Annotated in this window: 97 protein-coding genes (1 of these 97 only partly in view); 52 read left to right on the top strand and 45 right to left on the bottom strand. The window is 45.2% G+C overall.

Translation table 11 applies throughout. The annotated features are described in order from the left end of the window. Positions 1-100: 100 nt before the first annotated feature. The 12 genes from FEF09_RS14605 to FEF09_RS14550 all read right to left on the bottom strand — a co-directional run bounded on the left by FEF09_RS14605 (position 101) and on the right by FEF09_RS14550 (position 18,111). Positions 101-682, bottom strand: coding sequence for an AMP-binding enzyme (locus FEF09_RS14605; protein ID WP_146305802.1), 582 nt, complete (start codon positions 680-682; stop codon positions 101-103). After that, on the bottom strand, positions 664-5,025 hold the full coding sequence (locus FEF09_RS14600) for an AMP-binding protein (protein WP_146305801.1): 4,362 nt from the start codon (positions 5,023-5,025) through the stop codon (positions 664-666). Before FEF09_RS14600 ends, FEF09_RS14605 begins: the two co-directional genes overlap by 19 nt. Before the next feature lie 30 nt (positions 5,026-5,055). Continuing rightward, positions 5,056-5,580: a transcription termination/antitermination protein NusG gene (locus FEF09_RS14595; protein ID WP_146305800.1), complete on the bottom strand. Its 525-nt coding sequence runs from the start codon at positions 5,578-5,580 to the stop codon at positions 5,056-5,058. Between the two features lie 457 nt (positions 5,581-6,037). Further along, the gene (locus FEF09_RS14590) at positions 6,038-7,213 is read right to left on the bottom strand and encodes a lanthionine synthetase C family protein (RefSeq protein WP_146305799.1); all 1,176 of its coding nucleotides are present in this window, start codon (positions 7,211-7,213) and stop codon (positions 6,038-6,040) included. A gap of 93 nt (positions 7,214-7,306) precedes the next feature. Next, complete coding sequence (locus tag FEF09_RS14585) at positions 7,307-8,038, bottom strand: LytR/AlgR family response regulator transcription factor (RefSeq protein ID WP_146305798.1); 732 nt, start codon at positions 8,036-8,038, stop codon at positions 7,307-7,309. An 11-nt stretch (positions 8,039-8,049) separates the two neighbouring features. Then, positions 8,050-9,222, bottom strand: coding sequence for a sensor histidine kinase (locus FEF09_RS14580; RefSeq protein WP_146305797.1), 1,173 nt, complete (start codon positions 9,220-9,222; stop codon positions 8,050-8,052). Positions 9,223-9,229: 7 nt separating this feature from the next. Further along, positions 9,230-10,558 (bottom strand): S41 family peptidase, encoded by a 1,329-nt coding sequence (locus tag FEF09_RS14575; RefSeq protein ID WP_186774347.1) that lies wholly within the window; start codon positions 10,556-10,558, stop codon positions 9,230-9,232. Between the two features lie 229 nt (positions 10,559-10,787). Beyond that, positions 10,788-10,967 carry a hypothetical protein gene (locus FEF09_RS14570; protein ID WP_089814510.1) on the bottom strand — a complete coding sequence of 60 codons (180 nt, stop codon included), beginning with the start codon at positions 10,965-10,967 and terminating at the stop codon, positions 10,788-10,790. A gap of 197 nt (positions 10,968-11,164) precedes the next feature. Beyond that, positions 11,165-14,293 carry a lantibiotic dehydratase gene (locus FEF09_RS14565; RefSeq protein WP_146305795.1) on the bottom strand — a complete coding sequence of 1,043 codons (3,129 nt, stop codon included), beginning with the start codon at positions 14,291-14,293 and terminating at the stop codon, positions 11,165-11,167. 88 nt (positions 14,294-14,381) lie between these two features. Next, positions 14,382-16,505, bottom strand: a complete 2,124-nt coding sequence (locus FEF09_RS14560) for an outer membrane beta-barrel family protein (protein ID WP_146305794.1) — start codon at positions 16,503-16,505, stop codon at positions 14,382-14,384. Positions 16,506-16,709: 204 nt separating this feature from the next. After that, complete coding sequence (locus FEF09_RS14555) at positions 16,710-16,907, bottom strand: hypothetical protein (RefSeq protein WP_146305793.1); 198 nt, start codon at positions 16,905-16,907, stop codon at positions 16,710-16,712. Positions 16,908-17,088: 181 nt separating this feature from the next. Beyond that, entirely contained in the window at positions 17,089-18,111 is a 1,023-nt protein-coding gene (locus FEF09_RS14550; RefSeq protein WP_146305792.1) for a hypothetical protein, read from the bottom strand. A gap of 603 nt (positions 18,112-18,714) precedes the next feature. Between FEF09_RS14550 and FEF09_RS31460 the strand changes: the two genes are divergently transcribed. Both FEF09_RS31460 and FEF09_RS31455 read left to right on the top strand, forming a co-directional pair. Beyond that, entirely contained in the window at positions 18,715-19,428 is a 714-nt protein-coding gene (locus tag FEF09_RS31460; RefSeq protein ID WP_222596978.1) for an amidohydrolase family protein, read from the top strand. After that, the gene (locus FEF09_RS31455; protein WP_222596977.1) at positions 19,425-20,489 is read left to right on the top strand and encodes an amidohydrolase family protein; all 1,065 of its coding nucleotides are present in this window, start codon (positions 19,425-19,427) and stop codon (positions 20,487-20,489) included. The genes FEF09_RS31460 and FEF09_RS31455 overlap by 4 nt, the downstream gene beginning before the upstream one ends. Positions 20,490-20,614: 125 nt before the next feature. Here the strand turns inward: FEF09_RS31455 and FEF09_RS14540 are convergent, their stop codons facing one another. Further along, complete coding sequence (locus tag FEF09_RS14540) at positions 20,615-21,520, bottom strand: helix-turn-helix domain-containing protein (RefSeq protein WP_146305791.1); 906 nt, start codon at positions 21,518-21,520, stop codon at positions 20,615-20,617. A 537-nt stretch (positions 21,521-22,057) separates the two neighbouring features. Between FEF09_RS14540 and FEF09_RS14530 the strand changes: the two genes are divergently transcribed. The 3 genes from FEF09_RS14530 to FEF09_RS14520 all read left to right on the top strand — a co-directional run bounded on the left by FEF09_RS14530 (position 22,058) and on the right by FEF09_RS14520 (position 24,902). Continuing rightward, positions 22,058-23,104, top strand: a complete 1,047-nt coding sequence (locus FEF09_RS14530) for an ArsO family NAD(P)H-dependent flavin-containing monooxygenase (protein WP_146305790.1) — start codon at positions 22,058-22,060, stop codon at positions 23,102-23,104. A gap of 98 nt (positions 23,105-23,202) precedes the next feature. After that, the gene (locus FEF09_RS14525) at positions 23,203-24,039 is read left to right on the top strand and encodes an SDR family NAD(P)-dependent oxidoreductase (RefSeq protein WP_146305789.1); all 837 of its coding nucleotides are present in this window, start codon (positions 23,203-23,205) and stop codon (positions 24,037-24,039) included. A gap of 65 nt (positions 24,040-24,104) precedes the next feature. Next, entirely contained in the window at positions 24,105-24,902 is a 798-nt protein-coding gene (locus FEF09_RS14520) for a helix-turn-helix domain-containing protein (protein ID WP_146305788.1), read from the top strand. A gap of 47 nt (positions 24,903-24,949) precedes the next feature. On the opposite strand, the gene FEF09_RS14515 is transcribed toward FEF09_RS14520, so the two are convergent. The 3 genes from FEF09_RS14515 to FEF09_RS14505 form a co-directional block, all read right to left on the bottom strand. Beyond that, positions 24,950-25,342 (bottom strand): nuclear transport factor 2 family protein, encoded by a 393-nt coding sequence (locus FEF09_RS14515; RefSeq protein ID WP_146305787.1) that lies wholly within the window; start codon positions 25,340-25,342, stop codon positions 24,950-24,952. A 97-nt stretch (positions 25,343-25,439) separates the two neighbouring features. After that, positions 25,440-25,964, bottom strand: coding sequence for a helix-turn-helix domain-containing protein (locus tag FEF09_RS14510; protein WP_186774346.1), 525 nt, complete (start codon positions 25,962-25,964; stop codon positions 25,440-25,442). Beyond that, positions 25,955-26,311, bottom strand: coding sequence for a hypothetical protein (locus FEF09_RS14505; protein WP_146305785.1), 357 nt, complete (start codon positions 26,309-26,311; stop codon positions 25,955-25,957). Before FEF09_RS14505 ends, FEF09_RS14510 begins: the two co-directional genes overlap by 10 nt. A gap of 184 nt (positions 26,312-26,495) precedes the next feature. Between FEF09_RS14505 and FEF09_RS33025 the strand changes: the two genes are divergently transcribed. The 7 genes from FEF09_RS33025 (at position 26,496) to FEF09_RS14485 (ending at position 32,407) form a co-directional block, all read left to right on the top strand. Continuing rightward, complete coding sequence (locus tag FEF09_RS33025) at positions 26,496-26,873, top strand: hypothetical protein (protein ID WP_261387497.1); 378 nt, start codon at positions 26,496-26,498, stop codon at positions 26,871-26,873. After that, positions 26,858-27,229 carry an ImuA family protein gene (locus tag FEF09_RS33020; protein WP_261387496.1) on the top strand — a complete coding sequence of 124 codons (372 nt, stop codon included), beginning with the start codon at positions 26,858-26,860 and terminating at the stop codon, positions 27,227-27,229. The genes FEF09_RS33025 and FEF09_RS33020 overlap by 16 nt, the downstream gene beginning before the upstream one ends. Position 27,230: 1 nt before the next feature. Further along, on the top strand, positions 27,231-28,337 hold the full coding sequence (locus tag FEF09_RS14495) for a Y-family DNA polymerase (RefSeq protein WP_261387495.1): 1,107 nt from the start codon (positions 27,231-27,233) through the stop codon (positions 28,335-28,337). 184 nt (positions 28,338-28,521) lie between these two features. After that, positions 28,522-28,728 carry a hypothetical protein gene (locus FEF09_RS33015; protein WP_261387494.1) on the top strand — a complete coding sequence of 69 codons (207 nt, stop codon included), beginning with the start codon at positions 28,522-28,524 and terminating at the stop codon, positions 28,726-28,728. A gap of 16 nt (positions 28,729-28,744) precedes the next feature. After that, entirely contained in the window at positions 28,745-29,098 is a 354-nt protein-coding gene (locus FEF09_RS33010; RefSeq protein ID WP_261387493.1) for a PHP domain-containing protein, read from the top strand. A gap of 88 nt (positions 29,099-29,186) precedes the next feature. Further along, positions 29,187-31,910, top strand: a complete 2,724-nt coding sequence (locus tag FEF09_RS14490) for an error-prone DNA polymerase (RefSeq protein ID WP_261387492.1) — start codon at positions 29,187-29,189, stop codon at positions 31,908-31,910. A 92-nt stretch (positions 31,911-32,002) separates the two neighbouring features. After that, positions 32,003-32,407, top strand: a complete 405-nt coding sequence (locus FEF09_RS14485) for a hypothetical protein (RefSeq protein ID WP_146305784.1) — start codon at positions 32,003-32,005, stop codon at positions 32,405-32,407. On the opposite strand, the gene xth is transcribed toward FEF09_RS14485, so the two are convergent. Together xth and FEF09_RS14475 are read right to left on the bottom strand one after the other, a co-directional pair. Next, positions 32,408-33,187: an exodeoxyribonuclease III gene (gene xth, locus FEF09_RS14480; RefSeq protein ID WP_146305783.1), complete on the bottom strand. Its 780-nt coding sequence runs from the start codon at positions 33,185-33,187 to the stop codon at positions 32,408-32,410. A gap of 162 nt (positions 33,188-33,349) precedes the next feature. After that, positions 33,350-33,928, bottom strand: a complete 579-nt coding sequence (locus tag FEF09_RS14475; protein ID WP_186774345.1) for a carboxypeptidase-like regulatory domain-containing protein — start codon at positions 33,926-33,928, stop codon at positions 33,350-33,352. A gap of 283 nt (positions 33,929-34,211) precedes the next feature. Between FEF09_RS14475 and FEF09_RS14470 the strand changes: the two genes are divergently transcribed. From FEF09_RS14470 to FEF09_RS14460, 3 genes are all read left to right on the top strand, one after another. Next, on the top strand, positions 34,212-35,060 hold the full coding sequence (locus FEF09_RS14470) for an AraC family transcriptional regulator (protein ID WP_146305781.1): 849 nt from the start codon (positions 34,212-34,214) through the stop codon (positions 35,058-35,060). 86 nt (positions 35,061-35,146) lie between these two features. After that, positions 35,147-36,175, top strand: coding sequence for an alpha/beta hydrolase (locus FEF09_RS14465; protein WP_261387491.1), 1,029 nt, complete (start codon positions 35,147-35,149; stop codon positions 36,173-36,175). Positions 36,176-36,428: 253 nt separating this feature from the next. Next, positions 36,429-37,634: an NAD(P)-dependent oxidoreductase gene (locus tag FEF09_RS14460; RefSeq protein ID WP_146305779.1), complete on the top strand. Its 1,206-nt coding sequence runs from the start codon at positions 36,429-36,431 to the stop codon at positions 37,632-37,634. 37 nt (positions 37,635-37,671) lie between these two features. On the opposite strand, the gene FEF09_RS14455 is transcribed toward FEF09_RS14460, so the two are convergent. Genes FEF09_RS14455 through FEF09_RS14445 form a run of 3 tightly spaced genes read right to left on the bottom strand, consistent with a single transcriptional unit; the run spans position 37,672 to position 40,667 of the window. Next, a complete protein-coding gene (locus tag FEF09_RS14455) occupies positions 37,672-38,403 on the bottom strand; it encodes a tRNA1(Val) (adenine(37)-N6)-methyltransferase (RefSeq protein WP_146305778.1) in 732 nt (243 codons plus the stop codon). A 9-nt stretch (positions 38,404-38,412) separates the two neighbouring features. Further along, complete coding sequence (gene tsaD / locus FEF09_RS14450; protein ID WP_146305777.1) at positions 38,413-39,423, bottom strand: tRNA (adenosine(37)-N6)-threonylcarbamoyltransferase complex transferase subunit TsaD; 1,011 nt, start codon at positions 39,421-39,423, stop codon at positions 38,413-38,415. Between the two features lie 29 nt (positions 39,424-39,452). Beyond that, positions 39,453-40,667 (bottom strand): ABC transporter permease, encoded by a 1,215-nt coding sequence (locus FEF09_RS14445; protein ID WP_222596976.1) that lies wholly within the window; start codon positions 40,665-40,667, stop codon positions 39,453-39,455. 109 nt (positions 40,668-40,776) lie between these two features. Here FEF09_RS14445 and FEF09_RS14440 point away from each other — a divergent pair, with 109 nt between their 5' ends. Further along, a complete protein-coding gene (locus FEF09_RS14440) occupies positions 40,777-42,369 on the top strand; it encodes a peptide chain release factor 3 (RefSeq protein WP_146305775.1) in 1,593 nt (530 codons plus the stop codon). Positions 42,370-42,557: 188 nt separating this feature from the next. Here FEF09_RS14440 and FEF09_RS14435 read toward each other — a convergent pair whose 3' ends face one another. From FEF09_RS14435 to FEF09_RS14420, 4 genes are all read right to left on the bottom strand, one after another. After that, positions 42,558-43,046: a hypothetical protein gene (locus FEF09_RS14435; protein ID WP_146305774.1), complete on the bottom strand. Its 489-nt coding sequence runs from the start codon at positions 43,044-43,046 to the stop codon at positions 42,558-42,560. Next, positions 43,018-44,937, bottom strand: coding sequence for a menaquinone biosynthesis decarboxylase (locus FEF09_RS14430; protein WP_146305773.1), 1,920 nt, complete (start codon positions 44,935-44,937; stop codon positions 43,018-43,020). The genes FEF09_RS14435 and FEF09_RS14430 overlap by 29 nt, the downstream gene beginning before the upstream one ends. Before the next feature lie 154 nt (positions 44,938-45,091). Then, positions 45,092-45,412, bottom strand: coding sequence for a hypothetical protein (locus FEF09_RS14425; RefSeq protein WP_146305772.1), 321 nt, complete (start codon positions 45,410-45,412; stop codon positions 45,092-45,094). Positions 45,413-45,722: 310 nt separating this feature from the next. Beyond that, positions 45,723-46,616, bottom strand: a complete 894-nt coding sequence (locus tag FEF09_RS14420) for a DUF6089 family protein (RefSeq protein WP_186774344.1) — start codon at positions 46,614-46,616, stop codon at positions 45,723-45,725. Positions 46,617-47,017: 401 nt separating this feature from the next. Here FEF09_RS14420 and FEF09_RS14415 point away from each other — a divergent pair, with 401 nt between their 5' ends. The 5 genes from FEF09_RS14415 to FEF09_RS14395 all read left to right on the top strand — a co-directional run bounded on the left by FEF09_RS14415 (position 47,018) and on the right by FEF09_RS14395 (position 50,825). Beyond that, positions 47,018-47,944: a helix-turn-helix transcriptional regulator gene (locus FEF09_RS14415; RefSeq protein ID WP_146305770.1), complete on the top strand. Its 927-nt coding sequence runs from the start codon at positions 47,018-47,020 to the stop codon at positions 47,942-47,944. Positions 47,945-48,002: 58 nt separating this feature from the next. Continuing rightward, positions 48,003-49,106, top strand: coding sequence for an AI-2E family transporter (locus FEF09_RS14410; RefSeq protein WP_146305769.1), 1,104 nt, complete (start codon positions 48,003-48,005; stop codon positions 49,104-49,106). Between the two features lie 6 nt (positions 49,107-49,112). Further along, a complete protein-coding gene (locus tag FEF09_RS14405; protein ID WP_146305768.1) occupies positions 49,113-49,670 on the top strand; it encodes a GNAT family N-acetyltransferase in 558 nt (185 codons plus the stop codon). Positions 49,671-49,917: 247 nt separating this feature from the next. After that, the gene (locus tag FEF09_RS14400; RefSeq protein ID WP_146305767.1) at positions 49,918-50,409 is read left to right on the top strand and encodes a GNAT family N-acetyltransferase; all 492 of its coding nucleotides are present in this window, start codon (positions 49,918-49,920) and stop codon (positions 50,407-50,409) included. Between the two features lie 2 nt (positions 50,410-50,411). Beyond that, the gene (locus tag FEF09_RS14395; protein WP_146305766.1) at positions 50,412-50,825 is read left to right on the top strand and encodes an EamA family transporter; all 414 of its coding nucleotides are present in this window, start codon (positions 50,412-50,414) and stop codon (positions 50,823-50,825) included. Between the two features lie 611 nt (positions 50,826-51,436). On the opposite strand, the gene FEF09_RS14390 is transcribed toward FEF09_RS14395, so the two are convergent. Next, positions 51,437-52,099, bottom strand: a complete 663-nt coding sequence (locus FEF09_RS14390; protein ID WP_146305765.1) for a helix-turn-helix transcriptional regulator — start codon at positions 52,097-52,099, stop codon at positions 51,437-51,439. A gap of 92 nt (positions 52,100-52,191) precedes the next feature. Between FEF09_RS14390 and FEF09_RS14385 the strand changes: the two genes are divergently transcribed. From FEF09_RS14385 to FEF09_RS14335, 11 genes are all read left to right on the top strand, one after another. Next, positions 52,192-52,773: an NADPH-dependent FMN reductase gene (locus tag FEF09_RS14385; protein ID WP_146305764.1), complete on the top strand. Its 582-nt coding sequence runs from the start codon at positions 52,192-52,194 to the stop codon at positions 52,771-52,773. Between the two features lie 98 nt (positions 52,774-52,871). Further along, positions 52,872-53,201 (top strand): HesB/IscA family protein, encoded by a 330-nt coding sequence (locus tag FEF09_RS14380; protein WP_146305763.1) that lies wholly within the window; start codon positions 52,872-52,874, stop codon positions 53,199-53,201. Positions 53,202-53,250: 49 nt separating this feature from the next. Further along, on the top strand, positions 53,251-54,696 hold the full coding sequence (gene sufB, locus FEF09_RS14375) for a Fe-S cluster assembly protein SufB (RefSeq protein ID WP_146305762.1): 1,446 nt from the start codon (positions 53,251-53,253) through the stop codon (positions 54,694-54,696). A gap of 43 nt (positions 54,697-54,739) precedes the next feature. Beyond that, a complete protein-coding gene (sufC, locus tag FEF09_RS14370; RefSeq protein WP_089814446.1) occupies positions 54,740-55,504 on the top strand; it encodes a Fe-S cluster assembly ATPase SufC in 765 nt (254 codons plus the stop codon). Positions 55,505-55,517: 13 nt separating this feature from the next. Continuing rightward, positions 55,518-56,837 (top strand): Fe-S cluster assembly protein SufD, encoded by a 1,320-nt coding sequence (gene sufD, locus FEF09_RS14365; protein WP_146305761.1) that lies wholly within the window; start codon positions 55,518-55,520, stop codon positions 56,835-56,837. A 95-nt stretch (positions 56,838-56,932) separates the two neighbouring features. Then, on the top strand, positions 56,933-58,180 hold the full coding sequence (locus tag FEF09_RS14360) for an aminotransferase class V-fold PLP-dependent enzyme (protein ID WP_146305760.1): 1,248 nt from the start codon (positions 56,933-56,935) through the stop codon (positions 58,178-58,180). 7 nt (positions 58,181-58,187) lie between these two features. Further along, complete coding sequence (locus FEF09_RS14355; RefSeq protein WP_146305759.1) at positions 58,188-58,634, top strand: SufE family protein; 447 nt, start codon at positions 58,188-58,190, stop codon at positions 58,632-58,634. Further along, positions 58,631-58,948 carry an iron-sulfur cluster assembly protein gene (locus tag FEF09_RS14350; protein ID WP_146305758.1) on the top strand — a complete coding sequence of 106 codons (318 nt, stop codon included), beginning with the start codon at positions 58,631-58,633 and terminating at the stop codon, positions 58,946-58,948. Before FEF09_RS14355 ends, FEF09_RS14350 begins: the two co-directional genes overlap by 4 nt. A 350-nt stretch (positions 58,949-59,298) precedes the next feature. Then, positions 59,299-59,823, top strand: coding sequence for a hypothetical protein (locus FEF09_RS14345; RefSeq protein ID WP_146305757.1), 525 nt, complete (start codon positions 59,299-59,301; stop codon positions 59,821-59,823). Positions 59,824-59,868: 45 nt separating this feature from the next. Continuing rightward, the gene (locus FEF09_RS14340; protein WP_146305756.1) at positions 59,869-60,375 is read left to right on the top strand and encodes a BON domain-containing protein; all 507 of its coding nucleotides are present in this window, start codon (positions 59,869-59,871) and stop codon (positions 60,373-60,375) included. A 20-nt stretch (positions 60,376-60,395) separates the two neighbouring features. Then, positions 60,396-60,818 carry an SH3 domain-containing protein gene (locus FEF09_RS14335; RefSeq protein ID WP_012790989.1) on the top strand — a complete coding sequence of 141 codons (423 nt, stop codon included), beginning with the start codon at positions 60,396-60,398 and terminating at the stop codon, positions 60,816-60,818. Between the two features lie 1,027 nt (positions 60,819-61,845). Here FEF09_RS14335 and FEF09_RS14325 read toward each other — a convergent pair. Continuing rightward, positions 61,846-62,370, bottom strand: a complete 525-nt coding sequence (locus tag FEF09_RS14325; protein WP_146305755.1) for a hypothetical protein — start codon at positions 62,368-62,370, stop codon at positions 61,846-61,848. A gap of 158 nt (positions 62,371-62,528) precedes the next feature. Continuing rightward, a complete protein-coding gene (locus FEF09_RS14320) occupies positions 62,529-63,236 on the bottom strand; it encodes a hypothetical protein (protein ID WP_146305754.1) in 708 nt (235 codons plus the stop codon). A gap of 128 nt (positions 63,237-63,364) precedes the next feature. On the opposite strand from FEF09_RS14320, the gene FEF09_RS14315 reads away from it, so the two are divergent. The 6 genes from FEF09_RS14315 to FEF09_RS14295 all read left to right on the top strand — a co-directional run bounded on the left by FEF09_RS14315 (position 63,365) and on the right by FEF09_RS14295 (position 71,951). Then, on the top strand, positions 63,365-63,682 hold the full coding sequence (locus tag FEF09_RS14315) for a hypothetical protein (RefSeq protein ID WP_146305753.1): 318 nt from the start codon (positions 63,365-63,367) through the stop codon (positions 63,680-63,682). Positions 63,683-63,795: 113 nt separating this feature from the next. Beyond that, a complete protein-coding gene (locus tag FEF09_RS14310) occupies positions 63,796-64,197 on the top strand; it encodes a hypothetical protein (protein WP_222596975.1) in 402 nt (133 codons plus the stop codon). A gap of 160 nt (positions 64,198-64,357) precedes the next feature. Then, positions 64,358-65,473 carry an efflux RND transporter periplasmic adaptor subunit gene (locus tag FEF09_RS14305; protein ID WP_146305751.1) on the top strand — a complete coding sequence of 372 codons (1,116 nt, stop codon included), beginning with the start codon at positions 64,358-64,360 and terminating at the stop codon, positions 65,471-65,473. A gap of 146 nt (positions 65,474-65,619) precedes the next feature. Beyond that, positions 65,620-69,120: an efflux RND transporter permease subunit gene (locus tag FEF09_RS14300; RefSeq protein ID WP_261387490.1), complete on the top strand. Its 3,501-nt coding sequence runs from the start codon at positions 65,620-65,622 to the stop codon at positions 69,118-69,120. A 5-nt stretch (positions 69,121-69,125) separates the two neighbouring features. Next, positions 69,126-70,211 (top strand): TolC family protein, encoded by a 1,086-nt coding sequence (locus tag FEF09_RS33005; RefSeq protein ID WP_261387489.1) that lies wholly within the window; start codon positions 69,126-69,128, stop codon positions 70,209-70,211. A 159-nt stretch (positions 70,212-70,370) separates the two neighbouring features. Next, complete coding sequence (locus FEF09_RS14295; RefSeq protein ID WP_146305750.1) at positions 70,371-71,951, top strand: response regulator; 1,581 nt, start codon at positions 70,371-70,373, stop codon at positions 71,949-71,951. 3 nt (positions 71,952-71,954) lie between these two features. Here the strand turns inward: FEF09_RS14295 and FEF09_RS14290 are convergent, their stop codons facing one another. Continuing rightward, positions 71,955-72,521 (bottom strand): chemotaxis protein CheB, encoded by a 567-nt coding sequence (locus tag FEF09_RS14290; RefSeq protein ID WP_146305749.1) that lies wholly within the window; start codon positions 72,519-72,521, stop codon positions 71,955-71,957. Continuing rightward, a complete protein-coding gene (locus FEF09_RS14285; RefSeq protein WP_146305748.1) occupies positions 72,518-73,351 on the bottom strand; it encodes a CheR family methyltransferase in 834 nt (277 codons plus the stop codon). Before FEF09_RS14285 ends, FEF09_RS14290 begins: the two co-directional genes overlap by 4 nt. Positions 73,352-73,600: 249 nt before the next feature. On the opposite strand from FEF09_RS14285, the gene FEF09_RS14280 reads away from it, so the two are divergent. Continuing rightward, positions 73,601-74,413 (top strand): hypothetical protein, encoded by an 813-nt coding sequence (locus tag FEF09_RS14280; RefSeq protein WP_146305747.1) that lies wholly within the window; start codon positions 73,601-73,603, stop codon positions 74,411-74,413. A gap of 86 nt (positions 74,414-74,499) precedes the next feature. On the opposite strand, the gene FEF09_RS14275 is transcribed toward FEF09_RS14280, so the two are convergent. The 3 genes from FEF09_RS14275 to FEF09_RS14265 form a co-directional block, all read right to left on the bottom strand. Then, positions 74,500-75,273 carry a M57 family metalloprotease gene (locus FEF09_RS14275; RefSeq protein WP_146305746.1) on the bottom strand — a complete coding sequence of 258 codons (774 nt, stop codon included), beginning with the start codon at positions 75,271-75,273 and terminating at the stop codon, positions 74,500-74,502. Between the two features lie 198 nt (positions 75,274-75,471). Beyond that, positions 75,472-77,715, bottom strand: coding sequence for a cation:proton antiporter (locus FEF09_RS14270; protein ID WP_146305745.1), 2,244 nt, complete (start codon positions 77,713-77,715; stop codon positions 75,472-75,474). Positions 77,716-78,218: 503 nt separating this feature from the next. Next, on the bottom strand, positions 78,219-78,671 hold the full coding sequence (locus FEF09_RS14265; RefSeq protein WP_146305744.1) for a MarR family winged helix-turn-helix transcriptional regulator: 453 nt from the start codon (positions 78,669-78,671) through the stop codon (positions 78,219-78,221). A 163-nt stretch (positions 78,672-78,834) separates the two neighbouring features. Between FEF09_RS14265 and FEF09_RS14260 the strand changes: the two genes are divergently transcribed. From FEF09_RS14260 to FEF09_RS14250, 3 genes are all read left to right on the top strand, one after another. Further along, positions 78,835-79,395, top strand: a complete 561-nt coding sequence (locus FEF09_RS14260) for a YeeE/YedE family protein (protein WP_146305743.1) — start codon at positions 78,835-78,837, stop codon at positions 79,393-79,395. A gap of 11 nt (positions 79,396-79,406) precedes the next feature. Continuing rightward, positions 79,407-79,898: a YeeE/YedE family protein gene (locus FEF09_RS14255; RefSeq protein ID WP_261387488.1), complete on the top strand. Its 492-nt coding sequence runs from the start codon at positions 79,407-79,409 to the stop codon at positions 79,896-79,898. Between the two features lie 817 nt (positions 79,899-80,715). Further along, entirely contained in the window at positions 80,716-81,495 is a 780-nt protein-coding gene (locus FEF09_RS14250; RefSeq protein ID WP_146305742.1) for an SDR family NAD(P)-dependent oxidoreductase, read from the top strand. 836 nt (positions 81,496-82,331) lie between these two features. Here the strand turns inward: FEF09_RS14250 and FEF09_RS14245 are convergent. Beyond that, positions 82,332-83,141: a phytanoyl-CoA dioxygenase family protein gene (locus FEF09_RS14245; RefSeq protein ID WP_146305741.1), complete on the bottom strand. Its 810-nt coding sequence runs from the start codon at positions 83,139-83,141 to the stop codon at positions 82,332-82,334. Between the two features lie 533 nt (positions 83,142-83,674). After that, complete coding sequence (locus tag FEF09_RS14240; protein WP_261387487.1) at positions 83,675-84,103, bottom strand: winged helix-turn-helix transcriptional regulator; 429 nt, start codon at positions 84,101-84,103, stop codon at positions 83,675-83,677. Positions 84,104-84,328: 225 nt separating this feature from the next. On the opposite strand from FEF09_RS14240, the gene FEF09_RS14235 reads away from it, so the two are divergent. Genes FEF09_RS14235 through FEF09_RS14225 form a run of 3 tightly spaced genes read left to right on the top strand, consistent with a single transcriptional unit; the run spans position 84,329 to position 85,870 of the window. Continuing rightward, positions 84,329-84,901 (top strand): YceI family protein, encoded by a 573-nt coding sequence (locus tag FEF09_RS14235; RefSeq protein ID WP_146305740.1) that lies wholly within the window; start codon positions 84,329-84,331, stop codon positions 84,899-84,901. A gap of 14 nt (positions 84,902-84,915) precedes the next feature. Continuing rightward, positions 84,916-85,452 carry a YceI family protein gene (locus tag FEF09_RS14230; RefSeq protein ID WP_146305739.1) on the top strand — a complete coding sequence of 179 codons (537 nt, stop codon included), beginning with the start codon at positions 84,916-84,918 and terminating at the stop codon, positions 85,450-85,452. Positions 85,453-85,468: 16 nt separating this feature from the next. Further along, positions 85,469-85,870 carry a hypothetical protein gene (locus tag FEF09_RS14225; RefSeq protein WP_146305738.1) on the top strand — a complete coding sequence of 134 codons (402 nt, stop codon included), beginning with the start codon at positions 85,469-85,471 and terminating at the stop codon, positions 85,868-85,870. 91 nt (positions 85,871-85,961) lie between these two features. Here the strand turns inward: FEF09_RS14225 and FEF09_RS14220 are convergent, their stop codons facing one another. Next, on the bottom strand, positions 85,962-87,326 hold the full coding sequence (locus FEF09_RS14220) for an acyl-CoA dehydrogenase family protein (protein ID WP_146305737.1): 1,365 nt from the start codon (positions 87,324-87,326) through the stop codon (positions 85,962-85,964). Positions 87,327-87,371: 45 nt separating this feature from the next. Next, positions 87,372-87,629: a hypothetical protein gene (locus tag FEF09_RS14215; protein ID WP_146305736.1), complete on the bottom strand. Its 258-nt coding sequence runs from the start codon at positions 87,627-87,629 to the stop codon at positions 87,372-87,374. Positions 87,630-87,763: 134 nt separating this feature from the next. On the opposite strand from FEF09_RS14215, the gene FEF09_RS14210 reads away from it, so the two are divergent. Next, on the top strand, positions 87,764-89,131 hold the full coding sequence (locus tag FEF09_RS14210; protein ID WP_146305735.1) for a sensor histidine kinase: 1,368 nt from the start codon (positions 87,764-87,766) through the stop codon (positions 89,129-89,131). A 489-nt stretch (positions 89,132-89,620) separates the two neighbouring features. On the opposite strand, the gene FEF09_RS14205 is transcribed toward FEF09_RS14210, so the two are convergent. The 7 genes from FEF09_RS14205 to FEF09_RS14175 all read right to left on the bottom strand — a co-directional run bounded on the left by FEF09_RS14205 (position 89,621) and on the right by FEF09_RS14175 (position 95,789). Continuing rightward, the gene (locus FEF09_RS14205; RefSeq protein WP_261387486.1) at positions 89,621-91,165 is read right to left on the bottom strand and encodes a sulfatase; all 1,545 of its coding nucleotides are present in this window, start codon (positions 91,163-91,165) and stop codon (positions 89,621-89,623) included. Between the two features lie 50 nt (positions 91,166-91,215). Further along, positions 91,216-91,479 (bottom strand): hypothetical protein, encoded by a 264-nt coding sequence (locus tag FEF09_RS14200; protein ID WP_146305734.1) that lies wholly within the window; start codon positions 91,477-91,479, stop codon positions 91,216-91,218. Between the two features lie 87 nt (positions 91,480-91,566). Next, the gene (locus tag FEF09_RS14195) at positions 91,567-92,112 is read right to left on the bottom strand and encodes a hypothetical protein (RefSeq protein WP_146305733.1); all 546 of its coding nucleotides are present in this window, start codon (positions 92,110-92,112) and stop codon (positions 91,567-91,569) included. A gap of 192 nt (positions 92,113-92,304) precedes the next feature. After that, positions 92,305-93,321, bottom strand: coding sequence for a zinc-binding alcohol dehydrogenase family protein (locus FEF09_RS14190; protein ID WP_146305732.1), 1,017 nt, complete (start codon positions 93,319-93,321; stop codon positions 92,305-92,307). Positions 93,322-93,413: 92 nt separating this feature from the next. Continuing rightward, positions 93,414-94,214, bottom strand: a complete 801-nt coding sequence (locus FEF09_RS14185; protein ID WP_146305731.1) for an MlaD family protein — start codon at positions 94,212-94,214, stop codon at positions 93,414-93,416. A gap of 6 nt (positions 94,215-94,220) precedes the next feature. Beyond that, positions 94,221-94,997 carry an ABC transporter ATP-binding protein gene (locus tag FEF09_RS14180; protein ID WP_146305730.1) on the bottom strand — a complete coding sequence of 259 codons (777 nt, stop codon included), beginning with the start codon at positions 94,995-94,997 and terminating at the stop codon, positions 94,221-94,223. 18 nt (positions 94,998-95,015) lie between these two features. Beyond that, on the bottom strand, positions 95,016-95,789 hold the full coding sequence (locus FEF09_RS14175) for an MlaE family ABC transporter permease (protein WP_146305729.1): 774 nt from the start codon (positions 95,787-95,789) through the stop codon (positions 95,016-95,018). Between the two features lie 203 nt (positions 95,790-95,992). Between FEF09_RS14175 and FEF09_RS14170 the strand changes: the two genes are divergently transcribed. The 6 genes from FEF09_RS14170 (at position 95,993) to FEF09_RS14145 (ending at position 101,108) form a co-directional block, all read left to right on the top strand. Next, a complete protein-coding gene (locus FEF09_RS14170; protein ID WP_222596974.1) occupies positions 95,993-97,630 on the top strand; it encodes a TPM domain-containing protein in 1,638 nt (545 codons plus the stop codon). A 60-nt stretch (positions 97,631-97,690) separates the two neighbouring features. Beyond that, positions 97,691-98,617 (top strand): acyl-CoA desaturase, encoded by a 927-nt coding sequence (locus tag FEF09_RS14165; protein WP_146305728.1) that lies wholly within the window; start codon positions 97,691-97,693, stop codon positions 98,615-98,617. 580 nt (positions 98,618-99,197) lie between these two features. Further along, a complete protein-coding gene (locus tag FEF09_RS14160; protein ID WP_146305727.1) occupies positions 99,198-99,644 on the top strand; it encodes a FadR/GntR family transcriptional regulator in 447 nt (148 codons plus the stop codon). Then, a complete protein-coding gene (locus FEF09_RS14155) occupies positions 99,575-99,853 on the top strand; it encodes a FadR/GntR family transcriptional regulator (protein WP_146305726.1) in 279 nt (92 codons plus the stop codon). The genes FEF09_RS14160 and FEF09_RS14155 overlap by 70 nt, the downstream gene beginning before the upstream one ends. A gap of 15 nt (positions 99,854-99,868) precedes the next feature. After that, positions 99,869-100,705: a sulfite exporter TauE/SafE family protein gene (locus FEF09_RS14150; protein ID WP_146305725.1), complete on the top strand. Its 837-nt coding sequence runs from the start codon at positions 99,869-99,871 to the stop codon at positions 100,703-100,705. 4 nt (positions 100,706-100,709) lie between these two features. After that, the gene (locus FEF09_RS14145; protein WP_146305724.1) at positions 100,710-101,108 is read left to right on the top strand and encodes a DUF1634 domain-containing protein; all 399 of its coding nucleotides are present in this window, start codon (positions 100,710-100,712) and stop codon (positions 101,106-101,108) included. Between the two features lie 148 nt (positions 101,109-101,256). On the opposite strand, the gene FEF09_RS14140 is transcribed toward FEF09_RS14145, so the two are convergent. Continuing rightward, positions 101,257-102,350, bottom strand: the 3' portion of a protein-coding gene (locus tag FEF09_RS14140) for an ABC transporter ATP-binding protein (protein WP_146305723.1). Its footprint extends 667 nt past the window's final position; only the last 1,094 of its 1,761 coding nucleotides appear in the window; its start codon lies off the right edge, out of view; the stop codon is at positions 101,257-101,259.

The following is a 102,350-nucleotide window of genomic DNA, read 5'->3' as shown; positions in this document are numbered from 1 at the left end:
GCAAGGTCAGACGTACTGCAAACTGTTTCTCTATCCATATATCAGACGGGTTGCTATCAGGGAATTACCTCCCTGTTCAAAGAAATTAGCGGTAATGCTATTACCGTGTACCAAGGATATTGCTCCATCCTTCGAGTAAGGTAGCTTCCCATTCGTTATCCGGTAATACATCCGGCAGAGTGCTATCGCTGGTATCTACAACTAATGCAGCCAGTGCTTTACGGTCCACTTTTCCGTTACCTGTCAGGGGCAAAGTATCTATTTGTACCCATGCAGCAGGGACCATATAGAACGGCAGACGTTCTTTGACAAAAGCTTTCAATACGGGAAGGGCTATATTTCCCTGTACAGTATAATAGCAAACCAGCATGTCTTTACCGGCACCATTCTTACGGGCCACTACTGCTACCTCACCCACAGCAGGGTGTTCTGCCAGCTGTGCTTCGATCTCTCCGGTTTCAATACGGTAGCCATTGATCTTTACCTGCTGATCTTTACGACCGAGGAATTCCAGTGTACCATCTTCTCTCCAGCGGCCAAGATCTCCGGTACGATACATTTTACCGAACCGGCTGATGATATCTTCAGAGAAACTTTGTGCAGTCAGGTCAGGCTGATTTACATATTTATCTGCCACACCCAGACCACCGATATAAATTTCACCTATGGCACCAGCGGGCACCAGACATTTATTTTCATCCAGTAAGTATACTTTCTGTTGCGGATAGCACGGCCAACAGGGATATTACCTGTTCCCGGTACTACCTTATGATAACAGGCACAAACAGTAGTTTCTGAAGGACCGTAAGTATTATAAATGTTTACGCCTTCTTTCATCAACTGGTCTATCTGTGTATATTTCAGTACTTCACCACCGCTTATCAGGACTCTCAATCCTGCCATTACACCTGCATATCTGTTCAGTTCTGCGATTACAGCAGGCGTGGTGCTGAGTATGGTCGCTTTACCGGTGTCAATCGCATACAGGATCGCTTCGATATCGCGGCCACCATCTCTTAAAATATGTATAGCAGCACCCTGACAAAGTGCAGGGAATACCTCTTCCAGCAGTGTATCAAAAGACAGTGCGGATTGCTGTATAACGATATCTGTATCTGTGATACCGAAATACACCACGACAGTCTGTGCGTAGTCATATAAGGCCAGTCTGTTCACAGATACGCCTTTAGGACGTCCGGTGGTACCGGAAGTATAGATCACATATGCTTCATCTGTATCACGTACAATCGTACCATGGTTATCAGTCGGATAATCGGTCAGTTGAGCCGATACCTCCTCCCATACCAGTTGCGTTGCATGACTGGTACTGAAATCATGTTCACAGGCGGCATCTGTCAGCAATAATTGCACACCACTGTCTGCAATCATGAACTGCAGACGATTGGTAGGATATTCCTGTTCCAGTGGCACATAAGAAGCGCCTGTTTTTAATATCGCCAGTATAGCGATCAGTGATTTGTCAGAACGCGGCAGACAAATACCCACTCTGTCACCATAGCCAATACCATGTGTTGCCTTCAGGAAATACGCCCATTTATTTACCTGCGCATTCAGTTCTTCATAAGAAATGTATTTCCCTTCAAATAATACAGCGGTGGCTTGCGGTGTTTGCAGGGCCATGCGCTCAAAGCGTCTGATGATATCATTCTCTACATAGATATGAGAGTAATAAAGATCATTATGACGTTTGGCCAGCAGCACTTTTTCTTCCGGAGCCAGTATTTGCAGGCTGTTCAGTCTTGTAGCCGGTGTTTCCAGTAATGCTTTCAAAAGCATTCTGAAATGACCAGGCCACCACGCCGCCTGAGAACGGGAGAATAAAGCTGTCCTGAAATCAATATGGCAGGTCAGTGAAGAGGCGTCTTCAATGAATTCAAAAGATAATGCAGCCAGTGAAGTCTCTGCAGGTAAATCTACCAGTTGTGCTTTTACATTACCAAAGTTATCGTAAGTGGTCAGGCCAAAGTTCTGGAATAGTACCAGCACGTCCATTGCCGGTGTTTCTATTGTACTTTCCTGTTTCATATCAGCCGGATACAGCTGATGTTCAAAGGCATCGAATATCTTTCCTGCGGTATAAGACAGCAGCCATCCAAGGCTATTATCTGCTGCAAAACGATTTCTGATCACCATGGTATTGATAAAGCAACCGGCAATACCTTCCAGTCCGGCTGACAGTCTGCCGCTGCTATCTGTACCAATGGCAATGTCTGTGCGACCAGTGAATTTATACAACCATGCACTGATCAAAGTAATCAGAGCTGCGAATACAGACACCTGTTGTTCTTTGCAATACGCCTGTAGTTGAGCATAAGTAGCTGCATCCAGTCCGAAAGAGATACGGCTGGCGGAGAAGTCTTTTCCATGCTGCTCCGTTGCCTGTGGTAACTGAAATAAGGCGGTCTGTTCAAAACCTGCATATTCCTGTAACCAGTATTGTTTATCTGCCAGATACTGTTTGCCTAACAACCACGATGCATACCAGTTGGTATATTCCCTGAAAGCGGTTGCCTGTGGCAGTAATACCTGCTCACCTAACAGCATTCTGTAAATAGCGGCCAGTTCATTTTTGATCAGCAACAATGTCCAGCCATCGCTGATAATGTGGTGCATCACCACGCATACCATACTCTTGCCGGGTGCTACTTTAAACAGACCGATACGCCACAGAGGGGCACTTTCAAGGTCAAAAGGCATGCGGCTGAAAGCCTTACATGCATCCTGTGAAGCAGCCAGCGGGTTGCCGGCTGCTGACAGATCATTGTATAGAAAGCTAACGGAAGCGTCTCTGTTAAAATACTGGCGGGGACCTGCATCTGTAAGACGGAAGAAGGAACGTAACACATCGTGTCTGCGGGCCAGTTCTGCGGATGCAGCTTCCAGTACATCAGGGCTGATATCGTCTTCTACCAGCAGTGTGTAGGAAATATTCAGTGGACTATTATCCGGCTGCAACATTTCCATCATAAAGAAGCGTTGCTGGGTCAGGGTAACGGTGTGTGCATCCTGCTCTCCGTATGGTAACAGACAGGTATTTATTTCCTGCTGAGGAGCAGCATGCAGGAATGCTTCCAATGCTGCAACAGTAGGGTGTTCGAAAAAGTCTTTAATTGTCAGTTTTCTGGACAGCTTTTCGCTGACAATGGCGATAAAGCGCATGATCAGCAGACTATTCAGACTGGCTTCCAGCATAGACTGATGATTATCCGTCAGCTGCTGGCCGCTTACTTCCTGCCATGCTGCGGTAATCATTGCCGCTGTTGCACCACCGGCAACCGGTGCAGGTGTGCTCAGTGCTTTTAATGCTTCCAGTGTCTCATCCCAGTGACCGGAGCGGAACTGTTCTATCAGACGGAAGTGCTGTACTTTACCGCTTGTGGTTTTAGGTACTTTCTTAATAGGTATAAAACTTTCCACACCAAGACCGGTTGCTTCCAGTATTCTTTTCTGAGCGGCAGCTGCCAGTTCTGCGAATGCTTCCAGTCCTCCTTTATGCAGGATGAACAAAACCAATGCGTCATTCTTCTCGTCAGCCTGTTTAATAGCGCATGCCACCACCTTTCCCAGTTCCATACCGGGAATGGTCTGTACAACTCTTTCTATATCGTGTGGATAATAATTCTGACCATTTACGATCATCATATTCTTTGCACGACCGGTGATCACGAGTCTTCTGTTATGTACAAAGCCAATATCACCGGTACGCAGCCAGCCATCCTTTGTATACAGCTGACGGGTAACATCTTCCTGCATGTAATAACCGGCTGTCACATTCAGACCTTTAATCTGGATATTACCGACAGTGTCATCACCGAGCCATTCATCTTTAGGACCGGCGATTCTTATATTACAATGATCTATGGGTAATCCTACTTCAACAAAACTAACAGCACTTTTATCGTGTGGATCCAGCTCGCGCACCTGATTACCAACACTGAGATTTTCTCTGTCGAGATAATAAACAGTGAGTTCATCACCCGGTATAGGTAATGTAACAGCTACGGAAGCTTCTGCCAGTCCATAACCGGGATAACATACTCTTTCCGGCAGACCATAAGGCGCCAGTGTATGCTGGAAGTTACGGCAGATAGCAGCGTCTATCGGTTCTGCACCGTTGTAGATGATCCTGATGGAAGAAAGGTCCATACCAATACTGGTGGCTTCTTCCCTTGAGAAAGCAGCCAGAAAATACTGGTAACCGAAGTTAGGGGAATACAGCTGTGATATCTTGTGCTGAGCCGCTTTGGATAACCACAGAGAGGGTCTTCTGATGAAGAGTGGCGTTGGCAACAGATACTGATCGATACCTGCAAAAAGAGATGACAGGTGAAAACAGATCATGCCCATATCATGCGTCAGGGGCATCCAGCTCAGACTTCTGTCCTGCGCTGTGGTGCCGGAACGCATAACGATATCGCGTGCGTTGTATAAAAGATTTTCGTGGGTCAGTATTACACCTTTGGGATTACCTGTAGAGCCGGAAGAATATTGAATATAGGCAATGTCTTTTCTGTTAACAACAGGCAGTTCAGCTGCACGCTGTTCACGTACAGTAATCGCATCAGGCGGTACACAGGCAGCTACCATGGCTGCATAGGTATCGGCGCCGGCCTGATCATCAGCAAATTCAGCCATCCTTTTCAGCTGATCAGCAGTTGTGATCAGAAAGGGGTGTCTGAGTGTGCGCCATACGGCAAACAGCTTGTGTTTATATTCTTCCTGTCCGCCGAAAGAAAGCGGCACCGGAATGATCTTACCAATGAGGCAGGCCCAGAATATAAGCAGGAAGGATTTGTTATCCTCTAACTGTATGATCAGTTCATCCCCTGCCTGTAAACCTGCATTGTGCAGGTTGTACAATACAAATTCGGCCTGCGCTTTCAGTTCTTTATAAGACAGGAATTCCTCTTTATCCTGACCGGCGATAAAAGTAATACCTGTACTTTTTCCGGCACTACTATCGAACAATATTTCAATCAGGGAATTGATGCTGCTGAAAGACATATCCTTAAAGTATAATTAGGTTATTGTTTATTATAATTGTTGCTGTTCTTCAAACGGGATCAGTACGTTGGCCGGCATATCAGCGATGATGCTTCTTTGCAGCATATGTACACGTACAAGTATTTTATCTTTTCCTTTGTATTGTATCACTTCGCAATTCAGACCACAAAGCGGACCTTCTTTAATTGTCATCTGTTGGCCGGGTGTAAAGCGTTCGCTGGATACTTCAAGGTTATTACCTGCTTTGGCGATGGTCCTTACAGCTTCAACAGCCGCGTCACTTACACGTGCTACTTCATTGCCGAAGCGCACATAACTGCAGGCGCTTTCCAGATTTGATCCGTAGTAGAATTCGTGCATATTGGTGAGGCGCACAAATACGTATGAGGGAAACAGTGGTACTTCCAGTACTTTGATCCTGTCGGTCCATCTTCTTCTTACTGTTGTATAGGGCAGGTATATCTGTATGTTTTTATCCGCCATTTCCTTAGCTACTCTGGCTTCCTGCCGGGGTCTTGTATAAAGGAGATACCAACCAACGTTAAATTTGGACATACAATGCGGTTTAAAGAGGTCATTTAAGAAATTGATACAGATTGCTAGTTCGGTTAACAGAAATTCCCCTGGGTTTACGGTTTTTATATTGTTATTACCGGCGGGGCACAGCTATCGCTACAAACAGTCCCAAATTGAATTTTTAAAGGAAACAGCGGGTACAGGACATAGCTATCGCTACGAATAGTCCCGATCTGTATGTTGAAAAGAAAATGAAGGGTATGGGACATAGCTATCGCTACAAAGTGTCCCAATGTGAATGTTCTACGAAAAATGAAGGGTCTGGGGCATAGCTATCGCTACAAAGAGTCCCCGATTGAATTTTAGGAAGAGAGATGGATGATCAGGAGTGGTGAGATCATTTCATTTCTCTGATGATACAAACTTAGAATGATTTTTTCCTCTTCTCAAAGTTGTTACACGAACAAGCTCATTCTAAGTACAAACTACTCATTATTCATAATAAAAACGCTTTACTCCAGTTCAACTCATGTTCAGATACGTAAGAGAGCAGCGTGAAAGCTACGCCTATAGCGCCTTCCAACACATCTCCTTCTTTACCTGCATAAATATGCTGGGGTAGTTCTTCTTCCAGCAGAATAATCGTACGTTCGATCCAGTACTCATATCCTTTACGATATTGATCCAGTCCTCTTTCATCGTACAGTGTTTTACAAAACTGTGCGAGACCTGCGGCGCCATGGCAAAATCCGGAGGAAATAACCATTGTCGCATTTTCATCCGTGCGCATCATACTCTGCACACCGATAAGGTCTGCCAGCATGAGGAGGTTATCGTCATTGAACAGTTTACCTGCGCGATACAGTAATAACACCTCGTTCAGATCACCGTAACACCATCCCATTCTGTTGGGAGCAGATATTTCACGGGCGTCTGATTTCATGATGAAAGGGAAAAACGAATATTCGTTAAGAGAGAAGTCTATGTCTATTTTATGCTTGAGTATAAAGTGTATGCCGCCAGTAATTATTTTTCTGATCAGCTCTTTGTGTACAGAATGCGCATACGCGTTGAGTAATATCAGCAATATGCCGCATTGACCATGTGACAGACCGAAACTGATCACGTCTTCGCCGTCAATTTTGATCTGGCTGTTTTTAAACCAGTATCCACCATCTTCTTCTACGGCGTTCAGGCAGATCTTTTCAATCAGATTATCAAGGTATACGGCTACCTGCGGACTGGTATGCATTCTTTCTGTGAAATAATGTACCACGCCCAGGGCGCCATGCAGAAAGTCGAAATTATCTGCGGCAATAAGGTCGAGGGCGGATCTGTACAGGAATTCATCGAGACTTTCCAGTTCGTCGTTTACTTCGAACTGCAGGAATCCCTGTAGGGACATTGCGTTCAGGGCATAACCAAAACCGGCGGCCCCACTACTGAGTGAGGCGCCCATTAAAGCGGGAACGCCCGCATTGATATTTGCAAAGACTTCTCCGATGAGATCTTCCGTCTTGCATTTCAATGCGGGCGCTTCAGTAACTTTATAAAGGTGGGAATAATAATAGATCAGACCCAGTTTCCCTTTCAGGAAAGTATCGTTTGTAGTACGATAATTTTCCAGGAGGAGATTTAATTTGTTAAGATGTTTCTGGGCGATTTGTTGCATTGTTCCTTAATCTTTATCTGCAACAAATTTACCTTTCTACACCGCCAAAGGGTAATTTACTACACCAAAGGGCTGATTCAAGGTACGTACATTTCAGCCCATCAGCTTGTCTTTCATGATGTCGTAAAAACCTGACTTATAAGTGTCTCCCAGCAGGATTTCAGCCTTTACATCCTTCAATACAACCATACTACCTTCGATGGCAATAATCTTGCTTAAAGACACGATAAATGACTTGTGCACCCGGTAAAAGTGCTTTTTGGGCAGTCTGCTTTCAAGATCTTTCATATTGAGCAGGGCCATTGTTTTTTGACCGGCATGATGAATGGCCACATAGTTTTTCATCCCTTCTATGTAGTCAATATCTTTGAGATTCACCTTCAGCATTTTGCCTTTAAATTCCGTTTTCAGGAAAATGTAGTCGTTTTCAATAGAAGACGCATCTTCTACCGGGGTTGCCGCCACTGAAGAGGTGACCATGTTCAATACCCGCTGTACGGCCTTCAGGAAACGGGGCATTGGAATAGGCTTCAGCAGGTAGTCCACTACCTCCAGATCAAAGCCTTCCGCCGCAAATTCGCTGTATGCGGTAGTCAGGATCACTTTACTTTTTCCCTGTATGGTTTTCGCAAAATCCAGTCCTGACATTTCAGGCATCTGGATATCCAGAAACACCAGGTCAATCTTCTGCATGTTTACGATCTGCAGGGCTTCAATGGCGTTAGTAGTTGATGTTACCAGCTGCAAAAACGGTATCTGACTGATATGATGTGTTAATACGTCAATGGCATGCTGTTCATCGTCTACTACTAAACAGTTAATCATAATACGAGGGTTTACGGATTATCAATGAGGAGATTATAATTGGCATAACCGGCATAGCCGTCTACGGCACCAGCTTTATCTGCAGTCGAAACAGCTTTTAGGGCTGCGGCCTGCTCAGTTCCCGGATGAATAGCCAATGACACGGTGTATGTATTGTCTTCATCTTTTATTTCGAGCAGGTATTTGTCTTTATATACTGCCGAGAGCCTTTTACGGATATTGTCCATACCAATACCGTGTGACAACTCTTTGGGGCCGCTTTTCTTTTTATTATGGGTGGAAAAGTGTACCATTCTGCCATCCTCACTTACCGTCAACCGAAAGATCACCGGGTGATCCGGATTATTAAGATCTCCGTGTTTAAATGCATTCTCCACCAGTGTGATAAGTACCAGCGGGATGATGCGGAGGTAACCGATATTGCCGGTAACATCAAATTGTACCTGCAGACGGTTACTAAAGCGGAGTTGATTGATCTTAATAACGTTTTGCAGGTGTTCCACTTCTTTGGAAAGTGGCACCATTCCGCTCTCGTCTTCACCACTGTTCAGCGAGTAGCGCATAATTTCACAGAGTGTGACAATGCCTTCTGCCAGTTCTCTGGAACATCCCAATGATTTCGCATAGAAGAAGTTCAGGGTATTATGCAGAAAATGCGGATTGATCTGCGCTCTCAGGAAGGCGTACTCGGCTTCCAGTTTTCCTCTTTCTGCCTGCATCTTTTTCAGTTCGCTTTCTCTCAGCTCTTTTTCTTTTGTAATGAGCCTTGCAGCGAAATAATATCCGAAAGCAAAAAAGGAATATCTGATAAAAGTCCATAAACCTGCAACGACAAAACTGCTCAGCTCAAAAGGCGGTACTTCTACATTGGGCAGCATCATCGGAAAGATAACGTCACCTATAAATGCAAAAAGCAGCAGGTAGGTAATAAAAAGCATCATCTCTGCTGCCAGCAGCAACAGGTATTTCTGTTTCCTTGCTGACAGTAGCTTCAGGTAAACGTAAATGCTACCATAGAAAACATAAATGCCGGGCAGCTGTGTAAGTACGACGTCTGCAAGGTCAAGCGCGTCTGTATGGGTAACGTAGATCTTATTCAGCGTGCCAAATGCGATGTATAGCAACCAGGCCCCTATGTGGAGTAACACTACCCTGTATTTCCTGTTTATCTGGAAATGCATCATATAAGGGTTATTTAGTTCTGACAAACTCTACCCAATCTACAACATTATCGGGAATTTCTACATCAGGTACAATGCCTTTGTTATCCAGCGGCTCTTCCGGCAATCTGTTGGTCCGGGAAGTAGCATAACGCAGGGTATACAATTGGCAGGGCATTGTTGTGGAAGCCACATCGAGATAATCGATGGCGCCCATACTGTGCCGTCCGTAGAGTTTCACCTTTTTGCTTTGCTTTGCTTTCAGCAACAGGATCTCTGCGGCACTGGCACTGCTTTCATTCACAATAAAGGAGATCGTTTTCGGATAAGGTAACACTGTTGGCATAGTGAGTGTGTCGTCTTTCCAGAGTTTATACATGCCCCCCTTGTTGGCCTGTAGTTCTTTCAATTCGTTTTTGAAAATCGTTTCCATGCTGTCAGAAATGTTGGGGTAGTCTGTAATGGAGTACAGGTCATTAATATTATCTTCGGTAGCCATCACAGACTGTCCTTTTGTGATAATAGGATTGGTATACAGATATGGCAGCAGTTTCTGGAAGCAGAGTACTGATCCGCCGGTATTATTCCTGAGATCCACGATCAGGTGTCTGATCTGACTGATAACCGCCCGGTTCTTTTCAATAAGGCTGTCGATCAGAGGCTTTGCCAATAAACTGAAACTTGGCATTACCAACAGGCAGGTTTGTTCATCCAGAGTACGGAAAAACGGATCATAATAATGGCCTCTTGACACTTCACCGCTGTTGTCTCCCGGGTATACTTTACGCCAGATGCCGGCCACTCCTGCATTAAGGGTGTGCCGGGCCAATGCCAGTATGGGCGTAATGGTATCATGATATTTATTATAGAAATACCGCATTCTGTAAGTCGTTCCGTGTTTACTGACCCGGGCTTTTACCTGTCCGGGTAGCCAGAACACACTATCCGCCCTCAGTATAATCCCCACAAACTCCTGCCCCTTCTTTTTTCTGTCCCGGATGAAGGCAATCTGATAGGCGTCGTCTTCATTTTGCCATATTCCTTCCAGTGAATCCAGTTTGTCTTTCTGGGTGTCCAGATAACGCATGAACTGGTCCCGGGAAATGGGTTGTGTCTCTGCATTTGAAAAAAGCGCTCTGATACGGATGCTGTCGCCGGGATTATCGCCCTTGATGGCGAGGGTCATATGGCGATCGTTAAAGTACTTTATCCAGCTTCTTAATACCGTCACGCAATTACGTTCATCTGTCCGGGCAGCTATCTGGCCAAGACTATCGGTATAGTGTACAAACAGGGAATGGTTGACCTGGGTCACTTTATCGGCATACCCGGCGTAATTCTTTTCCACCTTCGACACCATATGATTAAAATTATCTATACAACCACAGTTCTGGGCATTTAACTGTCTGGCAAACAAACAAAAGCAGATAGCGACTAGATACTTGGTTAATACTCGGTTACCCATTTATACTCCTTTAAGATAAAAAAAATACGGGAATCTCACTAGTACGAGGCCCGGAGTTATTAGCAAGGGGCACTGATATGTGAGTTTCCCGTAAACAATTTTTGGACGACAGTCCCTGAAACTATCAGAGTGTCAGCATAGCCGTTTCTCTGGTGTCGCACTGTGGACGACCGGAAACGTCTGTAGTATTCAAAATAATTCCGCCACCTCCCCAAAGGTTGTTCATTTTTTCAGCGTTCAGCTTGATAACAGTTACCTTGTTCAGTTTCAGCATTTGCTCTTTTTTGTCTGTAGTGTGTTCCATTTTGTTTAAGGTTTAGCAGTTAAGAAATAGTGCTGCGGTAAGGTTTGAAATATTAAGATTCGTGCGTGTTTCTGATTGTATAATAAAATTACCTTGTAAGCGCCTCCTCCGGAAAAATGCTACACGAAACGGCCGATTCTAAGTACCAAACTGCTTAATGCGGTCGGTTTCTGTTTCTTTTTCCGGTATCAGCGGGATTATTCCTCCCAGACAATAGTCTTTTTACGGGCCAAAGCAGACTGATAATAACGGGCCAGAAAGTCGTACATCACCATTTCCTGCTTACGGGAATAGGTAATCGTAGTGCGGTTGATCATCATATGAATGTAACTGCGTAACAGGTCTCTGATAGATATTTCCAGTTTACCGGCACTTTCCAGCATCAGAATATCATGAGCCACACCGGCAATATTCAGGGACTTTTCCCGGAGGATCTTCATCAGCGGCTGCAGACTATCCGACTGACTGGCATTCCGTTCCATAAAGCTGGCAATGGTTTGTCTGTTATTCCTGTATTTATTATCCAGCTGTTGCTTCATTTCCTTGCTCCAGCTAAATTCCTTCCGGAAATCATCCCGCAGGCCACTCAGCAGCTCATGTTTATCATGCAGGGAGAACATAAAACAGTCCAGCAGCTCATCCACGGCCCGGAGGCTCCAAAGCCATCTGATCTCTTCCCTCTGGTCTCCCCAGGTATTGTGTAATAGTTCTGCGAAGGCTACGCTATCATGATAGAACAGGGTTTCTGCCTGTTCGATGGTATTTGCACCATAACGGGTGATCTCACGGGAATAGGTATCCAGCTGTACTTTCCAGATGTAGCCTGCCGCAGTAAATGGTTGCAGACTGGCATGTATCTTCGCCGTCACCTCTCCTATTTTACTTACATCAGTAAGATGGAAGCGTACACGCAGATGAAAATCAGGGTCATTAAATCTTACAAAGAACCATTTATCGGTCAGCCCCTCATCTATCAGTTCTGCTCCAAGGGGTCTGAGTGCGTTTAAAAGGATCTTATCGGCTGATTTTACGCCACAATACAGTTTATAATACAACCAATCGCTCCCGGGGGTAAAATCGCGCTGTGCAGGCTCACTTACCATTTGTTGGGGTGCGGTGGTTCTGAGATGCGCATAAGAAGCTGTATTCTTTCCAAGGGTTGCTACCAACTGGTTGACAAAAGGTTGTCCGTTTTCATCGGTGATGCGTAAATGATTATTCAGGGATTCACGCAGATCAAACGTCTGTCTGCCTTTTACAGAACTCAGCCAGGCACTGACCATGCTCTGACAGGAGAAATCGATCATCAGTTCGTTATCACCATCAGCCAGTACTACTATCTGCGGCAGTTTCCAGCGTTCTCTGAACTGTTGCAGTTCTACACTCAGCTCTTCCCCGTTCAGGTTCAGCAGCTGTGTTATATCCTTTTGTGAGAACGTCCATCTGGCAAGATGCAGGATCGTGTTCCGGCAGGTTACTCTCGGGAAGAAACGGTATTTGGATTCCAGTGCGCCCCAGTGAAAGGACATACCACCTCTTTTATCCTGCAATTGTAAATCGCACAGGAAGCGATATACAGGCAGAGAGTTGTTGGTATAATTATGCGCGGTGCTCAGTCGTGGGATGATCTGTTTTCCCAGACGACGGGAGCGCATTACCACCCGGTTATTGCGAACGGAAATGTAGAGGTCCTGTAAATCGATTTGTTGCTCTTTATCCAGAGATGATTTCGCCAGATAAGGAATCTCATATCCTCTGAACACGGGATGCAATAAGATATTACCGGTACGGCTTTCAGGCAGGTGGATGATCTCTGCATATATAACCTCAGGATCCATGGCCTGTTCCTTTCCGGTAATATCACATACCAGTTTATTGATGGCATTATCTGCATAGGCAAAACGCCCGAGCAGATTTGCAGCACTGGAACCACCGGCACTTTCCAGATAGATGGCATTGTCCTTCTCATCTACAATCCTGAACATTACGGAGAAGGAAGGCGGCAGGTCATTCCAGTTGGCGGTGAAGTCTTCCACGTCTTCTTCATTAATTTCAATAGACTGACGGCCTTCTGCATACATATCGACCAGTTTGCCACTCAGCAGTTGTTCGAGGCCACCCCATGAAAAACGTACTTCATTCATTTTGCCGGGCAGACTAATATCATCCAGCAGCGGGGCGATATTCGTACTGCTGTTCTCTACATAACCGATACCGGTCTCTCCGTCCAGTACTTCCAGCAGGGGCATTTCCTGTTCTTCGTAACGTTCCCGGAAGCGTTGCATGAATGTTTCCAGATGCGGATTGGCTCTGTATTCGCTGAGCTTATTCATGACGGTCAGTGCATTCTGCAACTGATCCTGTACAGTTATATTGATACCATTACCAGCTACATGTTTCACCACATCTGTCTGGAACAGTTTGCTTTCGTCGTAAGCCACACCTAACATATCGAGCAACTGCATGATCTCGCGATAACGTTCAACACTATTGGTAGCAGCAGCATCCAGTTGTTGTAACAGGATTGCTACTTTGCTTAATACGGTGAGCAGGTCTTTTACTACAGCCGGATCCTTCAGTGCAATTCTTTCCAGCACTTCAATCACCTGTTGTAAAAATTCTTTTCCGGTGATGGCAGGTTCTATTTCACTTACGAGGATCTGTGCTTCTATCAGTTCATCTATGAAGATCCGGGCATCTTCTTCCGCGATATTATCGTCTGCCAGCCAGTTACACAGTTGGCTGATCGTTGCACCATTATAGGCGGCACTCACTACTTTATCAAGGTATTCGGAGGCGCTTACGGCACTGATCTGATGCAGGCGCATACCGCCTACATACAGAAACTCTGCATAGCGCAATTCATCGCCGATTGTATATACGCTGCTATTGGGCATATAAAGCAGGTGTTCTTTCACACCGGACATGTTAGCCAACTGTTGTGAAAGTGCGCAGAGATAGTGCATATCCAAACGGGTATGGCGGCTAAAGCTGCTGCTGCTGACAGTCACGGCGGTAGGGTTTTCACTCCACTCTGTTACGGCGCAACCGGAGAATAATCCGAATGGTGTACAACGTCTGCTCATACGGATCACATACTTTGTGAGTGAGCGGGTCAGTTTATCAATATCTTTTTTATTGGTGATACCTCCTTCTCTCCATTTGATACATTCGCTGTATAACACAGGTGAAGCCAGATAGATTGCTTCGAGGAATGCGTTATCATGCAGTAAAGCTGGCAGTTGATCATTCGTAGGAATTTGCATTAACGGGAATCTGGGCGTTCTTAGTACAAGGCGATTATCAAAAGAGTAAGGAGTGCTCATAATCAGATTGGGTTTTACTCGCTGGTATGTTTGTTGGTGCCTACTCTGTTCTGCAGCTTTTCGGCTTCCGCTGTATCAGGGTGTGGAATCATCCACCGATTCTACGCAGCTCTTTTTCGATACCTGTTTTACGGTTTACGGCTGCTTTGACTTGCTGGTTCCCGAACTTGTAACTGAATACCAGCTTAATAAAATGTGACTCTATTTTATCGACATGTGTCGCGATGACTCCGAAAGAGGCCACATCGTATGCGGCATTGAATGTATTGAAGATGTCTGTTACGTTAAATGTTAATCTCCCTGCTTTATGTAATATACTTTTGCTGATCCCTGCATTCACTGTATAACGGGCTTTCATACGGTATGTGGCCCATCGTACAGGCGAATACCAGTTAGCGCTCAACTCTCCTGCAAATCCACCCGGCAGTGTAAATGTATTTGCAGAGCTGGCATACACTCCTGCACCGGCATTATTGAGTTCAGCATAGCTTGTATATGTAAGTGTTGCTGCAGTGGTTGTCTGCCATTTGTTACCCAGCAATCCTTTTGACCAGCTGAGGCTTGCACTTGCAGTGGCTGCTCCTTTCAGATTGGCGAAAGTACTGATCACCACATTGCCTGTATCTTTTCTGTATACGTCTGTGAGTACCTGTGTATAGTGTTGGTAGCTCAGTGTGGCAAACAATTCATTACGATAAGTATATGATAGTTCGAATGTATGACCAATAGAAGGCCTGATATCAGGATTGCCCTGATAGTAAAAATACTGGCTGACATAAGTCAGGAACGGATTGACAATACTGAAGCTGAAACGCTCGATATTTTTTCTGTAAGCAAAACCATACTGATGATTGCCGCTCTGACCATACACCAATGAAAATGATGGAAAAATATTAAACTGACTACGTTTACTGATCTGGCGCATTGTTACAGATTCACCCTGCATGGTGGCGTATTCCGCGCGCAGTCCGGCTCTCAGTTCCCATTGTCTGATAGTACGCTGGTAATCGAGGTATCCTGCATGAATATTTTCCCTGTAAATAAAGTGGTTTGTTTTTCCACTATCTATCTGCCATGTTTTTCCGGTTTGTTGTTCCCATAGTACATTATTATCTGTAAGCGTGGCAGTTGTTTTAACGCCTGCTTCGAGTTTTCCTTTTTGGAGTGGCTGTGAATAATCCAACGCCAGCGACTGAATTGTATTGTCTGATGGTGAATTATCTCTTAGCAGCCAGGGATTTTGTAAAGTGCGATTGTTTGTTTGGAAATACGTTGTAGTGTAGTCATCCTTCCACGCTTTGTTGTAGTTAAAATAGTCGGCATTCACAGTTAGCTGTTTGCCTGCGGTATCCAGATTTATTTTATACCAGGCGTTCACAGCAGGATTTAACACACGAAGATGACCAGTGGTGGCTACAACAGATAATGCATCCTCTTTTTCTGATCGTGTATCCATTACACGATCTCTGTAGATCAGCAGGCCTTTGAACATAATTCCGGCGCTGCTGCGCTTATTAACATCAAAATCTATTCCTCCTTTAAAAGAATGATTATAACGTACCCTTGTTTCGTAACTATTTTGCGCAATCGTTGTTTTATTGTCAGCATAGCGGTCTGAGCATAAATCATAGTACTGCTTATTATACAAATAATCATAACTACCATATACATTCATCTTTTCATTGCGGTAGTTCAGTGCCAGTCCGCCGTTATATCTGCCATATCTCCCCATTCCTGTTCCGGCAGTCAGTACCCCATTCAGTCCGTATCGTTTATTTTTTACGGTTATAATATTTATCACGGCTGCACCTGCGGCATCATAGCGGGCAGAAGGGTTTGTGATCAGTTCTAGTCTCTCTATACTTCCGGCCGGCATTGCGCTCAACCATCCCTTCAACGCATCCCCGGATAAGCGGCTATCCTTGCCATCTACCAATACCGTTACCTTTTTCCCATACAGCTCATATTGTCCATTTCCTCTTTCAACTACACCGGGTGCTAATGTCAATACCTGTAGTGCATCTCCGCCGGCAGCGATTTTACTGTCTGCGATATTTAATGATATTTTCCCTGTTTTCATTGTCACTACAGGAGCAGCGGCATTCACTGTAAAGGCCTGCAGATCGTGTCTGCGTAATGTATCAGCCTGCTGCGCTTTAGTTGCCTGATAGTATAGGGTTATGATGATTACATAGAGGGCTTTGTATTTCATATAGTCGGGTTAATCCTGTCAGCCTTCCGCACATAACGACGATGAAACAAACTTAGTGCAGGGAGCGGGATGAGAGAATTGAAATACACGAATGAGGATTTTCGAAGGACGAAAAGGGAATTGGGGAGTAAGGTATTCCAATATAGCTGTAAACAGCAAAAGCCGCCTCTTCCGTGGCGGCTTTTGCTGTTTATAAGATTATAGTTATGCGTTTAGTATAACCTTGGCGGCACTGATTTCAGACAACCGTTCCTTCCTTTTAATATCTCTCCTTACCTTTCTCGCCTGTTCATTGATAAATTCTCTTATTGCAGATGCCTCCGGACCGCTCTCTATATAAGATTGTCCATTTTCTTTCAGACGTGCTATGATTTGCGCTGTTTTATTTATGCGAATAGTCATTATTAAAATCCATTTAAATTTCTTGTATAAATATTAAACTTTCCTAAAGATAAATCATTCTTTACCAATTCTCTGCTTTGAGAATCGGGATAACAAAACAACTCTTTATATCCTCCAAAGATTAAAGCTTTATAACTTTCTATGTTAGGCTCCGTTGCGTCAAGAATAAAAAGTCCATGTGCTAATTTTGTTTTACATCTGACTTATCGGAAATCTCCCCTACCCAAATAAATTTGGGCATTAGTATTTCCAGAATAATCTCTTTAATATCTGGTTGAAAACTCGTATCCCGAACCAGAGAATCTTTATATGACCGACTAGAAGTCATAAATACCCTTATAAATATTTCTGTACCTTTTTGAATTGGGTATTCTCTTTTTAATAATAGCGTTTTTATATGCTCTTTGGCCTGAACAGCGTCCAAATACATTTTAGGATACATTGGCACTATAAAATGATCAACCTTACACGCCGCCCAGGCTCGGTCGTTATAATGTTGAGCTGGAGAGTCAAATAACTGCAATTGATATGGAGACATATTATCATCTACAAAAACAAACTGACGCTCAATATCATCATTGTCAAATAACTTAATCTCTTTTTGCTGAATAATTGCGTTCAGGCGGGGATCAGCTTCTATTGAGACGGGCAATTTATCGATTTGATCCTCGGCAGTAGGAGTATGTCCTATAACGACCATTGCGTGTGCTATATTCGCATTATTATCTATCGTAGCAATAAGCGGCAATCCACTTTCCACGTAAGTAGAAAACAAACGTCTGAATGCATCCTTTCCAAAATGCATCTTTGAATATATTTTTGTCGCAAACCCAAACTCTCTTAGCGCAAAACTAATCTGTTCAATCTGTAATCCTTCTGAAGGTATCTGCCGAACATTTGATCTGTCTTTTGTTACTTGAATAATTGCTGATGGTGGCGATGGCTTATACTCGGGATATTTAGAAGAAAAATATTCCATAATGGCCCATATCGCGGTTTCAGCACAGCTGATCATTTCAGTATCCTGAGAAGAATGAGGAAAACCAAATGCAGTAAGTTCAACGCCATTAACAGTTGCCGGATAGGAAGATAACACACTAAGAAATCCACTTTCTTTGAAAGCTTTAGGATTAATAACAGATCTCCCGATTACATATGGAATCGTTGGTCGCAATACCATAAAACCCCAATAATGTTGCTGCAAATTTTTTAACTTATCATTCTCCCTAAAGTCCTCTTCCTGAATTGGATTTTCAAAAAGGATACCTTAATACAATTCTTATTATAGTCTCCCAACTTAGTTGAGTAATAAGAATAATAGCTATCCCTATATACCCGGTCCACATAAGGCGACTCAATAACAAAATGTGTTGTTGGCAGAAATTTGTCAAAATAGTCAACCAATACGTCGTCATATATTGACGCCGCAATTTCATCTGAGATTAACCATTCTTCTTTAAACAATGAGAGCAGATCTGCTCGTAAATCTTTGAGATCACAAATAATGGTGGTGTTTGTCATTACTAAAATTTCATAAGATAAATTTTAAAGCAAAGCACGTTACACGCAATTTAAATCAATAAATTATATCACGTGAATAAAAAAACACATTGAAAATAATTTTCTTGATAATAGAATCTCCGTTTCAACATGACCTGATAATTGTACATATCATCGATTTTCCTTCCTTTCGATAAATCAGACAACTATTCAACGTAATTCACGATTGCCTTCTCCTGCTCTCCTGACTAGCTTTGCATTATCATCAGGGAAAGGCTTGCCTGACCTTCACTTTAAACGACAACACATGAAAAAAACGATGCTATTGTTTGCTGCTGTTATGGGAATGATGCTCTCTGTGCAGGCGCAGCAAAACCCGACACTGATCATTCACAATGCGGACATTATTACACTGGATGATGCGCAACCACAGGCACAGGCGATTGCCATTGCCAATGACAGGATCATTGCAGTAGGCAACAATGCTGATATTCTCCGGCTAAAAACGACAAATACGAAAGTGATCAGCGCAAACGGACGTACCATTATTCCCGGATTGTATGATTCGCATCTGCATGTTATCAGAGCAGGCAGATTTTATAATACCGAATTGAGATGGGATGGCGTGAAGTCATTAAAAAGGGCCTTACAGATGCTGAAAGAGCAGGCGGAGAGAACACCCAAAGGTCAGTGGGTAAGAGTGGTCGGTGGCTGGAATGAATACCAGTTTGAAGAAAAACGGCTGCCGACATTGGAAGAGATCAATGCAGCAACTGGTAATACACCGGCATTCATCTTATACCTCTATGCGCATGCCTATCTGAACAAAGCAGGTATTGAGGCATTACATATCGATGAACAGACGCCTAACCCTGCCGGCGGACTGATACAGAAAAATGCCGAAGGACAACCTACCGGCTTGCTGGTGGCTGAACCCAATGCCTATATCCTCTATTCAACACTGGCTAAATTACCTGAGTTGACACCTGCTGAAAAGGTAATTCCACCCTCGGCTTTATGACAGAGATGAACAGACTGGGGGTTACCAGTGTAATGGATGCAGGCGGTGGATTCCAGAACTTCCCGGATGATTATGGCATCACTGACTCGCTGTTTAAGCTGGGACAATTGACGGTTCGCCTGCCCTACTATCTGTTTGCGCAGAAAGCAGGTTCGGAATTACAGGATTATCAGAAATGGATCAGTATGGTGGATATAGAGCACCAGCACGGGCAGGAAGCTGAAACGGAATACTTTGTTGAAGGTGGTGGAGAAAATCTGGTTGCCACCGGCGGAGATTTCGAGAACTTTAATAAACCACGCCCGGACCTTGCACCTGTTATGGAGCAACAACTGAAAGAAGTATTGACGGTACTGGTAAAAAACAGATGGCCGTTCCGTTTGCATGCCACATATAATGAGTCCATCACCCGGTTTCTTAATGTGATTGAAGAAGTCAATAAAGAAAATCCATTAAATGGATTGTCATGGTTCTTCGATCATGCGGAAACCGTATCCGAAGAAAATCTGAGACGTATTAAAGCACTAAATGGCGGTATATCAATCCAGCACCGCATGGCTTTTCAGGGAGAGAATTTCGTGGCCCGTTATGGCAAACAGGCTGCCCGTAATACCCCTCCGATCCGTCAGATGCTGGATATGGGACTGAAAGTAGGCGCAGGTACTGACGGTACCAGAGTTGCGAGTTATAATCCATGGGTGGCCTTATATTGGCTTTCTACCGGTAAAACCATCGGCGGACATGACTACACTGCCAATGAAAACAAACTGGATCGTCTTACCGCATTGAAACTATATACACAGGGTAGCGCCAGTCTTATTAATCAGCAGGGCGACAAAGGTACCCTGAAAGCAGGTTATCTCGCAGATCTGGCTGTATTGAGCGATGATTATCTGAAAACAGATGCCGCAAAAATCAGGGATATCCATTCACTGCTGACTATTCTGGACGGAAAGATCGTGTATGGTGAAGGCGAATTCAGAGCTGTCGCACCAGCGCAGCCAAAAGCTATTCCGGCATGGTCTCCGGTGAATTTTTACGGTGGATATCAGTATAAGTAATACTTCTACCATTAAAACCACACCATATCGCTATTACACCGCTATTTCTTCGTTCCGGAACGGAGAAATAGCGGTGTAGTAACGGTTTAATACCGGTACTAAGCAGATTTAAACGAAGGAAATGTCTAAGAACGGAAGCTTTGTGCGGTAATCTTCGTATGCTTTTTAAAGAAATTTGAAAAATGGGCCAGATCATCAAATCCGAGAGTATAGCCAATATCATAAACAGGCCAATCTGTCCTTTTTAGCAGGATCTTGGCCTCCTGTATCACCCGGTCACTGATGATGTCTGTCGTTGTACGACCTGTTTTAGTTTTCAGTACTTTATTGAGGTGATTGACATGCACTGCGAGGCGATCGGCATAGTCTTTTGCGGTACGTAGTTCCAGTCGCTGATGCTGCGATTCCAAAGGAAATTGTCTTTCCAGTAACTCCGTAAACAAAGAAGAAATCCGGTCGGCTGCATTCTGCGGAGTAGTCAATACAGACATGGGTTGCAACTTTTGTCCATAATGAATGACTTCCAGCAGCAGATTGCGCAACAGGTCATATTTGTACGCATAATCACCGGCAATTTCCCGCAGCATTTTACGGAAAATATATTCGAGTTCAGTAACTGCTTCCGGCGTCAGCCTGAACACCGGTAATGCCCCCGGTTTAAAGATAGGCAGTTCATCCAGCACGACGCCTGCATTATTCTTTGAGAGAAAATCTGTCGTGAAAATACAGAATAACCCTTTCTGATCATCTTCAGGCACCCAGTGATAAGGAATTCTTGGTGTAGCAAAGAGCAATGCACTGTCTTCAATCTCAATCACCTTATCTGCGTACTCAGCTCTGCTGCGCCCCAATATCAGACTGATCTTATAATAATCTCTCCGGCTGTAAGGCATAATACGGTTACCCGTCTTTCTGTCGTACAGTTTTTCGGCTTCAAAAACATTAAAATGTCCTATCTCCTTTTCGAGGCCGTCAGGAAGATCAGCGGTTGCCCGTTGGTAAAAATTGTCTAAGGAGGTATTCTCGATCATGTTATGCTGCTAAAACAAAATACGAAAGTGAAACTAATAGTTACCAGCAACTGGTATTATCAAAGGTACCATGTTTGTGAGATCTGCAAAATTCAATCTGTTACCGGTAATCATTCCCTTTTTGGAGATCTGACTCCGCCATCGTAATATTGCGATATAGAAGCGAGTGAAACGGATCTATTGACCAAAGCGCAAAATGAGGCTACTTTGCGGGAGACAAAGCAGGTGTATGCAGTGCAGGTGTAGAAACGCATGGCGTAAATCCGCAAGCAATCACTGTTAGGCAGAAAGATGGTATAGATATATCCCGACATACCTCCAATAATGTCAGTGAATACTGCCATAGCTGTCCGTCTCTTCCTTCTTATACGCTGCAACTCCATCATAATTTCCCGGATCCTGCGAAAGCAACAGGCACTTCTGAAGAAATAATGGATGTGTTCCGCAGTATACGGGATGAGCTCAAAGCATATGCAGGCGTCTTTGCAGGTCAGTATCTCTAACAATCAGGCAAAGCCTGGGTTTAAAGCAGTAAGTATGGAAAAGGTATACGATGTTATAGTGATTGGCGGAGGACAAAGTGCACTGGCGGTAGCTTATTATCTGCGAAGGACCACACTGAATTATATAATACTTGATCAGGAGGCAAAGCCCGGAGGGGCATGGCAGCATACCTGGGACTCATTGACACTCTTCTCTCCTGCTTTATGGAGCTCGCTTCCCGGTGTTATCATGCCAGGTGGGAATAACTATTATCCTACGAGGGACGAGACGATCGATTACCTGCGCAACTATGAAGCACGGTATAATTTCCCGATACAGAGACCCGTCACGGTTTCCGCCGTCCGCAGAGAAGAAAACAGCTTTATCCTGTCAACGGATAAAGGGGACTATAAAGCGCGGGCCGTCATCAGTGCGACCGGCTCTTATGTAAACCCTTACATACCTGTCATTCCAGACAGGGAGCTTTACAAAGGAACAGTGTTACATTCCGCTCAATATAAAAACCCTACAGTCTTTGCCGGCAAAAAGGTGGCTGTTGTCGGAGAAGGTAATTCCGGCGCCCAGATCCTCGCAGAGGTATCCAAAGTGGCCAGTACACTATGGATTGTACAGGAAGCCCCTTCCTTTCTTTCCGGGGAAATAGACGGCCGGTATCTTTTTGACGTTGCGACGATGGTCTATAAAGCAAAGCAGGAAGGGCGGACTTATCAGGCGCCTGCTTTGGGGCATATTGTGCAGGTGCCCGCTGTAAAAGAGGGGATTGAACGGAATATTTATCACTCCCTGCCAGCGTTTGATTACTTTACGGAAAAGGGTATTGGCTGGAACGGCGGACAGGAAACAGCTGTTGATGCAGTTATCTTCTGTACCGGCTTCTCTCCTGCTTTACAGCACCTGACCCCTTTAAATGCTACCCGTGAAGACGGCAGGATCCATACCAATGAAACCATTGCTATGGACGTTCCCGGCCTCTGGCTGGTTGGCTATGGCCAATGGACAGGCTTTGCATCCGCAACGCTGATTGGTGTGGGGAGAACGGCTAAAAAAACGGTGGAGGAAATCCTGCTCTATCTGCAATAAACAATATTGACCTGTACAACAAAGTAAATTGACCTGTGCAACAAAGTGCCGGGACGGTCTGCTATCTACCTTTGTGTTGTAAACAAAAACAAAAGGTTATGCAAAAAGTATGGTTTATAACAGGTAGCGCAAGAGGTTTAGGCAGAAGCCTGACAGCAGCAGTATTAGCAAAAGGTGATCTCGTGGCAGCAACAGCCAGAAATCCTTCACAATTAGATGAATTCGTTCAGCAATATGGCGATCATATATTCCCCGTTCAACTGGACGTCACAGACTATACACAGGTACGCAAGGCAGTGGAAGATACCATTGCACGTTTTGGCAGAATTGATGTACTGGTAAATAATGCCGGTTTCGGTATCATTGGTGCAGCAGAAGCATTTACAGACGAACAGGTACGTAGTCAGTTAGAAACAAATCTGTATGCACCGATAGAAATTACAAGAGTTGTGTTACCTTATATGCGTAAACAACGTTCCGGCAGGATCCTGCAGATCAGCTCTATCGGTGGTCGTATCACCAGCAATGGTCTGACCATGTACCAAAGCGCTAAATGGGGACTCTCCGGTTTCGCAGACGGTCTTGCCAAAGAAGTAGATGCACTGGGTATTAAAGTGACCGCCGTAGAACCGGGTGGCTTCCGTACTGACTGGGCCGGCGATTCAATGACCTATGCAGAAAGTGTTGAAGGATATGAAACCACGATTGGTCAGCGCACAGAGATCTTCAAAACCGGTAAATTTGTGCCTAAAGGCGATCCTGACAAAGCAGCGGCAGTATTGGTTAATCTGGCAGATCATCCAACACCTCCTGTACACCTCGTGTTAGGTAGTGATGCTACCGGATTACTGCAACAGGTAAATGCAGCAAGACAGGCAGAATTTGAGCAATGGTTGTCAGTGAGTGAGTCAACTGATGCAGCCGACAACAAATAATTCAAACTATCCGCATAGCTGTTGCCATGACAGCTATGCTTTTTTACTTTTTAATCCGGCAATATATGAGTGATAGTAAACCATTAAAGCAGATCAGTTATTCCTGCTATCATACAAAAACAAAAGAAGGAGAACAGTTTGTTGCTGAACATGTATTCAGTTACCAGATAGCAGGTACGCTCATCATGAATGATGGTGAAAGGGAATATCAATTCAATGAGGGAGAATTCCGGTTCAGTAAAAGAAATACACTCATCAAATTTACCAAACACCCGCCTGCCAACGGGGATTATAAAAACGTATCCATTTTCCTTGATCAGCAGACATTGAGAAGCTTTGGTGCGGAGTATGGTTATACATCAGACAAACATGTACAAACTGTGCCGCTTTTCGCCTTACGTCCGCATGCGCTGTTAAAGAACTACATGGATTCTTTACAACCCTATGATCAATTATTACAGTCTGGCAATGAAGTATTACTATCCTTAAAAGTAAAAGAGGCCATCGCGATACTCGTACAGACAAATCCGCAGTTAAAAGATATTCTGTTCGATCTCAGCGAACCCGGTAAAATAGATCTGGAAGGGTTTATGAACAAGAATTTTCATTTCAATGTATCACTGGACAGATTCGCTTATCTGACAGGCAGAAGTCTGTCTACGTTTAAACGCGATTTCGAAAAAACCTTTAATACCCCTCCGGGAAAATGGCTCCAACAGAAGAGATTACAGGAAGCCTATTACCGGATAAAAGAAAAAGGTGTTGCTCCTTCCGATGTCTATATTGATGTTGGATTTGAAGACCTTTCCCACTTTTCCTATGCCTTTAAAAAGATGTACGGACAGGCACCCAGCAGGATATAAATACCTGTCCGGCCCTTAGCGGCGGACAGGCAGACACGGATACGCTTTTAGTGTGCAGATCCCAGATCACGGTCTTCATCTCCACCACTCAACAAACGGGATAATTCGCTGCAATAGGTGATCTTTCCGTTTGCGATATGAAACTCGGCTATCAGGTGTGTCCGGACTATTTCTCCATTGGGTTTGGTAGCTGTTACGATATGATTGGTAAACACCACATTCCCTTCCTCAATAACCGTATTATATAAAAATTCAAGCCGGGTAGTCCGCTGTTTTACCATGGCCATATGTGCCACAAACTGTTCATAGTTCAACTCCTTTCCATCTACCAGCTGACGATAAGACGGATCAAAATAGCGGGCAATCATTTCTTCATTAAATGCCGGATCTATTAATACCTTGCTGAATGCTTCTTTTACAAGCGCTTTATAGTTATTCATGCGTTCTTTGGTTTTGTCAGACAAAGTACGCGCGAATCCTCTGCTGTTAAGGTGGACAAAACCGGGTAATGTGTATACGATGACGTGTAATTGCCTGTCAGGTATTTGCTGTGTGCCTGTATTCCTCCCTGAATTGCTGCGGAGATACACCTGTTTCTTTTTTAAATATACGTGTGAAGTATCTGTAGTCTTCATAGCCCAGTTGCCACGCTATTTCATCGATGTTCAATGCTGTATGAAATAGCTGACGTTTTGCTTCTGTGACAACTGTTTCCCGGATCCAGTGTGAAACTGATTTTCCTGTAGCTGCCTTTACGGCTTCATTGAGATAATCAGTAGTAATATGCAGCATATCTGCATAAGCCGCAGGGCTTTTTATTGTTCTGAAATGTTGTATCAGGAGGGACACAAATTGTCGGCCGATATCGATGGCTCTTATACTGCTATGACTATTATTATTCTTCTCTTTATAATATACGGATGCAAATATGCTAAGGCAACTTTCTGTGAGATGCCTGATATGATTATCATAAAAATGCAGGTCATTCCTGCATTGCATCGTATCCTGCATCAGCAGCAGGGTCTGTTTTAAGAGGGAAGATATTGTATCCGTCAATGACATTGGCTGAATATTTCCCATGGCCGGATGAAAAGAGACTGGTACTGCTCATTGATCAGGTGACGGTTGATGGCGACCAGAAAAACTGCCGACTGTTGACTGGATAATCCATAGTGAATCTGTCCGGGCAAAATGATGAAAGCAGCAGGTCCTTCAAAACTCAGTTCCTGAAAATCAACGAACAACCCGGACCGGCCTCTTTCCTGATATACCAACAGATAAAAATCATCCCGGTGAACGAGTTGAAGATAATTCCTGTCAGTAATTGTTTCATCGAAATAACGCATGAAAATTCCCTCATGCTCAAGCTGCGGAATTGTATGCGTGGGAATACCAGTTAATGGCTTCATTATTATGCTATTAAAATGCAAAGGTATTTATCATCCGGTATCGATTTTATATACTTTTCAATGTGTATTGATTGTACAAAAGCAATGTGTAAAAAATAGCCTGCACAATACTAATATTATTAGTAATATTGCTAAATAAATTAGTCGCAAACAAACAGATTGTTCGTAGCAATCAGCATCAGCCATGCCAGAAAAAGCAGATATTATTTCTCAGCTGCAAAAGGATATTCTCCGATTGCAGGGATACAGATCCATACAGCAGGATAATGCACCTGTAATAGACCTGGGTCCGGTGAATACTGCCTTTCCGAATGGCGTCTTTCCTACCGGCGCGATACATGAATTCCTTTGTCCGCTGACAGAACAGGCGGCAGCTACTGCCGGTTTTGTGAGTGCACTGACCGGCTCTCTTATGCAATTTGGCGGTGCCTGTATCTGGATAAGCGTTTCCAGAACACTCTTTCCTCCTTCTCTCAAGACATTTGGTATTGAACCGCACAGGGTCGTTTTGTTGATCTGCAACGTACAAAAGATGCGCTTTGGGCATTGGAAGAAGCATTGAAGTGTGATGGGCTGGCTGCGGTGATTGCAGAATTACCGGAGATAGGATTTACACAATCACGCAGACTACAACTGGCTGTAGAACAAAGTAAAGTGACCGGTTTCATTCTGCGGACCTCTTCCAGAAGCGTAGGTACGACTGCCTCCGCAGCAAGATGGCAGATCACACCATTACCCAGTGCAATGGAAAATGATATGCCCGGAGTAGGGTATCCGCGCTGGCAGATAGAACTGCTGAAAGTAAGAAACGGCCGGAATGGGGTATGGAAAATGGAATGGTCAGAAGGCCGTTATACCATTCTTCAGGAGCCGTCTTCCAATAAAAATGTGCCCGTACATCAATTAAAAGCAGGGTGATATGCCGGCACGTTTCTTTACGATATGGTTTCGTCATTTAACGACGGACTGGCTTACCCGGCGTCAGCCGGAATTACAAAACATCCCTTTTGTTTTTGCAGCACCTGTACATGGCAGAATGGTCATCACTGCTGCGAATATTCCCGCCGAAACACAAGGCATCCGCCATGGTATGCCGGTTGCTGATGCAAAAGCGATCGTACCGGGATTACAGGTCTTTGATGAGCTGCCTGAGAAAGAGGTACAATTATTACAAGCACTCGGAGAATGGTGCATCCGCTATACACCGTTGGTAGCAGTTGATCTGCCGGACGGACTGATTCTCGACATCAGCGGTTGTGCCCATCTATGGGGAGGAGAACGGGAATACCTGCGGGAGATCATTACCAAACTACGTGCGATCGGATATGATGTAAGAGGGGCTATCGCAGATACCATTGGTACTGCATGGGCAGTCAGCCGCTATGGCAGGATTAAACCCATTATTGAAAGCAGTGAACAAGCAGCCGCTCTGCATCCCTTGCCACCAGCCGCCTTAAGACTGGAACCGGAACTGCTGGACCGGCTGCATAAACTGGGCTTACATCAGATCGGCAGTTTTATGACAATGCCGGGCAGGATATTACGCCGTCGTTTCGGGCCTGCACTACTCTCCCGCCTTAGTCAGGCTCTGGGATATGAAATAGAAGGCATACAGCCACTATTTCCACCATCCCCCTATGAGGAACGCCTACCCTGTCTGGAACCTATACGTACCGCTACGGGGATTGAAATTGCTATTCAGACCTTACTGGAGAAGTTATGCCGGCGCTTGCAACAGGAAGGAAAAGGATTGCGTACCGCTACGCTGAAAGGATACCGGACAGATAACAGGATGGTGCAGGCAAGCATCGGCACCAGCAGGGCTTCACATCATGTACAGCATCTTTTCAAACTGTTTGAGCTGAAGATTGCTACCATAGAACCTGCATTGGGTATAGAACTATTTACGTTGGAAGCGGAACAGACAGAAGAGGTATCCGCCGCACAGGAATCATTCTGGACAGCAGGCCCGGGATTAAACAATCCAGCTGTAGCAGAACTACTGGACAAACTGGCGGGAAAGTAGGTGCAGACAGCATCAGACGTTATCTGCCACAGGAACATTACTGGCCGGAACGCTCTATTAAACAGACGCCATCTCTGGAAGAACAGCCGGCTACCAACTGGCGGACGGACAAACCCGGCCGGTACAATTACTCGCCAAACCGGAGCCAATCGAAGTCACAGCCCCTATACCTGATTATCCGCCTATGCTGTTTCGTTACAAAGGGAAACTGCACGAGATCAGAAGAGCGGACGGACCAGAACGCATAGAACGAGAATGGTGGCTGGATGGAGGAGAACACAGAGACTATTACAGTGTAGAAGATAAAGAAGGAAGACGTTACTGGCTGTTCCGGTCCGGACACTATTCCGGTGAGCAGTCACAATGGTTTATTCATGGATTTTTTGCCTAGAGAAAAGTGAAGAGATATGCAGTACGTAGAATTACAGGTGACCAGCAATTTCAGCTTCCTGCGCGGTGCTTCCCATCCGGATGAGATGGTGGATCAGGCGGCAGCATATGGCTATAAAGAGATTGCTATTACAGACAGGAATACGTTGGCAGGTATTGTGCGGGCACATGCTGCCGCCAAAGCAAAAGGAATCAGGATCATTCCTGCCTGCAGACTCGATTTGCAGGATGGACCCTCCCTGTTAGCTTACCCTACTGATCAGGCTTCCTATAGCAGGTTATCGTCCCTGTTGACCACCGGCAATTTACGGGCTGAAAAAGGAGATTGCCATCTCTACAAAAAGATGTGTATGCCTACGCAACAGGTTTGATTTTTATAGCCATCCCTCCCGAACAACTGAATGCAAAATTGATTTCGAACCTTCTTTTAAAAAGGATCTCAAAGAATACAAGGATAAATTGGGAGAGCAGTTATATCTGTCTGTAACCCGTTCCTATCTGGGAGACGATCATAAAAAGATCTACCGCCTTGCGCAATTATCAGAGCTTTATCACATTCCGCTGGTCGCTACCAATGACGTGCATTATCATCACCCCGAACGACGACAGCTACAGGATATCCTGACCTGTGTAAGGGAAAAATGTACGATTTACAATGCCGGTTTTCGCTTACATCAGAATGCAGAAAGGCATTTAAAAACACCGGAAGAAATGCATCGGCTATTCCGTCAGTATCCTGAAGCGATCAGCAACGCGCGACGTATTGCAGATGCTTGCCAGTTTACTTTGGAGAGTCTGAAATATGTATATCCGGAGGAACTGACCACGGAAGGCCGTACACCACAGGAAGAGCTGACCTATTTGTCATGGGAAGGTGCGAAAGAAAGGTTTGGAGATGATATTCCGGAGAAGATTTCTTCAGCTATCACCTATGAACTGACATTCATCGAAGAGATGAATTATGCTGCTTATTTTCTGACGGTACATGACATTGTACGCTTTGCCCGGAGTCAGCACATCTTATGTCAGGGACGTGGTTCTGCAGCTAATTCCACAGTATGTTATGTATTGGGCATCACATCTGTGAATCCTACAAAAATTGATCTCTTATTTGAACGATTTATCTCTTCTGCCCGTAATGAACCGCCGGATATTGATGTAGATTTTGAACATGAGCGCAGAGAAGAAGTCATGCAATATATCTTCAACAAATATGGCAGGGACAGGGCTGCTATCGTAGCCACCGTTACACAACAACATCAGAAAGGCGCTATCAGAGATGTGGGGAAAGCGATGGGATTATCCGTAGATACGATCAACCGGATGTCTACTTCCATCTGGCGTTATACAGATGAATGGTTTGATGAAGGACGGCTGCTTGAACATGGTCTGAATCCGGAAGATCCACATCTGAAAAAAGTGCTGGCATTGACGAAACAGATGATGGGATTCCCACGGCAATTAGGACAACATACAGGTGGCTTTGTGATCACACAGGGAAAACTGCATGAGCTTTGTCCGATACTGAATGCCCGTATGGAAAACAGGACCTGTATAGAGTGGAACAAGGATGATATCGATACGCTGGGATTTATGAAGATCGATGTGCTGGCACTAGGGATGCTGACTTGTATCAGAAAGGCTTTTGATCTGGTAAAACAGTACTATGGCAAGGATTATACTCTGGCGAATATTCCTGAAGATGATCCTGCAGTATATGAAATGATCAGTCATGCGGATACGATTGGCGTGTTTCAGATTGAAAGTCGTGCGCAGCAGTCGATGTTGCCACGTTTGCGACCAAAAGAATTTTATGACCTCGTGATTGAGGTAGCCATTGTCCGTCCCGGACCTATTCAGGGCGATATGGTGCATCCCTATCTACGCCGGCGGAACGGGCAGGAAAAGCCCGATTATCCGCCTCAGCTGGAAGATATCCTGAAGAAAACACTCGGCGTTCCCCTCTTTCAGGAACAAGCCATGAACATCGCCATTAAGGCGGCCGGTTTTACTCCTACAGAAGCAGATGAACTACGACGTAGTATGGCTACTTTCAGACTGAATGGCGTCATTGAAAAGTTTGAGAAAAAACTCATAGACGGGATGACAGCTAATGGCTACGAACTTGATTTTGCCCAACGCATATTTAAGCAGCTGAAGGGCTTTGGTAGTTATGGATTCCCGGAAAGTCATGCTGCCAGTTTTGCTTTGCTGGTGTACGTTTCTTCTTATCTCAAGTGTTATTACCCGGATGTTTTCGCTGGTGCCTTGTTGAACAGTATGCCGATGGGTTTTTATCAGCCAGCGCAGATCGTGAGTGATGCCCGTGCACACCATGTGGAAGTAAGACCGGTGGATATTAATCATTCTTTCTGGGATAATACACTGGAAGAAAAGGACACTATTCCCCACGCATTGCGATTAGGCTTTCGGCAGGTAAAAGGCTTAAATCAGGAAGAAATGGCCGTCTTATTATCCGCGAGGAAAAAAGGCATTACCAGCATTCTCGCTTTGCGGGAAGCAGGGGTATCACAAACGGCACTGGAAAAACTGGCTGATGCGGACGCCTTCAGGTCTATTGGTCTTGACAGACGAAGGGCTTTATGGGAAATATCCTCATTACACGACCGGCCTATTGGTCTGTTTACCGGACAAGCATCTGAGAGCACCGTAGAACAGGCGGTCCGGCTACCGGAAATGTCTGCGCCGGAGCATGTGGTACAGGATTATAATGCAATGGCGTTATCACTCAAAGCCCACCCTGTCAGTTTTGTCAGGGAAAAGCTTAGTCTGTTGCATGTAACGGCGGTGAAAGATCTCGCGACCATCCCGGACGGGATGCCTGTAAAAGTGTCCGGACTGGTATTAGTAAGGCAAAGACCGGGTACTGCCAGTGGTGTTTGTTTTATCACTATAGAAGACGAGACGGGCTGTGCGAATCTGGTGGTATTTAATCAGCTGTTCGAAAAATACCGTAAAGAGATATTACAGGCCAGATTACTGATGGTAGAAGGGAAAATGCAGCGCGAAGGTGAGGTGGTGCATGTGGTCGTGAGACAGTGTTATAATCTGAACAGATTATTGCAGCAGATGACGGTAGTGGAAGAAACAACGGTGAAACAGGCTGAAATAAAGGCAGGTACGGAGGAGCTAAAATTACCCGGAGCGAGGAATTTCAGGTAGGAAGAGCTGTTCCATGGGGCCCAATGTTAATTCTTTATTGCTGAGGGAATCTGGCAGGATATATGCTTAAGAAGACTTATATCATGTTAACTATGAAAAAGACCTTTTTTCTGCTTTTCGCCTCAATTTTAGGTATCGGATCTCAGGGAAGTGCACAGGATAAAACACCCCTTGCCTTTACCGATCTGATCGCAAAAGAATGGAAGTTAGCCTATTACGGAGACAATGGTAAAAAGCAGCCACCTTCGAAACAGCAGGAGGACTACAGGATGACTTTTTTCAAAGACAAACGCGTTTTGTCAGTCGGACAAGGTAAACAGGATCAGGGGGTATGGCAATATGACTCCACCACTAAAGTGCTGACTATTACGGATAATAAAACAAAAGGTATTCTGGAATTGCAGGTGATGCAACTGGACAGTTCGCAATTCGTCGTAGGTTATAAAGACCCGAATGGCGCTTTAGTGGAAATACATATGCTGGCTGTCAGACAGTAACTACTTCCCTTTTACTTCAATCCATACCGGCGCATGATCGCTGGTCTTTTCCCATCCTCTTACACCACGGTCTACACCGGCTGCTTTCAGGCGTTTATCCCAATGCGGGCTAAGCAGGAAGTGGTCAATACGGAGACCGGCATTACGGCCGTAGGCATCTCTGAAATAGTCCCAGAAGGTATAGATCTTCTCCTCGGGGTAGAGTTTGCGGATAGCATCTGTCCAGCCCAGTTCTACCAGTTCTTTAAACGCGGCTCTGGTTTCCGGTCTGAACAGGGCATCATCGACCCAGCGTTCCGGTTTATATACATCGCGTTCAGTAGGCATGACATTATAGTCGCCGGTAAGAATTACAGGCACATCCTGTGCCAGCAGCTCTTTTGCGTGGGCGGTCAGCCGTTTGAACCAATTCAGTTTATAGTCGAATTTAGGCCCCGGCGCAGGGTTACCATTAGGCAGATAAAGACATCCTAATATAAAATCGCCATTGATCACCGCTTCAATATACCGGCTGTGTACATCTTCAGGATCACCGGGAAGTGCCCTTCGTATTTCTTCTATCTGCAAATTACGGGCGAGGATAGCCACTCCATTCCAGCTTTTCTGCCCATGCCAGATAGCATTGTAACCGGCATCTCTGATCGCCTGTTCAGGAAATTTCTCCTGTGGCGCTTTCAGTTCCTGTAAACAGACAACATCGGGTGCGGACTCTTCCAGCCAGCGAAGCAGGACAGGCAGGCGTCCGTTGACACCATTCACATTATACGTGGCTATTTTCATGGCGAATCGATCTGTGTTTAATGATGGATATTGCTATTAAAATCATGCCGGTTAAGGGGCAGGCTGCAATTTATCACTTTTAGCATTATCTCATCAGATCAGCGCCATAGAAAATACCTGCATCCCATTCTTTCGGAAAGGGATGCAGGTAGCAAGCGACTGTTAATGTAATTTAATTGAAACGACTTCTCCGGACTCCTTGATCTCTACGAATTCTTCTATCCTGTCGGAGTGACTAATACTGTAGTATTCAGGCGTGTAGTAATCCGTACGACCGTAGCCGCTATAACCACTTCCAGTATACACGTTTCTGGAATGACTGGTTGACCAGCCTACAATGGCTTGCAGAAAGTATCTACCGGGCTTCATTTCAGTAAAGGTAAAGTTGCCATAGCTGTCTGTCGTTGTTTCCAGGCGGAAGCGGAAGGCTTCATCTGACATATACACGTAGGTGTGCTTACCTTCTTTTTTCTTACGCAGTGCAAGCCATGCGTCGAAATAAGGAGTTACGGGAAACAACACAATTTTCGTGTTGGTAGCATAAATACGTTCAGCCAGTAGCGGTTTAACGCCAAAATTATTCTTAGGCTTTGTAAAGGCAATACCCTTGATCGTTCCCTTCCCCCTTTTCAGCTGTTCGCGGGCGGTTAAGGAATCAAAAGCGAATTCCGGGTAGAGGATCTTTGGAGGTTTTGGTCCCCTTTGTGCCAAAACAATCCCTGCAAGGCATACGAATGCCATAGTCAATACTGATGATGCGATTCTCATTATACTTAATCGTTGGTTAGCATATGGTTTTTAAAGCTTTCTGTTTATGGGCTTTTAGGTCTTTCTATTAGGGGTTGGGCTGTGCAATTGTGTTTACGAAGCCGCTAAGATATAGATTTTGCAAATATTATTATAAAAAAAACCTAATTCGCTGTAATTCAGGAAGGACGGCCATATCGGATGGGACACCCCGGTTTCCGGGCACTAACAGCGTTAAACGGGTAGCTTGTTTTAAAAAAGGCGATACATTTGTTATATGGAAAATGTATTGAAGCAATTCTTCTCCAAGAAATTCGGATATATAGATTTTGATGCTGAAACGGCAGATGACATCCTCTATGAAGAGTATAATTCTTTTATCAAAGTACTCTTTATGGAGGCCGGATCGGAAGTGATGGTGGACTTTAAAGAATATAAACTGGAAAAGGACGCACTTTTCTTTATTAAAGACGGACAGTGGTACAAGTGTGCCGGCAGGGGCACCTTATTATATTATAATCGTGATTTTTATTGTATCCAGATACATGATGCGGAGGTAGCCTGTGATGGTTTACTATATAATAATGTATATGATGTCCCGGTTGTATATCTGGATGGAGAGGCCTCCCGTCAGACCAGACACATTCTTGAAGAGATAAAGACGGAGGCTGTGAGTGCTGAAAGCAGTACAGAAGAAATGATCAGGATCTTTCTGAAACAGCTGATCATCCGTTCTACCCGTATGTGGAAGAAAACGAATGACATGGCGGACAATAGTGCCACACAGGAGGTAGAGTTCCTGCGGAAGTTCAGTCAGTTGGTAGAGGCACACTATATTAAACACCATAATGTAGCCGATTATGCTGATATGCTGAGTATTACCCCGAAGGCGCTCAGCAAGAAAATATCTAAATACAGTGCGAAAAGCCCTAATGATATTATTAAGGACCGGATTATCCTTGAAGCTAAACGCCTGTTAATCCATACTGATCTGAGTGTAAAAGAGATCGGTTACAAGCTGGGATATGAGGATCCGGCGTACTTTGTACGCTTATTTACTAATCAGACAGAGAGTTCTCCCCTTCTTTTCAGAAAAAAATACACTGAAGGAGAAAAAGTACAATAAGTGTCGTCATTCGTGCATTGATCGCCCTCATTTACTGCCGTAGTTTTGTGTTATCAAATTAAATGATCACAATCAACACACAGAAAATGAAAAAGCAAATACTCTCTCTCGCAGTTGCCAGTATATTAAGTGCAAGCGCTTTCGCACAGAACGTAAATCCGGACAATGATCCTAACATTGACAGACACACGAAAGCGTTTTTACATGCATTAAACAACAGCGGTGGTGCACCATTGGAAACACTGTCTCCTAAAGATGCCCGCGAAGTACTGGTAGGTGCGCAGAAGAGCGTAAAAGTTGATATATCAGGTATCAGTGTTACTGAAAAAACAATCACACAGGACGGTCAGACTGTAAAATTACATATTGTTCGTCCGGAAGCAGCTAAAGGTATATTGCCGGTGTTTATGTTCTTCCATGGCGGTGGATGGGTACTGGGCGACTTCCCAACTCACCTGCGTCTGGTACGCGATCTGGTAGTAAGTTCAGGAGCAGCAGCAGTTTTTGTTGACTACACACCTTCACCAGAAGCACACTATCCGGTAGCGATCAATCAGGCATATGCAGCGACCAAATGGGTAGCCGCCAATGGTAAAGAGATCAATGTAGACAGCAAACGTCTGGCTGTAGCGGGTAATAGCGTAGGAGGCAACATGGCGGCTGTAGTTGCACTGATGGCGAAAGAGAAAGGTGGTCCGGCAATTAAATTGCAAGTGCTGCTGTGGCCTGTAACAGATGCTAACTTCGAAACAGGTTCTTACAATCAGTATGCAGAACAGCGCTTCCTGACAAAAAATCTGATGAAATGGTTCTGGGATAATTATACAACAGATGCGAATCAGCGAAAAGAAATTTATGCTTCTCCTTTACAGGCGACTGCTGAACAGCTGAAAGGCTTACCACCAGCACTGGTACAAGTTGCAGAGAATGATGTATTGCGTGATGAAGGTGAAGCATACGCACGTAAAATGGATGCAGCAGGTGTAAATGTAACTTTGGTAAGATATGACGGTGCGATCCATGATTATGGTTTGCTGAATCCTATCGCAGATAATCCTTCTACACGTTCTGCAATGTTACAGGCGGGCAATGAATTAAAAGCATATTTAAAATAGTTGAGGTTAAATAAGTGAGGTTTTAATAAAGAGGGAATCCGCCCTGACAGTGGTTTGATACGCTGTCAGGGCGGATCTTTTTTTAGTCATACCGGCAACAGGGAGATTCTCATGAGAATTATTGAAATTATCGTTGCATCATTAGTCAGTAGTGGTGGCGGATACGTTAATAACGACCTCACCTGCACTTCATCCGCAGGTACTTCCAATGAATACGAATATGTGTTATATTTGGTTACACCAAAACCCAGATATGCTACACATCGGTCTTATACGGGAAGAGAAACAGCCACACGATAACAGAGTTGCCTTTACGCCACAACAATGCCAGTGGATCATCAAACATCATCCACAGGTACGCATCAGCGTACAGCCTTCTCCCTGGCGATGCTTTAAAGATGATGAATATGCCGCCGCCGGGATTCCGCTTTCCGAAGACCTCTCCCATTGTGAGGTGCTGTTAGGTATCAAGGAAGTACCGGCAGATAAACTGATTCCCGGAAAAACATATCTTTTCTTTTCGCATACCCGCAAGAAACAGCCTCATAACAGGCACATGCTACAGACGATCCTTGAGAAACAGATCACGCTGATAGATTATGAATGCCTGGTGCATGCAGACGGTGCGCGTATATTGGGGTTTGGCTTCTTTGCCGGTGTCGTTGGCGCGCACAACGGTCTGCTGACCTACGGTAAGAAAACAGGGGGCTATAACCTTGTGCCCGTACATCGTTGCCATGATTTTAAAGAACTGATCAATCATTATTTTGGAGCCAAACTGCCTCCTTTAAAGATTGTCATTACCGGATCCGGACGCGTCGCTGCGGGTACACTGGAAGTTATGGGGCTGCTGGGAATTAAATATATTCCACCTGAAGAATATCTCATCAATAGCTATGCTTATCCGGTATATACGCAGTTGAAAGCAGGCGAACTGTATCTGCGGAAAACAGATAAAACCTATAGCAGAGAAGACTTCCATCTGCATCCTGAACAGTACGACTGCCGTTTTCTGCCTTTCGTAACTGCTACCGATATCCTTATGAATGGTATCTATTGGGATGAACGTATACCACCACTCTTCACATGGAATGATCTTGCAAAAGAAAACTTCCGTATCAAGGTGATTGCAGATATTACTGATGATACCAATGGTTCAATTCCATCCAATCTGGGCGATTCCAGCATTGACGATCCTGTATATGGTGTAGACAAACAGACAAGGGCGCGTACCGCACCTTTTTTGCCGGATACGTTGGATATGATGTGCGTGAGTAATCTTCCTAATGAACTGCCACGGGATGCATCGCAGTATTTCGGGGATCAGTTGATGAAGTATGTGTTTGACGAATTACAACAGGAGAATAGTGTGACCATCCGTAATGCGACCATTGCGGAGAAAGGTGGATTGACAGAACGGTTTGAGTATTTAAGCGATTATGTAAGTGAAGGAGAATGAGGGGATCAGGCACTATGCACATGTCTTTACTTACTCTTTACAGGAAAAGATAATAAGGCTTTAGCAATTTTATAAACGCAGCGGTATACGTTTTCTTGTCCGCTTCACGTATCGACATTAACTGTTCAGAGGACGGCTGTGCAACAGCCCCTCTCCTGCCGAAAATACCCACGCTGCGGAAATAATCATGTTGTTCACTCTGTTTTACGTGCAATACCTGTTGCAGGGAGAATCCTGCTGTATCCGCCAATGCAGAAAAGTCTGCAAATGGCCCATATGGCAGCAATACGGAGAAATGGCCTTCCGCTGACAGATGCGTATCAATGACCTGCAACAGCTCACTATAGTCCAGTGTAGTGGCATGCATCGCCTGATTACGCAGCTGATTAACACTTTTCAGGTCTCCCTCGTAAAATGGAGGATTCGTGATGATGAAGTCATATAGGTCGCCTACAGGCAGTTGTTTGGCATCAGTCTCTATCACCTGTAAACGCTCTTTCCATGGAGACGCCTCAAAATTGGTGCGGGCTTGAGCCGCGGCAGCCGGATCCAGTTCGATACCGCTGATAACAGCATCAGATTGCTGGGCGAGCATCAAAGAAAGCAGACCTGTTCCTGTGCCGATATCCAGTATACGGCTGACAGGCGATTGCTCACGGAGCCAGGCAGCCGTATAGGCGCCCTGCACGCAGGCGTCTGTGCAGACTTTCATCGCACAGGCGTCCTGATATACGGTAAATTGCTTGAAACTGAAATAGTGATTGGGCATCGGTACTTACTAATGTTCAAAACCAGCTCTGGCTCCCGGAACGGCATCCAGTCCTACAAACTCACCTGCCTGATATTTGTACCATGCAGTCATGGCAATCATAGCAGCATTGTCAGTACAGTACTCGAATTTCGGGATGTAGGTCTTCCAGCCATACTTTTCACCGTACTGCTGTAATGCATTGCGCAAACCGGAATTAGCACTTACACCGCCGGCGATACCGATTTCTTTGATACCGGTTTCTTTGGACGCTTTCACCAGCTTGTTCATCAGAATGCTGACAATACGATGCTGGATAGAAGCACAGATGTCTGCCATGTTATTTTCGGCGAACTGCGGATCTTTCTGCTGCTGCTCCTGCAGGAAGTAAAGAATAGAGGTCTTCAGACCACTAAAGCTGAAGTTCAGACCCGGAATCTGCGGTTCGGGGAACTTGAATCTGTCCGGATTGCCCTCACGGGCGTATTTATCGATCAGCGGACCACCGGGATAAGGAAGACCGAGCAATTTGGCACTTTTATCGAAAGCTTCACCGGCAGCATCGTCCAGTGTCTCTCCGATCACCTTCATCTGCAGCGGACTATCACAACGAACGATCTGGGTGTGACCACCGGAAACCGTCAGACAAAGGAATGGGAAAGAAGGCTTTTCTTCACCAATGAAGTTAGCCAGCACGTGCGCCTGCATATGATGCACGGCTATCAGCGGAACATCCAGCGCCAAAGCCATAGATTTCGCAAAACAACTACCCACCAACAGGGAACCGATCAGACCCGGCGCCTGAGTAAAGGCAATGGCGTTCAGTTCGTCCTTGCGTATCCCGGCCACTTTCAGCGCCTGATCGACCACAGGGACAATATTTTCCTGATGCGCGCGGGATGCCAGTTCAGGCACGACGCCACCGTATTGCTCGTGAATAGTTTGATTGGCAATAAAATTAGACAGGATCTTTCCGTCAACCAGTACGGAAGCACTTGTTTCATCACACGATGACTCTATGGCCAGTATTTTTACAGACATGCCCGCAAAGGTAGGAAATTATAGCCTTATCAATTGCTACGGATAGCCACTACCGGATCCAGTTTGGATGCCAGATAAGCCGGGATGAAGCCTGCAATGATACCTACAACAGAGGAAACAGTTAATCCGAGGATGATATTATTGAGTGTAAGGGTAAATTCGAAGAAATGTAAACTGTTTACCGCAACAGTCGTTAAAAACACAAGCAATAAGCCCAGCAAACCACCCATCATACATAAGATCATGGATTCCAGCAGAAATTCCATCAGGATCACCTTCTTACGGGCGCCTATCGCTTTTTTCAATCCGATGATGTTAGTGCGTTCCTTTACCGTCACAAACATGATATTGGCAATACCAAAGCCACCTACGATCAGCGCGAAACACGCAATCAGCCAGCCGCCCATATTGACCATACCAAATACCTTGTTCAGGTCTCCACTAACAGCAGTGATCTCATTCAAAGAGAAATCATCCTCTTCTTTCGGACGCAAACGGCGGATGCTGCGCATTACCCCTCTCAGCTCATCCTTCAGCTGTAATAAGGTGGCTCCGGGAGCCGCCTTTACCAGAATAAATGGATCCGCAAAGCGGCGTTCATCCACGATGGTACGGCCAAATACATATGGTACAATCACACAGTTGTCATAGTTGATGCCATCTACCAGACTGGCCCCCTTCTTCTTCAAAGTACCGATCACTCTCACCGGACGACCAGCTACAGCAATCGTCTTACCCATCGCCTTATCAGAAGTACCAAAGAGCCCCTCCCAGATATTAGCACCCAGAATAGCCACATTGGCCCCATTTTCATTTTCCTTACCGGCGAAAAAGCGGCCCGAAAGGAATTTTAAAGCCTGAATCTTCTCATAATCACCACTGACAGCAAACAGCTCCGTTCCCTCCATGTAGCCATCCTTGTACTCTACCCTTTTGGCACTGGAAGAAAAAGCAAAAGCCGACAGACCCGCACTCTGCACTTTTTCTTTAATAGGTACCAGTTCCTGAAACTTCGGCAAAGGCCGGTTCACATATTTCCACCACGGAAAATCAGGACCACCATCCCATGGCCATTTTTGTACATATACAACATCACTGCCGAGGGTTTCGACCTCACTGCGGACATTTCTTTCCAGACTGTTTGTAGCGGTAAGTACAGCGATGATACAGAATATACCAATGGTGATACCCAACAGGGATAAGAAAGTGCGGAGTTTATTTACCCGCAGCTCCAGAACCGCCATTTTCAGGCTGTTCCATAAAATTTTGATCGTGGCAATCATAGATACATGTAAATTAATGATTAAACGTGACAATTACGTACCTTTGCACACATTTTCGGTCACAAACTATATGAAGTACGCAAACGAGATCAATAAAAGAAAGACATTCGCCATTATCGCCCACCCGGATGCCGGTAAGACAACCCTGACGGAAAAGTTCCTCCTGTTCGGGGGCGCTATCCAGACGGCAGGTGCTGTTAAGTCGAACAAGATCAAGAAACATACGACCTCTGACTTTATGGAGATAGAACGCCAGCGTGGTATCTCCGTGGCGACTTCCGTAATGACCTTTGAGTACAGGGATATGCTGGTCAACCTGCTGGATACCCCCGGTCACAAGGACTTCGCGGAAGATACTTACCGTACCCTGACAGCGGTAGACAGTGTCGTACTCGTGATCGACTGCGTTAAAGGGGTGGAAGAGCAGACCGAAAGACTCATGGAAGTGTGCCGTATGCGTGATACCCCGGTGATCATTTTTGTGAACAAACTGGACCGTGATGGTAAAAACCCATTCGACCTGCTGGACGAACTGGAAGAAAAACTGAGCATCCGTGTACGCCCGCTGAGCTGGCCTATCAATATGGGTACAGACTTCAAAGGCGTATATAACCTTTATAATAAGAGCTTTGTATCTTTTGCGCCCAATAAAAAAGCCACTGACGATGACATTGTCCCTCTTAGTGACCTGAGCAGCAGCTACATAGACGAACATTTCAATGCACAGGATGCCACCCAGCTGAGAAATGACGTGGAACTGATCGAAGGTGTATACGATACCTTCGACAATACCGATTACCTGCAGGGTAAAATGGCGCCTGTGTTCTTCGGTAGCGCCGTGAACAACTTCGGTGTAAAAGACCTCCTCGATACCTTCGTGGAAATCGCACCTGTACCGCGTGACCGTGAAGCCAGCACCCGTGAAGTAAAGGTCGAAGAAGAGAAATTCAGTGGTTTTATCTTTAAAATTCACGCCAACCTCGACCCGCGCCACCGTGACCGTATCGCCTTCCTCCGCGTATGTTCCGGTCGTTTCGAGCGTAATAAATTCTATAAACACGTACGTCTTGAAAAAGACATGCGCTTCAGCAACCCATATAGCTTCCTCGCCCGTGAAAAAAACATCGTAGATGATGCTTATCCGGGTGATGTGGTTGGTCTGTTTGACACCGGTAACTTTAAAATCGGTGATACCCTGACAGAAGGTGAAAAATTCTATTTCACCGGTATCCCAAGCTTCTCTCCTGAACTGTTTAAGGAGGTCGTAAATAAGGATCCGATGAAAACCAAACAGCTGGAAAAAGGTTTACGTCAGCTGACTGACGAGGGTGTAGCACAGTTGTTCACCCAGCATAATGGTAACCGTAAGATCATCGGTTGTGTGGGTGACCTGCAATTCGAAGTAATCCAATACCGTTTGCTGCAGGAGTATGGTGCGTCTTGTCAGTTCAATACACTACCTTTCTTCAAAGCGTGCTGGATCACCGGTGACAAGCAGAAAGTAGAAGATTTTATCCGCTTTAAACAATCCAACATCGTGGAAGATAAGGATGGTCTGCTGGTATATCTCGCGCAGTCCGAGTGGTACCTGAATACAGAACGTGCAAACAATCCTGATATTCAGTTCCATTTCACTTCAGAAATACACAAACAGGTAGAATAAAAAAAGCCGCTTCCTGTGATCAGGAGCGGCGTATTAAGTAATTGTACGACCAACTCAAATCGAAGTACAATTGCAGACTGTCCTTAGTATGTAAAACAATAACGCAAAGCTATACCAGCTTTGCGTTACTTATTTATGCATTTGGGAATTTGATTTACGCAATAAGGAATTCAATAATGAGACTTGCGTTATTGCTTTGTATACTGCATGATGAATTCACGGCTAACCCGACCGTCTTTGCCTTCAAAATGCGCATCCATGTGCTTTGTATCTTTCCAGCGATAGATGATCTTCTGCGGATAAGGGCTTTGCAGATTCTCCGCAACAAACCCAACGGACTTCAATATACGTAATTTAAAACGAACCGGCTCGCCTGTACTATCTCTTACCGCAGCGATTGTAAAGTAGATGCCATCTCCCTCAAGGAAAAGACGCATATCATCCACTTTCGTACTGTCCCCCTTTATAAGCCGCATGGTTCTCCCCTTCCAGGTATGCTCATCCACCCTCTTCCATTTCTCAGCATAAATACCGAGTTTGGTCTTCATCGTCCAATACCCTTCCATATTATCTATATACCGGAAGTCGGAAAGACGTACCTGTGCGCCTGCCGTAAAGGCCGCGCACAGGAGAAATATGATAAGTAAACTATTGCGGAACAACTGCTTCTTCTCCATACATCTGAGGTTTATATTTGTGAGAAGGAGAAGGAATGAAAGGTCCGAGGTTCAGTGATGACCATTTTTCATCAATTGCTTTGATGGTAGCATCATCTGCAACGATGATGTTTGGCCAGTCACGTTCAAAGTTGTCAAGCGCACGGGTTTTCAGAGTACCATCCATACCAATACCGGCCCCCACTTTACCCGGATGACCTGGTACTGCAGGACGTACGATGAAACTGTCACGACGGGGATCCAGATTGTTACAGAAACGCCAGAGTGCAGACGCAAGATCCTGTACATCAACGGTATGTTCTACAAACAATACCATTTTGATATTGCTGAGATCCGGCAGATTGTACAGCTGCTCATTCAATTCTTTGATATGCAGCGGACGCGCCTTTTCTACAGATATCAGAATACATGGAATTCCCTCTTTCAACAGGGAGTCATTGATGTCTTTGATCTCAGGGAAACGCTTCATGACGCCATCACGGTTAAAGATCTGATTAGTAGAGATCAGTTCTGATTCAATCTCTTCGTCATACTTACGGGTACCGTCGATACACATCTTACCGCCAAAGCCCATTTTAGAACAGGAGTGATCCAGTACGTCCATCGGACCCTGACTCAGATAAATATCTGTTGCCGGATTCAGATGTTTAAATACATACTGCGCGAGTTCTTTATAGTTCTGAATACTGGTATGCTCATCTGCAACTACCAGTATTTTGTTGAACATCATTTGTCCGGCGCCCCACATAGCATTCATCACTTTCTGCGCCTGTCCCGGATAATCCTTTTTGATCTGTGCAATCACCAGATTATGAAACACACCTTCTACCGGCATTTCCATATCTATCATTTCGGGAACCATTGTCATTTTGATAGGCGCAAGGAAAACTCTTTCCGTAGCCTTTCCTATCCATGCATCTTCCTGCGGAGGAATACCTACGATAGTAGACGGATAAATAGCGTCTTTTCTGTGTGTGATAGCCGTTACGTGAAAACGGGGATACCAGTCCGCCAGTGAATAATAACCGGTATGGTCACCAAATGGGCCTTCCCATATCAGGTCTTCTTCCGGGTCTACATATCCTTCGATCACAAAATCAGCATCCGCAGGCACTTCAATTTCAGGCTGCGTGATACATTTCACCAGTTCTACTTTCTGCTTACGCAGGAAACCTGCCAGCATGTATTCATCCACATTTTCAGGAAGCGGTGCAGTAGCGGAATAAGTATACGCGGGATCGCCACCAAGAATGACCGCCACCGGCATACGTTTCTTCAGCTTTTTATATTCCATGAAATGCTTCGCAGACACCTTGTGTTTGTGCCAGTGCATCCCTGTCATGGTTTTATCGAATACCTGCATGCGGTACATGCCCACATTACGGGTACCATTGTTCGGATCTTTTGTATGAATAACGGGTAAGGTGATGAAAGGACCACCATCCTTCGGCCAGCACGTCATAACCGGTATCTTGCTGAGATCCGGTTCACTCATAATCACTTCCTGACAAGCGCCACGGCCGCTTACAACTTTCGGCATCCAGGAAGCAAACTGACCTAGTTTAGGCAACATGGCCAATTTGTCGAGTATACCTTCTTTAGGTTTTGATAATAATTTCACCAGAGATTCGATCTCATTCGCCACATCATCCAATTCCTGTACACCCAGCGCCATACACATGCGCTTGTAGCTACCCATGGAATTGATCAGTACAGGGAAATCATAACCGGTATTTTCGAACAGCAGTGCTTTACCTCCGTTGGGCGATTTACTTACCCTGTCGGTAATTTCTGCGATCTCCAGCTTAGGGTCTACATAAGTCTTGATCCTTATCAGCTCTCCTGCCTTTTCTAATGTGTCTATAAAGTGTTTCAGGTGCTTATATGCCATATTTCTAAATGCTATAAATGCGAATGACGAATTACAATAGGTGCAAAGATACACACAATCGTAATTCGTCATCCTTAATTCCACTGTTCTGACGGCTGAAAACCGGGTAAGGTGCTTTCCTTCCGGAAACTGCCGCCTTTTCGGAACAATTATTTTACAGCCCTACTACAATCGGACCTGTAGCGATCACTACTTTCGGAGAGCGCTGGTATACTACTCTCGGACGTGGAGGTGGCGGTGGAGCAGGTACATAAACTACAGGAGCTGGTTGTACATACACTACCTGAGCCGGAGCCGGACGGCAGCTATAATAAGCGCCTCTGTAATCCCTGTTGCAATCATCCCAACGACCATGGTGTACTCTGTAGTTCTTCGGACGACATTCATCATGATGACCATGTCCTCTTCTTCCCTGAGCCTGTGCACCGAGTATACCTCCCCCTATCAGCAGTAATACTAATACTATCTGTTTCATACGTTGTTCGATTTTGTAGTTGATGGAAATTAAATTAATTAGATTGGAATAGTTGTCCGCTTAGATTAAATAATTTAAATAAAGATGATGGTGTTTCGTGTTTGTGATTAAACGGTTTTTTTTAATATCTAGTATGTGTATTCGTTGGCGACGTTTGTTTTTGTTCCGTCTGGTAGATAAAATTCAAGAAGCATGCCAAAAACTATTTCTACCTCTCAGCGTGCTCATTTTTTTTATACCTGTTTAAAAAAAGACCGCTTCCTGATGAAGAAGCGGCCGCTGAATATTATGAAAGAATAATCTTTTACAATCAGAATCTCGGACACTGTGATACTTTCTGTCTCCTCCAGTTATTACGGGCATTGCTGCCACCACCAAAGCGATAACTGAGTGTTAGTCCGGTAAACATATACCAGTCTTTATATTTATCAGAACCGCGTATCGTACCATCTTCCGGATAAGTGCCCGGTGTTACATGACTTCCCACAGGTACTTCATCACCACGGTAAGCATAGTCTGCAGCCTTTTGTCCGCGCGTTCTGACCAATGTATTTCTATCCACATAAGTAAGACTCACATCATCCAGATAATCGGTGAAGGTCTTACGTAAACCAAATTCGAAACCAGCAATCCAGTTCTCCGTCAGCAGTATTTTCACACCCGCACCAAAGGGGATAGAAATCTGGCGGAGATTATATTCCTTACGGGTCGGATAAGCTGCAAGACCTTGTCCTTCAGTACCAAGCGGACGAAGATTAATGGTATTACCAAGTGAGTCTTTAGTAGTCGGATAAAAACTAAAAACAGCCACGCTGGCAAATACATAAGGCGTGATCTTCTTCTCATCCAGATCGAGGAAATTAAATTCAAAGCCCAGTTGTCCTTCCCATATCGGAGAACGGAAACTCAGATTACGCTTCAAGAGGAAAGTGTCTCTGTTGGTACTATCAGCGCCCGCAATCCTTCCGTAGGAAAGACCTCCACGGATTGTCAGATAACGATTGATATCTCTTTTTAAGAATACACCGAGTGCAAAACGGGTGTATTTGAGATCAACTCTTGTTTGTACAAGGTCGCCGCTATAGTTACTCGTACCAATGAAACCACCTGCCTGCCAGTATTGCGAGAAACCGCTAAAAGGGGCACAGATCAATAAAATAACAACAACTCTTTTCCATGCAGCACGAGATAAGCGATTCTTCAATAAACTTAGTTTTGGCATCAATAAAGGGATTGATTAAAGATCATGATTTTATCCGTCCGGACTCGTTCCGGAGGTACTTCAGCAGGCATAAGGGGTAAACAGGCGGAACAATTGCAATAATTGTACTAAGTTCTATTCAAACGCGGGAAATCAATAAAAATTGTTAAATATTTCCGTTTTGAAGGCCGCGAAAGTAATAATTTTCTATTTCTCTACGCAAAAAGTACTCAATAACATTTGTCGTTAACACGTTTTTTTTCGTCATATTCTCCCAAAAGCTTAAATTAGGATACTATCGCTTAATGATTTATCTAATATGTAAAATATTGTTTAAGTAAACAACAGCGTGGACCTTAGAAAAACCTACTGGAACCATTTAACACCTCAAATTAATATTGTCTATGAACCACAACCCTCCGGCTCGTGAAATGGAGCTGATGGCCCTCAAAGCACTTAGTTATGCGGACGATCGTTTGTCCGAATCGTTCGAGATGAAAGACGTATCCGAATACTTAGGAATCTCCTACTCTTATTTTTATCACAGTTTTACGACTGTCATCGGAGAACCCTACTGGCAATATGTGAAGCGGCACCGGCTGGAAGTATCCGCAGGTTTGTTGCGACACAGCGGATACAATATCAGTGAGATAGGCGACAGAACAGGTTATGCTACCGTTGCCGCCTATACCAAAGCTTTTACGCAATACTTCAACAAGAGTCCGCGCAACTTCCGGAAGATCGAAACATTGCCCAATGAAAAGCGGACGCTTGACATGGTGAATCTGATCGTACAAGCTTTTGATAAACAGGGAGAACTGTTCACCCCATTGTTCAGTTTTGAAAGAACGGAGACAGATCATCTTCCGGATAGTACCCTGTTTTATACTTTGCTGTCCCGCGGACAGGATCCTGTCGCACAGATGATCATGAAAATGAACCGTGAAGAACAGCGGATGCGGAATATTATTGGTAATCATAACCTCGTCAATGCAAAGGTGATCACCAGTACGCTGGACTCCGTTCCGGTGACTGATTATGAGCGCATGAGCATGTACGCAGGCATTCTGATACCCAATAAGGATATCACACCCGCGTTGGAACAGACCATCCTCGGAGAAAAATTAATGACCAAACATATACCGGGCGGACATTACATTACTCTGCCGGTACCAACAGATTTTGCCACTGCAGGTATTCCCATGTACGAGTTTATAGACCGATACATCAAAGAAGGCGTCTTCAAAATGAGTGGTACTCATTTCTTTATATCGATGCTTGCGCCTAATTCCTGCATCATTTATATCCCCCATTTCAAACAACTCATCTGATGTGCAGTTTCGGTTTCCCTCTTTAAAAATATATATTTGAGGGAAATACGACTGTCCCATGAATCAAGTAAAGCTGCCATTTAATGCCCGGCTGGCCTACACCCTGTTATGCATTATACTGATCATCTATGTTGCCCGCTTAGGGCATGAGCTGATCATTCCGCTTGCATTCGCCATGCTGGTGTCCATTATGCTGCTGCCAATGGCTAATCAGCTGGAAAAGTGGCGCTTTTCACGGGGAATGGCGGCATTTACGGTGATATTCCTGTTTGTGATACTACTGGTAGGTATTCTTTTGCTGCTGGCAGCGCAAATGGGATCATTTGTGGCGGATTTCCCACAATTACAGCAACAACTGTTGAATTCGCTCAACTCTTTACAGCAATGGATAAACGTAAAGTTCCATATTGACACGGCCCGCCAGATGGATTATCTGGAACAAATGGCTATGGGTACACTGGGCAGCGCCACCGGTTTTATAAGCAGTACCCTTTTATCCTTATCTTCTCTGCTGATCTTCGTCATCTTCGTCTTATTATATAGTTTCTTCCTCCTGTTATACCGCTCCCTGATCTTCACTTTTCTGATACGCCTGTTCAGGGAAAAGCATCGCGACAAACTGCTGGACGTCGTAATGCAGACGCGTTATATTATTAAGGGTTATGTATCTGGTCTGATGATAGAAATGTTGGTAGTCGCTGTTGTGAACTGCGCGATGTTATGGATATTCGGTGTTAAATACGCCACCCTGCTGGGTATCATGGCCGCCCTGTTCAACCTCATCCCCTATCTGGGCATCTATGTGGCCACTATTATCTGTATGCTGCTCACGCTGACCAATAGTTCTCTGGCCGCCTCCATACAGGTGGGTGCAGGTTTGCTGCTGGTTCATTTCCTCGATAGTAATATCCTCTTACCGCGTATTATGGGTTCTAAAGTGAAGATCAATGCATTGGTGACCATCCTCGGTGTTGTATCCGGTAATCTGATCTGGGGCATCCCCGGCATGTTTCTCGCTATTCCATTTATCGCTATTCTCAAGATCGTATTTGAACATATAGAATATATGCAGCCCTGGGCTCTGTTATTGGGGGACGTCACCTTAAAGAAAAAGAAAGCACCGGTCGTAGTTGAAAAGGGACCGGATCCAGTCAGTGAATAAACAGTCATGATGGAAATACCCACGCTTACAACCGGCGATATCAGTCTGCGGACAATAGACGAGAGAGACATTGCAGCACTCTTCAGCCTTTTTTCTCACGAAAAGGTAGTGCGCTTTATGGACATCGAAAAGTTTGTCAACGTATCGGAAGCTGTACAGCTGATCTCTTTTTTTAGAGAAAAGCTGGCCAGTGGAGAGGGTATGCGCTGGGCGATCACTATTAATGGCCGGAATGAGCTGATCGGCACCTGTGGCTTTCATCATATCAATCGTACGCATTATAAAATGGAGCTGGGGTATGACCTCCTGCCCGCTTACTGGGGAAAAGGTATCATGACAAATAGTATTCACCGTTTGCTGCAATATGGATTTGAAGAATTGCAGATGAACCGCATTGAAGCCTATGTTGATCCTGCCAATATTAATTCTTTCCGTTTGCTGCAGCGCCTTGGTTTTGAACAGGAAGGACTTGTACGGGAAGCCTTCTTCCAGAAAGGAAAATTTGTGAATGCGTTTATTACAAGTTTACTGCAGAAGGATTACCGTTATGATATGTTATTTTAGAGGATCAATCACCAGTTAGTTCCCCTGCTATTTCCCTGTTTTTATATGTCTGATAATAGTCTGACTATACTCATCCTTCGTTAATCCTCCGTTTATAACGTAGCATTAACGAAGGATGAGTATAGTCAGACTATCAGAAAAGCATCTTCTTTTAACCCTCTTTAAATAAGGATATAAGTGGCGAAGATTTCATGCTGAATGATACAGCTTTTTATTACGTTTGCGTCTATCTAATTACATCAGTATAATGAACTACAGGAACGCTACGCAGGAAGATCTTCCGGAAATTGTCGCAATTTACAACACTACTATTGCGGGTCGTATGGTAACCGCGGATACCGAACCGGTTACTGTGGAAAGCAGGCAGCATTGGTTTGACATTCATTCTCCGGAAAAACGTCCGTTGTGGATGGTGGAAGATGAAGGTGTTTCGGTGGGATGGGTGAGTTTTCAGTCTTTTTATGGTCGTCCGGCGTACGACGGCACTGCGGAAATCAGTATTTATCTTCATGAAAATACACGCGGTAAGGGATATGGTAAAAAGATCCTGCAATATGCGATGGAACAGTGTCCTTCGATCAAGGTGCATACTTTACTCGGTTTCATTTTTGCGCATAACATTCCCAGTCTGAAGTTGTTTGAACAGTTAGGATTTAAGGAATGGGCGCACCTGCCGGATATTGCGGTGCTGGATGGTGTAGAAAGGAGTCTGAATATATTGGGTAAAAGAATCTATTGAGCATGTGGTGGTTATATGCTTTGCTATCTGCTTTATTTGCTTCACTGACGGCAATTTTTGCGAAAGTGGGGGTTGCCGGGGTAAATTCTGATCTGGCGACGGCTATCAGAACGGTCATTATCCTGATGATGGCGTGGGGGATTGTACTTTTCAGAGGGGAGGGTAAGGGATTGCAGCAGCTGTCGAAGACGAATCTGATATTTTTAGTGTTGTCGGGTATGGCGACGGGGCTGTCATGGATCTTTTATTTCAAGGCCTTACAGATGGGTAAGGTGTCTCAGGTAGCACCGGTAGATAAGTTGAGCGTGGCATTGACCATTATTTTGTCATTAGTTTTTTTGCATGAGGCGTTGACGGTGAAGATGGCGATTGGGGCTGTTTTGATTATAGCGGGTACGTTGGTGCTGATTTTATGATTGGAAGTTAGTCTTTGGGACATACGGCTCTGGGTTTGAGAAGGGCTGTCGGGCTGATGCCCTTTGCAGTGACTTGCTATGGGGCGTTGTCAGGGCGGGGTTGGGCTGGGCATGCGATGAGGCGCTGTCAGTCGTGTGGGGCGCTGCAAAGGGCTAAGGCCCGACAGCTCCTTCTCAAACCCGCTGCATGAATTGTCTTTTTTGAAAAATTGGAGGTGTATTTGCATATATGCTTACTGATGGCAGTGCTAAAATCTTAAAATGCCTATGATTTGTAAAAAGAGGAGTTCTTTTTTCTGCCTGCTTATCTACTTATTATAATACTATTTTCTCTCTCTTTTATTCCGATCAGGTCCACCTCATGTCCACCTTATCTCCGTATTATCAGCTGGTGTGTCTCCCCTATTGTAGGTAATTACCGCTGATTATCCTCCTGTTTTCGTCCGCATCATTACCTAAGGTGAAAATAACATCAATATAAGCAATCATCCGGATCAATGTATAATAATATACGTGTCGGGTGAGCATATATGGGGCGGTTGCGGGCAGAAAAAAGAAAGGGGACATCCTGTGGACATCCCCTTTTGTAGTTATTTATAAGCAGTCGTTTTTTAACGGCTGGCAACGAGTTCTTTTGTTTTGGTGATCTTATATACACAGCGGCGGTTACCGGCAATGATATGATCGATGCGGTTGACTTCTACGTCGTCGCCCATGAGGCTGCGGAAGGTTTTCAGCTCAGATTCGCAGATGTTTGCGCATTGAGTGGCAGCACAGCAGATAGGGCAATGATTTTCAATGAATATGAAACCGTCCTCTTCCTCTCTCCATTCGGCAAGATAGCCTTCGGAGGAACGGATAGTGGCGAATTGAGCCAGTCTTTCTGCCAGACTGCTGATGCCTGTCAGGGCGTTCATATATTTCTCCTGTTGCTGGAATTCGCGGGCGGCCACTACTTTTTCAAGTGCGGCCTCCCCCAGTTCGCGGCGGATGGTTTCTATTAATTGCAGTGTCAGCTCTACGTGTGTATCCGGAAAATGGGCATGGCCAAGTGGTGTGAGATCCCAGATCTGAACAGGCCGGCCTACTCCTCTTGAGCTGGTAGCCGACACCACAAGCCCTTCTTCTGCAAGCTTCAGCAGCTGCAGGCGGGCGCCCTCTCCTGTTATACCTAAGGCGGCAGCTAACATAGCGGCCGATTGAGGCCCCTTCGTTTTGAGTAACTGCAGAAACTTGTCGGCAGTTGCTTTTGTGATGGGTCTATAATTTTCCAAGTTATTACTTGTTTTATTCTCAAATGTCGTAATTTTGTAGGAGTTAAAAAAATTTGTTGCCAGAACAACAGCTTAAAACAGGAGAATTTTAAATGAACGTCTTGATCTTCAACGGCACAATGGACAGCAGCCCCTATACAACTGCCAATCAGTTGACGGGCTACTTCGAAGAACAGTTCCGCCAAAAAGGATTTTCTACGGAAGTGTTCAGCCCTGTTGACGGCCATATTCCGTTCTTTGCATATCCCAAGGGAGAAATGCCCGGATCCGTTAAAAAAATGTGTGATGCCTTCTGCAAGGCGGATGTCCATGTATGGCTCACTCCGCTTTATCATGGCAGTATGACGGGTGTCATGAAGAATGCCCTGGACTGGCTGGAAATGACCAGCAAGCTCAGTAATCCTTATTTAACGGGAAAGGTTGTAGCTTTGGTGTGCTGGGGAGACGGTTCTCAGGCCATGCAGGGTATTAATGCAATGGATTCGGTAGCGAAAGCCCTCAGGGCATGGGTGCTTCCGTTTTCAGTACCCATTATGAAAGAACATCTTTATGACCAGGAGACTAAAACATTTACCACGTCATATAAGAATAAGTTCGACAGAATGATCTCTTTATTAGGAGATGCCAGAATCGGGGAAAGAATCCCTCTGGTAAATGTGAATGATAATCTCTGAGCGGAAGTATTTACAATTTCCCGATAAAACAAACGTCAGGTAAATAATCTCACCACGCATTATCATAATATGGTGAAATCTGTATAAAAGGAAGCAATATGATAACAGTATCAGAAAAAGCAGGCGAATATATAAAAGACCTTATGGTCAAGGAGAACCATGCTCCCGGTACTTTCGTACGCGTTGGCGTAAAAGGTGGCGGTTGCTCAGGACTGGAATATGTGTTGAAGTTTGAAAATTCGGAGCATGAGGATGGTGATCAGACCTTTGAAGATAAAGGTGTTAAAATTGTGGTGCAGATGAAAAGCCTCCTGTACCTGTACGGCACTGAGTTGGATTATTCCGATGGTCTCAACGGCAAGGGGCTTTATTTCAACAACCCTAATGCTACCCGTACCTGTAGCTGTGGGGAAAGCTTTGCGGTATAATTCCCAATTATCACCAGCAAGCTTCTGCATTACTTAATTAACTCGGAAAATGAGAAACAGCAACGAAATAATTGATGACATAGCCAACCGGGAATATGAGTTTGGCTTCACTACCGACATTGAAATGGAAATGGCGCCGGTGGGTCTGAATGAAGACACCATCCGTTTTATTTCTGCCAAAAAAGAAGAGCCGGAATGGATGCTGGAATGGCGTCTGAAGGGTTTTCAGGCATTTAAAAAGATGCAGTTCCCTAAATGGCAGCATTTTGAAATGCCGGAACTGGACCTTCAGAAACTCTCCTACTATGCTGCTCCCAAGAAGAAGAAACAGCTGGGCAGCCTGGACGAAGTAGATCCTGAACTGCTGGCTACCTTCGAAAAACTGGGTATTCCTATCAATGAACAGAAAGCACTGGCCGGCGTTGCTGTAGACGTTGTATTTGACAGCGTTTCCGTTGCCACTACTTTCAAAGCCAAATTACAGGAACTGGGCATTATCTTCTGCTCCTTCGGGGAAGCGGTAAGAAACCATCCTGATCTGGTTAAAAAATACCTCGGTACTGTAGTACCTCACTCTGATAATATCTTTGCCGCCCTGAATGCAGCAGTATTCTCCGACGGTTCTTTTGTATACATTCCAAAAGGCGTACGCTGTCCGATGGAACTGAGCACCTATTTCCGTATCAACGCGGAAAACACAGGTCAGTTCGAACGTACCCTGATCATTGCTGACGATAATTCCTACGTAAGCTATCTGGAAGGTTGTACGGCGCCAAGACGTGATGAGAACCAGCTGCATGCTGCAGTAGTGGAACTCGTTGCGATGGACCACGCAGAGATCAAATACTCTACTGTACAAAACTGGTATCCCGGTGATAAAGACGGTAATGGCGGTATCTACAACTTCGTAACCAAACGTGGTATCTGTAAGGGTAAAAGCAGCAAGATCTCATGGACACAGGTAGAAACCGGTTCTGCTATCACCTGGAAATATCCGAGTGTGATCCTGCAGGGCGATGATGCTGAAGGTGAATTCTATTCAGTAGCAGTAACCCGTAACAAGCAGATCGCTGATACCGGTACCAAGATCTACCACCTTGGCCGCAATACCCGCAGCCGTATCATTTCCAAAGGTATTTCCGCTGGCCTCAGCGATAATACTTACCGCGGACTGGTACAGGTTGGACCACGTGCTGCCAATGCACGTAACTTTACACAGTGTGACTCCCTGCTGATCGGTGATCGTTGTGGTGCACACACCTTCCCTTACATCGAATCAAGGAACAGTACTGCCACCGTTGAACACGAAGCAACTACTTCCAAGATCGGGGAAGATCAGATCTTCTATCTTAATCAACGTGGTATAGAAACAGAAAAAGCAGTTGCACTGATCGTAAATGGTTACGCACAGGAAGTGCTGAACCAGCTTCCGATGGAATTTGCCGTGGAAGCACGCAAACTGCTCTCTATCACACTGGAAGGTAGCGTAGGATAATAAAAACATTTTCAAAGCAAAAACAACAGAGAAACATACAATCATGCTGACGATTAAAAATCTGCACGCAGAAGTAGACGGTAAAAAGATCCTGAAAGGCATCAACCTGGAAATCAGGAAAGGTGAAATGCACGCCATCATGGGCCCTAACGGCTCAGGAAAGAGCTCATTGTCTTCTGTGTTAGCGGGTCGTGAAAATTATACTGTGACAGAAGGTGAAGTGATCTTCGAAGGTAAAAACCTGCTGGATCTGTCTCCGGAAGACCGTGCACGCGAAGGCCTGTTCCTGGCATTCCAGTACCCGGTTGAGATCCCAGGCGTATCTAACCTGCACTTCCTCAAGACTGCCTTAAATGAGATCAGGACTTACCACAATCTGCCTCCGCTGGAATCCAAAGAATTCCTGAAGCTGACCAAAGAAAAACAGCAACTGGTAGATTTTAACGCCAACCTGATGAACCGCTCTCTGAATGAAGGTTTCTCCGGCGGTGAGAAAAAAAGGAATGAAGTGTTCCAGCTGGCTATGCTCGATCCGAAATTAGCTATACTGGATGAAACTGATTCCGGCCTGGATATTGACGCACTGCGTATCGTTGCAGCAGGTGTTAATAAACTGCGCAATGCAGATAAGGCTTTTATGGTTATTACCCACTACCAGCGTTTGCTGGAATACATCGTGCCTGACTTCGTACACGTATTGTACAACGGTCAGATCGTAAAGACCGGCACCAAAGAACTGGCGCTGGAACTGGAAGAGAAAGGCTACGACTGGCTGAAAGAAGAGGTACACCAGAAAGAATCTGTATAACGCAAAAAGAACCATGACGAGCGATAAATCATTCTACGAATTTATATCCAATGGGGTACCCGGACCTGAGCAGAAAGTGGATGCGGATAACGCAATCATGCCTGCACGTAAGCTGGCTTTCAGCCGCTTCAAGGAACTGGGTCTGCCTACCATTAAAACAGAAGAGTGGCGCTATACCAACGTACAGCGCTTTCTGAAAGATGCTTTCACTCTCGCACAGGAAGAACAGGCAACTGTTACACCTGAGCAACTGAAAGCAGCCAGCATCCCTCAACTGGACAGCTACCGCGTTGTACTGGTGAACGGACGCCTGCAGACGGATCTTTCCGAACTGCCGGCTGGTGGTAAGATCACCGTTTCCAAACTGAGCGATGCAGCCGGTAACGCACAGCTGCAGGCATGGTTTGACAAACACCCGCATCTGCAGTCGCAGCCATTCGCAGCACTGAACGCGGCACTGTTTGCAGACGGTCTCTTTATCGAAGCTGGTGTCAATGCAACGCTTGACAAACCAATACAGATCATTCACGTATATACAGCTTCCGCTAACGCATTTATACAGCCACGCCATCTGGTAGTGCTGCATAAAAGCGCAACACTGGAAATCATCGAAAGCGCTGTAGGTCTCAATGACTCCGCCATCGCCTTCGTGAACGCAGTAACAGAAGTGGTACTGGAAGAAAATGCTGAACTCTGGCACTACAATATCCAGAGCACCATTAAAAACAGCCGCCACATCTATCATACTTCTGCTACCCAGAAAGCTGATAGCCGCTATCATCATTTTAACTTCACCCTGCCTTCCGCAGAACTGACCCGTAACAACCTGAGCGTAGCGCTGACAGGTAGCAATACGGAAACCAATCTGCACGGTCTCTATCTGGCTACAGGTACCCAGCACGTAGATAACCACACCTTCGTGGATCACCTCGTGCCAAACTGTAACAGTAATGAGCTGTATAAAGGTGTACTGCTGGACGACGCTAACGGTGTATTCACCGGTAAGATCCACGTACATCAGGATGCGCAGAAAACAAACGCTTTCCAGCAGAACAATAACCTGCTGATGAGCGAAAAGGCCAACATCAACTCTCAGCCACAGCTGGAAATATATGCAGATGACGTGAAGTGCAGCCACGGTTTTACCGTAGGACGCTTCAGTGAAGAATCTCTCTTCTACCTGCGTTCCCGTGGTATTGGTGAAGAAGCCGCCAAGTCACTGCTGGTGAATGCTTTCGCATTTGACATTACCGATCAGGTACACATACCGGCATTACAGGATTTCCTCGCAGAAAAGATCCGCCAGTATGTAGCCGGCGCTATCAATAACTAATTCGATCAGAAATTCCGATCTTTGCACGAGGTCATCCAGGTTCATCCCGGATGACCTCTGATGCTTCAGAGAAGAACGATAAATTATAGAGTATTATGCAACACGTACCAGACATCACTGTTCCGGCACTAGACGTAGAAAAGATCAGAAAGGACTTCCCGCTGTTACAGGAAAAAGTATACGGCCAACCGCTTGTATATCTTGATAATGCGGCCACTACCCAGAAACCGCAGGTTGTACTGGATACGCTGATAGAATACTATACCCGCATCAACAGTAACGTGCACCGTGGCGTACACCACCTGAGTCAGGAAGCAACCAATGCTTACGAAAACTCACGTAAAATCATCGCCTCCTTTATCAATGCCCGCAAACCGGAAGAAGTCATTTTTACCAAAGGCACTACCGATGGTATCAACCTGATCGCCTATTCTTTTGGTCGTGGTGAGATCAAACCCGGCGACGTGGTACTGGCATCCGCTATGGAACATCACTCCAATATCGTTCCGTGGCAGATGATGTGTGAAGACCGTGGTGCAGAACTGAAAATCATCCCTATGGATGAAAAAGGCGAACTGCTCATGGACGAATTCAGCGCATTGCTGACCGACAAAGTAAAGATCATCGCTGTTACATACGTATCCAACTCCCTCGGCACCGTTAATCCCGTACGCGACATTATTGCCCAGGCACATGCCCGTAACATTCCTGTTCTGCTGGATGCAGCACAGGCAGTACAGCATATGCCGGTAGATGTGCAGGAGCTGGATGTAGACTTCCTCGTATTCTCCGGTCATAAGATCTACGGTCCTACCGGTACCGGTGTGCTCTATGGCAAGGAAGAATGGCTGGATCGCCTGCCGCCTTATCAGGGTGGTGGCGATATGATCAAAACCGTGACCTTCGCTAAAACTATCTACAACGTACTGCCCTACAAATTTGAAGCAGGTACGCCGGATATCAGCGGAGCCATCGCACTGGGTACAGCCGTGCAATATGTACAGCAGATCGGTGTAGAAAATATACAGGCATGGGAAGAACAACTGGTGGAATATGCCGTACAGCAGCTCCAACAGATTGAAGGCATCCGCTTTATCGGTAATCCGAGACACCGTTCCGGCGCCGTTTCCTTCCTCGTGTATGATATTCACCCATACGATCTCGGCGAACTGCTGGATAAACAAGGTATCGCCATCCGTACAGGTCACCATTGCGCAGAACCTGTAATGGATTTCTTCTGTATTCCGGGCACCGTGCGCGCATCATTCGCAGTGTATACTACCTTCGAAGATATAGACAGATTAGTGGCAGGCATAAAAAAGGCTGTCTCTATGTTAAGATAACAGGATTATGACTATCAAAGAACAACAGGACGAACTTATATCAGACTTCTCCTTTATGGAGAACTGGATGGATAAATACGAGCACATTATTCAACTGGGCAAGGAACTTCCGCTGATAGACGATAAATATAAAACGCCTGATCACCTGATTAAAGGTTGTCAGTCGCAGGTATGGCTGCACACGGAAATGCAGGACGGTAAACTGGTGTTTACAGCAGACAGTGATGCCGTAATTACCAAAGGACTGGTGAGTCTCATGGTAACCGTATTCTCCGGTCATACGCCTAAAGAGATCGCGGAATCTGAAATATACTTTATAGACGCTATCGGTTTGAGTAATCATCTCTCCCCTACCCGTTCCAACGGGTTACTGAGTATGCTCAAACAGATTAAGTTATATGCAGTTGCCTACGAGGCAAAATCTCAATCACAAAAAAACGGCACAGAACTATGAGCGAAAATACAATGACCTTACGCGATAGGATTGAAGAGGTACTGCGCACAGTATATGATCCGGAAATTCCGGTGAATATATTAGAGCTGGGTCTTGTCTATGAAATAAGAATAGGCGAGAATAACCGCATTGGCATCACTATGACACTGACTGCTCCGGGTTGTCCCGTAGCGGGCGATATCATTCGTGAAGTCGACGAAAAAGTAAGAGATGTAGAAGGCGTATCCGATGTAGATGTAACACTCACTTTTGATCCACCATGGAACAAAGATATGATGAGTGAAGAAGCCAGATTAGAATTGGGCTTCATGTAGAACAACCAAACCTCAGTATAAACGGGTCGTATCATTTATCTGATATGACCCGTTTTTTATTTGGACACAAACATGCGATGCCCAACCGCAACAGGGTGAGGAAGTCTTTCCTGTTGTAACGTCTTTCTATATCACCTCAGTGCTCATTGCTCACACAAGCTATATCAGCTGACCACAGCAACTATAATGAAGTACAGATGTTCACTTCCCCACCTAACAATTGTCTGTGTGCACACCAGTTAATTAATTATCATTTTTCTGGTAACATATTTGTTATGAACCAACCTATAGATAAGATTGTTATAAGGTTCCATACCTTTGTCATCTTATTTACCTTATAAAACTCTTTTATGTTAGAACAATTAACACAACTGATCCAGCAAAGCGGTCTGCAATCTGTCATCAACAATCCGGAAGTGCCTAACGAGCACAATGATGGCGTAATCGCAGAAGCGCAGAGCACGATCCTCTCTACCTTCAGCCAACTACAAGCCAACGGTGAAACACAACAGGTAAATGAGGCACTGGAATCAGCTGATCATCCGGTAACACAGAATATCCAGCAGAACTTCGCCGGCAACATCATGGAGAAATTCGGTATTAATGGTTCTACTGCTGCCAGCATCGCTGCTGTACTGATCCCAACGGTATTAAATGCCATGAAAGGTGGTCAGCAAAGTGGTGGCGCGGGTAACGGTTTCAATATTCAGGATATCCTGTCTTCACTGGGTGGTGGTAATCTGGCTGGCGGTCTGGGCAACCTCGGCGGCGGTAACATCCAGAACACCATCAACAACATCGGTGGCAAATTCGGTTTTGATAAAGACGGCGACGGCGATGTTGACCTGAGCGATCTGACCAAAATGTTCAGATAAAACACTCTCCCCGAAAAATTTTTAACCATCCAATCTATAATTCTTATGAGAAACAAACAATTGAGCATCGCGTTCCTCTGTCTGGCACTGGCTTTCATGGTAGCTTGTAAAGGCAAACCATCTGATACACAGATACAGGCAAAAGTAACTGAACAACTCAGCGGCATGCCGGAAGTAACGGCTGACGTAAAAGAAGGTGTTGTAACCCTGGCGGGAAATGTACCTGACGACGCAGCAAGAACTGCTGCAGAAACCAAAGTTGCTGCTGTAGACGGTGTAAAGAGTATTACCAATAACATCATGGTCACTCCTCCTGCTCCACCAGCTCCTGTTGTGGATACCACCGCTGTACCTATGAATGCTGCTGAAGAAGCTCTTCGTACAGGGGTAGCTGATATCACCAAAGACTTCCCGGGTGTAGATGTAAAAGTAGACGCCGGTGTCGTGAGCGTTACCGGTGAACTCTCTGCCGCTAAATGGAAAACACTGAAACAGGCGCTTGATGGTCTGCATCCGAAGAAAGTAGATGCTGCTGGTCTGAAAGTAAAATAACCTTCTAAATTCATTGTTTTATGTCATTACAGGACAAATACAAAGAACTGATTGATACTGCCAGATCATCCGGCACAGACAATCTTCAGGTGAATGAGACAGATGGTGTGCTGCATATTAGTGGTGAAGCACCGAGTGGTGCGGTAAAGGATAATCTCTGGAATATTTATGGGAAGATTGACCCGAATTTTCTTACGGGTGATGTTGTGATGGATATTAAAGTGGCAACCGCTGTTGAAGGCGCTAAGCTGGAAGTGGTGACGCAATCGTCCAATCTGAATGTGCGGAAAGGTCCGGGGACGGATCAGCCGATTATCGGGAAGGCGGGGCATAAAGAAATTGTCTCACTGGTGAGTAAGCATAGTGATCAATGGTGGTTGATCAGAACGAAAGACGGCGAAGAAGGATATGCGCATGCGCAGTATTTACGGCCGGTGGAGTGATGAGTCATGGAATTTATTTTATTAGCCGGATGGTGGTTGCCGTCCGGCTTTTTTATTTACACGGGGGGCTGTTAAGCATGGGAGGGTTATTAAAAGTTATATGGAGTTGCTGTGAGTGGACGCTGCGTAAGCGCGCTATTAACAGGTATTTGGAGGGAGGCTGTTGTTATTAAAGCAGGTATTTAAAATTGCGGGGCTGCTGTTGATAGTTTATTTGAGGTTGTTGTTATTAAAGCAGGTATTTAAAATTGCGGGGCTGCTGCGTGCGGTTTCAGGAGGGATCCCCGGCTGACGCTCTTGAAGTTATTGCTATGGGGCGTGGTGGGTCGTGTTGAGCGGGGAGTGGGATTAAACTCTGGGACAACGTGTCGGCATACTTCAAGAGCTAAGGCCCGGGATCTCCTCCTGAAACCTGCCGCTGAATATGCCGTACGATGGTTTTTTATGAGTACTTTATCAATGTGCTGCGTACGATAAGTATTGTTTGTTATCTCTTTTTATTTATTCTTTATTCGTCTGTGACCTATTACCGATCGATTCTATTCTCTTATTATTCTTTACGTCTTGCTATTCACGCTCCAATTTCTCCGTTCCACAGCCAACCCTTTGTTTCTTCTATTCCTGCTCCGTTCACACGCTATTCATCTATTATTTACTATCTTTTTTTTACTGTTATTTCTTCTCTATCGCTTCTATTCTCTCATCATTCTTTATGCATTGCTATTCATTCTCCATTCTACTACCAGACTTTGTTTCTTCTGTTCCAGCCCGTTCACACGCTATTCATCTATTATTTACTATCTATTTTTTTTACTGTTATTTCTTCTCTATCGCTTCTATTCTCTCATCATTCTTTATGCATTGCTATTCATTCTCCATTCTACTATCAAGCTTCTGTGTTTTCTCGTCCAGCCCATTCACACATTATTCATCTACTAATCCTTTAGTCATCTGCTATTCATTCCTTACCTTTTCTCCATTCCTCCTTTCAATCCACTATTCCCTCCTATATCATTACACTCCTCTCTCAGTTCAACACAGTTCCCATCTGAAGGTCCTTTACTTCCAGCTCTTCTGAGGTAAATGTTTCCTGATATGTGCGATCACCGACTTTGTAGTAGACAATGACATTAAAGTCCTCCTGTTTGAGCAGATTGACCTTTGTGCCGGGGATGACCAGACCAGAGTAACGACGTTCAATTGTCTTCTTCCCCTCTACATTAAAGCCCGGTTGAAGCGGATTACCTTCGAACTTGATCATAAATTTCGTCAGACTGAATCTGCCGGAAATAGCAATGTCAGTGACTGCTCTTGTTGTAGCAGAAGTGTTGTGAAATTTGAGGTTAATTTCTGCTCTGGCAATCGTATAGCCGGTACGGACGATTGAGTAGCGGGTGTCATATCCGTACAGGATCAGTCGCTTTTCCTGCAGTCTGACTTTTCCGCGGATTTTAAAGAAACGGCCGAAATAAATGGTGAAGATGCGTACCAGCAATGCGCCGGCTGCGAATCCGGTGAGGCCCCAAATTAAGTTTTCTGTATCGCAATCCATGGTTTTTCAGATATTGATTAATGTGATTGACTATGACTATTCAATGGTTGTTGTTGTTATGCCTGACTCCTGACAGCGGATGGGGGTAACAGTATCTGATATCAGCCGTCAGGTCATTTAATGGTCCCTGGGTTAATTGTTGTTGCAAAAATAAGAACTTATTTTGCTTCTTTGAGCATGTAACTGTTACCTTGTTTTGTCAGCTTATATTTTATCGTGCGTTTACCACCTGAAGGTTTTCCGTCAGGGTCAGATTCTCCGTAGACCGGATAAGTACGAACGATGTGCTTTTGCTGTACATAGAATGAATCCCTTCCACGATAGCCTTTCAGTTCAGGATCATCCACATCACCGGAGAAAATACGAACACCTTTGTTATTAATATAAGTAATACCGTACACACTACCTGTATGTTCTGTTCCGTCTGAATAGGTAAACAAATAGATTTCCGGGTTCTTATCATTGTCAAGGTCGTCAATAGCCGTCTGCTGCAGGATGCCCTTTACATCATGAATGGTGGTACTGTCAGCTTTGAGTGAATCGATCCTTGTATCTGTGTCAGCAATCGTGATAGAACGACCGCTGCCATCTCCTTTAGAAACGATCGCATACTTAAAATGCTTATATCGGAGTGTGTTTGATACGGCGTTATTGCCTCCTTTTGTCACGTTAGAGCTTTCCTCTCCCGGAGCAGGAGCACTGCCTGCATTGGCCGTTCCACCGCTGGCATTATCACTGGAGTTGCTGGACGCCGCCTGTGTGGCATCTTCCTGAGAACTGGCTGAATCTGACATCTCCTGTTTACTTTTCATCGGGGAGTTACAAGCGATACCGCAGATCAGCAGAAAGTAAATAATGGGTTTCATACAATCGTTTTTATTTTTTAATCTGTCTATAATTCTAATGTGTCTCATAATGTGTATGTTATAAACGAAAACAAGGAACATGCCTGAACAAGAGAGCACAACTATAAATTTGTGTGTATCTTGCCACTATGTCACTCCTACCCTACTTATTGGTGCCCTTATTATCTGCTTTTCTCCGGCCTTACACATCGGCATTATTTACTTACCTGTTCACCATCGCATTGTTGCTATTCTATCCACAGATCTATTTTTTTGTGGAAGAAAAGCTGCATCCCAGACCAATTGAGGAAGCATTTACCGGCAGATGTGGTATGATAGAATTCTCCTTTATTTTTAGTCATTGGCTCGTTTTTATGCCGGCGGCACTACTCTTACAGGTAATTTTTAACAAACTTTTTAAACGCTGGAGAGCCACAAAGGAAGCATCCGAAACGATTAACAAATAATAATTTTTTACCGTTCGTCAAATCCGTATTTGGATTAAGCCCGCTTCATTTTTATATTTGTGAAACCAACTGAGAGCGAATTATTATTCATGATCAACACGAACAGGCATATTATGCGCAGGTTTTTACTGTACTTCCTGCTGTTCTGTGGCCTTATGACAGGCCACTCAGCAGTCGTACACGCAAAATCGCCCTTTAAGCAGAAAAGTCTCTGCTTTGAGCGCCTGTTTGACCATGAAAAGATAGAGATCCGCTGCATTGACAGTGAAGACCTCGGTATTGAAGAACCAGATGATGTGCCCGTTTTCCTGCACGTCACCAAGGTACCACGCAAGAAAAGATATTATCTTAATAGTCCATCTCAGACTTCAAGTTACACGACCCGCTTCACCCAAATGGAGCATAACCTGGAGTTTTATATACCTGTACAACAGAATAAGACTGGTGTCTATCAGCAACAACGTGCGTTCCTCCCAGCTTATTATAGTTTTCTGTCCAGGTATACCCCCTTCTGATCTGAATAGTTTTACCCATTTCTCTCCGTCACCCGTTTTTTACAAATAACATGCAGCTGCCAACAGCTGACAATCATCCTTTTGCTTGTCGGCTGATGCTGTGTGTATTTCAACATGACGGACCACCTGCAGTGGTCCCGTAAAACTATTCACTCCTATCATGCAAACGTACAGGAACATATATATTTTAGCTATAAGCGCCGCCCTTGGTGGTTGTATCACCAAAGGTGAGAACGTGAACAATGAATCAGCATTAAATACCTACCCGGTCCTACAACTGTCACTCTGTGATACCGTTCTTCACAAAAATTACGTGGCCGATATCCAGGCCGTACGTAATGTGGAAATACGTGCCCGCGTCAACGGGTTTCTGAACAAGATTTATGTGGACGAAGGGCAACATGTCCAACAAGGACAGTTGCTCTTCTCCCTCAACGATGAAGAATATCGCTCCGAACTGGCAAAAGCCAAAGCGGCACTCAGCAGCGCCATCGCGGAAGCAAAAGGCGCCCAGCTTGAAGTAGAACGTGTCCAGCTGCTGGTGGAGAAAAAAGTCATCGCCAAAAGTGAACTGGAAGTAGCCAAAGCGAGACTGGCTGCTGTCAACGCCCGCATAGATGAAGCCCGCTCTTCTGAATCCAATGCCGCCACAAGATTGTCCTATACGATCATCCGCGCTCCTTTCGACGGATATATTGACAGAATACCTTCGAAAACAGGTAGTCTGATCGGAGAAGGTGAGCTGCTGACCTCCGTTTCCGACATCAAAGAAGTATATGCTTATTTCAATGTGTCCGAAACCGAATACCTGCAGCATAGCCGTGCAAACAAAGGAAAAGAACAGGCAATAGTCAATCTGGTACTGGCCGATGGTACAGACTATCCATACACCGGTAAAGTCGAAACTATCGAAAGCGAATTTGAAGAAACAACCGGCTCCATCGCCTTCAGGGCCCGCTTCCCTAACCCGCAATCCTTATTGAAACACGGCGCCAGCGGCAAAGTACAGCTGAGCAATGAAATGGCTGACGCAATGCTCCTGCCACAAAAAGCCGTGTTTGAAATGCAGGACAAAAACTATGTATTCATCCTGGACAAATCCAATCAGGTAAAAATGAAAAACTTCATACCCGGTGCAAGACTCGCCAACTGCTACATCGTACAATCCGGCCTCAATGCAGGTGACAGGGTTGTCTACGAAGGTGTACGCAACCTGCGCGACGGCATGAAGATCAATCCTGCTGCTATTACACTCGACAGCATTAAAGCACTGTAAAAACAGCTGCTATACGAGGCAACATATAACCGATACACCACAAGTACCGGTATATGACAGGCCGGCGTATTTTCTGCTGACAGCCGCTTTGCGGATACCGGACTTTTCAGTCCGGACATATTTTTCATTTTTTATTACACAGTTTTATGTTCGATACTTTTATCAAACGGCCGGTATTGTCGCTCGTGATCTCATTGATCATTGTACTACTTGGATTGCTGGCATTATTTACATTACCCGTTACTCAATTCCCTGACATCGTTCCTCCTTCTGTAACGGTGACCGCCAAATATACCGGTGCGAATGCCGAAGTGTGTGCCAAAGCCGTAGCCACACCACTGGAACGCGCGATCAACGGCGTACCGGGTATGACATATATGTCTTCCGTTTCCAGTAACAACGGTATCACACTCATACAGGTCTTCTTCAACGTTGGTACCGATCCCGATCAGGCCGCGGTAAACGTACAAAACCGTGTAGCCACTATCATCGATGAATTACCGGAAGAAGTAATCAAAGCAGGTGTGACCACAGAAAAAGAGGTGAACAGTATGCTGCTGTACCTTAACGTGATGAGTGAAGACAGCACGCTCAATGAACAATTCATCTACAACTTTGCAGACATCAACGTATTACAGGAACTGAAAAGGATTGATGGTGTTGGTTTCGCGGAGATCATGGGTGCAAAGGAATACGCTATGCGCGTATGGCTCAAACCTGACCGTATGCTGGCTTATAATGTCTCTGCAGATGAAGTGATCGGAGGTATCCGTAAACAGAATATCGAAGCCGCTCCGGGTAAAACAGGTGAAAGCGCAGATAATGATCCACAGGTATTACAATACGTACTCCGCTATACCGGTAAATTCTTTGACCCCGCACAATACGAAAATATTATCCTCAGAGCCAATCCGGATGGTTCTGTGTTAAAGCTGAAAGATGTGGCAGACGTTACGTTTGGTGCACTCAGCTACGGCATGGTATCTAAAACAGATGGTAAGCCCTCCGCTTCTATCATGCTGAAACAACGTCCGGGTTCCAATGCACAGGAAGTAATTGCCAATGTGAAAACGCGCATGGCAGAACTACAGACAAGCTCCTTCCCACCGGGTATGAGCTATAACTTCAACTATGATGTATCCCGCTTCCTCGACGCTTCTATCCATGAAGTATTGAGAACACTCATAGAGGCATTTATTCTGGTGTTTATCGTTGTATATCTCTTCCTGCAGGACTTCCGCTCTACGTTGATCCCCGCACTCGCCGTACCGGTAGCACTGATCGGTACCCTGTGTTTTATGCAGATGCTGGGCTTCTCTATTAATCTGCTGACACTGTTTGCGCTCGTACTGGCCATTGGTATTGTCGTCGATAATGCCATTGTGGTGGTGGAAGCCGTGCACGTAAAAATGCAGGAAACCCATCTGCCGCCATTAGAAGCAACACTGGCAGCTATGAGAGAGATCAGCGGTGCACTGGTTGCCATCACACTGGTAATGTCTGCTGTATTCGTACCAGTAGCATTCCTTTCTGGTCCGGTAGGTGTATTCTACCGGCAATTCTCGCTTACACTCGCTATCGCAATCGTGATATCAGGTATCAATGCGGTTACACTGACGCCTGCACTGTGCGCCATTATGCTCCGGCACAACCATGATACGGGTAAGAAGAAAAGTCTGCTGCAACGTTTCTTTGATAAATTCAACTTCGGATATAATAAAACAGAACGTAGTTACTCAAAACTGGTTGGTTATATAGCGGGCAGAAAGATGATCACGTTTGTGCTGATGATCGTCTTCTTCGTAGCTACATGGGGAGCCAGCGCTATTCTGCCCGGCGGTTTCATTCCATCGGAAGATCAGGGGATGATTTACGTTAACGTAACAACTCCTGCTGGTGCTACCGTTGCCCGTACAGAAGCCGTACTTGATCAGGTACAACAGATCGCTGCACGGCTGCCGGAAGGAGAATCTGTATCTACACTGGCTGGATTCAGTCTGGTGAATGATGTGGCAGGCGCCTCTTACGGTATGGGTATGATCAACCTGAAACCATGGGAAGAGCGTAAACGCTCAGTGAAAGAGATCATTGCCGCGCTGGAAAAAGAGACACGGAATATCGGCGACGCCAGCATCGAGTTCTTCCCTCCTCCTACAGTACCCGGCTTTGGTAACTCAAGCGGTTTCGAACTGCGTGTGCTGGATCGTAGTGGTAGTGGTGACCTGCGACAAACTGCTGACGTCACCAATAACTTCATCGCCGAACTGAAGAAACGTAAGGAGATCGGTAGTGCATTTACCAGCTTTGACCCCGATTTCCCGCAATATATGATCCATGTAGATCAGGCAATGGCAGCAAAGAAAGGTGTCAGCATAGAAAATGCGATGTCCACCCTGCAAACCCTGCTGGGTAGTTTCTATGCATCCAACTTTATCCGTTTCGGACAGATGTACAAAGTAATGGTGCAGGCCTCTCCACGTTATCGCACAAAACCGGAAGATGTCATGCACCTGTATGTAAAGAATGACGCCGGAGAAATGGTCCCTTTCTCAAACTTTATCCGCATGGAAAGAGTGTATGGACCTGAACAGCTGACCCGTTACAATATGTACACAGCAGCGATGATCAATGGGGATGCCGCACCGGGCTTCAGTAGTGGTGATGCAATCAAAGCGATAGAAGAAGTAGCCGCAAAATCACTCCCGCGTGGCTTTGCCTTTGAATGGAGTGGTATGACAAGGGAACAGATCCTGTCCGGTAATCAGGCTGTCTATGTCTTTGCATTGTGTCTGTTATTCGTATACCTGTTGCTGGCAGCACAATATGAAAGTTTCCTGCTGCCTTTGCCGGTAATTCTTTCACTGCCGGCAGGTATATTCGGGGCCTTTATTACCCTGAAAATGGCCGGACTGGAAAATAATATCTATGCACAGGTTGCGCTGGTCATGCTGATAGGTCTGTTGGGTAAGAACGCTATCCTGATTGTGGAGTTCGCGATACTACGTACCAAACAGGGCCTCTCCGTGCTGGAAGCTGCCAAAGAAGGAGCCGTATCCCGTCTCCGTCCGATCCTGATGACCTCTTTTGCATTTATTGCAGGTCTGATACCATTGTGTGTGGCCAGTGGCGCAGGCGCGATGGGGAACCGGTCTATTGGTACAGCCGCAGCTGGTGGTATGTTGATCGGAACTGTATTCGGCGTACTGATCATCCCCGGACTATATGTTTTATTTGCCTCTATCGGCAGTAAAAAGAAAGCAGGAAAACAAACGCCTAAACATGCTGTAGGCGCATTAACAGTGTTATTGATAGCGGGCATACTGACGGGTTGTTATACACCCTCCAAAGTCAATTTCCCTGACGCACCTCAGACACCGCAGGCGTTCAATAAACCGGCGGATGACAGCAACAATGTGGCGACTCCCGACAGCAGCAGTATTGCCACCTTATCCTATAAACAGTTCTTTACCGATCCTTTGCTGCAGCAGTTGCTCGATACAGCACTGCGCAACAATACGGACATGCTGATAGCCACACAGCGGATGGAAACTGCCCGTGCCCAGCTGATGGCAGCCCGCCGTGCCTGGGCTCCGGAAGTGAATGCCGTGATCAGCGCCGGCGTGGACCGTTGGGAGATTATACATTGAACGGAGTGGGTAACTACGACACAAACCTTTCCCCTAATATTGATGATAAACAAAGAATACCCGGACCTACTCCTGATTACTTTGTTGGCTTGCGCAGCTCATGGGAAATAGACCTCTGGGGAAAAATACGCAGCCGTAAAAAAGCAGCTATGCTGCGGTTCATGTCCAGCGAACAGGGACGTCAGCTGATCAGTACCCAGCTGATCTCGCAGGTGGCCGGTATGTATTATCAGCTGATGGTACTGGATTATGAGCAACAGGTAATAGAACGGAATATCGGTTTACAGGAAACAGCACTGGCAACCGTACAGATACAACAGGAAGCGGGTCGCGCTACCTTGCTGGCAGTACAACAGTTTAATGCACAGTTGCTCAATACCCGCAGTTTGTCACTTGGACTCCGTCAGCAGACACTGGAACTGGAAAATCAGCTCAATGCTTTACTGGGTCGTTTCCCGCAAAACATCAAACGTGATACTGCCCTGCTGGCAATGCCCCTGCCTCCCTTTGCACAAACAGGTGTTCCCGCCGGTATGCTGGCACTCAGACCAGACATCCAACAGGCAGCACTGGAACTTGAGGCAGCCAAAGCAGACATTCACGCAGCTAAAGCGTCTTTCCTGCCATCACTGAATATCACGCCTTATCTGGGGCTCAATTCCTTTAATGCGGGCACGCTGTTCAACACCCCTGCTTCTGTGGCTTATGGGGTACTGGGAGGTCTGTCAGCACCATTGCTGAATAAACAGCAATTGCGTTCGCAATATAATATCACCACAGCCGCCGGTATGTCTGCCTTTTATGACTACAGACAGCGGGTCATCAATGGTTATCAGGAAGTGATATCAGCGCTGGGAAAGATCCGGAACGGTCAGGAAGCCTATACGCTGAAAGAAGCAGAAGTGGAGATGCTGAAGAACGGTGTCTCCACAGCCAATGTCCTTTACGCCACAGGTTATGCCAATTACCTCGAGGTGATCACTGCCCAGAAAAGTGTGCTGGAAGCAGAACTGGCACTAGCCGGTAATAAAAAAGAATTGCTGCTTGGCACTATTACCCTGTATAGAGCGCTGGGCGGAGGAAAACAATAAGAACCAGGGTTTTATACAATAAATACCTGTATGCGGAAGCGCGAAAGTATGAATATCCAAAGTAGATATTCGTACTTTCGCGCTTCCGCATTTTACGAAGACAGTACCGGGGCGGAACGATTTTTGAGGTATCCCTATGGCCAATTATATTAAATAAGAATGATATTAATTGTAGATGATAAGCCGGAAAACATCTTATCCCTGAGAAAGGTCCTGGAATTGCATGATTTTGAAGTAGATACGGCGTCTTCCGGTGAAGAAGCATTAAAGAAGATACTTAGGAATAACTACGCGCTCATCATACTGGATGTACAGATGCCCAGTATGGACGGCTTTGAAGTTGCAGAAACTATTTCCGGCTACAGCAAAGCAAAGGATGTACCCATCCTTTTCCTGTCAGCAGTCAATAAAGACAAGAAATTTATTGCCAAAGGTTACGCCTCCGGCGGATTGGACTACATTACCAAACCCGTCGATCCGGATATCCTGTTGATGAAGGTGAAAACCTTTATCCGTTTATACGAACAAAACAGGCAGTTACAGGAGATGCATGCTTCGCTTCAACAGGAAGTAGAAGTGCGTAAACGTGCACAGGCAGCCCTGAATGCTAAAGTACAGGAACAGCACTCTATTCTCGAGTCATTACCACAGGTGGCCTTTACCGCCCGGGCAGATGGCGCGGTGGAATATGCAAACCGCTTCTGGTTCCACTATTCCCCTTCCCTCGGACAATTCCCTGTCACATACGATCATGAACATGCGCCCATCTCCGTGTGGGAACATGCCATCAAAGCAGGGCTTCCATTGGAAAAGGAAGTCTATCTCCATCACCGGTTACATAACCATTTCCGTTGTCATCTGCTAAGAGCCATTCCCCTCGAAGAAGATGGTCACATTGTGAAATGGGTAGGTACGTTTACAGATATCGCCCATCAGAAACAGGCCAACGAAATACTGGAACAAAGGGTCATCGAACGTACGCACGAATTGCAGGAGATGAATCAGGCACTGGAAGCCAGTAACCATGAGTTACAGCAGTTTGCCTCCGTCGCCTCTCACGACCTGAAAGAACCGCTGCGTAAAATACAGTTGTTCGGCACAATACTCCGCGATCGTCATATTGGTACCAATCCGGACGCCATGCAGTATATGGAACGTATTGTCAGTTCTTCAGAACGTATGACAAGACTGATCAACGACCTGCTGCGTTATTCCAGACTTTCTGCAGATGTCTCTTTTGAACCGGTGGACATCAACATTATCATCAAAGAAATACTGGCTGACCTTGAACTGTCTGTACGGGATGCCTGTGCGGATATCACGGCTAACCAGTTCCCGGTATTGGAAGCCGTGCCGGGACAGATCCGACAAGCCTTACAGAATATTATCAGTAATGCGTTAAAGTTCAGTCGTGAGGGAGTAGCGCCCTGTATCCGGATTCATGCCGAACGTGTGGAGGAGAAAGAATTTGACAGTATTCCCGCTGAAGAAGGCGCTTACTGCCGGATCACTATCAGCGATAATGGTATCGGCTTTAATGAGCTGTATCTGCCAAAGATCTTTACACTGTTCCAGCGACTGCATAGTCATGAGGTATATGAAGGAACAGGTATCGGACTGGCCATTGCAAAAAAAGTAGTGGAAAGACATCAGGGGATCATCGGGGCCAGCAGCAAGGAAAATGAGGGGGCTACATTTATCATCGTGTTGCCATTGGAGCAACGGCAGATGGTCAGTTAAATCTTAACGGAGGTCCTTTACAAAGGCCACCAGTTCACGGATATTTAATACCTTATCCACCGGGACGGAGTTCATCGCATGACGGGGCATAAAAGCCACTTCTGCGTTAGCCGGGTCCTGTACGGCGGTAAAACCACCCAGGTCATGCACTGCCTGTAATCCATCCGAACCGTCCATATTGGCACCGGAGAGCAGAATACAATATAAGCGCTTCCCAAATACTTCTGCTGCAGACATAAAGGTGACGTCAATACTCGGACGACTGTAATGCACCTTTTCAGAGGCATCCAGCGTGAGTGATCCATCGGGTTCTATGAGCAGGTGATAATCTGAAGGCGCTATGTAGATACATCCCGGCGTGAGTACATCTTTCTCCTCCGCATCTTTTACAGGCAATACCGTCTTCGCTGACAATAATTCTGTCAACAGTGTATCATTATCATTCTTACGATGTAATACGATAATCATTGCCAGCGGCCATTGAGGTTCCAGTTCCGGCAAAAGCTGCAACAGTACGTCCAGACTGCCTGCGGAGCCGCCGATCACCAGTAGTTTGGGAAGAGCCGTCATGTCGAAATTTTTCTCCAGATCTTTTCTTTGTTTGCAAAAGGTTTAAATAATGGGGCTACCGTTGTAAAGCGGAGCGTTTCTTTAGCGCCTAATGCCATGAAACCCAGTTGTTCGAGGCTATCGCTGAAGAGATGTAATACTTTATCCTGTAGTTCCTTATTAAAATAGATCAGTACATTCCGGCAGATGATCAGCTGAAACTCGTTGAAGGAGTGGTCTGTCACGAGGTTATGCGCTGCAAAGATGATCTTCTCACGTAATCTGTCAGTGAACTTTGCATATTCATAATTAGCCGCATAATAGCCGGAAAATTCCTGTTGCCCGCCGGATGCGAGATAGTTCTGCGAATATTGCTGCATATGTTGCAGGGGAAAGATTCCTTTACGGGCTTTCTCCAATACGCTCTCGTTGATATCTGTCGCATAAATAACAGACTTATGCAGCAGGTTCAGTTCATCAAGCAGGATCGCCATTGAATACACCTCCTCCCCTGTGGAACAACCTGCGTGCCATATCCTGATCAGGGGATAGGTAGCCAGTACCGGCAGGACCTGTTTACGGAGGATCTCGAAGAAATGAGGGTCCCTGAACATTTCTGTTACATTGACCGTGATCTGTTCCATGAGATAGATGAGATATTCGGGGTCTGATTTCACCCTGTAGCGGAACTCGGCAAAACTGGGGAATCTGTCTGCACTATACACACGCTGCAACCTGCGTTTTACTGAGGCGAATGAATAATCTGTAAAGTCATATCCATACTGCTCCAGCAAGTCATTTAACAGTACTAAAACATCTTCATCCTTCAAATGGCGTAGGCTATCCATCATTGCGTAGTCGTTCTGTTTTGCCGCTGTAAGTTCGCAAAGTTTTCTGGCATTTCAATAATCGTATATTGTTATAGCCTCATATTGCAGTATAAAGTAAGGCGTATAGCCATTAACGACCTGTTAACCGAAATACCAGATCCAACTTTCTTTACCATACGTATATATAATGAAATTTTACTATCTTTAGTCTATCTTGTTGTCACTGTGAATCTTTAGAGTAACTATTCCGTATCTGGTCAATGCCAACTTATGCCAATTAACTTTACCGGGGCTCGTATTGTAGCGGCCTTATTGCTGGCAGGTATTACTGTCAGCGCATTTCGTTCTCCAGCGGATAAAGGCAGGATGCGCCTGCGCGGTATCACAACTGCTACCGACAGAACCGTTATTTCCTATAATGAGGATAAGACGGTAGCCGAACTGCTTACCACTTATAAAACGGAGGAAGGGAGTTATACAACGACCCGTATTCCGGTATATAAAAACGGACGGCTTGTAAAAACCTTTGTGACTGATGATGAATCATCACATGCACCTACCCTCTTCGCTTCATATGACTATTCAGAGAAGGGGAATATCAGAAGGATCATTTATTATCTGGATGGACTGGTGCATAGTTATGATTCGCTTGTGTATAATGGCAGCGGACAAATCACCGCCCGTTATTTCTTCAATGACACACAGGACGGACTCGCCTTTGAGAATAATAGTTGTCAGTTCTACACCTGGGATGTAAAAGGGAATATCGTCACTGTGGAGAATATGGGACGTGTGAATAAGAAATTGCCCTTTACAAAGGCATCTACGACCACTTATACTTATGATGATCATCCGAATGCGCAGCACAGTATTCCTGTACTGCCTTATCTGGTGGACATTGCAGCAGTAAATCTTTCTGCGAATAATATTATTACAGAGACCATCACGCCTGTTATGGGTAATAACAGTATTGTGAACCAATATAAATATGCTTACAATGAAGAAGCCTATCCGAAGCAGATTACAACATCATATGCAGAGAGAGGCGAAACAGTGGTGACAGAACTGGAATGGAGCTGGTAGAGGTCAACGCGCAATAAAAGAACACCCGACGGGCGAAAGCCTGCCGGGTGTTCTCATTTTAAATCCCTTTGTATGCACTGTATTGATTACTGTGGATACAGGATCTGTGTTGCCAGAACATCACCTGCGGTGAAGCCGTTCCAGTTCAACACAAAAGAGTTCATTACAGAATTGGCATCAACACTAGGCGTACCAGAAATGAAGATACCCTGATTCTGGTTAGTGTGATAGAAGCCGATGGTGTGACCCAGCTCGTGCGTGATAGCGAACAGTTTCTGGGTGGCAGGCAGACTGTTGTAGTTACTGTTGATCTCAACGCTTACACCCGGACGGCTGTTAGAGCCTGGCAGGTAAGCACGTGCGATCCAGTTGGCAGATTCAAAGCCCATGAAAACTCTTGTGTCAGAGTTAGCTTGTGAAGTCACGATAGACATTCCCAGTCTGGTACCGTTAATCGCATTCCAGTTGTTTACAGCACCCTGAATAGCGGTTCTCCATGCAGTAGGCACTGCCGGATCAATGTACAGTCTCACATTGGAGTTGTAGGCATTACTGATAATGTAAGTACCTCTCCAGTGTTCAGTACCTGCGATACCATCTGTTTTGTCTTCGTTAGCTGCACGTTTGGCCAGTTCAGATTTTGTAATGAGTACATCGCCATCGATGATGTAGGTATCACCTTTCAGCTCGATGTTCTCTTTTTTGAAACCTAACCTTTCCAGATAACTTACCAATTTGTCTTCAGCTGGCTTAGCTTCTGTTGCGATCTTGTCTTTGCTACAGGCAAAGAGAAACATTGACAATGCGAAGAAAAGAAAATGAATTTGACGCACATAGATTGACTGGGTTTTCTTTTTCATACTTAAGTGGTTTTTATTTGAGGGTAAAAAAAGAGCTCGCTGACAGATAAATTGAATTTACAATAAAAATGGAATGCAAAAACAAATATTACTATCACTGCTAAACGTAAACAATGCAAATCTGCAATGGCTGAAAACAAGACAGGACAAGCCTTTGAGGCTTGTCCTGCTGCAGACATGTTGCGGCATCAGTGTCTGTTAATTAGCACCCTGTTGCTCTTTTATAAATGCATTTAATTTTTTCCCGCTGCCTGCAATCCAGACAATATCACCTTCCAGTAAATGCATACCGGACTCCGGATTTAAAATCCTTCTTCCTTGTCTTTCCACGCCCAGCACGATTCCGCGGGTGCGTTCACGTATACCGAGTTCACGTATAGTCTTGTTGGAAAGACGTGACTGTTTACCTATCAGGAATTGTCGCAAAGCGATCGGATCCGTATCCTGCGGCTGTGCGTCTGCATCTGCTGATAATGGTTCGAGAAAACTGTTGAACTTTTCCAGTTGTTCATCGGTACCAATTCCCGTGATAATATCCCCAGGAAACAGTCTTTCATATTTATCCGGTGCATAGATCTTCTGTCCACTTCTGTTGATTAACGCAATGTTTATCCCGAAGTTTTCACGCAAAGCTAATTCGAGCAAAGTCTTCCCTGCCACCGGCGATAATGGCCGTATCTCTGCCACAGCAAGATGTGCATGCCATGGAGCGAGCACATACTTATTAATATTGCCCACTTTAGCTTCACGTGCATTGAAATTGGAAAAGAAGCGCTCTTCGATAGTAGTGTAGAACGTTTGTATCTTATGTCTTAACAGGAAGATCAATGCAATGATACCTGCGGTCACCAATACTGCAATAGAATAAGAAAAGAAACGGTCAATAAAGAAACCGATCAGGAACACGGCCAGTATCATTCTGGAGAAACGTACCAGCAATAAGGGTCCGCGGTATTTTTTCTGTTCCCATATATTAGAAGAAGCCTGACTGCTGATATTCCGTAGTGCCAGTGCCCAAAGGAACGGCATCAGTAATATCAGTGTGATCAATGCACTGGCTATACGCCCCCAGTTATAACCATTGAACTTAATATTGATCAGTGGTAACAGATAATAATAAGAAAGAAGTGTGATCGCCAGAATCACCACTGCGTAGATCGTCATGTTGACCACATAAGAACGTAACAGCTGTTTCCAGTCGCTTACGACAGCAATGGTTTGTGTCGCCGCACTATAACGGTTCAGGGAAGTCTTCCAGCGATGCGGCAATACGCCTGCCAGTTTCTCGTAAAACGGAGCAGACAGGCGTATCATATAAGGCGTAGTAAACGTCGTCACAGCCGATACGGCTACGGCTACCGGATAGAGGAAGTCACTTGTTACTTTTAAAGACAATCCCAGCTGGGCAATGATGAAAGAGAACTCCCCTATCTGTGCAAGGCTCATACCTGCCTGTACAGACGTTTTCAGAGGCTGCCCTGAAAGTAATGCCCCTATACAGGTACTGAGGGTTTTACCCGCCAGTGTAACCAGTGTGATAATCGCCACAGGAAGGGCATATTTAACCAGCATTGCCGGATCGATCAACATACCGACTGAGACAAAGAAAATAGCGCCAAAGAGCTCTTTTACCGGTTTAATGAGATGCTCTATCTTTTCTGCCTGCGTCGTTTCTGCGAGAATAGATCCCATGATAAAAGCACCCAGCGCCGGAGAGAAACCAGCCTGTGTAGCCAGTACGACCATCAGCAGACAAAGACCAATAGCAGTCACTAACAGGGTTTCTTCATTCATCAGCTTCTTTGTTTTACGCAACAGCGTAGGAATGAAAAAGATACCTGTTATAAACCAGGCGATGAGGAAAAAGACCAGCTTAATAACAGAGGAGAGCATTTCTCCGCCGGCAAACTGCTGACTGACAGCCAGCGTGGACAATAACACCAGCAGCACGATAGCTACCAGGTCTTCCACGACGAGAATACCGAAGACGAGGCCGGCAAACTGTTGTCCTTTAATCCCCAGTTCTTCAAATGCCCGTATAATGATAGTTGTGGATGATATAGACAATATTCCTCCGAGGAAGATGCTATCCATAGAAGACCATCCCATCAGCTGACCGACAAGATATCCCAACAAGAGCATGAACACGACTTCTACGATCGCGGTAATAGAGGAAGAGCCACCGACTTTGATCAGTTTCTTAAAACTGAATTCGAGTCCGAGACTAAACAGTAGGAAGATGACGCCGATTTCCGACCAGATCTTGATATTCGCCTCATCTGAGACCGTCGGAACGAGGGATACGTGTTGTCCCACCAGGAGTCCGGCCACAATATATCCAAGCACCAGCGGCTGCTTCAGTTTTTTGAAGATCAGTGTTGTGATAGCAGCTGCAATTAAGATCAAAGCCAGGTCGGCAATCAAAGGTGGTAAATGTATCATTCGTAAAATCCGGTTTAGTGAGTTGAGACAATTGAATAACGCCAAAGTCCCCGCCGATGTTAAAGCGGTAGGGACAGCAATAAAACAGTGTAATGTCAATTACTTCACCAGAAAATATGCTGGGGGAAAATTAGCGAGCGAATGATATTGTGCAGGTCCGGCAATAAACGCGCAGCCTGTATTTTGCAGGAAAATAATGTGATCCGTGCAAGAAAAAGCTCCCTGCCAGATCCCGTACCTTCGCGGGTATCTGTTTTAACAGATACGATAAAAGACTGATGAGAGGTTGTGCACACCGTATCGGGGAGTCTGGATTCCCCGTGATGGTTCAACTGGTGGTCACATGACAGTACTTTCAGATATGGTTGGACGGAAGCTGCTGTTATACCATCTTTACGGCATTCTGTCATTGCTGCGCTGACGCTAAGTCCGCAGCAAAACAGTATAATGGAAAGACACAGATAAAAAAGATTCCGCATACGGACAAAGATATCGTTTTATCCTTATCCCCGTACTTTATCGAGCAGATCGCTGAGTGCAGCAGCTTCAGCCGCTGTAATCCTGTCTGCCAGGTCATCATAAAAGGTATCCATCAGTACATCTACGTCAGATAAGAGTTTCAGCCCTTGTGGCGTAATGTTGATGTCCATTTTTCGTCTGTTATGCGGACAAAGGCGGCGCTGTACATACTCCAGCTTTTCAAGTTTGTCCAGCAAACGGGTCACGTCGCTGGCTTTATCGAGCATAACGTCTTTGATATCGCCGGCTGACACAGGCTCCGGATGGCGTCCCTTGATGATGCGCAGGGCATTGTAGTGCTGCGGTAACAATCCGTGTTCTTTCAGGTTGGCTCCAAGGGCGTCGCGTAGCCAGTTACCTGTGTATAACAGGTTCACTACGATCTTGTGGTAGTCGTCCTTGAACTTCCGCTGATTAATCGCTTGTTCAATCTTCATAGCCCAAAGATAATAAATATGGGTGTTGCAACATATTTGCTTTAATGTATTCTTTTAACAGTCTGTGGATATTTTAAATAAGCAGTGATCACTATATTTGTATACCACCATATTCCTTATTACAGACACCTTCCTTTTATACCATCTGCAATTTAAACTGTCTATGCATATCTTATCTACGCCATGGCCATGGTATGTCGCTGGTCCGCTGATAGGGCTGACTGTCCCCCTCCTGCTATTGCTTGGCAATCGCCACTTTGGCATTTCAGCCAATCTGCGGCATATCTGTGCGGCCTGTCTGCCAGCTAAAATCCCCTTTTTCTCTTATGACTGGAAAAAGGAATCGTGGAACCTCTTCTTTGCCGGCGGCATCCTGATCGGTGGTTTTATCGCCGTCACCTTCCTCGCAGGACCCGCACCTGCTACAATCGCACCGCAACTGGAAACGGAACTACAGGGCTACGGCCTCTCCTATACAGGTTCCTTACTCCCTGCGGATCTCTTCAACTGGCCGGCCTTGCTGACTATAAGGGGCTTAATCCTGATGGTCGCCGGTGGATTTCTGGTAGGTTTTGGCACCCGCTATGCCGGTGGCTGTACTTCTGGTCACGCCATCATGGGCCTGTCCAACCTGCAATGGCCATCACTGGTAGCCACCTGTTGCTTTATGGCGGGTGGTTTTATTATGGCCAATCTGATTCTTCCATTTATTCTGCAACTGTAAATCTGTAAATCATGTCTTTACAAAATATAGATACTGACTTTGAAGTAGTGAGCATGCCTGCCACCACTACTACTACAAAAAAGACACCATGGTGGTCTCAGCTCCAGTTTATGGCAGCAGGTATATTTTTCGGCATCATTCTGATTAAATCAGAAGTCATGTCGTGGTACCGCATACAGGAAATGTTCCGCTTGCAATCTTTTCATATGTATGGTGTCATTGGGTCTGCTGTCGTGACAGGGATCATTTCCGTACTGATCATAAAAAAAACCGGCGCTAAAACGCTGTATGGCGAACCTATCACTTTTCAGCCCAAGTCCTTTAATAAAGGCCAGATCTTTGGCGGATTGCTCTTTGGATTCGGCTGGGCGCTGACAGGCGCTTGTCCGGGCCCTTTGTTTGCACAGATCGGAGCCGGGTTTTCGGTGGTGATCGTCACACTTTTCAGCGCGATTCTGGGCACCTGGGTGTACGGCAAGTTACGGGATCGGTTGCCGCATTAGCAAACCGTAGCGCTGTATATGTCCCTTCCTGCTACAAATAGATAGCTCCCCGGCGACGGGCAACAGACGTTCATACCCGTTCCTTACGCTTCAGCTGTCTGGCGTTGGTCAGTCACCTGAAGCTGTATATGTCTTTTCCTACTTCGGATGATAGATCCTTGGGACAGGCAACAGACACCCTCACCCGTTCTTCACGCTGTCAGCTGTCTGGCGTTGGTCAGTTACCTGATGCTGTATATGTCTTTTCCTACTTTGGATGATAGATTCTTGAGGACAGGCAACAGACACCCTCACCCGTTCTTCACGCTGTCAGCTGTCTGGCCTCGGAGCTGTATGGTTCTGATCAGTTGCCCGAATTGACCATCTCTTCTTTAGCTGACGCGCGCAAAGTACATGTACTACGCATCGCATTTCAGCATAATTCACTGATTGAATGCTCAATACGTACTGCCGGGATCAATTGCCCCGGTCAACCACTTCTCTACCTCTTTTATAGGGCACTTTCCAATAGAAATTACTTGTTTTAACAAGTTTAAAAATGACACTTTTCAATACAGGCAAGCGAAAGAAGAGATCAAACGATTACAAAGTTGTTAATTTTTGGTTAACGGGAGGCTAAACCATGCGTTAACCAGATAAAATATAGCCTTTACCAAAATGAAGTTGGATGCTGACCATGCTCGACTATCTTTGGTATAGGTTTTTCATAGGATATGGTTAAAAAATTTAGGGCGGTATTCTTACCGCCCTTTTCCTTTTCTACTTCTTTCGGTTTATATACCATAGTTTAGCATTCATATTAAAAGTTACTATCGGGATGACATACGCACTCATTACAGGGGCCAGTAAAGGTATTGGTCTGTCTATGGCACACACCCTTGCTTCCAGAAAATATAATTTATTGCTGATTGCCCGTTCGGAGCAGGAATTAACTGCTGCCGCTGATGAACTGCGTAATAAATGGCAGGTGGAAGTCGCATGGCTGGCAATTGACCTCTCCTCCCCTGACGCTGCTGCCCGCGTAGCTGAATGGGCGGGTAGGTATGCGGTGTCTATCCTGATCAATAATGCCGGCTACGCCGTATGGGGCAACTTTGCTGACCGCACCTTATCCGAGCACCAGCAAATGATACAGGTGAATGCGGGGACTCCTGTAGCACTTTGTCATTACCTGCTGCCGATCCTGCGTCAGCAATCGCAGGCTTATATATTAAATGTTTCCAGTACCGCTGCTTATCAGGCAGTAACTACGCTGACTTTGTATGCAGCGACCAAGTCCTTCATGTTGTTATTCTCACGGGGATTGCGACAGGAGCTGAAAAAGAGTAATGTGTCGGTGACGTGTTTGTGTCCGGGGCCGGTGAAGACGAATTTTATTGATCGGGCGGGGATGCAGGCTATTAAGGAGACGGCGGATAAATATGGTATGCTGGCAGATGATGTGGCGGAGATTGCAATCAAAGGGATGTTCCGGAAGAAAGCGGAGATTATTCCGGGTGCGATGAATGTGGTGACGGCGTTTATGACGCGGATAGTGCCGAAGGCGATCGTAGAGGCAGTGGCTGCGAACCTTTACAAGACGAAGTCAGGTTCCTGAGTGAATTGATTCAATCAATGCTTTATTGTTTATTGTCTCCGATGACGGGCGGCTGTCAGCCGGTATTGCCTTACGTTATGCTGCCGATGTTATCTTATTGCTATAGTGCGTGGTTAATATATGAATGCTGCATGGTGGGGTTGCGTCCTGCTCCCAATCTTAGTTTTGTTATAGTTTTATATGATGTTTATTCAGGGGGGTAGCCTATTGTAATCCTTGGAGAATTGCTCTGTTAATTCCTTACACGGATATTTATAGTTTATTGCTTACCGGGGTTGATGCTTTATGGCGGCGTCAGATTTGCGGATGGGATGACGGGCTGACGCCCTCCACGCGTTCTTGCGATGAGGCGTGGTAGGGGGATTGGGCAACGGGGGATGATTAAACATTGGTGCATGGGCCGGGCGATGCGTGAAGGGCTAAGGCCCTTTCATCTCCATCTGCAAACCTGACGGCTTCGCATGGAAGTTGTGGTTTGGGGTTATGATGGTATGGGGTTGTTTGAAACAAGGGATGTGATGGAGGGATGTGATAGAGTGATGTGATAGAGTGATGTGGTAAGAGGATTAGGTAAGGTGAGCGGATTGCAAAAAATAAGACGAATCTTATGCAGATTCGTCTCTATAAAATGAAAGAAAGCAAATGTATTTGTATGAGCATGATACCTTGTTTCTGTAGCCTTTGGCTTTTACTACTGACTGATATCTACTTGCCTCTATATGTTTATTCCTTATCTCCTTACGCTTATTCATAACTATATCATATACCGCGTATATCGCAGATACCTCATATACCACACTATTTCTGTGGTTTTCCATTGGCACAGATAAAATCCATTACTTCAGAATAACGCCTGCCAGACGCTGATACAGGAGGGTCGGACTATTCTCATGTTTCGGTTCATATTTTCCGGCGATGATAGGCACATAAATAACCCGTCTGCGGCTGGCCTCTCCTATTACATTTGACTGGGCCACACGATGCCAGAGACGACCGTCATGTACGGTGAGATCACCGGCATTGGGGGTAATGGCCAATTCGTTTTTATCGGGCTTGTGACCTACAAAGTATCTCTTTCTGAACAGCATATTGAAGATGTTCTGTTTGTGGGTACCCGGAATGATACGAAGTCCGCCGTTTTCCGGACGCAGATTACTCAGATGGATACCGACATTCAACATCGGATTCAATTTTCCATGCAGAAAGATGTCACGTAAGCCGTCCGTATGCCATCCCATTTTAGTGAAAGTACTTTCCGGACCATTTACATAGTGATTCAATACCATGCCATCCTTTTCGTTCTCTCCTATACGGGCGCCGGGGCCAATTAATTGTAAGAGCGTTTGTAAGCGGTTATCCTTCAGTAGATCTGAGAGAACACGTGTATGTTGATTGATAAAAGCAAATCGTTGTACAATTGGCTGACCATCGAGGTCTTTCCCATATTTCACCGGTACCCCATTGACTTTCTCTACATTTCCTGAAATCCATTTTTCTTGTACCTCTTCTGATGCAGTGACAATTTCCTGCACCTGCTCCGGTGTCAGAAAATTAGAGAAATGGATATAACCGTTTTCTTCAAAAAATGATTGTTGCTCTTCGGTAAGCACGTTACCGAGTGTAAATGTTGAATAAGCGACAGACATAGATGCGTAGGTTTAATAAGTGTTCAGCTGTAGTAAGCTTTAAATTAAAATCTGAATGCAAATAGAAAGTGAGCCTCACCTCCCATCCATAGAATAACGATGGGATATAGATAATTCAGCAACAACAATAAGGGCACCTTTTGCTTATGGGTAAGCAGGAAGTCATTAAGTGATATGTGCCTGACTGGGGATGCATTATTAGTCTACTAGTTTTGTAGGGTAAAGATAAACGGTATTTTATTATTGAACAAAAAAATCTCAGAGACAAAATGAAAAATCTGCCACCATTATATACTCCTGCCGGAAGGTTTACAGATGGAGATGAAGGGCCTTAGCCCTTTACGCATCGCCGGGACCCTGCACCAATGTTTAATCCCCTTCCCCTGCCCAATCCCCCTACCACGCCTCATAGCAGCACGCGTAGAGGGCGTCAGCCCGTAATCCCATCTGAAACCGGCCAGGCCCATAAATGCCCAACCCACTCAACAGAGACAATACATATAAGGAGGACCAGTCTGAAAAGTCATCAAGCCTTAATCACCTCGTTGCTTCTCCTCAAACCTCCTCCTATTCTCCTTTATCGCCTCCATATTCTCCTGCCCCCAACTCGTCAGCTGCTGTATATGCGGCACTAAACTCCTCCCCAACTCCGACAACGCATACTCTACCCTCGGCGGTATCTCCGGAAAAAACTGCCTCGTAATCAACCCATCAGACTCCAACGACCGCAACGTCACCGTCAACATCTTCTGCGAAATATCCCCTATCATCTGCGCAATCTCACTAAACCGCGACTTCCCCTCATGCGACAACAGCTCTATCACCAGAATCGACCACTTATCGCCAAAACGATCCAGCACCTGCCGTATCGGACAATCCCCTATCCATATTTTTCCATCACTATTTTTCACCATAACAAATTGATTTTCACGATCGTTACTAAAAGGTAAGTAAGTTGCCATGACGAAACGTTATTGTTTAACATGTGTCCGCCTCCTACCTTTGTCCAGCTTTCCAAAAGAAAGTAGCTCTCTTATAAGAGTAAAATTATCATAAATATTTAAAGAAATGAGAAATCGAAAATAGTGTAATACCTTAACCTAGTTTAAGATTTCTGCAACGATATATGTTGAAACATATATTCTCATAAAAAAGACCTAATTTTAATTTTCTAAACAAGCGCAAACATGAAAAAAATCACAATCATCGCCTCTTTACTGGCACTTTCCGCAACAACATTTGCACAATCTAAATGGTCTGTAGATAAAGCACACGCAAGACTGGGTTACACTATCTCTCACATGACACTGTCTGAAAGTGAAGGTAACTTCAAATCTTACACTGCTGATATCACCGCTTCCAAAGCCGATTTCTCTGACGCAGCTTTCAACATCAGCATCGATGTAGCAAGCCTGAACACAGAAAACGAAATGCGTGATAAACACCTGAAAAGTGCAGATTTCTTTGATGCTGAAAAATATCCTACCATCACTTTCAAGAGCACTTCCTTCAAGAAAACCAGTGGTAATCAGTACAGACTGGTGGGTGATCTGACCTTCCACGGTGTAACTAAACAGGTAATGCTGAACGCAGTATACAACGGTACTCAGGAGAATCCACAGAGCAAGAAACTCGTTGCTGGTTTCACTATCACCGGTACTTTCAAACGTAAAGACTTCGGTTTCGCTACAGAAGCTCCTGCAACCATGCTGGGTGAAGATGTTAAGCTGAGAGCAAGTGGTGAATTCGTAAAAGAATAATTTAACTTACGGCAATGAAAAGATTAGTAATATTTTCATCAACACTGCTGCTCACAGCAGCAGTGTTTGCCTTCGCCGCACTGGCACAGGCATGGAACATCAGTGGCAAGTATAATATTGCCTTCTCTACAAACGAAGCAAGCGGTATCTTCAAAACCTTTAAAGGTTCAATCGCTTTCGATGAAGCCAATCTGGCTGCTTCTAACTTTAGTGTATCTGTTGATGTTGCTTCTATCAACACCGGTAATGCACTGATGAACAAACACGCTAAAAGCGACGAGTGGTTTGATGCAGCAAAATACCCTGAAATCAAATACACTTCCAAAAAGATCGTAAAAGCAGGTGCTGGCTATCAGGTAACCGGCGACCTCGAAATCCGTGGTGTTAAGAAGGAATTCACTATTCCTTTCACTTTCAAACGCACAGGTAACGGCGCTACCTTCGACGGTACTTTCAAAGTAAACCGTAACGATTTCCATATCGGTAAACCAGGTGGTGACGTAGCTGATATGATCAGCGTAACTGTAGCCGTTCCTGTAGTGAAGGCCTAATCCTTAAATCAGATATATGCTTAAAAAATTATCGCTACTTGCACTGCTTGCAGTACTGGTAGGTGGACTTTCAGGTGTGGCTGGTATCGTTTATCAGAAGGTGTATATTGAAACTGTAGGAGAAGGATTCGTAAACATCGCCAGCACTGCCAATATCTTCAAATATACACTGGCAGGTGCATTCGTAGCAGCAATCGGCTATTTCTTACTGAGCCTCGTGCTGAAAGGTAAAACTGAGATGGTGTTCAACCTCCTGTTCGTGATCCTTACCTTCGCAAGCATACTCGGTCCTATCGGCGCTAAACTGCCACTGGAACAGGATATGCCTGAATTATTCCCCGGACTCGCAGTGCCCATGCACTTCTTCCCGGCACTCGGATGGTTCGCTTTAAAGCCACTGTTCGGCAAATCAATCTAACAATCCATTTACACTGAAATTATAAAAAGCGGGGCCGCTCAATATTGAGCAGCCCCGCTTTTATTGTCAGCACTATAGTCATAGTGCAATATTATACAAACGCACTGAAACCAGTGATCGCCCTTCCCACTATCAAAGAGTTGATCTCTTTTGTTCCCTCATAAGAATAGATCGCCTCTGCATCAGCTACAAAACGCGCCACATTATATTCCAGCAGTATACCGTTACCTCCCATTACCTCCCGTGCACGACTCACAATATCACGGGTACGTAATGAACAGAATACTTTTGCAATAGATGCATGTTCATCCTCCAATCTGCCCTCATCCTGTAATTCAGATAAACGGTAGACCATCGTCTGCATCGCCGTCAGGTTGGATAACATCTCCACCAGATGATTCTGGATCAGCTGGAATGAGCCTATCGGACGACCAAACTGCTTTCTCTTCTGTGTATAAGCCAGCGCATTCTCATACGCTCCCCTTGCACATCCTACTGCCAGCCACGCAACGCCTGCACGGGTCATACGTAACACCTTCGCCGTATCTTTAAATGAATTTGCATGCTGCAGACGATCCTTCTCCTCCACTACACAATCCTTCAAAGTGATCAGGCCGTTCTGTACGATACGCAATGCCATTTTATCGTGCATCTTCTCTACACTGAAACCGGGCGTATCCTTTTTCAGCAGGAAACCTTTTACTTCATTGTCATCCACATCTCTTGCCCAGATCACCAGTACGTCCGCAAAAGTGGCATTACCAATCCACTTCTTCTGTCCGTTCAGGATCCAGGTGTCCCCATCCCGTTTGGCCGTAGTGGTCAGTCCGCCGGCTGCACCAGAACCTACCTCCGGCTCCGTCAGACCAAACGCACCAATCTTCTCCAGCCGCTGCATACCGGGTAACCACTCCTTCTTCTGTTCTTCCGATCCCAGCAGATAGATAGAACCCATCGCCAGACCGCTCTGCACACCAAAGAAAGTCGCCATGGAACAATCCACGCGGGCAATTTCCATGGTAATAATCCCCTCCATCAAAAAAGAGGACTGAATACCGCCATAACCCTCGTAAGTGGAACCACAGATATCCAATGCTGCCAGCTTTGGCAGTAACTGAAACGGAAAATCTGATTTCACCCAATGCTCATTTACAATGGGCTGAACCTCCGACTCCATAAATTCGCGGACCTTCAGCTGCAATGCCCTGTCCTCCGGGCTCAGCATGCCGCTCAGATCATAAAAATCACCATTTACGGGTGGTAACTCCTTTTTTCTTTCTCCGCCGCTGCTTTGCAGCATACGCATCAGACCAGAAAGTTGCTGGTCATTCATTTTACCTACAGTGGCCATTACTTTCGGCAGATCTATCTTCTCGGATAAACGCCCCAGTTGTTCGAAGTCAATGTTCTTCAATAAATGGAAGGCCTGCCTGATGGTGGACAATTTAACTGCCATGGGATCAAGTATTAGTCCCTTAATTTAGCCAAAACTGTTAAATGTTCATTCCACCTGGAACAATAATTTCGAAGAATCAGTCGATATACGAATATGAGACATCTCCTCTTCCAGTTTTTCCTCCACTTTTTTCCGGGCAAAAAGATTGTAAGGGAATCGTAACCAGATCTTAAACTTAATGGCAGGTTCTTCATTATCCAACCGGTAGCCAAAACGGATCTGTCGTACTTTACTTTTTCCCAGCGCGTTGGTGAGATGACGGACTACTTCCGTCGGATTCTCCAAAGTTGTGAACTCTTGCATGATTTGACGGCTTAGGTTTTACCCTCTAAAAGGCATTTCAATAAAAAATATTAACTCTAAAGATCATTTCACGGACTTTCATGGGATAAGGACGGTAGACTCAACAATGAATTTCTGGATCTAATCAGGTATCTTTGGGCGAACACGTATCCTACTATGTAACGCTGATGAAACTATACCTATTCTCCCCCATAGAAAAAAAATACAGGGAGGAGTTTAACCAACATACGAGACAGCAGAATATTAAAGTAACTGCATATATAGCACTGATCGTAGCCTTTGCGGCTATCTGTATCAGAGTGGCATCCTGGATCATCCCATACCAGAAGATGCTGCTGCCGCAACGTTATACGGAATACGTTTTTATTAATAATTGCATGATCGGCACTTCCGCTTTATTTGCCTGTCTCCTTTATATCATTAAGAAAAAGCCTCATCCAAAGCAGCAAAATCGATACCACTTTGTCAGTATCCTCTATACGCTTTTATTTACAGGCAGTTGCATGTCCCTGACCTTCGTCGCACAACACAATCCGAAAAACACGATGACGATGCTGTTGCTTGGATTACTCACTGTGGGGGTGTTGCTTATCTTCACAATCCGCAATCTGTTGCTGGTCGCCGGACTGTCCATTGTTACATTTGTGTTATTCTTCGATCTGTTTCAGGTTTCCGAAGAAACGCGTGCACTCAATTACGTCGCTTTCTGGCTAATCATCGCCTGCTTTATGGTTATTTCGCGCCTCATATATTCATATCATGCGAATTATTTTATCAAATTGAAAACTATTGAGGATAAAAACGAAGAAATCCAGCGGGCCAATAAACTGAAAAATGAAATCTTAGCCATCGTAGCACACGATCTTCGCAATCCTATTGCAGGGATCCGTTCTGTGACACATCTCATGGAAGAATATCCCTATACGCCGGAACAGGAGAATAAATATCTCTTCTGGATAAAAGATGCCTGTGAAACTGCTGACCAGATCATTGAAGAATTATTGCTTGCCGCCAAACAAAGAGAAAGTGGTCAATTACAGACAGATTTTATCTCGCTGAATGACTGGCTGCAGGATGTGCGTGACAACTGGTTACAGCAATCCGGCTTTAACAGAGCCATATCACTCGAACTACCCTCAGAAGAATTGAAAGCACGGATACATACCGGTAAAATGCAGCGGGTCGTTGATAATCTGCTGCACAATGCCGCCAAATTCACACCTGTAGAAGGAGCCATTACAATAGGCATGCGACAGCACAGAGGAGGCGTGCGTATATCCGTTTCTGATACAGGCATCGGTATTCCGGAAGCATTGATCCCTCATCTCTTTGATCAGTTCACCAGTGCCAGCCGCAAAGGGTTAAACGAAGAACCCTCCAATGGCCTCGGACTGCATATCTGCAAACAACTGGTACAGGAACATGGTGGCAAAATATATGTCAATTCACAGGAAAATAAAGGAACAATATTTAGCATAGACCTACCGTTCACGTTATTGTAAGAATTAAAATTAACACCAGCAATTACAAACTCAATTACACAGCTCAATTACACAGCTCAATTACACACCTCAATTAAATAGCCCAATTACACAGCCCATTAAGCTTTAAACACACTTACCCAACCGCCCGACATAATCAGCGGAGGGGTTGAGGTGGAGACAAAGGGCCTTAGCCCTTGAGAGCCTGCCCCGCTTGACAGCGCTCAATCCCCCCACCACCACCCAACACGACCCTCACCAGCCCAATAGCACCCCTCGCAAAAGGGCGTCAGCCCGGCGTCCCACCTCAACCCGCAGCAAATTTATGTCTCTACCTATCCTTACCCGATCTTTACCTTACACAATAGTCACCCCAGCTTAATCTTCCGTTTCCATTACAGCATTAAAGCAAGAAGAGTATAATATAAGTACAGTACAACAATGAAAAAGCCCCCAAAGCTGAACACTTTGGGGACTTTTTCATTGTTATAACACAATTTCTTATATCTCTTAATTCTTCATCAGTTTCTCCGCATCTTTATCATCATACTGTCTTATCAGTACATTCAAACGCTTCTTCAGGTTCACAATATTCTTCGCCTGTGCCGGATCATTGTAAATATTATGCAGCTCCTGCGGATCATTTTTCATATCATACAATTCCCAGAAATCAGCAGGGCCATAGAAACGCACCAGCTTATATTTTTCCGTGCGTATACCGAAGTGAGGAGACACATGATGTGGCTCCGGAAACTCATAGTAGTGATAATACATATCTTTTCTCCAACGGGCCGTATCTCCTTTACCATTCACCAGTGGCATAAAAGAAGTGCCCTGCATATCTGCAGGTGCTTTTACATGCGCGATATCCAGTAAAGTAGGTGCCCAATCTATGTTCAGCATAAAACCATTGCTGCTGGTACCGGGTTTGATAACACCGGGATAACGCATCACGAAAGGTGTATGTAAAGATTGCTCATAAATGAAACGTTTGTCAAACCAGCCATGCTCTCCCAGATAGAAGCCCTGATCAGAACAATAGATCACGACGGTATTGTCTGCCAGTCCGGTACTATCAAGATATTGCAGGATGCGGCCGATGTTTCTGTCCAGCGAACGGGCGGTAGACAGATAATCGCGCATATAACGCTGATATTTCCACTCTGTCAGCGCTTCGCCACTCAGGTGCAGGGAATCAAATTCGCGGCTAATTTGCTGCTCGTAATACTGTGAGAATTGAGCCTGTTGTGCGGGACTGAACCTGCCGTATTCACTATTCTTATTTTGCTGGTAGTTTACATGCACTTTCAGGTCTTCTTTCAGCCGCATCGTGTTGGAGATGGTCATATCCTGATCATGGGCGGCATGACGGCCTTTATAGTCATCAGCGAAAGTAGCGGGCAGCGGGAAGTGGATGCTGTCATACGCGCCCAGATCGGGCAGGTCAGGCAGCCATTCGCGATGCGTCGCTTTCTCTCCGACAACCAGCATAAACGGACGGCTTGTATCCCGGCCGTTCAACCAGGATACAGACAAGTCCGTAATAATATTAGTGACATAACCCTCCATCCTCACCGTATCATTCGGTGTGGAAATAAAGTCCGGATTGTAGTATTTACCCTGACCAGGTAAAATGCTGAAGTAATTGAATCCCTTTGGCAATGTACCAAGGTGCATTTTACCTATCCATGCAGTCTGATAACCATTTTGCTGCAAAATACCGGGGAAAGTCTGCTGCGTATTGTCAAATCGTTTTTCATTCAGTGGATACCCATTCTTATGGCTGTACTTTCCTGTCAATAACGTAGCTCTGCTTGGCCCACATATGGAGTTGGTGACCATGGCATGATGGAATAAGACCCCTTCGCGTGCTATCCGGTCGATATTTGGCGTTTGCACATACCTGTTACCATAAGCACTGATGGCCTGGTAGGTATGATCATCTGAAAGAATGAAGATGATATTTGGTCGTTTCGACTGTGCACGCAACAGAATTGGTGCAAAGAGTACAATAAGTGCGACAACTACAGATCTGATATTCGTAATTTTCAACATGGGAGCTAAGATACTCAATAAGATTTAGTATCCTGCTATCCATTCATGGATCAAGGGTAGGATGTAAAACCATGTCCCCTGTCTTCCACATGTACAACCTGAAGTATACGTGTGGCAATTGCATTTACTAATTGTGGATCTGCGGCATAGTCTGCATTTGGCTGGAGGTAACCATTGATCTGCACCAGATAGTCAATTGAATGATCTTCGTCCAGTACAGCTTTGTAGTGCTCAATGCCCATTGATTCGTGAGGCTGTACAACTACGATGTAGTTGTCTCCTTTCAGATCAAAATCTAATGTAAAATCTTTCATACGGCATTTTGTTTAGGAAGAACAGTTGTATGTTATCTAAATATAACAAAATTAAAGCCATGTAGTTGCAAAAAGATTTCATTTCTGCTAGTCTTCTTTTGCCCCTTTTTCTCCGGCAAACCACTGCTCTTTTTGCTTAAAAAGTACATTAAAGGTTGTCAGTGAACCGTATATCCGGGTGATATACTGTTGCATATTTATTTTGTCTTCATCGCTCAACTGTTTGTGACTGTTAATCTGCTGTTCCAGCACACGAAGCCGGTCGCGGACCATCACTATTTTATGGAAAAAGACTTCAATAGGTATCTCCTTGGCCTTCAATGAAGGATCCTTTGGCTGCAATACCATTGTGCCGCCCTCCCATCTGTCTCCCAGCGGAACGACTTCAGAAACATCGCTCCAGAGGCGCAGAATCTTTAATAATGATGTTTCAACGGCTGATACCGTTTCCACTTCAATACTCCGGTTTTCTGTGTGTAAAATCTCAAACAGCGGATCTGTTTTGTCCACTTCTATTATCCCCTGATCCATGAAGGTAACTACGTACTGTGCGTATTTCACATCAATGATCACTCCGGGGCCATAACGTGCGTGCTGAACTCTCGACCCTTTGCCGGCGGTTAATTCTTCCATTCAATGTAATATTTGCCAGACAATATAATACAAGTTATTGAAAAAGTGCTCTTTACGATATCCCCAAACAATTACATCCGGCAGTTAACTGCTCCCGTATCGCTGTTGACAATCCAACCGTACGGGAGCATACAATATACTACATATCTCCAAACATTTTCTGTTATTTATAAGCGTCACTTATACACACATTCAATCTAAGCTGACAATAGCCTTTATGACGCCGTTAGAAGGATTCAACCAACCCTCAAACTCGTCTTTTACGGCATCAAAACCCACTCTGTGCGTAATATAGGTCGTCGGATCTACCTGCCCGCTTTTCATACTCCTGATCACATGTTCGAAATCTTCACGGGTAGCATTACGACTGCTCATCAGCGTACCTTCTCTTTTGTGAAATTCCGGATGACTCACAACCAGTTCCCCTTTCTGCAAGCCGACCAGCACATACCGTGCACCATGCGACATATAGTTAAATCCATTATTGATCGCCTGCTGACTACCGGTGGCGTCAATCACAACAGTCGGCATATCATTATTGGTGATTGCCTGCAGACGTGCCATCACATCTTCCTGCTTTGCATTAATCGTATAAGATACCTGTAATTTCTCCTTACAGAAGGTCAGTCTGCCATCATTGATATCCATCGCTATCACCTGCGCACCTGCAATACGTGCAAATTCCATGATACCCAATCCGATAGGTCCTGCGCCTATTACCAGTACAAACTCTCCCGGTGTTACCCCTGCCCTGCGTACGCCATGCGCACCAATTGCCAGTGGTTCGACCAATGCCAGTGCGTCCATACTCAATCCTTCGCCATGCACAAGGGAGGCAGCCGGTACCTGCAGGTATTCTACCATACCTCCGTCCACATGTACACCGCAGACTTTAATATTCGTACAACAGTTGGGCTTCCCGTTGCGACAGGCGATACAGGTACCACAATTGAAATAAGGAATAAAAGTCACCGGCTCTCCTACCGTAAATCCGGGTGCATCGTCAAAAGATACCAGTTCGCCAGCCAGTTCATGTCCCAATATCCGGGGATAAGAGAAATAAGGCTGTGTTCCTTCAAAGGCATGCAGGTCGGTACCACAGATGCCAATCCTTTTAATCTTTATAATGGCATGGCCGGCTTTCAGCACGGGCATGTCCGCTTCGCCATATTCAAACTTACCAGGCGTGGTACAGGTCAGTATTTTCATAAGTGCACTATCTTTCGTGTCAGGGACTAAAATAGTAAAAAAAAGGCCGCACGGTATATACCGCGCGGCCATATATGCAAAAACCAATCGTTTTATCCTTCTTTAGGCATTTTAAGGCTCGCAGAATCCTTGCTGCTACTTTTCTTACGATCCTTGTCCTTTTTCTCTGCTTCCTTCTCTTTTTTCTCTGCTTCTTTTTTTGCAGCCTTCTCTTTCTTCTTATAATAACCCCGTAACAGGAAATTATGTTTTAAAGCTTCCATATTTTCACTAAATCCATCCGATCCTTTACGTATGGACCTCACCGTTCTCTTGGCTTCTGTCACAGTACCTTCCAGACTGGTAGCCAGACTATCACTATACAGTAATCGTCCTATACTACCCTCGCCATGGTTGATTCTGGTAGCAATATCGGCCAGTTGCTCCGTAATGACCTCCGCATTGGCCGCCACCCCGGAAACCCTGTTGATCACCTGATCATAGTCCAGGGGATCTACTGCATGTACAGAATCCCCATCTTTTACAGGTTCTGCATTGTCCCGGCCGGAACTGATCGTAATCAGTTTATCTCCCATCAATCCGTCAGAACTGATACCGGCCACTGCGCCTTTTTTGATAAATGGCTGCACCTTCTCCTTGATACGCAATGCCACACGGGCTGTAGTATCAGATAATATTTCGATACTTTCCACCGTGCCTACATCAATACCTACGAAGCGGACATTATTACCGGCTTGTAATCCGCCGACATTTTTAAAGGTACCATAAAGCAGAAATGTGTTACCAAACATATTCTTATTTCTTCCGATAAGGAAAATACCTATGAGCAATAATGCAAAGGCGACCGTAGCAAAGATGCCGACCTTCATCTTTTGTTTTGCTTTCTGCTGCATACTTTACTATTTAAAAAAGTTATTAATGAGATCATCAGGCGAATTCGCCAGTTCATCGTAAGTGCCTGTTGCGATATACTCACCGTCATTCATGACAACGATACGGTCTGCTACAATACGGGCACAATTCATATCGTGGGTAATAATAATAGACGACGTTTCATATTTCTCCTGCAGCTTGATGATCAGTTCACTGATCTCTCTGGAAGTGATAGGATCCAGTCCGGTAGTAGGCTCGTCATAAAGCATAATTTCCGGCCGTAATATAAGTGTACGGGCCAGTCCTACCCTTTTACGCATACCGCCTGACAAATCGGAGGGGAGTTTATCAATGGCATCTTCCAGTCCGACGCTTTCAAGCACTTCCTTCACCCGTTTTTCTATTTCAGCTTCATCCTTCATTTTCAGTACACGGGTAAGCGGGAAAGCGAGATTTTCGCGTACAGTCATCGAATCATAAAGCGCACCACTCTGAAACAGGAAACCAATTTTCATGCGCAGTTCTCTGAGTTCATCAGGAGAGAGTGCCTTCACCTCTTTTCCCAGTACCTCTAAGAGCCCCTCATCAGGCTCCAGTAAACCGGCAATACATTGTATTGTCACTGATTTACCCTGCCCCGAGCGACCAAGCACCACAATGTTTTCGCCTTTGTGCAATTCAAGGTTGATATCTTTCAACACCTCATTATCTCCGAAAGATTTTTTCAGATGTTCAATACGGATCACCACTTCATCATCGGTGGCTGCCGGCGTTTTTTTGTCCTGTACTAATGTGTCATCCATACGTGTGTCTGCTTGAGGTTAATAATAAATCAGGTTAGTGATCTGTACAGCTATTGCATCTATGAGGATGATCCAGAGAGAGGCGCTTACCACAGCGGAGTTAGCTGCCTTTCCCACGCTTTCAGTACCACGGGCGGAATGATACCCCTTATAACATCCGACAAAACCGATCGCATATCCGAAGAAAAATGTTTTGATCACAGAAGGGACAACATCACTGAACTCTAATGCCTTGAAGGACTTTTTAAAAAAGAGGGTCGCACTGACGTGATCCTGTATATTAACACCTACCCATCCTCCTAACATTGCCAGCCCATCAGCCATAATCGTTAGTAAAGGCACCATGATCGTACAGGCCAGAATACGCGTTACTACAAGATATTGTACCGGATTGGCAGCAGAGACCTCCATGGCGTCGATCTGCTCCGTTACTTTCATACTGCCCAGCTCTGCCCCGATACTTGATGCTATTTTACCCGCACAAATCAAGGCAATGATGACAGGCCCTATTTCACGGATAATAGAAATAGATACCATGCCGGGCACATAACTTTCTGCACCAAAATCTTTTAAAGTCGGCTGCGTCTGCAAGGTCATTACAAGCCCGATAATAAAGCCTGTAATACCAACCAGTCCAACGGACAGGTAACCAACAATAAAACACTGGCGGATAAATTCTCCCCATTCAAATCCTCCCCGGAAAATATTCCTTGCAAAGCGACCGGTAAATAATACCTGATCACCGACTGTTTCCATATATCTGTTAATGGAAGATGTAAGCGCACTAGCCATAGTTATAAGCATTGGGTCATGTACAGTGGAAGCGAGGTTCGCTATATAAACAGATGCAATTTCATGCCATCGTCGTAATGCATGATTTTCAGGCGGAAACAGCAATAAAAAACTACTGGACTGGGTAATATTTTACACAAAATGTGAGTGACATCGTATTTACAAATCTGTTTATTATTTTTGGAGAGAATATATACATTAATATGGCTCATGTAAAAAGATGGCGCCTGTGTTTGTTGATCCTGTTGATAGCCGGCGCCTGTCGTGAAAAAAAGAATGCAGATTTTGCGGTAGATAAGATACCGGACCCTATGCAGCATAATGGTTACGTCAGTAACCCGGATCACCTGATCAGCGATGCTACTGAACAGGCATTAAATGAACAGATGCGGCAGATGGATAAATCCGGACGTGCGCAGATAGGCATTGTACTATTAGAAAGTATTGGTGAAAGGGTGCCGAAAGATGTCGCACATGAAATATTCAGGCTTTGGAAACCGGGACAAAAAGATAAAAACAATGGTCTTATCGTTTTACTGGTGAATGATCAGCATCGGATTGAATTCGAAACAGGCTACGGACTGGAAGGAGATCTTCCGGACGTGGTGTGTTATCGTATACAGCAGTCGGAAATGTTACCTTCTTTTAAGCAAAAAGATCTTGATGGAGGGATGTTGAAAGGGATGACCGCTGTCATCAATGTGCTGAACGATAGGAATGTCGCACAAGGTAGCGCTTCTGATAATGACTCCTCCGCAGATGAGGGTTTATCAGATACTGCTATTGCCGCACAGGAGATCATGGCAAAGGTGGATAGTTTTGTAGCTGCGGATAGTGCAGGCTTTGCGCAGCAATTTGGTGCTGTACCTGATAATAGCGAGCCAGTTATCAATGAAGGAGAAACATATCCTGACTATCCACAGGAAACATACGAGGCGAAAGAACGCGGAGATGATATGGGTGTCGGGACACTGGTGCTTTATGTCTTCTATGCAATATTCGCAACCATATTTGTTATCCAGACGGGTAATGCAAAGCGCAGGAAGAACACCACTTCGCTGTTTAAGACCAACATTTTCCATATGATCTGGATATATGCAGCACCATTTATATTAACGCTGGTGCTGATCAATTTCTTTGGTATGGTGTATCGCTGGTGGATATTACCATTGATCATGTACGGTAATCTCCTCGCCTACCTGATCTATCGCACAATTGTCGTTCACACGAAGGCGGCGTTTCTCTTAAAAGCCGCAGACAGACGCCAGCAATATGATGCCTGGAATCAGGCGAATAAAATCACCTCACTGGCAGGCTTTTTCTTTCCACTTCCTTTTCTGATCTACTCCAAATGGCATAAAAAGCGACTGGAAGCCCTTCGCTATGAGCCATATGATTGTGAAAATTGTCATCAGCCAATGACAATACTAAAAAAGAAAGAAAAACAACAATTCCTTAACACCAGTCAGCTGGCAGAAGATAAGGTAGGTTCTGTCATGTATGACGTATGGAACTGTAAGCAGTGCAACAGCAGAAAAGTGCTCGGTTATCAGGATCTGGATGTCAATGCAGATGAATGTCCGTCCTGTAAAGCGATCACCATGGTACCCGGCAAAAAGAAGGTGTTACGCCGTGCTACCAGCAGCCGGGAGGGTGAAGGCATTCAATATTATGATTGCAAACATTGCAATCATACAAAACAGGAATATTATGTCATCCCAAAGCCATCTTCTGGCAGTTCAGGCAGCTCAGGCTCATCAAGCTCTTCTTCTTCTTCCTCGTCCAGCAGCAGCTGGGGCGGAGGTAGTTCAGGAGGTGGTGGAGCAGGTAGCAGCTGGTAAAATTATGATTGACTGATCATGATCATTGTTTATTGTCCGGAATAGGGATATTTTTGTACTATGAATTCTGAAAAACAACTGAGGAAAGGACCTAACTGGTTGCGTCAATTCGATTTTCTGGGGTTACACCTGGTGCCGATACTGGCTATTTGGACGCATGTCACAACATTTGACTGGATTTTATGTGCCGCTTTGTACGTAGCACGCATGTTCTTTGTAACAGGCGGCTATCATCGATATTTCTCGCATCGGACGTACAAAACTTCGCGTTTCTTCCAGTTCATTCTGGCAGGAGGAGCACAGAGTAGTTTACAGAAAGGTGTATTATGGTGGGGAGCTAACCACCGTGTTCACCATAAACATAGTGATACACCGGAAGATCCGCACTCTGCAAATATTTACGGTTTCTGGTATGCACACATGGGCTGGATCATGGGCCCTGAGTTCAAACCAACCCGTTACGAACTGATCAAAGACTTTAAACAACCAGAATTATACTGGCTGAACAAATATCATTGGGTACCGGGTGTTGTACTGGCAATTGCCTGTTACTTCGTTGGTAATAAAGTAAATGGTGAAGGCTGGTTCGACTGGCATGCAGGTCTCTCTACCCTGCTGATCGGTTTCGTATTGAGCACCATTTTCCTGTACCACGGTACATTTACTATCAACTCCCTGATGCACAAATGGGGCAAACCTCGTTATAAAACAGGCGATTTCTCCAAAAACAGCGCAATTCTGGCACTGGTGACTCTGGGTGAAGGCTGGCATAACAACCACCACTACTATCAGAGTGCAACCCGTCAGGGCTTCTTCTGGTGGGAATTTGACATCACCTACTATATCCTTCGTACACTCGGCTTCTTTGGTATCGTTTGGGATATCAGAGGCGTACCTGAGAAGGTGAAAACCAGCAATCTGCTGACAGAAGAAGGCAGAGAAGAGGTGAAAGCTGCAAACAGGAGATTAGTGGAAGAAAACAGATAAAGCAACTTTAGTATTTCTTTTTATAGAAAGGACGGTCTGGCAACAGATCGTCCTTTTTGTTTCGATCAAGTCCACCTATACTCCCGGTATACGCCCGGTATGAAGCATGTATAAGCCGCGTATGACGGCAAGACCTCCCGGCTGATTTTAGCCTTGTCCGCCAATTTCTTACTCCTGATTCCGGTGAAACAGATATAATCTGCATGAATGGCCGCAAAGTGCCCGCTGACGTAATTACCGGATTGTAAAACTAATTCTGCGCTCAATACATCTGCTTTAAAATTTCCTTTGTAAACCTATATCAGGATTATACCTGATGCCGTCCGGATATATGGGATAATTGCAGGATAAGCCGTAGATACCCCGTAGATAAGCCGTATATAAGCCATTCCTATAGATACGGGTTATATACGGCTTATCTACGGAGTATCTCCGGGAAAAGTACGGATTATGTTCACGAAGCAAGCGGGACTACACGCCTTTCCGCCCATCCCTAAATATTCCAACAAAAACAACCTTTAAAACATCAGATGTTTGCCAAAACATCATACCTTTGTGAAACATCAGACGTTTAAAAACAATGACAAAACCAATAAAACTTGCAGACAAAGTCATTTTTGAGCTGCAAAAGGAGATCTCCCTCGGGAAATACAAAGTGGGCGAGCTGATCCCACCAGAGCCGGTATTAATGGAACAATTCGGTGTAGGCCGCTCTACCATCCGGGAAGCCATTAAAACCCTCTCTAATGCAGGTGTACTTAAAGTACAGCAGGGCGCAGGCACCTTCGTATGTGCCCCTGCCGAAACAACCGAGCCTCTGGATCAAAGACTCAGAAGAGCCGCATTACAGGAAGTAAATCATGTGAGACAGTTGCTGGAGGTTGAAATTGTACAACTGGCAGTCACTTACCGTACACAAGAGGATCTGGAAATGATGGACAGCCTTTTGAGAGAAAGATGGAGGCAATCATCACAGATAATTATGAAGCCTGTGCAGATGCCGATATCCGCTTCCATAAAGCGGTAGCTGGCGCCTCACACAACAGCGTGCTGGCTGATCTTTATCAGACTTTCTCCAACGCGATCATGCGCACTTTCCAGCAAAGGGAAAAGCCACATGTATCGCAGTTTCAACGCACGCATGCCCTGCACGTTGAACTGGCAGACGCTATCCGTCAACAGGCAGCCGAACCGGCCATCAAAACCGTCAGGGCCATTCTTGAAAATAATTTTTAACCAATAACTATTGTCATGTCGATTCTGGTATTCACACTCATTCTGCTGGTAGGCGCCTTTACGGCGGGCATGCTGGGATCTCTCACCGGTCTCGGTGGAGGAGTCGTATTAATCCCTTTACTTACCCTCGTATTTCATGTTGATATCCGTTACGCTGTAGGCGCCTCTCTGGTAGCCTCTATTGCCAACTCTTCGGGCGCTGCAGCAGCTTATATCAAAGAAGGTATTACAAACGTGCGTATCGGTATGTTTCTCGAAATAGCGACCACCACAGGGGCTATTATCGGCGCCGTATTGGCCGTGTACACGCCGACGCACCTCGTAGCGATCCTCTTTGGATTTGTATTGCTGTTTTCAGCGGCCATGACGCTCAGAAAAAAGAACGAACACGGCGACAATGAAAGCACCAGTAAGCTGGCCCGCATCATGCGTCTCAACAACTCCTACCCTGTCAATGGTGTAGAAGTGCCCTATAAAGTAAAAGGTGTGGCCGGTGGTTACGCACTGATGACCGTAGCTGGAATTGTATCTGGTTTGCTGGGCATCGGCTCCGGCGCATTAAAAGTATTGGCGATGGACGGCGTGATGCGTATCCCGTTCAAAGTTTCTACCACCACCAGCAATTTCATGATCGGTGTAACGGCAGCTGCCAGCGCAGTGATCTATCTGCAACGTGGTTATATTGATCCGGGTATTGCATTGCCGGTGGTATTGGGTGTACTCGCAGGTGCATTCGGAGGCTCCCGTCTGCTCATGAAAATGAATACTCGGAAACTTCGTCTGCTGTTCTGCGTAGTGATCAGCGCACTGGCATTGGAAATGATTTATAATGGTTTCACCGGGAAATTATAAGAAGATGAAAAAGATATTCTCAAAAGAATTCTGGCAGGAAAGAGACGTAGAACTGTTCATCGGACAACAGCTCAGATGGGGAGTAATTACCTCCAGCATTATCGCTTTCATCGGTGGTGTTATTTACCTGATCAAAAACGGTGGTAATACGCCCTCCTATACTGAATTTGTAGGCGCACCAGAATATGTCAGACACATGCCGGGTATATTACATGGTATTACACAATTCGATGGCCTGGCCATTATACAATTAGGCGTAGTAGTATTACTGGCAACCCCCATTACGCGGATCGCGTTTTCTGTATTGGCTTTTGCAATGGAGAAAGACACACTGTATGTGATCATTACACTGATCGTATTAGGGGTGATTACGTTTAGTATTTTTAGCGGATTCGGGGGTTGATTTCAATCAGGCATTGAAGGGCTGATAACTTGGCTGTGAAGCAATCCGTCGCCATCGCATACCATCTCAATATAAAAGAAAAGCGTCTGCCATTGGTCAGACGCTTTTGCTATTTATTCTTAATTCTTTATTCCTGATTTCCGATTGACTAGGTGTTTCGCTCGTGCTGCAACAACATATTCATCGCATGATCAAACGAACCTGCTCTTGTGATCTCTCCATGATTCACAAAGAAGATTTCATCCGCATTTTCAATAGTATTCAATCTGTGCGCAATGATTACACGGGTAGTATGTGCCGGCAGCTTTTTTAATACTGCTTCCAGTTGCTGTTCTGTTACGGTATCAATATTCGCCGTAGCTTCATCCAAAACTAACAGATCCGGATTGCGTAACACCGCACGCATAAAGGCAATCAGCTGTTTCTGTCCGAGGCTGATGCCATCATTACCAGAAACAATATTCGTGGCCAGTCCATCGTCAAAACGTTCCAGCAAGGCATCCAGACCAACTTTCTCCATGACTGTCTGTAATTGCTCTGCGCTATAATCGGCATAGGTCGGGTTACCATAAACGATGTTTTCCTGAATGGTACCGGAGAACAGGAATGGCTCCTGCAGAATGAAGCCGATCTTACTGGTACGTTCTTCCGGTGTATAGGAACGGATATCACGACCATTCAGCAATACCTGTCCTTCGGTAGGATCATACAGCCGCGCGATAAGCGAAGCCGTTGTTGTTTTACCTCCACCGGTAGGCCCCACCAGCGCATAAGTTTTGCCCTGTTCCATGTTGAAGCTGACATTCTTCAATATATCCTTACTATCGGCATAGCGGAAGTGTACATCCTTAAAACTGATCAGCGATCCATTTTCTTTAACCGGAGCAGCAGGAATTACTTTCAGATCAGTTTCCAGATCAAGGATCTGGGAGATCCTGTCCCAGCCTGCCATCGCCATCTGGAAATTGGTCCATAAAATAGCCAGCTGACGGATCGGGTTATAGAAATAGGTGGAGAAAGACAGGTAACTGATCAACAATCCCACCGTGAACTCACCTGCGGAGATCAGATAGATGCCATAGGCCAATACAGCCAGCATGGCGATCTGAGAACAGAAAGAGAACACCGGGTTGAAGATATTATTCAGCACGCCTGCGGCGGTAGCTGTTTTATAGTTCTGCTGATTGACCTGATCAAAACGTTTGCGGAAATAATCACGGCGGTTGAAGGCTATGATCACTT

This window comes from Chitinophaga pinensis (genome assembly GCF_007896845.1).
GTDB classification, from domain to species: domain Bacteria; phylum Bacteroidota; class Bacteroidia; order Chitinophagales; family Chitinophagaceae; genus Chitinophaga; species Chitinophaga pinensis_C.
This window is presented reverse-complemented; position numbering and strand designations above follow the sequence as displayed.

What these genes read in the sequence shown, in the direction of transcription:
- FEF09_RS14225 (WP_146305738.1), top strand. Translation starts at nt 85,469, where the DNA reads ATGCTTAAAAAATTATCGCTACTTGCACTGCTTGCAGTACTGGTAGGT.
- FEF09_RS14185 (WP_146305731.1), bottom strand. Translation starts at nt 94,214, where the DNA reads ATGCAGCAGAAAGCAAAACAAAAGATGAAGGTCGGCATCTTTGCTACG.
- FEF09_RS14560 (WP_146305794.1), bottom strand. Translation starts at nt 16,505, where the DNA reads ATGAAATACAAAGCCCTCTATGTAATCATCATAACCCTATACTATCAG.
- FEF09_RS14360 (WP_146305760.1), top strand. Translation starts at nt 56,933, where the DNA reads ATGCAACACGTACCAGACATCACTGTTCCGGCACTAGACGTAGAAAAG.
- FEF09_RS14555 (WP_146305793.1), bottom strand. Translation starts at nt 16,907, where the DNA reads ATGACTATTCGCATAAATAAAACAGCGCAAATCATAGCACGTCTGAAA.
- FEF09_RS31455 (WP_222596977.1), top strand. Translation starts at nt 19,425, where the DNA reads ATGACAGAGATGAACAGACTGGGGGTTACCAGTGTAATGGATGCAGGC.
- FEF09_RS14150 (WP_146305725.1), top strand. Translation starts at nt 99,869, where the DNA reads ATGTCGATTCTGGTATTCACACTCATTCTGCTGGTAGGCGCCTTTACG.
- FEF09_RS14465 (WP_261387491.1), top strand. Translation starts at nt 35,147, where the DNA reads ATGAAAAAGCAAATACTCTCTCTCGCAGTTGCCAGTATATTAAGTGCA.
- FEF09_RS14475 (WP_186774345.1), bottom strand. Translation starts at nt 33,928, where the DNA reads ATGGCATTCGTATGCCTTGCAGGGATTGTTTTGGCACAAAGGGGACCA.
- FEF09_RS14270 (WP_146305745.1), bottom strand. Translation starts at nt 77,715, where the DNA reads ATGATACATTTACCACCTTTGATTGCCGACCTGGCTTTGATCTTAATT.
- xth (WP_146305783.1), bottom strand. Translation starts at nt 33,187, where the DNA reads ATGAAAATAGCCACGTATAATGTGAATGGTGTCAACGGACGCCTGCCT.
- FEF09_RS14275 (WP_146305746.1), bottom strand. Translation starts at nt 75,273, where the DNA reads ATGAAAAAGAAAACCCAGTCAATCTATGTGCGTCAAATTCATTTTCTT.
- FEF09_RS14180 (WP_146305730.1), bottom strand. Translation starts at nt 94,997, where the DNA reads ATGGATGACACATTAGTACAGGACAAAAAAACGCCGGCAGCCACCGAT.
- FEF09_RS14600 (WP_146305801.1), bottom strand. Translation starts at nt 5,025, where the DNA reads ATGTCTTTCAGCAGCATCAATTCCCTGATTGAAATATTGTTCGATAGT.
- FEF09_RS14415 (WP_146305770.1), top strand. Translation starts at nt 47,018, where the DNA reads ATGAACCACAACCCTCCGGCTCGTGAAATGGAGCTGATGGCCCTCAAA.
- FEF09_RS14240 (WP_261387487.1), bottom strand. Translation starts at nt 84,103, where the DNA reads ATGGCAACTTACTTACCTTTTAGTAACGATCGTGAAAATCAATTTGTT.
- FEF09_RS14410 (WP_146305769.1), top strand. Translation starts at nt 48,003, where the DNA reads ATGAATCAAGTAAAGCTGCCATTTAATGCCCGGCTGGCCTACACCCTG.
- FEF09_RS14300 (WP_261387490.1), top strand. Translation starts at nt 65,620, where the DNA reads ATGTTCGATACTTTTATCAAACGGCCGGTATTGTCGCTCGTGATCTCA.
- FEF09_RS33025 (WP_261387497.1), top strand. Translation starts at nt 26,496, where the DNA reads ATGCCAGAAAAAGCAGATATTATTTCTCAGCTGCAAAAGGATATTCTC.
- FEF09_RS14530 (WP_146305790.1), top strand. Translation starts at nt 22,058, where the DNA reads ATGGAAAAGGTATACGATGTTATAGTGATTGGCGGAGGACAAAGTGCA.
- FEF09_RS14155 (WP_146305726.1), top strand. Translation starts at nt 99,575, where the DNA reads ATGGAGGCAATCATCACAGATAATTATGAAGCCTGTGCAGATGCCGAT.
- FEF09_RS14190 (WP_146305732.1), bottom strand. Translation starts at nt 93,321, where the DNA reads ATGAAAATACTGACCTGTACCACGCCTGGTAAGTTTGAATATGGCGAA.
- FEF09_RS14145 (WP_146305724.1), top strand. Translation starts at nt 100,710, where the DNA reads ATGAAAAAGATATTCTCAAAAGAATTCTGGCAGGAAAGAGACGTAGAA.
- FEF09_RS14350 (WP_146305758.1), top strand. Translation starts at nt 58,631, where the DNA reads ATGAGCGAAAATACAATGACCTTACGCGATAGGATTGAAGAGGTACTG.
- tsaD (WP_146305777.1), bottom strand. Translation starts at nt 39,423, where the DNA reads ATGTCTGTAAAAATACTGGCCATAGAGTCATCGTGTGATGAAACAAGT.
- FEF09_RS14385 (WP_146305764.1), top strand. Translation starts at nt 52,192, where the DNA reads ATGAACGTCTTGATCTTCAACGGCACAATGGACAGCAGCCCCTATACA.
- FEF09_RS14325 (WP_146305755.1), bottom strand. Translation starts at nt 62,370, where the DNA reads ATGGATTGCGATACAGAAAACTTAATTTGGGGCCTCACCGGATTCGCA.
- FEF09_RS14195 (WP_146305733.1), bottom strand. Translation starts at nt 92,112, where the DNA reads ATGGAAGAATTAACCGCCGGCAAAGGGTCGAGAGTTCAGCACGCACGT.
- FEF09_RS14515 (WP_146305787.1), bottom strand. Translation starts at nt 25,342, where the DNA reads ATGAATAACTATAAAGCGCTTGTAAAAGAAGCATTCAGCAAGGTATTA.
- FEF09_RS14230 (WP_146305739.1), top strand. Translation starts at nt 84,916, where the DNA reads ATGAAAAGATTAGTAATATTTTCATCAACACTGCTGCTCACAGCAGCA.
- FEF09_RS14310 (WP_222596975.1), top strand. Translation starts at nt 63,796, where the DNA reads ATGCGCAGGTTTTTACTGTACTTCCTGCTGTTCTGTGGCCTTATGACA.
- FEF09_RS14540 (WP_146305791.1), bottom strand. Translation starts at nt 21,520, where the DNA reads ATGATCGAGAATACCTCCTTAGACAATTTTTACCAACGGGCAACCGCT.
- FEF09_RS14315 (WP_146305753.1), top strand. Translation starts at nt 63,365, where the DNA reads ATGTCACTCCTACCCTACTTATTGGTGCCCTTATTATCTGCTTTTCTC.
- FEF09_RS14265 (WP_146305744.1), bottom strand. Translation starts at nt 78,671, where the DNA reads ATGAAGATTGAACAAGCGATTAATCAGCGGAAGTTCAAGGACGACTAC.
- FEF09_RS14285 (WP_146305748.1), bottom strand. Translation starts at nt 73,351, where the DNA reads ATGATGGATAGCCTACGCCATTTGAAGGATGAAGATGTTTTAGTACTG.
- FEF09_RS14305 (WP_146305751.1), top strand. Translation starts at nt 64,358, where the DNA reads ATGCAAACGTACAGGAACATATATATTTTAGCTATAAGCGCCGCCCTT.
- FEF09_RS14280 (WP_146305747.1), top strand. Translation starts at nt 73,601, where the DNA reads ATGCCAATTAACTTTACCGGGGCTCGTATTGTAGCGGCCTTATTGCTG.
- FEF09_RS14245 (WP_146305741.1), bottom strand. Translation starts at nt 83,141, where the DNA reads ATGTCTGTCGCTTATTCAACATTTACACTCGGTAACGTGCTTACCGAA.
- FEF09_RS14345 (WP_146305757.1), top strand. Translation starts at nt 59,299, where the DNA reads ATGTTAGAACAATTAACACAACTGATCCAGCAAAGCGGTCTGCAATCT.
- FEF09_RS14235 (WP_146305740.1), top strand. Translation starts at nt 84,329, where the DNA reads ATGAAAAAAATCACAATCATCGCCTCTTTACTGGCACTTTCCGCAACA.
- FEF09_RS14520 (WP_146305788.1), top strand. Translation starts at nt 24,105, where the DNA reads ATGAGTGATAGTAAACCATTAAAGCAGATCAGTTATTCCTGCTATCAT.
- FEF09_RS14335 (WP_012790989.1), top strand. Translation starts at nt 60,396, where the DNA reads ATGTCATTACAGGACAAATACAAAGAACTGATTGATACTGCCAGATCA.
- FEF09_RS14255 (WP_261387488.1), top strand. Translation starts at nt 79,407, where the DNA reads ATGTCTTTACAAAATATAGATACTGACTTTGAAGTAGTGAGCATGCCT.
- FEF09_RS14460 (WP_146305779.1), top strand. Translation starts at nt 36,429, where the DNA reads ATGCTACACATCGGTCTTATACGGGAAGAGAAACAGCCACACGATAAC.
- FEF09_RS31460 (WP_222596978.1), top strand. Translation starts at nt 18,715, where the DNA reads ATGAAAAAAACGATGCTATTGTTTGCTGCTGTTATGGGAATGATGCTC.
- FEF09_RS14505 (WP_146305785.1), bottom strand. Translation starts at nt 26,311, where the DNA reads ATGAAGCCATTAACTGGTATTCCCACGCATACAATTCCGCAGCTTGAG.
- FEF09_RS14380 (WP_146305763.1), top strand. Translation starts at nt 52,872, where the DNA reads ATGATAACAGTATCAGAAAAAGCAGGCGAATATATAAAAGACCTTATG.
- FEF09_RS14575 (WP_186774347.1), bottom strand. Translation starts at nt 10,558, where the DNA reads ATGGTGTCGAAGGTGGAAAAGAATTACGCCGGGTATGCCGATAAAGTG.
- FEF09_RS14565 (WP_146305795.1), bottom strand. Translation starts at nt 14,293, where the DNA reads ATGAGCACTCCTTACTCTTTTGATAATCGCCTTGTACTAAGAACGCCC.
- FEF09_RS14165 (WP_146305728.1), top strand. Translation starts at nt 97,691, where the DNA reads ATGAATTCTGAAAAACAACTGAGGAAAGGACCTAACTGGTTGCGTCAA.
- FEF09_RS14295 (WP_146305750.1), top strand. Translation starts at nt 70,371, where the DNA reads ATGATATTAATTGTAGATGATAAGCCGGAAAACATCTTATCCCTGAGA.
- sufD (WP_146305761.1), top strand. Translation starts at nt 55,518, where the DNA reads ATGACGAGCGATAAATCATTCTACGAATTTATATCCAATGGGGTACCC.
- FEF09_RS14170 (WP_222596974.1), top strand. Translation starts at nt 95,993, where the DNA reads ATGGCTCATGTAAAAAGATGGCGCCTGTGTTTGTTGATCCTGTTGATA.
- FEF09_RS14430 (WP_146305773.1), bottom strand. Translation starts at nt 44,937, where the DNA reads ATGGCATATAAGCACCTGAAACACTTTATAGACACATTAGAAAAGGCA.
- FEF09_RS14260 (WP_146305743.1), top strand. Translation starts at nt 78,835, where the DNA reads ATGCATATCTTATCTACGCCATGGCCATGGTATGTCGCTGGTCCGCTG.
- FEF09_RS14470 (WP_146305781.1), top strand. Translation starts at nt 34,212, where the DNA reads ATGGAAAATGTATTGAAGCAATTCTTCTCCAAGAAATTCGGATATATA.
- FEF09_RS14355 (WP_146305759.1), top strand. Translation starts at nt 58,188, where the DNA reads ATGACTATCAAAGAACAACAGGACGAACTTATATCAGACTTCTCCTTT.
- FEF09_RS14320 (WP_146305754.1), bottom strand. Translation starts at nt 63,236, where the DNA reads ATGAAACCCATTATTTACTTTCTGCTGATCTGCGGTATCGCTTGTAAC.
- FEF09_RS14445 (WP_222596976.1), bottom strand. Translation starts at nt 40,667, where the DNA reads ATGGCGGTTCTGGAGCTGCGGGTAAATAAACTCCGCACTTTCTTATCC.
- FEF09_RS14525 (WP_146305789.1), top strand. Translation starts at nt 23,203, where the DNA reads ATGCAAAAAGTATGGTTTATAACAGGTAGCGCAAGAGGTTTAGGCAGA.
- FEF09_RS14395 (WP_146305766.1), top strand. Translation starts at nt 50,412, where the DNA reads ATGTGGTGGTTATATGCTTTGCTATCTGCTTTATTTGCTTCACTGACG.
- FEF09_RS14160 (WP_146305727.1), top strand. Translation starts at nt 99,198, where the DNA reads ATGACAAAACCAATAAAACTTGCAGACAAAGTCATTTTTGAGCTGCAA.
- FEF09_RS14215 (WP_146305736.1), bottom strand. Translation starts at nt 87,629, where the DNA reads ATGCAAGAGTTCACAACTTTGGAGAATCCGACGGAAGTAGTCCGTCAT.
- FEF09_RS14425 (WP_146305772.1), bottom strand. Translation starts at nt 45,412, where the DNA reads ATGAAACAGATAGTATTAGTATTACTGCTGATAGGGGGAGGTATACTC.
- FEF09_RS14220 (WP_146305737.1), bottom strand. Translation starts at nt 87,326, where the DNA reads ATGGCAGTTAAATTGTCCACCATCAGGCAGGCCTTCCATTTATTGAAG.
- FEF09_RS14595 (WP_146305800.1), bottom strand. Translation starts at nt 5,580, where the DNA reads ATGTCCAAATTTAACGTTGGTTGGTATCTCCTTTATACAAGACCCCGG.
- FEF09_RS14400 (WP_146305767.1), top strand. Translation starts at nt 49,918, where the DNA reads ATGAACTACAGGAACGCTACGCAGGAAGATCTTCCGGAAATTGTCGCA.
- FEF09_RS14175 (WP_146305729.1), bottom strand. Translation starts at nt 95,789, where the DNA reads ATGGCTAGTGCGCTTACATCTTCCATTAACAGATATATGGAAACAGTC.
- FEF09_RS14590 (WP_146305799.1), bottom strand. Translation starts at nt 7,213, where the DNA reads ATGCAACAAATCGCCCAGAAACATCTTAACAAATTAAATCTCCTCCTG.
- FEF09_RS14205 (WP_261387486.1), bottom strand. Translation starts at nt 91,165, where the DNA reads ATGTTGAAAATTACGAATATCAGATCTGTAGTTGTCGCACTTATTGTA.
- FEF09_RS14440 (WP_146305775.1), top strand. Translation starts at nt 40,777, where the DNA reads ATGAAGTACGCAAACGAGATCAATAAAAGAAAGACATTCGCCATTATC.
- FEF09_RS14485 (WP_146305784.1), top strand. Translation starts at nt 32,003, where the DNA reads ATGAAAAAGACCTTTTTTCTGCTTTTCGCCTCAATTTTAGGTATCGGA.
- sufC (WP_089814446.1), top strand. Translation starts at nt 54,740, where the DNA reads ATGCTGACGATTAAAAATCTGCACGCAGAAGTAGACGGTAAAAAGATC.
- FEF09_RS14495 (WP_261387495.1), top strand. Translation starts at nt 27,231, where the DNA reads ATGCCGGCACGTTTCTTTACGATATGGTTTCGTCATTTAACGACGGAC.
- FEF09_RS14580 (WP_146305797.1), bottom strand. Translation starts at nt 9,222, where the DNA reads ATGATGCATTTCCAGATAAACAGGAAATACAGGGTAGTGTTACTCCAC.
- sufB (WP_146305762.1), top strand. Translation starts at nt 53,251, where the DNA reads ATGAGAAACAGCAACGAAATAATTGATGACATAGCCAACCGGGAATAT.
- FEF09_RS14290 (WP_146305749.1), bottom strand. Translation starts at nt 72,521, where the DNA reads ATGACGGCTCTTCCCAAACTACTGGTGATCGGCGGCTCCGCAGGCAGT.
- FEF09_RS14200 (WP_146305734.1), bottom strand. Translation starts at nt 91,479, where the DNA reads ATGAAAGATTTTACATTAGATTTTGATCTGAAAGGAGACAACTACATC.
- FEF09_RS14510 (WP_186774346.1), bottom strand. Translation starts at nt 25,964, where the DNA reads ATGTCATTGACGGATACAATATCTTCCCTCTTAAAACAGACCCTGCTG.
- FEF09_RS14340 (WP_146305756.1), top strand. Translation starts at nt 59,869, where the DNA reads ATGAGAAACAAACAATTGAGCATCGCGTTCCTCTGTCTGGCACTGGCT.
- FEF09_RS14585 (WP_146305798.1), bottom strand. Translation starts at nt 8,038, where the DNA reads ATGATTAACTGTTTAGTAGTAGACGATGAACAGCATGCCATTGACGTA.
- FEF09_RS33010 (WP_261387493.1), top strand. Translation starts at nt 28,745, where the DNA reads ATGCAGTACGTAGAATTACAGGTGACCAGCAATTTCAGCTTCCTGCGC.
- FEF09_RS14455 (WP_146305778.1), bottom strand. Translation starts at nt 38,403, where the DNA reads ATGCCCAATCACTATTTCAGTTTCAAGCAATTTACCGTATATCAGGAC.
- FEF09_RS14405 (WP_146305768.1), top strand. Translation starts at nt 49,113, where the DNA reads ATGATGGAAATACCCACGCTTACAACCGGCGATATCAGTCTGCGGACA.
- FEF09_RS14435 (WP_146305774.1), bottom strand. Translation starts at nt 43,046, where the DNA reads ATGGAGAAGAAGCAGTTGTTCCGCAATAGTTTACTTATCATATTTCTC.
- FEF09_RS14570 (WP_089814510.1), bottom strand. Translation starts at nt 10,967, where the DNA reads ATGGAACACACTACAGACAAAAAAGAGCAAATGCTGAAACTGAACAAG.
- FEF09_RS33015 (WP_261387494.1), top strand. Translation starts at nt 28,522, where the DNA reads ATGCTGTTTCGTTACAAAGGGAAACTGCACGAGATCAGAAGAGCGGAC.
- FEF09_RS14250 (WP_146305742.1), top strand. Translation starts at nt 80,716, where the DNA reads ATGACATACGCACTCATTACAGGGGCCAGTAAAGGTATTGGTCTGTCT.